Source organism: Pseudomonas sp. PME37.24/006 (genome assembly GCF_055556635.1).
Genome location: NZ_JBVHNL010000001.1, coordinates 733,278 through 848,620 on the forward strand (window position 1 = coordinate 733,278; position 115,343 = coordinate 848,620).

General features: G+C 61.2%; 94 protein-coding genes, 2 tRNA genes, 2 pseudogenes and 1 riboswitch (2 of these 99 cut by a window edge). Of the genes and pseudogenes, 62 read left to right on the forward strand and 36 right to left on the reverse strand.

The window, feature by feature from the left end:
- From ACZ3GY_RS03365 to ACZ3GY_RS03380, 4 genes are all read right to left on the reverse strand, one after another.
- On the reverse strand, nucleotides 1–1,376 hold the 5' portion of the coding sequence (locus tag ACZ3GY_RS03365) for a penicillin acylase family protein (protein WP_465909223.1). The gene continues 1,096 nt to the left of window position 1, outside the view; 1,376 of the gene's 2,472 nt are visible here — the first part of the coding sequence; it begins with the start codon at nucleotides 1,374–1,376; its stop codon lies beyond the left edge, outside the window.
- 182 nt (nucleotides 1,377–1,558) lie between these two features.
- The gene (locus ACZ3GY_RS03370; protein ID WP_465908931.1) at nucleotides 1,559–2,011 is read right to left on the reverse strand and encodes a DUF2489 domain-containing protein; all 453 of its coding nucleotides are present in this window, start codon (nucleotides 2,009–2,011) and stop codon (nucleotides 1,559–1,561) included.
- Entirely contained in the window at nucleotides 2,001–2,204 is a 204-nt protein-coding gene (locus ACZ3GY_RS03375) for an SEC-C metal-binding domain-containing protein (RefSeq protein WP_465908932.1), read from the reverse strand. The genes ACZ3GY_RS03370 and ACZ3GY_RS03375 overlap by 11 nt, the downstream gene beginning before the upstream one ends.
- A gap of 6 nt (nucleotides 2,205–2,210) precedes the next feature.
- The gene (locus ACZ3GY_RS03380) at nucleotides 2,211–2,708 is read right to left on the reverse strand and encodes an LEA/WHy family protein (protein WP_465908933.1); all 498 of its coding nucleotides are present in this window, start codon (nucleotides 2,706–2,708) and stop codon (nucleotides 2,211–2,213) included.
- Between the two features lie 217 nt (nucleotides 2,709–2,925).
- Here ACZ3GY_RS03380 and ACZ3GY_RS03385 point away from each other — a divergent pair, with 217 nt between their 5' ends.
- Nucleotides 2,926–3,468: a hypothetical protein gene (locus tag ACZ3GY_RS03385; protein ID WP_465908934.1), complete on the forward strand. Its 543-nt coding sequence runs from the start codon at nucleotides 2,926–2,928 to the stop codon at nucleotides 3,466–3,468.
- An 8-nt stretch (nucleotides 3,469–3,476) separates the two neighbouring features.
- Here ACZ3GY_RS03385 and ACZ3GY_RS03390 read toward each other — a convergent pair whose 3' ends face one another.
- Together ACZ3GY_RS03390 and ACZ3GY_RS03395 are read right to left on the reverse strand one after the other, a co-directional pair.
- Complete coding sequence (locus tag ACZ3GY_RS03390) at nucleotides 3,477–3,956, reverse strand: YchJ family protein (RefSeq protein ID WP_465908935.1); 480 nt, start codon at nucleotides 3,954–3,956, stop codon at nucleotides 3,477–3,479.
- A 2-nt stretch (nucleotides 3,957–3,958) separates the two neighbouring features.
- On the reverse strand, nucleotides 3,959–4,456 hold the full coding sequence (locus tag ACZ3GY_RS03395) for a DUF6231 family protein (protein WP_465908936.1): 498 nt from the start codon (nucleotides 4,454–4,456) through the stop codon (nucleotides 3,959–3,961).
- Nucleotides 4,457–4,900: 444 nt separating this feature from the next.
- On the opposite strand from ACZ3GY_RS03395, the pseudogene ACZ3GY_RS03400 reads away from it, so the two are divergent.
- From ACZ3GY_RS03400 to ACZ3GY_RS03410, 3 genes and pseudogenes are all read left to right on the forward strand, one after another.
- Nucleotides 4,901–5,257: pseudogene (locus ACZ3GY_RS03400) on the forward strand (OmpA family protein); the annotation flags it as partial.
- A gap of 152 nt (nucleotides 5,258–5,409) precedes the next feature.
- Complete coding sequence (locus ACZ3GY_RS03405; RefSeq protein ID WP_465908937.1) at nucleotides 5,410–5,709, forward strand: DUF1145 domain-containing protein; 300 nt, start codon at nucleotides 5,410–5,412, stop codon at nucleotides 5,707–5,709.
- Nucleotides 5,702–6,466 carry a collagen-like protein gene (locus ACZ3GY_RS03410; RefSeq protein ID WP_465908938.1) on the forward strand — a complete coding sequence of 255 codons (765 nt, stop codon included), beginning with the start codon at nucleotides 5,702–5,704 and terminating at the stop codon, nucleotides 6,464–6,466. The genes ACZ3GY_RS03405 and ACZ3GY_RS03410 overlap by 8 nt, the downstream gene beginning before the upstream one ends.
- 50 nt (nucleotides 6,467–6,516) lie before the next feature.
- Here ACZ3GY_RS03410 and ACZ3GY_RS03415 read toward each other — a convergent pair whose 3' ends face one another.
- The gene (locus ACZ3GY_RS03415; protein ID WP_465908939.1) at nucleotides 6,517–6,981 is read right to left on the reverse strand and encodes a CopD family protein; all 465 of its coding nucleotides are present in this window, start codon (nucleotides 6,979–6,981) and stop codon (nucleotides 6,517–6,519) included.
- 256 nt (nucleotides 6,982–7,237) lie between these two features.
- Between ACZ3GY_RS03415 and dinG the strand changes: the two genes are divergently transcribed.
- The 16 genes and pseudogenes from dinG to ACZ3GY_RS03495 all read left to right on the forward strand — a co-directional run bounded on the left by dinG (nucleotide 7,238) and on the right by ACZ3GY_RS03495 (nucleotide 26,061).
- Nucleotides 7,238–9,382, forward strand: coding sequence for an ATP-dependent DNA helicase DinG (gene dinG / locus ACZ3GY_RS03420; RefSeq protein ID WP_465908940.1), 2,145 nt, complete (start codon nucleotides 7,238–7,240; stop codon nucleotides 9,380–9,382).
- A 313-nt stretch (nucleotides 9,383–9,695) separates the two neighbouring features.
- Nucleotides 9,696–11,939 carry a beta-agarase gene (locus ACZ3GY_RS03425; RefSeq protein ID WP_465909224.1) on the forward strand — a complete coding sequence of 748 codons (2,244 nt, stop codon included), beginning with the start codon at nucleotides 9,696–9,698 and terminating at the stop codon, nucleotides 11,937–11,939.
- Between the two features lie 47 nt (nucleotides 11,940–11,986).
- Nucleotides 11,987–13,132, forward strand: coding sequence for a serine hydrolase domain-containing protein (locus ACZ3GY_RS03430; RefSeq protein WP_465908941.1), 1,146 nt, complete (start codon nucleotides 11,987–11,989; stop codon nucleotides 13,130–13,132).
- A 154-nt stretch (nucleotides 13,133–13,286) separates the two neighbouring features.
- Nucleotides 13,287–14,060 (forward strand): annotated as a pseudogene (locus ACZ3GY_RS03435) (OmpA family protein); the annotation flags it as partial.
- Between the two features lie 48 nt (nucleotides 14,061–14,108).
- The gene (gene pdxH, locus ACZ3GY_RS03440; RefSeq protein WP_465908942.1) at nucleotides 14,109–14,756 is read left to right on the forward strand and encodes a pyridoxamine 5'-phosphate oxidase; all 648 of its coding nucleotides are present in this window, start codon (nucleotides 14,109–14,111) and stop codon (nucleotides 14,754–14,756) included.
- Between the two features lie 48 nt (nucleotides 14,757–14,804).
- The gene (locus ACZ3GY_RS03445; protein WP_465908943.1) at nucleotides 14,805–15,911 is read left to right on the forward strand and encodes a sugar diacid recognition domain-containing protein; all 1,107 of its coding nucleotides are present in this window, start codon (nucleotides 14,805–14,807) and stop codon (nucleotides 15,909–15,911) included.
- A 147-nt stretch (nucleotides 15,912–16,058) separates the two neighbouring features.
- On the forward strand, nucleotides 16,059–17,417 hold the full coding sequence (locus tag ACZ3GY_RS03450; RefSeq protein WP_463563937.1) for a GntP family permease: 1,359 nt from the start codon (nucleotides 16,059–16,061) through the stop codon (nucleotides 17,415–17,417).
- A gap of 54 nt (nucleotides 17,418–17,471) precedes the next feature.
- Nucleotides 17,472–18,614: a glycerate kinase gene (locus ACZ3GY_RS03455; protein ID WP_463563938.1), complete on the forward strand. Its 1,143-nt coding sequence runs from the start codon at nucleotides 17,472–17,474 to the stop codon at nucleotides 18,612–18,614.
- A 161-nt stretch (nucleotides 18,615–18,775) separates the two neighbouring features.
- Nucleotides 18,776–19,240, forward strand: a complete 465-nt coding sequence (locus tag ACZ3GY_RS03460) for an outer membrane lipoprotein (RefSeq protein WP_225834497.1) — start codon at nucleotides 18,776–18,778, stop codon at nucleotides 19,238–19,240.
- A gap of 499 nt (nucleotides 19,241–19,739) precedes the next feature.
- A complete protein-coding gene (locus ACZ3GY_RS03465) occupies nucleotides 19,740–22,532 on the forward strand; it encodes a monovalent cation/H+ antiporter subunit A (protein ID WP_465908944.1) in 2,793 nt (930 codons plus the stop codon).
- Nucleotides 22,532–22,858 carry a Na+/H+ antiporter subunit C gene (locus tag ACZ3GY_RS03470; RefSeq protein ID WP_042555263.1) on the forward strand — a complete coding sequence of 109 codons (327 nt, stop codon included), beginning with the start codon at nucleotides 22,532–22,534 and terminating at the stop codon, nucleotides 22,856–22,858. Before ACZ3GY_RS03465 ends, ACZ3GY_RS03470 begins: the two co-directional genes overlap by 1 nt.
- Complete coding sequence (locus tag ACZ3GY_RS03475; protein ID WP_465908945.1) at nucleotides 22,858–24,360, forward strand: monovalent cation/H+ antiporter subunit D; 1,503 nt, start codon at nucleotides 22,858–22,860, stop codon at nucleotides 24,358–24,360. Before ACZ3GY_RS03470 ends, ACZ3GY_RS03475 begins: the two co-directional genes overlap by 1 nt.
- Nucleotides 24,357–24,860 (forward strand): Na+/H+ antiporter subunit E, encoded by a 504-nt coding sequence (locus tag ACZ3GY_RS03480; RefSeq protein WP_463563941.1) that lies wholly within the window; start codon nucleotides 24,357–24,359, stop codon nucleotides 24,858–24,860. The genes ACZ3GY_RS03475 and ACZ3GY_RS03480 overlap by 4 nt, the downstream gene beginning before the upstream one ends.
- Nucleotides 24,845–25,114 (forward strand): K+/H+ antiporter subunit F, encoded by a 270-nt coding sequence (locus ACZ3GY_RS03485; RefSeq protein WP_463563942.1) that lies wholly within the window; start codon nucleotides 24,845–24,847, stop codon nucleotides 25,112–25,114. The genes ACZ3GY_RS03480 and ACZ3GY_RS03485 overlap by 16 nt, the downstream gene beginning before the upstream one ends.
- A 13-nt stretch (nucleotides 25,115–25,127) precedes the next feature.
- Nucleotides 25,128–25,460 (forward strand): Na+/H+ antiporter subunit G, encoded by a 333-nt coding sequence (locus ACZ3GY_RS03490; RefSeq protein ID WP_463566199.1) that lies wholly within the window; start codon nucleotides 25,128–25,130, stop codon nucleotides 25,458–25,460.
- Between the two features lie 94 nt (nucleotides 25,461–25,554).
- Nucleotides 25,555–26,061: a GNAT family N-acetyltransferase gene (locus ACZ3GY_RS03495; RefSeq protein ID WP_463563943.1), complete on the forward strand. Its 507-nt coding sequence runs from the start codon at nucleotides 25,555–25,557 to the stop codon at nucleotides 26,059–26,061.
- Here ACZ3GY_RS03495 and ACZ3GY_RS03500 read toward each other — a convergent pair.
- Complete coding sequence (locus tag ACZ3GY_RS03500; protein ID WP_465908946.1) at nucleotides 26,058–27,668, reverse strand: NAD(P)/FAD-dependent oxidoreductase; 1,611 nt, start codon at nucleotides 27,666–27,668, stop codon at nucleotides 26,058–26,060. The two genes, ACZ3GY_RS03495 and ACZ3GY_RS03500, sit on opposite strands and share 4 nt — an antisense overlap.
- 162 nt (nucleotides 27,669–27,830) lie before the next feature.
- On the opposite strand from ACZ3GY_RS03500, the gene ACZ3GY_RS03505 reads away from it, so the two are divergent.
- On the forward strand, nucleotides 27,831–28,496 hold the full coding sequence (locus ACZ3GY_RS03505; protein WP_465908947.1) for a DUF998 domain-containing protein: 666 nt from the start codon (nucleotides 27,831–27,833) through the stop codon (nucleotides 28,494–28,496).
- Between the two features lie 62 nt (nucleotides 28,497–28,558).
- Here the strand turns inward: ACZ3GY_RS03505 and rlmF are convergent, their stop codons facing one another.
- Nucleotides 28,559–29,536 carry a 23S rRNA (adenine(1618)-N(6))-methyltransferase RlmF gene (rlmF, locus tag ACZ3GY_RS03510; RefSeq protein ID WP_465908948.1) on the reverse strand — a complete coding sequence of 326 codons (978 nt, stop codon included), beginning with the start codon at nucleotides 29,534–29,536 and terminating at the stop codon, nucleotides 28,559–28,561.
- A gap of 198 nt (nucleotides 29,537–29,734) precedes the next feature.
- Between rlmF and ACZ3GY_RS03515 the strand changes: the two genes are divergently transcribed.
- On the forward strand, nucleotides 29,735–30,202 hold the full coding sequence (locus tag ACZ3GY_RS03515) for a bacteriohemerythrin (protein WP_465908949.1): 468 nt from the start codon (nucleotides 29,735–29,737) through the stop codon (nucleotides 30,200–30,202).
- Nucleotides 30,203–30,418: 216 nt separating this feature from the next.
- Here the strand turns inward: ACZ3GY_RS03515 and ACZ3GY_RS03520 are convergent, their stop codons facing one another.
- The 6 genes from ACZ3GY_RS03520 to ACZ3GY_RS03545 form a co-directional block, all read right to left on the reverse strand.
- Nucleotides 30,419–32,248: an SLC13 family permease gene (locus tag ACZ3GY_RS03520; RefSeq protein WP_465908951.1), complete on the reverse strand. Its 1,830-nt coding sequence runs from the start codon at nucleotides 32,246–32,248 to the stop codon at nucleotides 30,419–30,421.
- 79 nt (nucleotides 32,249–32,327) lie between these two features.
- A complete protein-coding gene (locus tag ACZ3GY_RS03525) occupies nucleotides 32,328–32,624 on the reverse strand; it encodes a winged helix-turn-helix domain-containing protein (protein ID WP_463566016.1) in 297 nt (98 codons plus the stop codon).
- Between the two features lie 133 nt (nucleotides 32,625–32,757).
- Nucleotides 32,758–35,589, reverse strand: a complete 2,832-nt coding sequence (locus ACZ3GY_RS03530; RefSeq protein ID WP_465908952.1) for a valine--tRNA ligase — start codon at nucleotides 35,587–35,589, stop codon at nucleotides 32,758–32,760.
- A 129-nt stretch (nucleotides 35,590–35,718) separates the two neighbouring features.
- A complete protein-coding gene (locus ACZ3GY_RS03535) occupies nucleotides 35,719–36,123 on the reverse strand; it encodes a DNA polymerase III subunit chi (RefSeq protein ID WP_465908953.1) in 405 nt (134 codons plus the stop codon).
- A gap of 7 nt (nucleotides 36,124–36,130) precedes the next feature.
- Nucleotides 36,131–36,550 (reverse strand): DNA polymerase III subunit chi, encoded by a 420-nt coding sequence (locus tag ACZ3GY_RS03540; protein ID WP_465908954.1) that lies wholly within the window; start codon nucleotides 36,548–36,550, stop codon nucleotides 36,131–36,133.
- Between the two features lie 66 nt (nucleotides 36,551–36,616).
- A complete protein-coding gene (locus ACZ3GY_RS03545) occupies nucleotides 36,617–38,116 on the reverse strand; it encodes a leucyl aminopeptidase (RefSeq protein WP_465908955.1) in 1,500 nt (499 codons plus the stop codon).
- A 750-nt stretch (nucleotides 38,117–38,866) separates the two neighbouring features.
- Between ACZ3GY_RS03545 and pmrG the strand changes: the two genes are divergently transcribed.
- From pmrG to lptG, 3 genes are all read left to right on the forward strand, one after another.
- Nucleotides 38,867–39,637: a lipopolysaccharide core heptose(II)-phosphate phosphatase PmrG gene (gene pmrG, locus ACZ3GY_RS03550; RefSeq protein ID WP_465908956.1), complete on the forward strand. Its 771-nt coding sequence runs from the start codon at nucleotides 38,867–38,869 to the stop codon at nucleotides 39,635–39,637.
- Between the two features lie 304 nt (nucleotides 39,638–39,941).
- Nucleotides 39,942–41,054 carry an LPS export ABC transporter permease LptF gene (gene lptF, locus ACZ3GY_RS03555; protein ID WP_465908957.1) on the forward strand — a complete coding sequence of 371 codons (1,113 nt, stop codon included), beginning with the start codon at nucleotides 39,942–39,944 and terminating at the stop codon, nucleotides 41,052–41,054.
- Entirely contained in the window at nucleotides 41,047–42,108 is a 1,062-nt protein-coding gene (gene lptG / locus ACZ3GY_RS03560) for an LPS export ABC transporter permease LptG (protein ID WP_463563952.1), read from the forward strand. Before lptF ends, lptG begins: the two co-directional genes overlap by 8 nt.
- A 114-nt stretch (nucleotides 42,109–42,222) precedes the next feature.
- Here lptG and ACZ3GY_RS03565 read toward each other — a convergent pair whose 3' ends face one another.
- From ACZ3GY_RS03565 to ACZ3GY_RS03575, 3 genes are all read right to left on the reverse strand, one after another.
- Complete coding sequence (locus tag ACZ3GY_RS03565) at nucleotides 42,223–42,717, reverse strand: RDD family protein (RefSeq protein ID WP_465908958.1); 495 nt, start codon at nucleotides 42,715–42,717, stop codon at nucleotides 42,223–42,225.
- An 88-nt stretch (nucleotides 42,718–42,805) separates the two neighbouring features.
- Nucleotides 42,806–43,018, reverse strand: coding sequence for a cold-shock protein (locus ACZ3GY_RS03570; RefSeq protein ID WP_010486675.1), 213 nt, complete (start codon nucleotides 43,016–43,018; stop codon nucleotides 42,806–42,808).
- A 340-nt stretch (nucleotides 43,019–43,358) separates the two neighbouring features.
- Nucleotides 43,359–43,443: transfer RNA gene (locus ACZ3GY_RS03575), tRNA-Leu, on the reverse strand.
- Nucleotides 43,444–43,556: 113 nt separating this feature from the next.
- Here ACZ3GY_RS03575 and queA point away from each other — a divergent pair.
- From queA to ACZ3GY_RS03605, 6 genes are all read left to right on the forward strand, one after another.
- Entirely contained in the window at nucleotides 43,557–44,606 is a 1,050-nt protein-coding gene (gene queA / locus ACZ3GY_RS03580; protein ID WP_463566017.1) for a tRNA preQ1(34) S-adenosylmethionine ribosyltransferase-isomerase QueA, read from the forward strand.
- Nucleotides 44,607–44,620: 14 nt separating this feature from the next.
- Nucleotides 44,621–45,736 (forward strand): tRNA guanosine(34) transglycosylase Tgt, encoded by a 1,116-nt coding sequence (gene tgt, locus ACZ3GY_RS03585; protein WP_465909225.1) that lies wholly within the window; start codon nucleotides 44,621–44,623, stop codon nucleotides 45,734–45,736.
- 39 nt (nucleotides 45,737–45,775) lie between these two features.
- Nucleotides 45,776–46,105: a preprotein translocase subunit YajC gene (yajC, locus tag ACZ3GY_RS03590; RefSeq protein ID WP_225834455.1), complete on the forward strand. Its 330-nt coding sequence runs from the start codon at nucleotides 45,776–45,778 to the stop codon at nucleotides 46,103–46,105.
- A 214-nt stretch (nucleotides 46,106–46,319) separates the two neighbouring features.
- Nucleotides 46,320–48,188: a protein translocase subunit SecD gene (gene secD, locus ACZ3GY_RS03595; protein WP_463563954.1), complete on the forward strand. Its 1,869-nt coding sequence runs from the start codon at nucleotides 46,320–46,322 to the stop codon at nucleotides 48,186–48,188.
- Nucleotides 48,189–48,197: 9 nt separating this feature from the next.
- The gene (gene secF, locus ACZ3GY_RS03600) at nucleotides 48,198–49,118 is read left to right on the forward strand and encodes a protein translocase subunit SecF (RefSeq protein ID WP_463563955.1); all 921 of its coding nucleotides are present in this window, start codon (nucleotides 48,198–48,200) and stop codon (nucleotides 49,116–49,118) included.
- Nucleotides 49,119–49,242: 124 nt separating this feature from the next.
- Nucleotides 49,243–49,788: a glycine zipper 2TM domain-containing protein gene (locus tag ACZ3GY_RS03605; protein ID WP_463563956.1), complete on the forward strand. Its 546-nt coding sequence runs from the start codon at nucleotides 49,243–49,245 to the stop codon at nucleotides 49,786–49,788.
- Nucleotides 49,789–49,884: 96 nt separating this feature from the next.
- Here the strand turns inward: ACZ3GY_RS03605 and suhB are convergent, their stop codons facing one another.
- A complete protein-coding gene (gene suhB, locus ACZ3GY_RS03610) occupies nucleotides 49,885–50,700 on the reverse strand; it encodes a type III secretion system regulator SuhB (RefSeq protein ID WP_463563957.1) in 816 nt (271 codons plus the stop codon).
- 143 nt (nucleotides 50,701–50,843) lie between these two features.
- On the opposite strand from suhB, the gene trmJ reads away from it, so the two are divergent.
- The 21 genes from trmJ to ACZ3GY_RS03715 all read left to right on the forward strand — a co-directional run bounded on the left by trmJ (nucleotide 50,844) and on the right by ACZ3GY_RS03715 (nucleotide 69,116).
- Nucleotides 50,844–51,611 carry a tRNA (cytosine(32)/uridine(32)-2'-O)-methyltransferase TrmJ gene (trmJ, locus tag ACZ3GY_RS03615; protein ID WP_463563958.1) on the forward strand — a complete coding sequence of 256 codons (768 nt, stop codon included), beginning with the start codon at nucleotides 50,844–50,846 and terminating at the stop codon, nucleotides 51,609–51,611.
- Complete coding sequence (gene cysE / locus ACZ3GY_RS03620; RefSeq protein WP_225834439.1) at nucleotides 51,604–52,383, forward strand: serine O-acetyltransferase; 780 nt, start codon at nucleotides 51,604–51,606, stop codon at nucleotides 52,381–52,383. Before trmJ ends, cysE begins: the two co-directional genes overlap by 8 nt.
- 148 nt (nucleotides 52,384–52,531) lie before the next feature.
- Nucleotides 52,532–53,029: a Fe-S cluster assembly transcriptional regulator IscR gene (iscR, locus tag ACZ3GY_RS03625; protein WP_225834437.1), complete on the forward strand. Its 498-nt coding sequence runs from the start codon at nucleotides 52,532–52,534 to the stop codon at nucleotides 53,027–53,029.
- Nucleotides 53,030–53,072: 43 nt separating this feature from the next.
- Complete coding sequence (locus ACZ3GY_RS03630; protein ID WP_225834435.1) at nucleotides 53,073–54,287, forward strand: IscS subfamily cysteine desulfurase; 1,215 nt, start codon at nucleotides 53,073–53,075, stop codon at nucleotides 54,285–54,287.
- Nucleotides 54,288–54,329: 42 nt separating this feature from the next.
- Nucleotides 54,330–54,716: a Fe-S cluster assembly scaffold IscU gene (gene iscU / locus ACZ3GY_RS03635; protein WP_002552476.1), complete on the forward strand. Its 387-nt coding sequence runs from the start codon at nucleotides 54,330–54,332 to the stop codon at nucleotides 54,714–54,716.
- Nucleotides 54,717–54,728: 12 nt separating this feature from the next.
- Nucleotides 54,729–55,052, forward strand: coding sequence for an iron-sulfur cluster assembly protein IscA (gene iscA / locus ACZ3GY_RS03640; RefSeq protein ID WP_225834433.1), 324 nt, complete (start codon nucleotides 54,729–54,731; stop codon nucleotides 55,050–55,052).
- A complete protein-coding gene (gene hscB / locus ACZ3GY_RS03645; protein WP_225834432.1) occupies nucleotides 55,052–55,579 on the forward strand; it encodes a co-chaperone HscB in 528 nt (175 codons plus the stop codon). The genes iscA and hscB overlap by 1 nt, the downstream gene beginning before the upstream one ends.
- Nucleotides 55,580–55,633: 54 nt before the next feature.
- The gene (gene hscA / locus ACZ3GY_RS03650; RefSeq protein WP_465908960.1) at nucleotides 55,634–57,499 is read left to right on the forward strand and encodes a Fe-S protein assembly chaperone HscA; all 1,866 of its coding nucleotides are present in this window, start codon (nucleotides 55,634–55,636) and stop codon (nucleotides 57,497–57,499) included.
- Nucleotides 57,500–57,502: 3 nt separating this feature from the next.
- A complete protein-coding gene (gene fdx, locus ACZ3GY_RS03655) occupies nucleotides 57,503–57,844 on the forward strand; it encodes an ISC system 2Fe-2S type ferredoxin (protein ID WP_042555296.1) in 342 nt (113 codons plus the stop codon).
- Nucleotides 57,845–57,859: 15 nt separating this feature from the next.
- Nucleotides 57,860–58,060 carry a Fe-S cluster assembly protein IscX gene (gene iscX / locus ACZ3GY_RS03660; protein WP_225834429.1) on the forward strand — a complete coding sequence of 67 codons (201 nt, stop codon included), beginning with the start codon at nucleotides 57,860–57,862 and terminating at the stop codon, nucleotides 58,058–58,060.
- 140 nt (nucleotides 58,061–58,200) lie between these two features.
- The gene (gene ndk, locus ACZ3GY_RS03665) at nucleotides 58,201–58,632 is read left to right on the forward strand and encodes a nucleoside-diphosphate kinase (protein ID WP_225834427.1); all 432 of its coding nucleotides are present in this window, start codon (nucleotides 58,201–58,203) and stop codon (nucleotides 58,630–58,632) included.
- Nucleotides 58,633–58,656: 24 nt separating this feature from the next.
- On the forward strand, nucleotides 58,657–59,805 hold the full coding sequence (gene rlmN / locus ACZ3GY_RS03670) for a dual-specificity RNA methyltransferase RlmN (RefSeq protein WP_463563967.1): 1,149 nt from the start codon (nucleotides 58,657–58,659) through the stop codon (nucleotides 59,803–59,805).
- Between the two features lie 10 nt (nucleotides 59,806–59,815).
- The gene (gene pilW, locus ACZ3GY_RS03675) at nucleotides 59,816–60,580 is read left to right on the forward strand and encodes a type IV pilus biogenesis/stability protein PilW (protein ID WP_465908961.1); all 765 of its coding nucleotides are present in this window, start codon (nucleotides 59,816–59,818) and stop codon (nucleotides 60,578–60,580) included.
- On the forward strand, nucleotides 60,577–61,578 hold the full coding sequence (locus tag ACZ3GY_RS03680) for a RodZ domain-containing protein (protein WP_465908962.1): 1,002 nt from the start codon (nucleotides 60,577–60,579) through the stop codon (nucleotides 61,576–61,578). Before pilW ends, ACZ3GY_RS03680 begins: the two co-directional genes overlap by 4 nt.
- Nucleotide 61,579: 1 nt before the next feature.
- Nucleotides 61,580–62,692 carry a flavodoxin-dependent (E)-4-hydroxy-3-methylbut-2-enyl-diphosphate synthase gene (gene ispG / locus ACZ3GY_RS03685; RefSeq protein WP_465908963.1) on the forward strand — a complete coding sequence of 371 codons (1,113 nt, stop codon included), beginning with the start codon at nucleotides 61,580–61,582 and terminating at the stop codon, nucleotides 62,690–62,692.
- A 20-nt stretch (nucleotides 62,693–62,712) separates the two neighbouring features.
- Nucleotides 62,713–64,002 (forward strand): histidine--tRNA ligase, encoded by a 1,290-nt coding sequence (gene hisS / locus ACZ3GY_RS03690; RefSeq protein ID WP_465908964.1) that lies wholly within the window; start codon nucleotides 62,713–62,715, stop codon nucleotides 64,000–64,002.
- Between the two features lie 33 nt (nucleotides 64,003–64,035).
- A complete protein-coding gene (locus tag ACZ3GY_RS03695; RefSeq protein ID WP_465909226.1) occupies nucleotides 64,036–64,674 on the forward strand; it encodes a tetratricopeptide repeat protein in 639 nt (212 codons plus the stop codon).
- Nucleotides 64,667–65,818, forward strand: coding sequence for an outer membrane protein assembly factor BamB (gene bamB / locus ACZ3GY_RS03700; protein ID WP_465908965.1), 1,152 nt, complete (start codon nucleotides 64,667–64,669; stop codon nucleotides 65,816–65,818). Before ACZ3GY_RS03695 ends, bamB begins: the two co-directional genes overlap by 8 nt.
- A gap of 116 nt (nucleotides 65,819–65,934) precedes the next feature.
- Nucleotides 65,935–67,407 carry a ribosome biogenesis GTPase Der gene (gene der / locus ACZ3GY_RS03705; protein WP_225834412.1) on the forward strand — a complete coding sequence of 491 codons (1,473 nt, stop codon included), beginning with the start codon at nucleotides 65,935–65,937 and terminating at the stop codon, nucleotides 67,405–67,407.
- 317 nt (nucleotides 67,408–67,724) lie between these two features.
- On the forward strand, nucleotides 67,725–68,402 hold the full coding sequence (locus ACZ3GY_RS03710) for a type 1 glutamine amidotransferase domain-containing protein (protein WP_465909227.1): 678 nt from the start codon (nucleotides 67,725–67,727) through the stop codon (nucleotides 68,400–68,402).
- Nucleotides 68,403–68,489: 87 nt separating this feature from the next.
- Nucleotides 68,490–69,116, forward strand: coding sequence for a glutathione S-transferase family protein (locus ACZ3GY_RS03715; protein ID WP_465908967.1), 627 nt, complete (start codon nucleotides 68,490–68,492; stop codon nucleotides 69,114–69,116).
- Between the two features lie 4 nt (nucleotides 69,117–69,120).
- On the opposite strand, the gene ACZ3GY_RS03720 is transcribed toward ACZ3GY_RS03715, so the two are convergent.
- Entirely contained in the window at nucleotides 69,121–70,590 is a 1,470-nt protein-coding gene (locus ACZ3GY_RS03720; protein ID WP_465908968.1) for an efflux transporter outer membrane subunit, read from the reverse strand.
- A gap of 91 nt (nucleotides 70,591–70,681) precedes the next feature.
- On the opposite strand from ACZ3GY_RS03720, the gene ACZ3GY_RS03725 reads away from it, so the two are divergent.
- From ACZ3GY_RS03725 to ACZ3GY_RS03755, 7 genes are all read left to right on the forward strand, one after another.
- Nucleotides 70,682–71,296 carry a TetR/AcrR family transcriptional regulator gene (locus tag ACZ3GY_RS03725; RefSeq protein WP_465908969.1) on the forward strand — a complete coding sequence of 205 codons (615 nt, stop codon included), beginning with the start codon at nucleotides 70,682–70,684 and terminating at the stop codon, nucleotides 71,294–71,296.
- Nucleotides 71,297–71,375: 79 nt separating this feature from the next.
- Nucleotides 71,376–72,482: an efflux RND transporter periplasmic adaptor subunit gene (locus ACZ3GY_RS03730; RefSeq protein ID WP_465908970.1), complete on the forward strand. Its 1,107-nt coding sequence runs from the start codon at nucleotides 71,376–71,378 to the stop codon at nucleotides 72,480–72,482.
- Nucleotides 72,479–75,559, forward strand: a complete 3,081-nt coding sequence (locus ACZ3GY_RS03735) for an efflux RND transporter permease subunit (RefSeq protein ID WP_465908971.1) — start codon at nucleotides 72,479–72,481, stop codon at nucleotides 75,557–75,559. The genes ACZ3GY_RS03730 and ACZ3GY_RS03735 overlap by 4 nt, the downstream gene beginning before the upstream one ends.
- A gap of 42 nt (nucleotides 75,560–75,601) precedes the next feature.
- On the forward strand, nucleotides 75,602–76,894 hold the full coding sequence (gene fabF, locus ACZ3GY_RS03740) for a beta-ketoacyl-ACP synthase II (protein WP_465908972.1): 1,293 nt from the start codon (nucleotides 75,602–75,604) through the stop codon (nucleotides 76,892–76,894).
- Between the two features lie 35 nt (nucleotides 76,895–76,929).
- Nucleotides 76,930–78,129 (forward strand): multidrug effflux MFS transporter, encoded by a 1,200-nt coding sequence (locus tag ACZ3GY_RS03745; RefSeq protein WP_465909228.1) that lies wholly within the window; start codon nucleotides 76,930–76,932, stop codon nucleotides 78,127–78,129.
- A 628-nt stretch (nucleotides 78,130–78,757) separates the two neighbouring features.
- Nucleotides 78,758–79,675: a TIR domain-containing protein gene (locus tag ACZ3GY_RS03750; RefSeq protein WP_465908973.1), complete on the forward strand. Its 918-nt coding sequence runs from the start codon at nucleotides 78,758–78,760 to the stop codon at nucleotides 79,673–79,675.
- Nucleotides 79,676–80,210: 535 nt separating this feature from the next.
- Entirely contained in the window at nucleotides 80,211–82,325 is a 2,115-nt protein-coding gene (locus tag ACZ3GY_RS03755; RefSeq protein ID WP_465908974.1) for a TonB-dependent siderophore receptor, read from the forward strand.
- Nucleotides 82,326–82,337: 12 nt separating this feature from the next.
- Here the strand turns inward: ACZ3GY_RS03755 and ACZ3GY_RS03760 are convergent, their stop codons facing one another.
- The 14 genes from ACZ3GY_RS03760 to ACZ3GY_RS03825 form a co-directional block, all read right to left on the reverse strand.
- Nucleotides 82,338–83,135, reverse strand: a complete 798-nt coding sequence (locus ACZ3GY_RS03760; protein WP_465908975.1) for an ABC transporter ATP-binding protein — start codon at nucleotides 83,133–83,135, stop codon at nucleotides 82,338–82,340.
- Nucleotides 83,132–84,184, reverse strand: coding sequence for a FecCD family ABC transporter permease (locus tag ACZ3GY_RS03765; protein WP_465908976.1), 1,053 nt, complete (start codon nucleotides 84,182–84,184; stop codon nucleotides 83,132–83,134). The genes ACZ3GY_RS03760 and ACZ3GY_RS03765 overlap by 4 nt, the downstream gene beginning before the upstream one ends.
- Before the next feature lie 12 nt (nucleotides 84,185–84,196).
- Nucleotides 84,197–85,303 (reverse strand): ABC transporter substrate-binding protein, encoded by a 1,107-nt coding sequence (locus tag ACZ3GY_RS03770; protein WP_465908977.1) that lies wholly within the window; start codon nucleotides 85,301–85,303, stop codon nucleotides 84,197–84,199.
- A 188-nt stretch (nucleotides 85,304–85,491) separates the two neighbouring features.
- Nucleotides 85,492–85,565 (reverse strand) — tRNA-Gly (locus tag ACZ3GY_RS03775).
- A gap of 98 nt (nucleotides 85,566–85,663) precedes the next feature.
- Nucleotides 85,664–86,548, reverse strand: a complete 885-nt coding sequence (locus ACZ3GY_RS03780; protein WP_465908978.1) for an alpha/beta fold hydrolase — start codon at nucleotides 86,546–86,548, stop codon at nucleotides 85,664–85,666.
- Nucleotides 86,549–86,716: 168 nt separating this feature from the next.
- Entirely contained in the window at nucleotides 86,717–87,409 is a 693-nt protein-coding gene (locus ACZ3GY_RS03785) for a pseudouridine synthase (protein ID WP_465908979.1), read from the reverse strand.
- A 6-nt stretch (nucleotides 87,410–87,415) separates the two neighbouring features.
- Complete coding sequence (locus ACZ3GY_RS03790; protein ID WP_465908980.1) at nucleotides 87,416–87,613, reverse strand: cysteine-rich CWC family protein; 198 nt, start codon at nucleotides 87,611–87,613, stop codon at nucleotides 87,416–87,418.
- A complete protein-coding gene (locus tag ACZ3GY_RS03795) occupies nucleotides 87,610–89,085 on the reverse strand; it encodes a sensor domain-containing diguanylate cyclase (protein WP_465908981.1) in 1,476 nt (491 codons plus the stop codon). The genes ACZ3GY_RS03790 and ACZ3GY_RS03795 overlap by 4 nt, the downstream gene beginning before the upstream one ends.
- A 108-nt stretch (nucleotides 89,086–89,193) precedes the next feature.
- Nucleotides 89,194–92,850, reverse strand: a complete 3,657-nt coding sequence (uca, locus tag ACZ3GY_RS03800; protein WP_465908983.1) for an urea carboxylase — start codon at nucleotides 92,848–92,850, stop codon at nucleotides 89,194–89,196.
- A gap of 295 nt (nucleotides 92,851–93,145) precedes the next feature.
- Nucleotides 93,146–93,781, reverse strand: a complete 636-nt coding sequence (locus tag ACZ3GY_RS03805; protein ID WP_465908984.1) for an urea amidolyase associated protein UAAP2 — start codon at nucleotides 93,779–93,781, stop codon at nucleotides 93,146–93,148.
- Nucleotides 93,782–93,791: 10 nt separating this feature from the next.
- Complete coding sequence (locus tag ACZ3GY_RS03810) at nucleotides 93,792–94,520, reverse strand: urea amidolyase associated protein UAAP1 (RefSeq protein WP_465908985.1); 729 nt, start codon at nucleotides 94,518–94,520, stop codon at nucleotides 93,792–93,794.
- A 10-nt stretch (nucleotides 94,521–94,530) separates the two neighbouring features.
- Nucleotides 94,531–95,301, reverse strand: coding sequence for an ABC transporter ATP-binding protein (locus ACZ3GY_RS03815; protein WP_465908986.1), 771 nt, complete (start codon nucleotides 95,299–95,301; stop codon nucleotides 94,531–94,533).
- Entirely contained in the window at nucleotides 95,298–96,113 is an 816-nt protein-coding gene (locus ACZ3GY_RS03820; protein ID WP_042555334.1) for an ABC transporter permease, read from the reverse strand. Before ACZ3GY_RS03820 ends, ACZ3GY_RS03815 begins: the two co-directional genes overlap by 4 nt.
- A 72-nt stretch (nucleotides 96,114–96,185) precedes the next feature.
- Complete coding sequence (locus ACZ3GY_RS03825; protein ID WP_465908987.1) at nucleotides 96,186–97,253, reverse strand: putative urea ABC transporter substrate-binding protein; 1,068 nt, start codon at nucleotides 97,251–97,253, stop codon at nucleotides 96,186–96,188.
- A gap of 65 nt (nucleotides 97,254–97,318) precedes the next feature.
- Nucleotides 97,319–97,425, reverse strand: a riboswitch (guanidine-I (ykkC/yxkD leader).
- Nucleotides 97,426–97,760: 335 nt separating this feature from the next.
- On the opposite strand from ACZ3GY_RS03825, the gene ACZ3GY_RS03830 reads away from it, so the two are divergent.
- The 3 genes from ACZ3GY_RS03830 (at nucleotide 97,761) to lapD (ending at nucleotide 101,002) form a co-directional block, all read left to right on the forward strand.
- Entirely contained in the window at nucleotides 97,761–98,228 is a 468-nt protein-coding gene (locus ACZ3GY_RS03830) for a hypothetical protein (RefSeq protein WP_465908988.1), read from the forward strand.
- A gap of 188 nt (nucleotides 98,229–98,416) precedes the next feature.
- Nucleotides 98,417–99,052 carry a cysteine protease LapG gene (gene lapG / locus ACZ3GY_RS03835; RefSeq protein WP_463566021.1) on the forward strand — a complete coding sequence of 212 codons (636 nt, stop codon included), beginning with the start codon at nucleotides 98,417–98,419 and terminating at the stop codon, nucleotides 99,050–99,052.
- 18 nt (nucleotides 99,053–99,070) lie between these two features.
- Entirely contained in the window at nucleotides 99,071–101,002 is a 1,932-nt protein-coding gene (gene lapD / locus ACZ3GY_RS03840; RefSeq protein ID WP_465908990.1) for a cyclic di-GMP receptor LapD, read from the forward strand.
- On the opposite strand, the gene ACZ3GY_RS03845 is transcribed toward lapD, so the two are convergent.
- Together ACZ3GY_RS03845 and ACZ3GY_RS03850 are read right to left on the reverse strand one after the other, a co-directional pair.
- Nucleotides 101,003–101,341: a tryptophan synthase subunit beta gene (locus ACZ3GY_RS03845; protein ID WP_465908991.1), complete on the reverse strand. Its 339-nt coding sequence runs from the start codon at nucleotides 101,339–101,341 to the stop codon at nucleotides 101,003–101,005.
- 73 nt (nucleotides 101,342–101,414) lie between these two features.
- Nucleotides 101,415–115,343, reverse strand: partial view of an Ig-like domain-containing protein gene (locus ACZ3GY_RS03850; RefSeq protein WP_465908992.1) — the 3' portion only. It continues 1,440 nt past the right edge of the window; 13,929 of the gene's 15,369 nt are visible here — the last part of the coding sequence; the start codon falls outside the window, past its right edge — the gene reads right to left on this strand; the stop codon is at nucleotides 101,415–101,417.

The following is a 115,343-nucleotide window of genomic DNA, read 5'->3' on the forward strand; positions in this document are numbered from 1 at the left end:
CCCTGGCCGCCGCGACGGTTAGGGAAGCGCCCGGTGACCTGCCAGCCGATATGTTCGGCATCGGCGAACACCAGATTCAGTGGCATGGCGCGGATTTCCCGGGCGGCCTCGAAGGCCTGTTCCACCGACTGCGCGCGGGACAGATTGAAGAACGCGTCGAGGCTGGCGTCGTCCTCGAACTGGGTGGTCTGCAGCGCCAGGCCGTAGCCGCTTTGCACCTGCAGGGGCTGCAGCGGATGTTTACGTTCGCCCAGCACGCTGTTAAGCAGCGGACCATGACGGGTTTCGTAAACCGTCTCGCGAATCGGTTTCTGGCCCTTGATGATGAAGGTTTCCTGGCGCTCCTGGGCCGGCTGCCATTTGCCATCGGCCAGATACAGCAGGCGATTGCCTTCACGCTTGACCTGTTCGAGGAACAGATCCTGGTTGTCGCCCATGACCATCGTCATGCCCCAGGCCAGCTTGCCGTTGAAGCCTGCAACCACCGCCGGCATGCCAGCGACCGTTACCCCGGAGGCCTGGAATTTCGGTGCGCGAATCTGCACGAAGCTCCATACCGAAGGCAGCTCGATCGGCAGATGGGTGTCGTTGGCCAACAGGCTCTTGCCGCTGCGGCTGCGCGAGGGGGCGATGGCCCAGTTGTTCGAGGCAGCGACGCCGAGCATGTGCCGTTCGGACACCTGGGCGGCGGCTGTCTTCACCGCCTGCAGGCCAGGAATATTACCGCCAAGCGCCAGGCCCTTGAGCTTTTCGGCTTCCTCGAACGGCAGCGGCTCGTCCGGGTAGGTAGGCAGCAGCCAGGCCAGTTTGTCGGCGCCGACTTTCTGGGTGATGGTCAGTGCCGCAATCTCTTCCTGCAGGTTCACCGACAGGCCGAAATTGAGCAGGCAGAAGATCATCACCGAGTCTTCCGGCTTCCAGTAAGGCGGCCGATAGCCGGCTTCGGCCAGGTCCATCGGCAACTTGTCGCGGTAGCGGAACAGGTAGGCGTTGACGCCCCGGGCATAGACTTCGAAGAACGCCTTCATCCGTGGCGAGGCATTCTTGTAGAGCACCTCGGCGCTCTTCTTGAGGTTCACTGCGCGCATGAACCTGTCCATTTCCAACACGCCAGGGCCAGCCATTTCCGCCAGGCGACCTTCGGCCATCAGGCGCAGGCTGACCATCTGGCTGAGGCGGTCGCTGGCGTGCACGTAGCCGAGGGTGAACAGGGCATCGTGAAAGGTATGCGTCTCGATCAGCGGCATGCCAAGCGGGTTGCGGCGTACCGAGGCGGTCTGCGCCAGCCCCTGCACGCGGAAGGAGCCCTGATCCGGGTGCACGCTGTTGCGGTAACGGCTGTCGAGTAGGGACTGGCAACCGCTCAGCGCAACCATGCCGGTAACGATGCCAGCGAGGCTCAGGGTGGCGAGAGGACGGAAAGCGCGCGGCAGCATGCGGCGGACTCCTGAAGGGGAAATGGCGGCGGTGGGCGGGCCGGAATGGCGCTAAAGGTAGAGAGCGGCATGGCGCCTGGCAAGTGGCGCGGTAATCGGAGCGACGGTCGTCGCCCCAGGGGCTATGGACGGGCGCTCAGTCCGTCGTCGAGCAGCCAGCGGGCAGCCTCTCGAGCTTGCTGGTCGTGAGCCTGGGTCAGCTCGGCGAAACGACTCTCGTGCTGGCGGCGTTCGGCCCGGCTCAGGGCTTTCCAGTCGGCGTGGGTGGGCACGTGTGCAGTCGCTTCGTAAAGCTGCTGAAAGACCTGGGTCTGGGGTGTCAGGCTCAGCTCGCTGTCGTAGTTGTCGAGCAGCAGCTTGATGCGGATAGCCCCTTCGATCAATGGCAGTTGGCCGTCGAGCAAAGAACTGGCCAGCATCCGCAAATCGTCGTGCAGGCGTTGCCGCTGGGTGCGGCGCGTTTCGGCCTGGTGACGCTGTCTGGCCCAGACCTGGCGCCACAGATAGATGGCATACAGAACCAGGGCGCCGACAGTGAGTGCCGCAAGCAGGATCAGCAGGTGATCAGGCGCCATGACACTTCTTGAATTTCTTTTCGCTGCCGCATGGGCAAGGGTCGTTACGGCCAACGTCCTTCAGGGCGTTGCGTACCGGCTCCTGAGGCGCGTGGTTGCAATGCGGGCCGTGCACATGGCCATGGTCGTGACTGTGATCGTGAGCATCATCGTGTGCGCAGTCGGGGCCATGAACGTGGGGTTGTTGGGTCATGCTGAGTTACTCCGGAAGAAAATCGCCGGGAATTATCTCGCCATTACGCGCCATGTGCACGCGGCGGCCGAAGAATAATCCAGTTCTCACTTCACCCTGCAGGCGATAGTGGATTGGCTCATCAGGCTGCTCAAGCAATTTGACCACCTGACGCACGTGGCGCCATAGGTTGGTGCGCACAGGTACGTCGAACTCAAGGTGCCCATTTGCAGGGACGGTAAACCAAACCTCCGACTCGCCATCGGCCAGCAGCACATCATTGAGATGCACCACATAGCTGAGACCGCGTACTGGCAGGCTGACGTTGTTGGGGTTGTCGATGCGGAAACGCAGGATAAAGCGCTGTTCGAGCAGCTTGGCTTTCACTACGTTGACATCCACCAGGCGCACATCAGGGTCTTCGAAGTTGTCCGAAAACCACGTCGAGCAGCCGCTCAATACCGAGCCCAGGCCAAGGAATACCATTAGGCTAATAATTCTTATCATTTGCGCCTGAGAAAACATTTCATACTCCGTTCGAGGCCTCAGTGTAACAAGAGACGGCTTTGCTGCCCTAGGGGCTGTCGTCATTTCATTGCTAGCGCTTTACTGAGAGGACTACGAGGAAATGCCGACGGACTCTCGTGTGCTCGCAAAAAGCTGCGTCATACTGGCTTGCATGCATTTAGGTTTTATTGCTGTGGTCAAAACAGCACACGAAACGACAGAAAGGAGCGTGGTGATGGCGCGATATGAAATCGCATTTTCCGGTGAGCTGGTGCCTGGTGCCCAGTTGGAAACCGTACAGGCCAACCTGGCCAAGCTGTTCCAGGCCGATGCCCAGCGTATCGCCCAGCTGTTTTCCGGGCGGCGGGTGGTGATCAAGAACAATCTGGACGAAGCCGCTGCCGAAAAGTACCGCAGCACCCTGGAGCGCGCCGGGGCGCGTGTCGAGGTGGTCGATACCGAGCCTGACATCATCGAAGAGATCGAACTGGCGCCGCCGCCACCAGCCGAACCCGTAACCCAGGTGGCCAGTCAGCCTCAGGGGCGCCTGCAGGTAGTGCCGCGTGATGAGTACATGGCGGCCTTCGCCGATGTAGATGCGCCGGATTTCGGCGTTGCCGCACTGGGCGCAGATCTACAGGATGCTGCACCTGAGGCGCCCGAGCCCGTGCTGGATTTGTCGCAGTTCAGTCTCGCCCCGATGGGCAGCGGCATGGGCCAGGCGAAGGCCCAGCCTGCTGCAGCGGCTCCGGATACCTCGCACCTCAAGCTGGTGTGAGGTTGCAGTTATAGATAGCCGGCGCAGCATTTCTTGAACTTCTGCCCGCTGGCGCACGGGCAGGGGTCGTTGCGCCCGGCCTGCAGCCCTACGGTCGGGTCGATGAAATACCAGCGGCCCTGATTCTGCACGAAAGCGGAGCATTCACGGTGACTGTGCTCGCCGGCGGCGTCGTGCCAGCGGGCGATGAAGGTCACCCTGGCATGCTCGGGTTGGCCACCCAGCAACTCCGAGTGTTCAACCTCGAGACCCAGCCAGGTGCTTTGCAGGCTCCAGGCGCGGATGCCTTCCACGTCGAGTTTCGCCTGCTGGGCGGGCAACGAAGTTGCCACCAGATAGTCGATGTTGCCGAGCACGTAGGCGCTATAGCGCGAGCGCATCAGACTCTGCGCGCAGGGCGCTGGCGTGCCATCGTGATAGCGGCCGCAGCAGCCCTGCAACGAGTCGCCGCTACCGCAGGGGCAGCCCGCCGGGGCTTCGATCTCCATCCTTACCACCAGTACTTGCCAAAGTTTTCCGGGTTGGCCCAGAACTTGGCATTCAGCCAGTCGGGGGCCTGCTTGTAGTCGAGCAGATCGTAGGTGAACAAACTGAGGATCTGTTCATCGCGCTCGAAGCGTTCGCTGACATGCAGCGCGAGGCCGAAGAAATCGGTGTCTTTCCAGCCGCTTGCCTGCAGGTCGACCAGCACGGCCATGCGGCTGGCATTCAAATTGCGTATACCCCCGAGCAGTTGCAGGCCCTCGCGTTTGGGCATGTGCTCCAGGCAATCGACCACGATCGCGAGATCGAAACGTTGTCCGGCCAGTTCGGCGGGCAGGTTGCCTGTGGCGGCATGGGCGATCAGGCTCTGTGGGTGAGCTTGCCTGAAGGCGTTGACGGCAGGTTGTTCGCTGGCGCCAATTAGCAGCAGGCGTTTGGGCTCATAGCGCTGCAGTAGAGCTGCCAGCGATTGTTGTGGCGTACGGGTAGAAGTGATGTGGCTCATCGAAAACCTCGAAGGAATCACAAAAGACTACCGCGCACGGATGCAATCAACTAGAACTGTTCGTTCTGCTTGGCTGTCGTAACGCTGCTGGCAGATTTTAAAACGGGCGTCTTTAATCCAGAGTGTCGGTTTTAGCGCCGATTTCCATTAGGAGACTTGCATATGAGTATTACAAGGAAAGCGGTACCCCTGATCATTGCGTCGACGCTTCTGACGGGGTGTGCTGGTGTCCAGAAATCCGACTGGCCAACCTGTGCCGCCGTGGGTGGCGTCAGTGGTGCTGCGCTGGGTGCTATCGAAAGCTCGGCCTGGGCGGGTGGTGGTGCAGTAATCGGTGCAGGCTTCGCTGCCGCTTATTGCTGGGTACATGGGGCTGATGGTCAGGAAGAACTGGTGATGGTTGAAGAAACCATCGTCGAAGAGCCGGTGATGGTTGCTGAGCCGGTCGCTGAAGCGGTACGCGTCGAGCTGGACGTGAAGTTCGATTTTGACAAGTCTCAAGTCAAGCAAGAAAGCCTCGGTGATATCCAGAGCCTGGCTGACTTCCTCAAGCAATACCCGCAAACCTCTACTGTGGTTGAAGGCCATACCGACTCCGTTGGTACTGACGCTTACAACCAGGCTCTGTCCGAGCGCCGTGCGAAGGCCGTGCGTGACGTACTGGTCAATCAGTATGGTGTCGGCGGTACCCGCGTGAACGCAGTCGGCTATGGTGAAAGCCGTCCGGTTGCTGATAACGCCACTGAAGAAGGCCGTGCGATCAACCGTCGCGTGGAAGCGGAAGTCGAAGCACGGCCATAAGCCAGCCTCGACATTCGTGAGAGTCCTGACCGGCTTCATGCCGGTCAGGAGCACGATGCCACGCAATGGGCATCGTTTTCGTCAGGCCCTCTGGTTTCCTTACCCGCAAACACAGTAATGTGCCGCACACTCATAAGCGGTCGGGGCGGGGAATGAAGACTATCGCGGGGCTGGGCAAACTCTTGGCGACACTGTTCTGGTGTGTCGTGCTTGCCAATCTGATCGACCCATACGCTCAACCTTTCGCGCAACTGCTGACGTTCGCTGGCGCTGCCGTACTGGCGTTGCATGTCGTCGAACTGGCGCTGTTCAATGGGTTGCTTCGCGCCCAGCCGCGAGTCACCGTGGCGCGAGCGCAGGTGCTGGCCTTCGGCATCTTCCATATATGGACACTCCCGGCAGCTGCCATCACGGCTGTGCAGGTGAGCCCCGAGGAGACTGCTCATGCGTAAGCTGATCCTGTTGGCGGCCCTCTGCTGCCCGTTGCTGGCGTTGGCCGAGGCAGTTATCGAAGTCGATTCCCACAACTTCATGCGCCTGCCTGCGCAGGGCAGCGTGCTGCAATTGAAGCGCCTGACGATTGCCGACAACGGCACCTTGCTGGTGCCGGTCGGCGTGAGCGAGTTGCGCATCGACGTACTGTATCTGGGCCATAACGCGCAGATTGCCATCGCACCGTCCAATGAAAGCCTGCATCTGGATATTGGCTCCGGCGAAATCGCTTCGGGTGCGCAGATCAGTGCGCCGGGGGCGCCGGGTACCGCCCAGCGTGCTGCGGTAGCTGGGCGTACGCTGGTCATTCGCCTGCAGGCGGTCAACACCGATCAGTGGTTGCTTGATGCCCGTGGCGGTCGCGGCGCTTCTGGTTATACCGGGCTGGACGGCGCCGACGGCAAGGCAGGTGGGTGTGCTTGGGGACAGGCCAGTGAAGGCCATAATGGTCAGAACGGCACCGATGGGCATCCCGGCGCGCCGGGTGGGCAGGTACGTCTGGAGGTTCCGACGGATTTCCCCATCGAACATTTGCAGGCGCGGCTCGAAGGCGGTGCGGGCGGCCCGGCCGGTGTCGCAGGTAACGCTGGTGCTGGTGGTGCGAGTAAAGGCTGCTGGATCTACAGCACCAGCGGTGCTCGCGATGGTCGGCCCGGCATGGCCGGCCAACCCGGCGCGGCCGGGCATGACGGGCGACTGGACATCGTACGTTTCTGATCAGCGCTTGAGCGCTGTTTGAGTGCCGATGCGCAGCTTTTGACCAGGCTCTAGAAGCTGGGGCGGGCTGCGGCGATCGCCACCACTGCCAGCCCCAGTAGCAGGTTGATTGCGACCAACCGGCGGATACGGCCCAGTACGGCGCCCCCCGCCGGCCAGTCCTGAGCTTCCACTGCGCGGCGCAACGCCGGCAACTGAAGCGTCTGGATACGCAGGAACAACGCCAGCATCGCCAGGTACAGCCCCATCATCACGTTCACGTAGCGTGGCGCGCCATCGAAGCCGCTGAAGCCCATGTGCAGCATGCCGACCCCGCTGATCGGCAGCAGTACAACCGCGACCCACACCCAAACGAAGAAACGGCGAAACACGTCCAGCCACAGCGTCAGTCGCTGCGCGGGCTGCAGCGTGGCGCCGGTCGCTGGGCGCAGCACCATCCAGGCGAAGAACATGCCGCCGACCCAGATCAGCGCAGCGAGTAGGTGCAGGGTGTAGATGAGGGAATAAGGTTGCATTCATGTACTCCGGTTACAGGCCTGATCATGTTGCATTGGCTGGTGCGCACCTGGTCTCGCGCGAAGGCGCTACACAGGCTTGGCTGCGGCTCGATGACCAGCTGCAATACGCTGATCGGGTTTCAGAAAGTCTGGCCAGGCGCTGCTCTTCATCCGGTTTCGGCAAGCGAGTCAGCGCGCGGGCGATTGGCGCGTTATGATAGCGGCCGTTTGCAAACACTGAAAATATATCCAGCCTTTTTAGCCTAAGTTCTTCATGCTCAGTACCGAACTCAAGTCCCAGATCCAGGGCGCCTATTCCCGTTTTCTCGAGTCCAAGGGGCTCAAGCCGCGCTATGGGCAGCGTTTGATGATCGCTGAAATAGCCAAGGTGCTGGGTACCATCAAGACCGATGACGAGGAGCGCCGTATTGGTGAGCCTGCCGTTGTTGCGGTGGAGGCGGGCACCGGTACCGGCAAGACGGTCGCCTACAGCATGGCGGCTATCCCTATCGCCAAGGCGGCGGGTAAGCGGCTGGTGATTGCCACGGCTACCGTGGCCCTGCAAGAGCAGATCGTGCACAAGGATCTGCCGGATCTGATGCGCAACAGCGGGCTCAGTTTCAGCTTCGCGCTGGCCAAAGGCCGTGGCCGCTACCTGTGCCTGTCGAAACTCGACGTATTGCTGCAGGAGGGTCAGGCGCAGAGCTCCACCGCTCAGCTGTTCGAGGAGGAAGGCTTTAGGATCGACGTGGACGAGGAAGGGCAGAAACTCTTCACCACCATGATCGAGAAGCTCGCCGGCAATAAATGGGACGGTGACCGTGACAGCTGGCCTCAGGAGCTGGAAGACAGCCGCTGGGCGCAACTGACCACCGACCACAGCCAGTGCACCAGCCGGCATTGCCCCAACTTCGGCCAGTGCGCCTTCTACAAGGCCCGCGAAGGCATGGGCAAGGTCGACGTTATCGTCACCAACCACGACATGGTGCTGGCGGATCTCGCCCTGGGCGGCGGTGCGGTGCTGCCCGATCCACGCGACACCCTTTATGTGTTCGACGAGGGCCATCACCTGCCGGACAAGGCCATCGGTCATTTCGCTCATTTCACCCGGCTGCGCTCAACCGCCGACTGGCTGGAGCAAATCGCCAAGAATCTCAGCAAGCTGCTGGCCCAGCATCCCCTGCCGGGTGATCTCGGCCGGCTGATCGAGCAGGTGCCGGAGCTGGCGCGCGAGCTCAAGACCCATCAGCAGTTCATGTTCAGTGCCTGTGAACAGGTCGCTGACTTCAAGCCGGGCGAGGACATGGAGGGGCGCGAGCGGCCCCGCCATCGCTTTATCGGTGGGGTCGTGCCCGAACACCTGATCGAACTGGGCCTGGAGTTGAAGAAAGGCTTTTCCAAACTCACCGACCTGTTCACCGGCGTGACCGAAAAGCTCAAGGAGGCCATGGACGGCGAGGGCAGCATCGGTATCGCCAGCCATCAGGCCGAAGAGTGGTACCCGCTGTTCGGCAGCTTGCTGGCGCGCTCCAAGGGCACCTGGGAGCTGTGGCTGGCGTTCACCAGCGAAGATCCGGAAGACAGCCCTCCGATGGCGCGCTGGCTGACCCTTGCCGATAGTGGTGCGTTGTTCGATATCGAGGTCAATGCCAGCCCGATCCTCGCCGCCGAAACCCTGCGGCGCAATCTGTGGAACGTGGCCTATGGTGCTTTGGTGACCTCGGCGACACTCACCGCCCTGGGCACCTTCGACCGTTATCGCATGCGTGCTGGACTGCCGAAAGTGGCCGTCACGGCGGTCGTGCCGAGCCCGTTCCATCACGCCGACGCAGGCGTGTTGCGGGTGCCGGACCTGAAGGCCGACCCGCGCAATGCCGCTGAGCACACTGCCGCGATCATCCGCGAGTTGCCGGGATTGGTGCAGGGTTCGCGGGGAACCCTGGTGCTGTTTTCCTCGCGCCGGCAGATGCAGGACGTGTTCGACGGCCTGGAGCGCGACTGGCGCAAGCGGGTGTTCATCCAGGGCAACCTGTCCAAGCAGGAAACCCTCAACAAGCACAAGGCGCGGGTCGACAGCGGCGAGGAGAGCGTATTGTTCGGTCTTGCCAGTTTCGCCGAGGGTGTCGACTTGCCTGGCGCCTATTGCGAGCACGTGGTGATCGCCAAGATTCCCTTCGCCGTGCCGGATGATCCTGTCGAGGCCGCGCTGGCGGAGTGGATAGAAGCCCGGGGCGGTAATCCGTTCATGGAAATCTCCGTGCCCGACGCCTCCTTGCGACTGGTTCAGGCCTGTGGGCGCTTGCTGCGCACCGAGGCGGATCGCGGCACCATCACCCTGCTGGATCGCCGGGTAGTCACCCAGCGTTACGGCAAGGCGATCCTCAACGCCTTGCCGCCGTTTCGCCGGGAAATATCCTGACGCCGCCTTTGCAGCGGCGTAAAAAACAGGCACCAAAATGGCCCTTAATCGACATGCGGGCTTTGCGGTCAGGCCCCCATCTGGCGCACTATTGCCGCTTCGCGCGTGAAGCGCGGCAAAGGGCTCGTGGCGGGACTGTCGCGGGCTATTCTTATCTGTCGAGTTGCGGGGAGAAGGGGTCTTGAAGGTCAACACCTGGCTGCTGTCGGCCGATCGTTCGGTGCAGTGCGAAGCGCGCGCGTCCACCGACGGTCTGGTTTCCAAAGTACTGTCACTGTGCATCGCTGCAGCCCGTCCTCGACAACCCTTGGCGATGGGGCGCCTGGCGCTGGTCGCGTTGCTCGGCCTGCCGGCGATGGGCAGCGCCGCTGACCGGCAGGAACTCTTCAATTTCGTGCGTCCGATGGATGCGGTGCAGGTCGGCGGCGACAACGCCTACCTGCCCAGCGTCACTGCGGAAAGCGCTGCAGAGGGCGAAATCCTGCGCCGCGCCACGTTCAATCCGGGTGAGCGACCGACCTTGCGCCTGACGCCGCAGAGCGGCAATTGGGACTGGTCCGAGTCGAGTGCCATGAGCCTGCGGGTGCAGAACGCCATGGACTGGGCGCTGACCGTTGATGTCAGCATCGAAAGCGCTGACGGCAAGCGCCTGACCACTCAGATTGCATTGCCAGCCGGGCCGGCCCAGACGCTGCTGGTGCCGCTGGGCGCCACCTCGCCGCGGGCACAGGGTATGCGTGCCGGTGCCGTGATGCCGTGGCGTCATGATGGGCGCCTGCTGCTGTTGGCGGAAACCGTGAGTGGTGAGATCGATCCGGCCAAGGTCACCGCGGTAACACTCTCCATCCCCAATCCACAAGCTGCTCAGCACCTGCTGCTGGGCCGTTTTGGTGTGCGTGACAGCGCCGACCTGGAAGAAGCCTACCGTGGCATCGTTGACACCTATGGTCAGTTCACCCGCCGCGACTGGCCGGGCAAGGTCAAGAATGACGATCAACTGCGCCAGGGCGTCGTTCAGGAAGATAAACAATTGCTGGCCTGGCAGGCCGATCGGCAGAAGCAGGACAACTACGGCGGCTGGATTGGCGGGCCGTCCTTCGAGGCCAGCGGCTTTTTCCGTACCGAGAAGCGTGCCGGGCGTTGGTTCCTGATCACTCCAGAGGGCAATCCCTTCTATTCCCTGGGCGTGAACACGGTCATTGGCAGCGAAAGCCAGACCTACATCGAAGGCCGTGAAAAGATGTTCAGCGCGCTGCCGGCTGAAGGCGAACCGCTGGCTGCGTTCTACGGCAGCAGCGACAACCAGTCCGATACCGGCGCCAATCGTGGCCGCGCCTTCGACAGTGGCCGCTGGTACGATTTCTACGGTGCCAACCTGCAGCGCACCTATGGCGCTCAGGAGCCTAAAGTCTGGCGCGAGCGGGCGCAGAATCGTCTGCAGGCCTGGGGATTCAACACCCTGGGTAACTGGAGCGAGAGCGATTTCGCCGTCGACAAACGCATGCCGTATAGCATTCCGCTGTCCATTCACGGTGACTACGCGACCATCAGCACCGGGATCGATTGGTGGGGCGGCATGCCCGACCCGTTCGATCCTCGATTCGCCATGGCCGCCGAGCGCGCCATCGCCATCGCCACCCGTGATCATCGTGACGATCCTTGGGTGATGGGCTACTACGCCGACAATGAACTGGCCTGGGCAGGGCCGGCGGACGATCCGCTTTCGCGCTACGCGCTGGCATACGCGACATTGCGCCTGACCACCGACGTGCCAGCCAAGCGTGCCTTCCTGAAGCAACTGCGCGACAAGTACCGCAACCAGGAAGGGCTGTCGAAAGCCTGGGGTATCGAGCTGAAGGCCTGGGAGTTGATGGAGGATCCGGGCTTCCAGGCGCCGCCGATAAACCCGGCCTACCCGGCCATCGAAAACGACATGAAGCGTTTCCTGCGTCTGTTTGCGGATACCTACTTCAAGACCATCGCCGATTCGCTCGACTGGCACACGCCGAACCATCTGCTGCTCGGTGGTCGTTTCTCCGCCAGCATCCCCGAAGCGGTGGAAGCCTGCGCCGAGTACTGTGACGTGCTGAGCTTCAACTTCTACACCCGCGAGCCACAGCACGGTTACGACTTTGAAGCGCTGCGCAAACTCGACAAGCCGATGCTGGTCACCGAGTTCCACTTTGGCTCTCGCGACCGTGGCCCGTTCTGGGGCGGCGTCTCCGAGGTGTACAAGGAAGAAGAGCGCGGCCCAGCCTATGCCCACTTCCTGGAGAAGGCTCTCGAAGAGCCGCAGATCGTTGGCGTGCACTGGTTCCAGTACCTCGATCAACCGGTAACCGGGCGCTTGCTCGATGGCGAGAACGGTCACCTGGGGCTGGTGGCGATCACTGACAAGCCATGGGACGGCTTCGTCAAGGCGGTACGCAAGGCCAACCTGAGCGTGCCGACCAAAGTGCTTGAGGACGCCGCCAAGGAGCCGCAGCCTGAAGCAGTACCTGTCAAGGACGCGGTAGCTGAGCCTGAAGCCAAGCCGGCGGAAGCGCCCAAGCCTTAACTATCGGGCGCCAGGCGAGCCTGGCGCCTCCCTCGCAGGAGTAAGCAGTGCAGATTCAGGGTTACTTCGACCTCAAGTTCGAAGCAGTGAAAGACGCCTTCGCCGAACTTTTCAACGATCCTCAGGAGCGCGGTGCAGCGCTCTGCGTGCAGGTCGGCGGTGAAACCGTGGTAGACATCTGGGCCGGGGTCGCCGACAAGGACGGCCAGCAGGCCTGGCACAGCGATACCATTCTCAACCTGTTTTCCTGCACCAAAACCTTCACGGCGGTTACCGCGCTGCAGCTGGTTGGCGAAGGCAAGCTGGAGCTGGATGCCCCGATAGCTCGCTATTGGCCGGAATTCGCGGCAGCGGGCAAAGAGCGCATCACCTTGCGCCATCTGCTTAGCCATCAAGCCGGTCTGCCGGCGATACGCGAAAACCTGCCAGCCGAAGCGTTGTATGACTGGCAAACCATGACTACCGCGCTGGCGGCCGAGGCCCCCTGGTGGGCGCTCGGTGAAGGGCATGGTTACGCGCCGATCACCTACGGCTGGCTGGTCGGCGAGTTGATCCGACGCATCGAAGGGCGTGGCCCAGGCGAGTCGATCGTCGCGCGCACCGCCAAGCCGCTGGGCTTGGATTTCCATGTTGGCCTGGCCGATGAGGAGTTCCACCGTGTGGCGACCATCAGCCGAGGCAAGGGCAATGTCGGCGATGCTGCGGCGCAGCGCATGCTCAAAACCATGATGAGCGATGCTCAGGCGATGACTACGCGGGCGTTCGCCAACCCGCCGTCGATCATGACCAGTACCAACAAGCCTGAGTGGCGGCGCATGCAGCAGCCCGCTGCCAATGGCCATGGCAATGCCCGTAGCTTGGCTGGCTTCTATAGCGGTTTGCTCGATGGCAGCCTGCTCGACATCGAACTGCTGGCCGAACTCACCCGTGAGCACAGTGTTGGTGAAGACAAGACGCTGCTGACCTCGACGCGTTTCGGCCTTGGCTGCATGCTCGATCAACCTGCTGTAGCCAATGCCACTTATGGCATGGGGCCGGGCGCTTTCGGCCATCCCGGCGCTGGAGGCTCGACCGGTTTCGCGGATCCGCAGCGTGATGTGGCTGTGGGTTTCGTTACGAATAACTTGGGGCCGTTCGTCTTAATGGATCCGCGGGCACAGAAACTTGCAGGTATCTTATGCAAGTGTTTTTAACAATCGCGGCTAAACTCTTGCGCAATATGGCTTTTAGCTGCTGACTCCGGGTTGCCCCGGGTGACTTCGACCGATTAGATGTGGATGACCGATGCTTTCCTACAAGACTTGCGCGCTGGCGCTTTGCGTTCTGTTGACAGGTTGCTCCCTGTTCGAGAAGAAGGAAGACCCCAAGCCCGCGCCGATGCCGCCGCCCGAGGTGACTCAGGCTTGGCTGGATGAGTACGAGCCGCTGGTGCGTGAGGCTATCAAGGACAGCAACTTCGAAATCGAGCGTCGCGAGAACCTGTTGGTCGTCACCGCGCCAGTCAAGGGTTCATTCAACCCGGATCGGCCGGGCATGCTGCTGCCGGTCACCCTCGGCCCGATCACTCGTGTAGCCAAGGTGCTGGAAAAAGACAGCAAGGTCGGCGTTCTGGTACTGGGCCATGCTGACAGCAGCGGCGCCCTGGAAACCAACCGCGAGTTGAGCCACGAGCGTGCACGCGCTTTCACCGCCATCTTCCGCCTCAGCGGCCTCAAGCAAGATCGGCTGATGGTCAAAGGCATGGGGCCGGACATGCCGCGTGCAGCCAACGACAGTGCCAATGGTCGTGAGCTGAACCGTCGTGTGGAAATCCTCCTGACTCGTCAGGATACCCTGCGCGCGCTGATCGCCCAGTACAGCCGTCCCGATCCGGCTCCAGTGGCCGCCGATGCTACTGCTGTTGCCGTTGCAGACAAGCCGGCTGCCAAGGCTGACGCAAAACCTGCCGCCAAGGCGGCGAGCAAACCCGCTGCCAAGGCCGTCGCCAAGGCACCTGCCAAACCGGCAGCAAAACCAGCGGCTAAACCCGCAGTAGCCAAAGCCACCGCCAAGCCTGCAGACAAGAGCACCACCAAGCTGGCCGATGCCAAGAAAGTGGTTGCTGCAGATCAAGCCAAATAAGCGTTACACCTTTAGACTAGGGTCTTTGTCGCTTCCGAGAGCATTCTCATGACTCAGACCCTGGCCGACATGCGCCGTGACTATACCCGTGACGGGTTGAGCGAGGATCAGGCTCCACTGGAGCCCCTCGCGCTGTTCAGAAGCTGGTTCGCCGATGCGGTGAAAACCGAGCAACTTCCTGTAGAACCCAACGCCATGTCCCTGGCGACCGTCGACGCTGAGGGTCGTCCGCACTGCCGTGTGCTATTGCTCAAGGGGCTCGATGAGCGGGGCTTCACCTTCTTCAGCAATTATCAGAGCGCCAAAGGCGAGCAGTTACAGGTTAGCCCTTTCGCTGCGCTGACCTTTTTCTGGCCGACCCTGGAGCGCCAGGTACGTATCGAAGGCCGGGTAGAGCGGGTTTCGCCTGCCGAGTCCGACGCCTACTTTCAGGTGCGCCCGCTGGGCAGCCGCCTGGGTGCCTGGGCGTCGCCACAGAGCCGGGTGATCCATGACCGTGCCGAGCTGGAAGGGCTGCTGGCGCAAACCGAGCGACGTTTTGCCGATCACGCTCCCGAGTGCCCACCGCACTGGGGCGGATATCGCCTGCTGCCAGAGCGCATCGAGTTTTGGCAGGGCCGCGCCAGCCGTCTGCACGACCGTCTCGATTATCGCCGCGAGGGCGAAGCCTGGTTGCGTCAGCGCCTGGCTCCCTGAGGCCATTCATTCTGCCTACAATGGCGGCTTCCTTCCGGAGGCCGCACGATGCTCGAACTCGATTCCACCCTGGCCCAGCACATCGTTGATCGAGCCATGGCCATCCTGCCGTACAACATCAATGTGATGGATGCCCAGGGCATGATCATCGGTAGCGGTGATCCGGCGCGCCTGCATACCCGGCATGAAGGCGCGCAACTGGTTCTGGCCAATCGGCGTGTGGTGGAGATCGACGAGCAGGCCGCGACCTGTCTGCGCGGTGTGCGCCCGGGCGTCAACCTGCCGTTGCTGCATGCCGATGATCTGATCGGCGTACTGGGCATCACGGGGGCGCCCGAGGTGGTACGGCCCTATGCCGAGCTGGTACGCATGGCCGCGGAGATGCTGGTCGAGCAACGCCAGGTACAAGCCGAGCGTCACTGGCAGCGGCATCAACTGGATGCCTGGTTGCGCCAGTTGTTCGACCCGACGGTTGCCCTCGGTTCGCTGGCGGCGGATGCCGAGCGCCAGGGCCTGGCACTCGGCTGGCCACGTCAGGTGTGCCTGTTGGAGTTGCAGGTGCAGGGCGAACCCTTGGCGCAGCAGGCACGCCTGCTCGGCGTGCTGACCGGCAAGAGCGAGCATTTGTGCGCACCACTGGGCATGCGCGAGTTGCTCTGGTGCCGGCCATTGGCGGCAGGCCGTGCTGACAGCCACTGGCTGGAAAGCGCCGATGAGCGGGGCTGGGGTGTGGCTCGTTTGCTGGTCAGCGACCCGGTGCACTCGCTCGGACAATTGCGCCAGGCTTGTCTGGCATTGCGTGATCTGCAGGCCTTCGCCCGGGCACGCTATCCATCACAGCGCCTGGTGTGCCTTGAGGAGCATCGTCTGCCGACGCTGCTCTATGCCCAGCGCAACAGCTGGCTACTGCAGGGCTGGCTGGCGCCGTTGAAACAGGTGCTGGCCCAGGACAGTAACGGCACGCTGCGTGAAACGCTCGAGTCCTGGTGTGCCCATCATGGTCAGGTACAGAGCTGCGCAGCGGCTCTGGGGATTCATCGCAATACCCTGCGTTATCGCCTTGAGCGCATCGCGGAACTCAGCGGCGTGGAGCTGACCCGGCTGGACAGTCTGCTGCAGCTGTCTTTGGGCTTGGGGCTGATCAGTCCGGATTGACGTGGGCGCTGGAAATGATGCGTCTGCACAGTAACTGGTCTGTGCTTTCCGCTTTGCGTTGTGCGGGTGAACAGGGTGTCTCCCTGTGCCGCTGGGTGACAATGCACGGCACCTGGTAAATCACATAACAACAATGAGGACGCCGGCATGGCTCTGGTTCTGATCCTGGTCGCACTGATCGCGTTTATCGTGCTCTCGACCACCCGTCTTAAGCTGCATCCCTTTCTCGCCTTATTAGCGGCTGCTCTGATTGCTGGTTTTGCCTATCAGCTGCCTCATCAGGACATTATCAAGACCATTGCCACCGGTTTTGGCGGCATTCTCGGCAACATCGGTATCGTGATCGTGCTTGGCACCATCATTGGGGTCATTCTCGAGCGCAGCGGCGCCGCCATTACCATGGCTGAAACCGTGATCAAGCTGCTTGGCGAACGCTTTCCCACGTTGACCATGTCGATCATCGGTTATCTGGTTTCCATTCCAGTGTTCTGCGACTCCGGCTACGTCATTCTCAACTCGTTGAAAAATGCGCTGGCTGCACGCATGAAGGTATCGGTTGTTGCCATGAGCGTGGCCCTGGCCACCGGTCTGTACGCGACGCATACCTTCGTTCCGCCGACGCCTGGGCCGATTGCCGCCGCTGGTAATCTGGGGCTTGAGTCGAGCCTGGGGCTGGTGATCGCCGTTGGTCTGTTCGTTGCGATGGTGACCGCCCTGGCAGGCATGTGGTGGGCGAACCGCTTCGTCGGCAAGGACATCGCGCTGGTGGATGACGGTACACCCTTGCCTAGCGCCGAGGACTTCGCTGACCTGAGAGCCAAATACGGAAAGTTGCCGAGTGCTGCGCAGGCATTCGCACCGATCTTCGTTCCTATTCTGCTGATCTGTCTGGGTTCCATCGCTGTCTTTCCGAGCAAGCCTTTCGGTGATGGCGAGGTATTGGCTGTCTTGCGCTTCTGCGGTCAGCCGGTCGTCGCCCTGTTGATCGGTCTGCTGCTGGCCTGCACGTTGCTCAAAGGTAATGGCAAGCGCCAGAATCTTCACGATCGGGTTGCCGAGGGCATCGTTTCCGCCGCCCCTATTCTGCTGATTACCGGTGCGGGCGGTGCGTTTGGTGCAGTGCTGAGTGCATCGTCTTTGGGCGGTTACCTGGGCAGCACCCTCTCTGCGCTAGGCGTCGGGTTATTCATGCCATTCCTGGTCGCTGCTGCGCTGAAGACAGCCCAAGGATCGAGCACGGTTGCTCTGGTAACCACGTCCGCGATGGTTGCTCCGCTACTGTCGCAACTCGGCCTGGATAGCGAGATGGGGCGTGTGCTGACCGTCATGGCTATCGGCTCGGGAGCGATGACGGTGTCTCACGCCAACGACAGCTTCTTCTGGGTAGTTACCCAGTTCAGCCGCATGCCGGTGGCCGTCGCCTATCGTGCGCAAACAGTGGCCACTCTTATCCAGGGCGTGGTCGGCATGCTCACCGTCTGGCTGCTCAGCCTGGTGCTGCTGTAAGCGTTTTCTCTTCGGAGCGCCTGCGGGCGCTCCGCCGTTTTTGAGGTTGTCTCCATGAAAATCGTCATCGCTCCTGATTCGTTCAAGGAGAGCCTGAGTGCGCCCGACGTGGCCCAAGCCATCGCCCGCGGCTGGCTCGCCGTTTACCCGGATGCCGAGATCGCCTTGTGCCCCATGGCCGACGGCGGCGAAGGTACGGTGGATGCCGTGCTGGCAGCCACTGGCGGCGAGCGCCGCGAATTGAGCGTGCAAGGGCCGTTGGGTAAGTCGGTACAGGCTCACTGGGGTTGGCTGGGCGACGGTACCGCAGTGATCGAAATGGCGGCTGCCAGCGGTCTGCACTGGGTGCCGAGTGCGCAACGTGATGCGCGGGTGACCAGCAGTTACGGCACTGGAGAACTGATTCGTGCAGCGCTGGATGCCGGTGCTACGCGGATTATTCTCGGCCTTGGTGGCAGTGCCACCAACGATGGTGGCAGCGGTCTGCTGCGTGCATTGGGCGCGCGCTTTCTCGATGCAGGTGGCAGCGAGTTGCGCCCGGGCGGGGCAGCACTGGCCACGCTGCAGCGCGTCGACCTCAGCGCACTGGATCCCCGTCTGCAGGATGTTCAGGTCGATGTGGCCGCAGATGTCGATAACCCGTTATGCGGCCCTCAAGGCGCTTCGGCTGTCTTCGGCCCACAGAAGGGCGCCAGCCCGGAGCAGGTCAAGGAATTGGACGCCGCATTGGCGCGTTTGGCCGAAGTGGTCGGCGAAGCGCTTGGCGAAGACTTCAGCACCTTCCCTGGTGTTGGCGCTGCCGGTGGCCTGGGTTTCGCCGCCAAAGCTTTTTTCGGCGCTCGCTTTCGTCCGGGCATCGAGCTGGTCGCTGAGCTGTCCGGGCTTGCCAGTGCGGTGAAGGGGGCTGATCTGGTCATTACCGGAGAAGGGCGCCTGGACGCACAGAGCCTGCACGGCAAAACGCCGGTTGGCGTAGCGCGGATAGCTCAGGCTCAGGGCGTCCCGGTAATCGCTCTGGCCGGCAGTCTCGGTGAGGGTTATCAGCGGGTGCGTGAGGCCGGTATCGAGGCCTGCTTCAGCTTGGCGCCCGGGCCGATCAGCCTTGAACATGCCTGTGCCCAGGCGGCGCAGGAGCTGGAGGCGCGGGCTGCCGACCTCGCCAGGTTCTGGCGCCTAGCGCAGGCTGCGCGTTGCTGATTGAGCCGATCATGACGTATATGGACTGTGACGAACGTGGCCGATTGCTGTCTATACTCCTGTACCGCTGCTGAACGGGTGATGCAATTTGTTGGCACTCACCGTGACCGTCCTGGCAGCCGTGCTGTCATAGCGTTATCAGTCCAGTCTGGAGAATCGTCATGCATAAACCTGGTATTTTCGTTGTCCTGTTTGCCGCAGCGACTCTCACTCTCGGCGGTTGCGCATCAAGCCTGACCGGCGACAGCTATTCCCGCGATGAAGCGCGCGCCGTGCAGACCGTGCGCATGGGCACCATCGAATCCCTGCGTCCGGTGAAAATCGAAGGCACCAAGACGCCAATCGGTGGCGGCGCGGGTGCCGTGCTCGGTGGTGTGGCAGGCAGCGGCGTTGGTGGCGGTCGTGGTTCGGCCGTGGCCGCAGTGATCGGCGCAGTAGCCGGTGGTCTGCTGGGTGCTGCAGCCGAAGAAGGCATTACCCGTACCCAAGGTGTTGAAATCACCGTGCGTGAAGACGACGGCAGCATGCGCGCCTATGTGCAGGCCGTTGAGGAAAACCAGATCTTCCGCGTTGGCGAGCGCGTACGCATCATGACCGTCAATGGCACCAGCCGTGTGACCAACTGATGCTTGGTTGACGGCGCTCAGAGCGTCGTTAGTGCCGCTGCACGAAGGCCGGGTCGGCTTGCCGATCCGGCCTTTTTTGTGGGTGATATCGCTGGTAAAGCGCTATCTAGAGCATTTGAAATATTGTTGGGAAATACTGCTCTGGAATCGTCTGAAGATAGTTTTAGTAATAATTCTATCCATGACGTGCAGTCGATAGTTAAGCATAATCGCGGACGCTTTCCCCGTCAGCGCGCTCGTGGCCCGCGACTGTAAAAACAAGTCGAACGCCGCAGGTGTTTAGCCAGTCAGTTAGAGCGACCGCAGTTTATGCGGAGATTGATCGAAACTGACTTGGCATGCTCCGAGTTGGGCTGCTACGGGCGGTTTCTCCGCCTGCTGGGTTGGCATCACGCACACCACCATCGCAGGGATCGGCCGGACGCCAGGCGCCCGGTATTCTGGCACACACTAACTGGCCGTCTGGCGGCATGACGGGCTTGTACAAGGGGTTTAGTGTATGGCGCTTGCGCTGATCATCGCCTTACCATTTCTAGGCATATTTCTGCCGTTGCTGGCTGACCGCATGGGGCGCTCGCTCTGTGCTCTGGCGGCTGCGATGGGGCCAGCGGCTGCGCTGATCCTGCTGTGGCTGCAGCAGCCTGCGGTGTTCGCTGGCGAAGTACAGATCGTCCGCTATCCATGGCTGTCGGATCTTGGCTTGGATCTGAGCCTGCGCCTGGACGGCCTGGGTTTTCTGTTCGCCTTGATGATTCTCGGCATTGGCTTGCTGGTGATCCTCTACGCCCGCTATTACCTGGGAAAGCAGGAGCCGATGGGGCGCTTCTTCGCCTACCTGCTGCTGTTCATGGGCGCCATGTTGGGCGTGGTGCTCTCGGAAAACATGCTGTTGATGATGGTGTTCTGGGAACTGACCAGCCTGTCGTCGTTCCTGTTGATTGGCTTCTGGAGTGGCAGCTCGGATGCGCGTCGCGGCTCGCGCATGGCCCTGACCGTCACGGGCGGTGGTGGCCTGGCCTTGCTGGCGGGGATTCTGTTGCTTGGCAATATCGTCGGCAGCTTCGAACTGACCCAGGTCCTGGCGGCTGGCGATGTAATCCGTAACCACGCCCTGTACCCGGTTACGCTGATCCTGATCCTGTTGGGCGTGTTTACCAAGTCTGCGCAATTTCCCTTCCATTTCTGGCTGCCCCAGGCGATGGCGGCACCTACCCCGGTGTCGGCCTATCTGCACTCGGCGACCATGGTCAAGGCCGGCGTGTTCCTCCTGGCGCGCTTTTACCCGGCTCTGGCCGGCACCGAATGGTGGTTCTATCTGGTCAGCGTGACGGGCATGGCGACCCTGCTGTTCGGTGCTGGCATGGCGTTGTTCCAGCACGATCTCAAGGGGCTGCTGGCCTACTCGACCATCAGCCACCTCGGGCTGATCACCCTGTTGTTCGGCTTCAATACCGATATTTCCTCGGTTGCGGCGGTGTTCCACATCATCAACCATGCGACCTTCAAGGCCTCGCTGTTCATGGCCGCCGGGATCATCGACCATGAAACCGGAAGCCGCGACATGCGGCGTATCGCCGGGCTATGGAAGTACATGCCGCACACTGCCGTGCTGGCCATGGTGGCGGCATCGGCGATGGCCGGGGTACCGCTGCTGAACGGCTTCCTGAGCAAGGAGATGTTCTTCAGCGAGACACTCAATCAGAATCTGCTCGGTATCTTCAACTGGATGATTCCTGCTGCCGCGACACTGGCCGGGGTGTTCTCGGTCGCCTACTCGCTGCGCTTCATCCACGATGTGTTCTTCAACGGCGAGCCGAAGGATCTGCCCAAATATCCGCCCCATGAGCCGCCGCGTTACATGAAAATTCCGGTGGAAGTGCTGGTCTTCCTGTGTCTGCTGGTAGGCATGCTGCCGGCCTACACCGTGGCGCCGCTGCTGGCCTCCGCGGCCTCGGCAACGCTGGGTGGCGAAGTCCCTTATTACAGCCTGTCGATCTGGCACGGGTTCAACCTGCCGCTGGGCATGAGCGTGATCGCTCTGGTGGGCGGGATCATCGTCTATGTCTGTCGCGAGCCGCTGTTCCGCTGGTACAACGGCATGCCGGAGGTCGATGCCAAGGAGATGTTCGAGCTGCTCATAAACCGGCTGGTAAAGGCTGCTCGCTGGGTCACCAGGTTGCTTGAGAGTGGTTCGCTCCAACGCTATATCGCGCTGCTGCTGTGCAGCGTCCTGGCGCTCATCACCGTTGCTCTGTCGTCGATGGACTCGCTGGGCGGTGAGATACCGCTATCACCATTCGATGGCATTACCGTGCTCGGCATGTTGGTGCTGTGCGTGATGGCCGTGCTCACGGTGGTGTTCCACCGCAATCGCCTCAAGGCGCTGATGACCCTGAGTTGTGCCGGGCTGATGGTGGCCCTGGCGTTCGCCCGGTATTCCGCACCGGATCTGGCATTGACCCAACTCTCCGTGGAAGTGGTGACCATCATCCTGCTGGTACTGGCGCTGTTCTTCATGCCGGATCGTACGCCGATGGAGTCGAGCAGCCTGCGTGGCCTGCGTGACGTGCTGCTGGCCGGTGGTACCGGTATCGCCGTCGCGCTGCTGGCTTACGCAGTCATGACGCGCCCCTACGACAGCATCGCCTCGTTCTTCCTCGAGAACAGTGTCAGTGGCGGTGGCGGTACCAACGTGGTCAATGTGATTCTGGTCGACTTCCGCGGTTTCGATACCCTTGGCGAGATCGGTGTGCTGGCCATTGCCGCGATAGGCATCTACGGCTTGCTGGCCGGGCTGCACCTGCCACATCCGCTCAACGACCCTAACGGCAAGCCCTGGTCGCTCGACAGCCACCCGATGATCCTCGACAGTATTGCCCGTGTGCTTCTGCCCATGGCCCTGCTGGTGTCGGCCTTCATCTTCCTGCGCGGGCACAACCTGCCTGGTGGCGGCTTCATCGCCGGCCTGATCACTGCTGTCGCCCTGATCCTGCAGTACGTGGCCCATGGCGTCGAATGGACGCAGCGGCGCATACCCTGGAGCTTCCACAGCATCGCCGGGCTTGGCGTGATGATCGCCGCACTTACCGGCCTTGGCAGCCTGGCCTTTGGCGCGCCGTTCCTGACCTCGGCCTTCGACCATTTCCATCTGCCGCTGATCGGTGAATTCGAGCTGGCTACCGCACTGTTTTTCGACCTCGGCGTGTATCTGGCTGTGGTCGGCTCCACGCTGCTGATCCTGTCCAACATCGGTCACGTCAGTCAGGACGAATCGAGCAAGGAGGTACTCTGATGGAAGCGCTATTCGCCATTACCCTGGGCGTGCTGGCCGCCAGCGGTGTGTACTTGCTGATGCGCGCGCGTATCTACCCGGTGGTCATGGGCCTCACTCTGATCTCCTATGCGGTCAACCTGTTCCTGTTCGCCATGGGCCGTCTGGGTACCGGTGTGCCGGCGGTGATCGGCAAGAGCAGCGAACACGGTGACCCGATTCCCCAGGCGCTGGTGCTCACCGCCATCGTCATCGGTTTCGCCATGACTGCGTTCGTTGTGGTGCTGTCGCTGCGCGCGTTGGGCGAGCTGCGTACCGACCATGTGGATGGGGAGGAGCCGCGCTGATGAATCACGCGTTGATCCTGCCCATCCTCATACCGCTGTTCACCGGCAGCCTGCTGCTGGTTCGCTCACAGTTGTCGCTGACGGCCAAGCGCTGGATTTCCCTGCTGGCCACCTGGGCACTGTTGCCACTGAGCGTCTGGCTGGTAGTGCAAGCGGACGCCGGTGCACTGCAGGTCTATGCCCTAGGCAACTGGCAGGCACCTTTCGGCATCGTGCTGCTGCTCGACCGGCTGGCGGCGCTGATGTTGCTGGTCACCGCGGTGCTGGCCAGTTTCGCCATGCTGTATGCCGTGCGTGGCGACGATGAGCGCGGGCCGAACTTCCACGCTCTGATGCAGTTCCAGTTGCTCGGTATCAACGGTGCGTTTCTTACCGGCGATCTGTTCAACCTGTTCGTGTTCTTCGAAATTCTGCTGATCGCCTCTTACTCGCTGCTGGTCTATGGCGGTGGCCCGAAGCGGATCAAGGCGGGCATGCATTATGTGGTGCTCAACCTGGTGGCCTCGTCGTTCTTCCTGATCGGCGTGGGCATGCTCTATGGCCTGCTCGGCACCCTGAACATCGCGGATCTGGCGCTGAAGGTTGCCGACGCCGATGCCGATCGTCAGCCGCTGATCGCTGCTGCCGGCTACCTGCTGCTGATCGTGTTCGGCCTCAAGGGCGCTATCCTGCCGCTTTATTTCTGGTTGCCCAACGCCTACGCGGCCGCCACGGCGCCAGTGGCCGCGCTGTTCGCGATCATGACCAAGGTTGGTCTGTATGCGGTGATCCGCGTCTTCACCCTGGTGTTCGGCAGCGAGGCGGGCGAGCTGGCCCACCTGGTCGACTACCTGCTGTGGCCGCTGGCTGCACTGACCCTGGCGGCGGGTGTGATCGGTGCCCTGGCCGCGCGCAGCCTGGGCCGATTGATCGGCTATCTGGTGATCGTTTCGGTCGGTACCCTGCTGGCGGGCGTTGCCTTGGGCACGGCGCAGAGTCTGGGTGCCGCGCTCTATTACCTGATACACAGCACCTGGGTGTGCGGCGGCTTGTTCCTGCTTGCCGACCTGCTGGCGCGCCAGCGTGGCGAGATTGGCTTGCGGCTGCGCAAGGGGCCACAGCTGCTGCAACCGAAACTGCTCGGCGGGCTGTTCTTCATCGGTGCCATTTCCGTTGCCGGCCTGCCGCCGTTCTCGGGCTTTCTGGGCAAGCTGATGTTGCTGCGCTCGGTGCAAACCGGTAGCGAGGCGTTGGTGCTCTGGCCTGTGGTGCTGGTCGGTGGGCTAGGCATGGTGATCGCCCTGGCGCGCGCCGGTAGCACGCTGTTCTGGCGCTGCAGCGGGGAACCGGCGTCGGCTGCCGAATTCGACTGGGTTCGCGCCCTGGCGGCCATCGGCCTGCTGGCGGGCGGGCCGCTTCTGGTCGTTGCGGCGCAGCCGATTTATGCGTACGTGCAGGCCGCTGCGCAGCAGTTACTGGATGTCGATAGCTACCTGCAGATCGTGCGCGGAGGTGCTGTATGAGCCTATCCAGATGGTTCCCCAACCCCATGCTCATCGTGCTGCTTACGGTGATCTGGCTGTTACTGGTCAACTCCCCGAGTTTCGGTCACCTGTTGCTGGGCGCTTTCCTTGGTTGGGGCATCGCGCTGCTGTGTCGCGATTTCATGCTCGACGTGCCGCGGCTGCGCCGGCCTTTGTTGCTTTGTCGTTACCTGCTGATGGTGCTCTGGGACATCGTGCTCGCCAATCTGCATGTCGCGCGACTGGTGCTGGGCCCCACGCGCAAGTTGCGTCCTGCCTTCGTCGAGGTGCCAATGGCCATCGAGAACGAATTCATGCTCTCGGTACTTGCCTGCATCGTATCGTTGACCCCCGGAACCGTGTCCTCCGGCCTCAGCGGCGACCATAAAATCCTGCTGCTACACGGCCTGGACGTGGCTGATAGCGAGGCACTGATCGCCCAGGTCAAGTTGCGCTATGAAGCCCCGCTGATGGAGATTTTCGAATGCTCGCCTACGTGATACCTCTGTGTTTGGCGCTGCTCGGCGTCGCTGTCCTGCTCAACGTGATTCGCCTGGTCAAAGGTCCTGACATGCCGGATCGGGTACTGGCACTGGATACGCTGTACATCAATGCCTTGGCGTTGATCGTGATATTCGGCATCTGGCTGAAGTCGGATCTGTTTTTCGAGGCGGCGCTGCTGATCGCCATCATGGGTTTCGTCGGCACCGTGGCAGTAGGCAAACACCTGCTGCACGGCGAGATCATCGACTGAGGAGCGTATTGCCATGCCATTCTGGATCGAAGCACTGGTGGCGTTTTTTCTGCTGGTCGGCTGCTCGTTTGCGCTGATCGGCGCCATCGGCCTGTACCGTCTGCCGGACTTCTTCACCCGCCTGCACGGTCCGACCAAGGCCACCACGCTGGGGGTGGGCAGTATGATAGTGGCGTCGATGATCTTCTTCGGTAATCACGAGGAAGGCCTGAGCTTCCACGAACTGCTGATCGTCATGTTCCTGTTCATCACCGCCCCGGTCAGTGCCCACATGCTCGCCAAGGCGGCGATGCAGCAGAAGGTCAAGCTGGTGCGTCGTACTCGCGGGCGGCCTTGGGAGTCCTGAACTGGGCTGCCCGTTTGCCGCCTGACTGTGTCTGTCGGCGGCTCTGCATCACGCCTACACTGCATCAGCACTATCCCTGAGGGAGGCCTGGCAGATGCAGTGGCAACCACGTACGGCGACCGCCGCTGACATCGAAGCGCTCTGTGCGCTGATCTTCGAACACGGCCCCAATACCTGGAATCATTTACCGTACGCAGAGGTGACTGCCCATTTGCAGGGCATCGCCGACGGCAGCACGCGGGCGTTGTTGGCGGAAGGTGAGGGTGGGCTGCTGGGGTTCGTCAGCCACGTGCGTACCACCTGGTTCCATGAGTATCAGCCCCTGAGCCGAAGCGATGACGAGCATGCCTATATTTGCGAAGCCGTTACCCATAGGGACATGGCGGGGCGCGGGCTGGGTTCGGCGTTACTGCGCCAGGTGGTGACGGATATCCGCAGCGAGGGCATCAGCGATATCTATATCGACCGCCATGAAGAGAACGCGGCCTCGGCGGGCATGATGCGCAAGGCCGGGTTCGTCGAGATCAGCCGTTACGATGATCCCGAACGCCGGCCCAACGGCTCGCAGCGTACTACCTTGTGCCGCTGGCAATCCGCCTAGTCGGCCAGTAGTGCTCGTGCCACGCCTTCCGCAACGCGGATGCCATCGACACCGGCGGAGAGAATGCCGCCGGCGTAACCTGCACCTTCGCCTGCCGGGAACAGACCACGCACGTTGAGGCTCTGCAGGTCTTCACCGCGGGTGATTCGCAGCGGCGACGAGGTACGGGTTTCGATGCCGGTAAGCACCGCATCGTGCAGATCGAAGCCCCTGATCTGCTTGCCGAAGGCCGGCAGTGCCTCACGGATCGCCTCGATGGCGAAGTCCGGCAGGGCCTCTGCCAGATCACCCAGCTTGATCCCTGGCTTGTAGGACGGCTCGACGCTGCCCAGGGCTTCGCTCGGTTTGCCAGCGATAAAGTCGCCCACCAGCTGTCCCGGTGCTTCGTAGTTGCTGCCGCCCAGCACGTAGGCATGTGACTCCAGACGCTCCTGCAGCTCGATACCTGCCAGCGGGCCACCGGGGTAATCCTGCTCCGGGGTAATGCCGACGACGATACCGGCGTTGGCGTTACGCTCGTTGCGCGAGTACTGGCTCATGCCGTTGGTTACCACGCGATGCGGCTCGCTGGTGGCGGCGACCACGGTGCCGCCCGGGCACATGCAGAAGCTGTACACCGAACGGCCGTTCTTGGCGTGGTGCACCAGCTTGTAGTCGGCTGCGCCAAGCTTCGGGTGACCGGCGTACTTGCCGAGGCGGGCGCGGTCGATCAGCGACTGCGGGTGTTCTATCCGGAAACCCACCGAGAAGGGCTTGGCTTCCATGAACACGCCGCGTTTGTGCAGCGCGCGGAAAGTATCCCGGGAGCTGTGGCCGAGGGCCAGGATGACGTGGCGGCTGTGCACCTGTTCGCCGTTCTCCAGTTCCACGCCGACCAGTTGACCGTCTTCGATCAGCACATCACTGACACGTTGCTGAAAGCGTACTTCGCCGCCCAGTGCCTTGATCTCTTCACGCATGCTGGCGACCACGCCAGTCAGGCGGAAGGTACCGATATGCGGCTTGCTGACATAGAGGATCTCCTCCGGCGCACCAGCCTTGACGAATTCCTCGAGCACTTTGCGGCCGTAGTGGTTCGGATCCTTGATCTGGCTATACAGCTTGCCATCGGAGAAGGTGCCTGCGCCGCCTTCGCCGAATTGCACGTTGGACTCCGGGTCGAGCACGTTCTTGCGCCACAGACCCCAGGTGTCCTTGGTGCGCTGGCGCACTTCCTTGCCACGTTCGAGGACGATCGGCTTGAGACCCATCTGTGCCAGCAGCAGGGCAGCAAAGATGCCGCAAGGGCCGAAACCGATCACCAGCGGGCGCTGTTGCGGTTGCTGTTCTGCAGGAATGCTCAGCGGCTTGTAACGCACGTCCGGGGCGATGCCGAGGTTGCGGTCGTTGTTCAGGCGCGCCAGCAGCGCCGCTTCGTCGCGCACGCTGAAGTCGATGGTATAGATGAAGGGCATGTCGCCGGACTTCTTGCGGGCATCGTAGCTGCGCTTGAACACGCTGAACTCGAGCAGTTCGCTGTCTTCGATAGCCAAGCGCTCGACCAGGGCGGGGCGCAACGCGTCGTCCGCATGGTCGAGGGGCAGTTTCAGTTCGGTGATGCGCAGCATGTGAAGTCTACCTATCAGGGCCGGAGGTCACCCGGCAGCTTTTCGAGGGCGGCGATTATGGACGAAAAACGCTCGTCAGGCTGCAGTTCGCGTGTCGCAGTCGACGGGCAGCGGCAATAGGCTCGGTGTTCGGGTGTGCCCGTTTAAGGATCGGCTGCGTCAATGCCTGGTACTCCACTGGCGCAAAAGGACATTCGCATGCAGTCGCACAGGACATTGACCCTTGGTTATCTGGCCGGTCTGATCACGCCTCTCTGGCTGGCGCTTGGCGTGGCTCTGGCTGGCGCGCTTTATCCCGGTTATAGCCACTTCGATCAGGCCATGAGCCTGTTCGGCGCCGAAGGTGCACCCACTCAATTCATCTCGCCGCTGATCAACAACTTCCCGTTGGGTGCGCTGTTCATGCTGTTCGGCGTCGCCGTGCTGCTGAGCTTCGATAACCATTGGGCGCGCTTCAGTGGCCTGCTGATCATCCTCCACGGCCTGGGTAGCTTCGGCACCGGCTACTTCGCCTGTGACGCGGGTTGTGCGCCGCAAAGCCCGTCGACCAGCCAGAACCTGCATAACCTGGCGGGGCTGGTCATGGCGCTCAGTCTGTTGCTTGCCAGTGCACTGTGGGTCTATCTGGGCCGCCGCCTGCTCGGCTCCCGGCAGTTTTCCTGGTTCTCTCTGCTGTGCACGCTAGTGGCGCTCGGCACCCTGCCGTTGATGGCGGCCGCCGTGCAAAACGGGCAGGGTTTCGGCCTCTATCAACGCATCAATTACGGGGTGTCGCTGCTATGGCTGGCCGCGCTGGCGTTGATGTTGATGCGCCGATCGAGGTTCTAGCTCGCATTCGTTAACGGTGTGCCTGTGCCGCTGATGGCGCTTGTGTCCAGGCCCCAGCAATTTCAACGAGCCTGCAGCCAGCGCTGACGCTGTTCGGCATCGTGGAACGTCCAGGCCACGAAGCGGCTCTGCTTCTGGCCCTGGCTCATTTCCACGGTGCGCGTTTCCAGGGCGCCGACTTTCTTCAGCGTGGCGTACACACCGGGCAGGTTGCCGGATTTGGAAATCAACGTGCTGAACCACAGCACCTGCTCGCGGTGGTCGGCGCTTTCGCGAATCAGCCTGGCGACGAACGCCGCTTCGCCGCCAGGGCACCACAGTTCAGCAGCTTGGCCGCCGAAGTTCAGCACCGGCAGCTTGCGCTTGGGGTCGAGCTTGCCGAGGTTGCGCCATTTGCGCTTGCTGCCGCTGGTGGCTTCGTCTGCCGAGGCATGGAAGGGCGGGTTGCACAGGGTCAGCTCGAAGCGCTCTTCAGGGGCCAGAAAACCGCTCAACACATGCCCCGCATCCGGCTGCAGGCGCAATTCGATCTGCTCGCTCAGGCCGGGATTCGACTGCACGATGGCCTTCGCAGAGGCGATGGCCTGAGGCGCGATATCGGCCCCCAGAAAATGCCAGCCGTACTCGCGGTTGCCGAGCAGCGGGTAGATGCAGTTGGCGCCTACGCCGATATCCAGCGCCCGTATCGTCGCGCCTCTGGGGATCTCGCCGGTGTTGTCGGTCGCCAGCAAATCGGCCAGGTAATGCAGGTAATCCGCTCGCCCGGGTATGGGCGGGCACAGGTAGTCCGCCGGAATGTCCCAGTGCGTGATGCCGTAGAACTGCCGGAGCAGGGCACGGTTGAACACCTTGACCGCCGCCGGGTTGGCGAAGTCGATGCTCTCCTTACCGTACGGATTGATGATCACGAACGCCGCCAGCTCCGGGCTGGTCTTGATCAGCGCCGGAAAGTCATAACGCCCCTGATGGCGGTTGCGCGGATGCAACTGGCCCTTGTCGGCTGAGGGGGCGGATGATTTCGGTGGGCGTTTGGCGGGCATGCTGATGGATCACGGAAAGGGCGAGGCGCGCATTTTCCCACAGGCGGTAGCGGCGTGCTTGCCGGCTTTTTACAGAGCTATCGGAAAACCGCTGCCAGCCGCCCTCAAGTGTCGGGATGCGCACTGACCCAGGTCAAAGGGCTGCTGCTTGCTCAGCCCTAGACTGGCTGCATCTTGGGAATGACACGGAGGCCGAGCATGGCCTATCTGAATTGGAGCGATGATCTGAACACCGGAATCGCGGTGATCGACGGCCAGCACCGGCGTATCGTCGACATGATCAATGAGCTATACGTCGCGCAGCAGAAGGGCGCCCGCGAGGGCGTGGCGCTGGTGATCGAGGAACTGGTGGATTACACCACCTCGCACTTCGCCTTCGAAGAGGCGATGCTCGAGGAGGCCGGCTACGTCTTCACCAAGGCCCACAAACGGGTGCACGACATTTTCATCAAGCGGGTCGACGACTACCGCATGCGATTCAAGCAGGGCGAAGACGTCTGCGACGAATTGCGCAGCCTGCTCGGGCGCTGGCTGTTCGGGCATATCCGCAACGACGACCAGAACTACGTGGCGGCGGTCACCGAAAACCTGCGCCGCCTGGCCGCCGACAGGAGCGAAGATGGCTGGTTGAGCCGCGCCAAGCGCCGTTTCTTCCGCGCGGCGTAGTCGGATGTTTCAAGGCGCAAGCGTGCATCTGTTGATGGCTCCCACGCTCCAGCGTGGGAGCCTGGGCCAGGGCGCTCTGTGCCCGCTTCCCTAGCCTGCGGAGACGCAGAGCGTCCCTGAACGCATTCCCACGCGGAGCGTGAGGAACGATCTGATCACCTGTCCACACCGAACGGCCGCTCCCGCCTTTAATCCCGCTGCTGTCTTTTCCGTGAGCTAGAGCGGAAATATCCACGGCACCATCACCACGCTGACGATCATCACCAGGATGGTGAACGGCACGCCGATGCGCACGAAATCCCCAAAGCGGTACTGGCCCGGCCCTAGCACCAGGGTATTCACTGGCGACGAGATCGGCGTCATGAACGCGGCCGAGGCTGCCAGGGCGACGGTCATGGCGAAGGGTACGGGTGAGGCGCCCAGCGCCTGGGCCGTGGCGATCGCCACCGGGGCCATCAGCACCGCTGTTGCGGTGTTGGAGATGAACAGGCCGATCAGGGCGGTGACGGCGAACAGGCTGGCGAGAATTACGCGCGGCCCGGCTTCGCCAAGCGCCCCGACCAGGCCGTTGACCGCCAGGTCGATTCCTCCGGTTTTCTGCAGGGCCAGGGCGAAGGGCAGCATGCCGACGATCAGGATCAGGCTCGGCCAGTGGATCGACCGGTAGGCACTGGGCATGTCGACGCAGCGGAAGGCGCCCATCAGCAGGCAGCCGATCAGTGCGGCCATGACGTTGGGCACCAGGCCGCTGATCATCAGACCGACCATCACCGCCAGGCTCAGCAGGGCATAGGGCGCCTGGCGCGCGGCGGGGGCCACCTCGTCGACCTCGGCGGGCAGGCTGAGCACCAGAAAGTCGCGATTGAGGCTTTGCAGGTGATGGATCCGCTTCCAGCTGCCGGCCACCAGCAGGGTGTCGGCGTGGCTCAGCTTCTCGTCCACCAGCAGGCCTTCGAGTGCCTGGCCATGACGGCGCAGACCAACCACGTTGAGTTTGTAGCGGCTGCGCAGACCGAGCTCCTGAATGCTCTTGCCCGGTAGCTGCGATTCCGGCGGCAACGCCACTTCGGCCAGCCCCAATTCGTGGGAGTGCACGCTGTAGTAGGAATTGCGCAGCGGCAACGCTTCCAGGCCCAACTCCTGATAGGCGCCGAGCAGGGCGATGGCCGGGCTGGCCAGGTCGACCAGCAGCACGTCGTCGGGCTGCAGTTGAGTATTGCCGGTGGCCATCAGCAACAGGTTGCGGAACTGCCGCTGACGCTCCACGGCGATCACGTTGATGCCGTACTGCGAGCGCAGGTGCAACTCGTCCAGCGCCTGGTTGGCAAGTGGTGAGTCGGCGCGTACGCGCAGGCGTCGTTCGCGCTCGTGGAGACGGTAGCTGTTGGCCAGGTCGCCAAGGGTCAGGCGCGGCGCTGCCGATGCGTCGCCATCGACGTCACGTTGCAGCCAGCGACGTGTGGCGAGCATGTAGAGCACACCAAGCACCAGCACGGTCAGCCCGATGGGCGTGAAGCTGAAGAAGTCGAAGCCCGGCAGACCAGCGCGCAGCAGCTCGCTGTGCACCACCATGTTCGGCGGCGTGGCCACCAGGGTCAGCATTCCGCTGATCAAGCCGGCGAACGCCAGCGGCATCATCAATCGGCCCGGGGCGATCTTCAGCCGCGCCGCCACACCGAGCACTACCGGGATGAAGATCGCCACCACGCCGGTAGAGCTCATCACCGAGCCGAGCCCGGCCACTGCTACCATCAGTAAGACCAGCAGACGGGTTTCACTGCTGCCAGCCCTGGCCACCAGCCAGTCGCCGAGGCGGTAGGCGATTCCGGTACGCACCAAGCCCTCACCGATCACGAACAGCGCGGCAATCAGGATCACGCTGGGGTCGCTAAAGCCGGCCAGGGTTTCCTGGATGCTGAGCACGCCCGTGATCGGCAGGGCGACGATGATCATCAGTGCGACCACGTCCATGCGCGGTTTGTTGATGACGAACAACACCACTGCGCTGAACAGAAGGCCGAGCACCATGAATAGGTCGAAGGTCATTCTGGCTCCTTGCCCCGATCTGCTGCCTTGGCCGTTACTCAGGCCTTAGCGCGAGATCGTATGAGTTTCCTGCAGTGTTTCAGGGATAGCCGAGGACAGCCTTGATCTGCTGCAGGTTGGCGGCGATCCAGCGTTTGTCGATGGCGCCCCAGTCGCGGATCACGTAGTGACCGGCGTTGTTGCGCTCGCCGTCCTGCTGCTGGAACTGGCAGTCGATATCCAGCTCCTCCAGCGCGCTCAGGGTGTCCTGGGCGGTGCGCCGTGGCATGCCGGTGGCGGCCATCAGGGCTGGCACGCTATCGGCGGCGCCACTGTCGATCAGCCAGGCGACGTAGAGGCGGCGGTAGAAACTGGTCTTGGTCTTGCTCACGTCCATTTGCAGGGGCCCGATCATGTGAGGAGCTTCGAGGATACTGCGTGCCGGGCCGGGATAACAAACAGGCTGGCCACAAACGACAACGGCCTGCCGGGCTTTCGCCACGGCAGGCCGTTGTCAGTTGCGCGCTGGTTTAGAGGCTGGCGATCTTGCCGCGCTGCTCCACCAGATTGGCCAGCGCCTGCTCGGCCTCGGCCAGCTTGGCGCGCTCCTTCTCCAGTACTTCAGCCGGAGCCTTGGCGACGAAGCCCTCATTAGCCAGCTTGCCGCCGATCCGCTTGGCTTCACCTTCCAGGCGCTGGATTTCCTTGTCCAGGCGCGCCAGTTCGGCTTCCTTGTCGATCAGCCCGGCCATCGGCACCAGTACCTGCATGTCGCCGACCAGGGCGGTGGCGGACATCTGCGCTTCTTCACCAGCTGCCAGTACCTTCACCGACTCGAACTTGGCCAGTTTGTTGAGCAGCGGGGCGTTGTCGTTCAGGCGTCGCAGGTCTTCGGTGTTGGCGTTGGCGAGAATGACGTCGATGCGCTTGGCCATGGAGATCTTCATCTCGCCACGGATCTGCCGCACGCCGAGCATCAGTTGCTTGACCCACTCGATGTCGCCCTCGGCCGCCACGTCGATACGGCTTTCGTTAGCCACCGGCCAGGGTTGCAGCATCAGCGTCTCGCCGCTGACGGCGGCCTGGCCCTTGATGCGCTGCCAGATTTCTTCGGTGATGAACGGCATGAACGGGTGAGCCAGACGCAGGATCACTTCCAGCACACGCACCAACGTGCGGCGGGTGCCGCGCTGGCGCTCAACTGGGGCGTTCTCGTCCCACAGCACCGGCTTGACCAGTTCCAGGTACCAGGCGCAGTACTCGTCCCAGACGAACTCGTACAGGGCCTGGGTCGCCAGGTCGAAGCGGAAGGCGTCGAGGTGGCGGGTCACGTCCTGCTCGCAACGCTGCAGCGCGGAAATGATCCAGCGATCGACCGGCGACAGATCGACCTGCTCACCATTGATACCGGTGTCCTGGCCATCGGTGTTCTCGATGACGAAGTTGGCGGCGTTCCACAGCTTGTTGCAGAAGTTGCGATAGCCCTCGACGCGGCCCATGTCGAACTTCACGTCGCGGCCGGTGGTGGCCAGCGAGCAGAAGGTGAAGCGCAGGGCGTCGGTACCGTAGCTGGCGATCCCTTCCGGGAACTCGGCCTTGGTCTGCTTGGCGATCTTCTCGGCAAGCTTGGGCTGCATCATACCGCTGGTGCGTTTGGCCAGCAGGGTGTCGAGGTCGATGCCATCGACGATGTCCAGCGGGTCGAGGACGTTGCCCTTGGACTTGGACATCTTCTGGCCCAGGCCGTCGCGTACCAGGCCGTGAACGTACACGGTCTTGAACGGGATCTGCTTGGTCAGGTGGGTGGACAGCATGATCATCCGGGCAACCCAGAAGAAGATGATGTCGAAACCGGTGACCAGCACGTCGGTCGGGTGGAAGGTCTTCAGGAAGTCGGTCTCTTCCGGCCAGCCGAGGGTGGAGAAGGTCCACAGGCCCGAGCTGAACCAGGTATCCAGTACGTCGTCGTCCTGGCGCAGCGGGATGTCGCCCAGGTTGTGCTTGGCGCGTACTTCCGCTTCGTCACGGCCGACATAGACGTTGCCCGACTGGTCGTACCAGGCCGGAATGCGGTGGCCCCACCAGAGCTGACGGCTGATGCACCAGTCCTGGATGTCGCGCATCCAGCTGAAGTACATGTTTTCGTACTGCTTGGGCACGAACTGGATCTCGCCGTTCTCGACCACTTCGATGGCCTTCTCGGCCAGTGGCTTGGTGGACACGTACCACTGATCGGTCAGCCACGGCTCAATGATGGTGCCGGAGCGGTCGCCCTTCGGGACTTTCAGGGCGTGGTCGTCGATCTTTTCCAGCAGCCCGAGGGCATCGAAGGCGGCGACGATTTGCTTACGCGCTTCGAAGCGATCCAGGCCGGCGTATTCGGCAGGCAGGCTGGCATCGAGCAGGGCGTTGACGCTGCCGTCGATGTTGAAGATCTGCGCACCCGGCAGCACAGCTGCGTCCTGGTCGAAGATGTTGATCAGCGGCAGGTTGTGGCGCTTGCCGACCTCATAGTCGTTGAAGTCGTGGGCCGGGGTGATCTTCACGCAGCCGGTACCGAATTCCGGGTCGCAGTAATCGTCCGCGATGATCGGGATGCGGCGGCCAAGCAGCGGCAGTTCGACGTACTGGCCGATCAGGGCCTTGTAGCGTTCGTCTTCCGGGTTCACGGCGACGGCTGCGTCACCCAGCATGGTTTCCGGACGCGTGGTGGCGACGATCAGGTAGTCGGCGCCTTCGGCGGTCTTGTTGCCGTCAGCCAGCGGGTAGCGAAGGTTCCACAGGTGGCCCTTCTCGTCGTGGCTTTCAACTTCCAGATCGGAAATGGCGGTGTGGAACTTGGTGTCCCAGTTGACCAGACGCTTGCCACGGTAGATCAGGCCGTCCTCGTGCAGGCGCACGAAAGCTTCCTTGACCGCTTCGGACAGGCCGTCGTCCATGGTGAAGCGCTCGCGCGACCAATCCACGGACGAGCCCAGGCGACGGATCTGCCGGGTGATGTTGCCACCGGACTCGGCTTTCCAATCCCAGACCTTGTCGAGGAATTTCTCGCGGCCCAGATCATGGCGATCGATACCCTGAGCGGCCAGTTGACGTTCCACCACCATCTGCGTGGCAATGCCGGCGTGATCGGTGCCCGGCTGCCACAGGGTGTTGCGACCCTGCATGCGGCGGAAGCGGATCAGGGCATCCATGATCGCGTTGTTGAACCCGTGGCCCATGTGCAGGCTGCCGGTCACGTTCGGCGGCGGGATCATGATGGTGTAAGGGTCACCGGAACCCTGCGGAGCGAAGTAGCCCTTCGCCTCCCAGTTTTCGTACAGGGCGGTTTCGATGGCGTGGGGCTGGTAGGTCTTGTCCATGCGTGGCGGGACCCTTCTGGCGTCTGATCGGAAAAGCCGAGCAGTATAACCAACCGCCGTGCAGTTTTCCTCCGCTCTCGAGGCTATCGGTCGAGCGGAGAGGGGCGTTTGGCTAGCGCTTGAGGGGTGTTATCGACGTTGTGGTAGCAAGCGGTGCAGGCGTGCTTGCAGGCGACGCTTGAGTTCGGCTTCGATCTGCGGCACGAAGTCGTCGATCACATCCTGCAGGAGTAACTGAGCAGCGGCGCGTAGTTCGCTGTCGAGACGGTTGATCTCGTTGTCCCGGCCAATGGCGCGTTGCACTGTCTGACGCAACTCATTTTCGGAGGCCATGCCGGTCGCAGTACCGCTCGTTGCCGATGGTCGCGGGTTAGGTGCGGGGGCAGGCACTACGTCCGAGAGCAGCGGAATATCGTCGGGGTCGAATTTCTCGGTCAGCAGGGGCGGATCGAGATCGTCGCCCAGCAGTTCGCGAATCGACTCGAGATCGTTCAGCAGGGCGCCGGGTTTTTGCGGTGGGTTTGGGTTGTCCATGGGGGCTTTACAGTTCGACACGTTTGGGATCATAGCCCTGTTGACGGTAGCTGCGGAAATTCTCCCGGCAGGCGGTCAGCAGGTCGGGTTCCTGGTTGACGATCTCGATAACTCGACTGAAATGCACGATATGTGGGCTGAGCGTGCTGCCCAGGTTGATCAGCACGCCCTGAGCTACCTCGGGCACTTCGTCGGTGCCGATCACGATGGGTGATTTCGGGTCGTCCTGATGCAGGTCGTGGGGGATGAAGCTTTCCTGGCGGGCCCGCCACAGCAGCTCGTCGAGCTCTGTGCATTGTGCGGCGTCGCTGCCGCGCAGGAACACTGGCAAACCATGACGCCAGGCCTTGCCGGCGAGCTGGCAGGCCGCGCGCAGGCGCTCGGCCGTGGTGCTCGACGACAGTACGTAGAATTCTATTCGGGGCATGAAGGTATCCGCAGACAGCCATCAGGCAGTGCGCCGCCAGTGGGCGGCGCACTGCTCAGGCTGCTATCAGCGCTGCTCCTGCGGTACGCGATCGAGCAGGTACTGGGTCAGCAGGGGCACTGGGCGGCCAGTGGCGCCCTTGTCCTTGCCGCCGCTGATCCAGGCCGTGCCGGCGATGTCCAGGTGGGCCCAGCGGTAGCTCTTGGCGAAGCGCGACAGGAAGCAGCCCGCAGTGATGGTGCCGGCCTTGGGGCCGCCGATATTGGCAATGTCGGCAAACGGGCTATCCAGCTGCTCCTGGTATTCGTCGTACAGCGGCAGCTGCCAGGCGCGATCATCGGCGTGGCGGCCTGCAGCGAGAATCTCGCCAACCAGGTCGTCATCGTTGCCCATCAGGCCAGATACATTGCTGCCCAGGGCGACGATGCAGGCGCCGGTGAGGGTGGCGATATCGATCACTGCTTGCGGCTTGAAGCGCTCGGCGTAAGTCAGGGTGTCGCACAGCACCAGACGGCCTTCGGCGTCGGTGTTGAGGATTTCCACGGTCTGCCCGCTCATGGTGGTGACGATGTCACCTGGGCGGGTAGCGCCGCCGCTGGGCATGTTCTCGGCGCAGGCGAACAGGCACACCAGATTGATCGGCAGTTGCAGCTCCAGTACGGCGCGCAGGGTGCCGAACACGCTGGCGGCGCCGCACATGTCGTATTTCATCTCGTCCATGCCAGCGGCCGGCTTGATGCTGATGCCGCCAGTGTCGAAGGTGATGCCTTTACCGACCAGTACGTAGGGTTTGTCGGTCTTCTTCGCGCCCTGATAGTTGAGCACGATCATCCGCGGCGGCTGATCGCTGCCCTGAGCGACGGCGAGGAAAGCACCAGCGCCGAGCGCCTGCAGCTTCTTCTCGTCGAGGATGTCGACCTTGAGGTTTTTGTGCGCCTTGGCCAGTTCCTTGGCTTGCTCGGCCAGGTAGCTGGGGTGGCAGATGTTCGGCGGCAGATTGCCCAGATCCTTGGTCAGCGCCATGCCGATGGCGATGGCGCGAGCCTCGGTGGTCGCGCGCTCGACGTCGGCGACACTGGCCTTGTCGGTGATCAGGGTGATTTTCTTCAGCGCGCCAGGCGTGGCTTTCTGGCTCTTGAAACGGTCGAACTGGTAGCCAGCGTCTGCCAGGCTTTCCACTAGCAGACGCGCCTTGCCATAGGCGTCGCGGTTCTTAACCTGAACATCCTGCAGGGCGAGCAGGGCATCGCTGCCACCGAGGTTCTTCAGTACCGTGTAGACGGCTGCGATCAGTTTACGCAGTTGGCGATCGGAAAGTTCGGCGTCTTTCCCGGTGCCGACCAGCAGTACGCGCTCGGCCTTGAGGTTCGGCAGACCGTGGGCCAGCAGGGTTTGGCCAGGCTTGCCGGCCAGGTCACCGCGCTTGAGTAGAGCACTGATCGCGCCGCCGCTGGCAGCGTCTACCGCTTTGGCGGTGGCGCCGAGGATTGCACCTTCACCAACTGGAATGACCAGGGTGGCGGTTTTCAATGTTTCCGGGCGAGCGCTTTTGACAATAAATTCCATGCGTGGTGTCCCCAAGGCAACGAGTCGCGGATGCAGGATGATTTACAGGGTTTTCTCTAACGCCCTGTATTCAAAGGCTTTAACTGAATTCCTGGTTTTGCTGTACCGATTTTTTAGCAGTCGACAGCTTAACCAACTCTGACCAGTCACCCTTGAAATTGATCCATTTGGTGCAGGTGCTGAGTGGTACTTCTATCGTGTGTCCGGGCTGATTGGCAATGTTGGCAATAAAGGCCACATCCGTTCCAGCCATAAGGCACATGGTCGCGTAAGTGTGTCGGGTATCGTACAGGCGGTGTTGGCGGATGCCCAGCGCCTTCAGGTCTGTACGGAGAGTCACCCAGCCGTAGCAGAGCGTTGCGCGGGGTGAGGTTCTTGATGCGTTTAGACACTTCGCCGTCTACCGTGCTCTGCCGGTGGTGCGGCGATTTTCTGTGGATCGATTTCTCCCACGCTTCGCCCCGCGTATTCGCTTCTACAGCCTGAATTTCGTACGCGCAGGTTGCTCCGTTCGTCTACACACGATTTCGCTTGAGCCTCTCCGGGGAGTGTCTTGGCTCTGGTCAGGTATTCGGTGTGCTCGGCCAACTTAGGCTGCCCAGGCGGTGTGCTTAAGAGCGAAATGCTCGCATCAGGAATAGGGCGGTTCAGTTAACCATTCCTGTTTCGCAACTATTCACAGTGCTTGAGTTCAACTAAGGCTCACCCTGCGTGGCAATGGCCACTCGTGGCTCGGAATTAGGAGTCTTCATGTTCAACGTTCCATTGCTTAGCCGTTCCCGGCAATGGTTGCGCACGCTCAGTGCCTGCCAGCGCAAGCGTGCATTTACCTGGGCAACAGCGGCTTCTCTGGTGGTTGCAGCGGGCGCGTTCATTGTTCATCCCCCCGAAATAGCAGACCTTTCAGAAGAAAGCAGGCATGAGCTGCCCAACCTGTTGGCCCAATGGGAAAGTGGCGATGTGATTGTTTTGCTCCGCCATCTCGAGCGGTGTGACAAGGAAGACCATCCATGCCTGCAAGGTACGGAAGGTGTGACCTCCAGGTCGGTGGTGGTTGGAAATCTTCTCGCAGAGCGTTTCAGCCAATTAGGTCTCGGCAAAACCGACATTTACAACAGCCCACTCGCTCGAACTGCACAGACCGAGTCAATCGTTTTTGACGATGTCGGTATAGATGAAGACTGGCTGTATAAATGCAGAGAAACGATGCTCAAGGACGCGCTACAGCATAAAGCTCCGGGTAAAAACCTGGTTCTGGTTACCCACAGCAGCTGTATCTCCGCGTTCGAGCAGGCGCTGGGCTACGACAGTGAAACGCCTGAATATGGAACTTCGTTGTTCTTTACCAAGGCATCTGAGCCTGATTCCTTGAATGTGCTGGGCTTTCTCGATGCGGATGATTGGGGTGTCGCCCTGGGGGCTGAGGCAGGAAAAGTTGGCAAGGTGGGCTATCAAGGTCATGACGGCAGGCAAGTAGCGCAGAAAACACCACCGCCGTATCTACGCGAATTGGATATATAGGCTGGATCCCGGTACGTGCACGGACCCAGTTGCCGCGCGGCAGAGAGATCTAGGGGGTTACCTCTGGTATCCAGCGGAACATACCAATAACTATTTGCGCCCACGCCGCACGTAACCGCTCTGCTGAATGCTTACGCGTGGCAGAGTCTTTGTGGCTGGCACGGCTTTATGTGCAGTGACACGCCAGCTTAATCGCAGGATAATAACGGCAATTTTTCGGCCGGTTCGCTTAACGCGCGCACCAGCATGCAGTGCGGTTAGTTCGAGTACAGCCGCCTGAGCCTGACAACCCTGGAGTGTCTGTTTGATCGTCTTCCGATATTTGTCCCGAGAGGTTCTGGTTACCTTGAGTGCGGTCAGTGCCGTGCTGCTGGTGATCATCATGAGTGGCCGCTTCATCAAGTACCTGGCCCAGGCGGCTCAGGGGATGCTCGATCCGGGCGTACTGTTTCTGATCATGGGCTTTCGTCTGCCCGGCTTCCTGCAACTGATTCTGCCGCTGGGGCTGTTTCTGGGTTTCCTGCTGGCCTACGGGCGTTTGTACCTGGACAGCGAGATGACCGTGCTGTCGGCGACCGGCATGAGCCAGCAGAAGCTGTTTATCTACAGCCTGGCGCCGGCCACTGTGGTGGCGCTGCTGGTTGCCTGGTTGAGCATGGGGTTGGCGCCTCAGGGCGTTTCCCAGGTCGCCAAGATCTTCAATGAGCAGGATGCGCTGACCGAGTTCGATACGCTGGTGCCCGGGCGCTTTCAGTCCATGCGCAATGGCTCGCGGGTCACCTACACCCAGGAGCTGTCGGAAGATCGCACCGAGTTGGGCGGCATCTTCATCTCCGACAAGCGCTTGTCCCGTGCCGGTGACAAGGAGCGCGGCATCACCGTGCTGGTGGCCGAGAGTGGTCGTCAGGAAGTGCAGAGCGACGGCAGTCGTTACCTGATTCTGGAAAACGGCTATCGCTATGACGGCAATCCGGGACAGGCCGATTACCGCGTCGTGCAGTACGACACCTACGGTGTGTTGCTGCCCAAGCCTTCGGTGACCGCAGACATCAGCGAGCGCGAAGCCATACCCACGTCGCAGCTGTTCGGCAGTGACGAGCCGCGTCTGCAGTCTGAACTGCAGTGGCGTCTATCCATTCCGTTGCTGGTGTTCATCGTCACCTTGATGGCGGTGCCGCTGTCTCGGGTCAACCCGCGTCAGGGGCGCTTCCTCAAGTTGCTCCCGGCGATTCTGTTGTACATGACCTACCTTGGTTTGCTGGTTGCTGCACGCAGTGCGTTGGACAAAGGGCGCATTCCGCCAGCAATCGGCCTGTGGGGCGTGCACCTGTTGTTCCTGCTGATCGGCCTGGCCCTACTGTACTGGGAGCCGATGCGTCTGAAGCTGGTAAGTCGTCGGGAGAGCACTCGTGGTTAAGCTGGATCGTTACATTGGCGCGCAGGTGCTGTTCGCCATTCTGGCTGTGCTCGGCATCATCGTCGGCCTGGCCCTGCTGTTCGCCTTCATCGACGAGTTGGGTGATATAGAAGGTAACTACGGCCTGGGCGATGCCCTGTGGTACGTCTTCCTCACCGCGCCGCGGCGCATCTACGACATGCTGCCCATGGCTGCGCTGGTGGGGTGTCTGATCGGCCTGGGTACTCTGGCCAGCAACAGCGAATTGACCATCATGCGTGCGGCTGGCGTGTCCATCGGGCGCATCGTCTGGGGCGTGATGAAGCCGATGCTGGCGCTGATGCTGGTCGGCATCCTGATCGGTGAGTATGTCGCCCCTTGGAGCGAGAATCAGGCCCAGGCGGGCAGGGCCATGGCACAGGGCGGTGGCGAAGCGCAGACCTCGAAGCGGGGCATGTGGCACCGTCAGGGGCAGGAGTTCGTGCACATCAATGCCGTGCAGCCTGATGGCGTGTTGTTCGGTGTGACGCGTTACCGCTTCGACGATCAGCGTCGTCTGGAATCGTCCAGCTTTGCCCGTCGCGCTACCTACGAAGGTAGCTACTGGCAGCTGGAAGATGTGGCCACCACCCAGTTCCACGAGCGCAGCACCGAAGTGCTCAAGGCGCCGAGCGAGCGTTGGGATATCGAGCTCAATCCGCAACTGCTGGGCACCGTGGTGCTGGAGCCCGAGGCGCTGTCGGTCAGTGGTCTGTGGCGCTACATCCATTATCTGAAAGAGCAGGGCCTGAACAATGGTCAGTACTGGCTGGCGTTCTGGACCAAGGTGCTGCAGCCGCTGGTCACCGCTGCGCTGGTGCTAATGGCGATCTCCTTCATTTTTGGCCCGCTGCGCTCGGTCACCCTCGGCCAGCGCGTGTTCACCGGTGTGTTGGTTGGCTTCGTGTTTCGTATTGCTCAGGATCTGCTGGGGCCTTCGAGTCTGGTCTTCGGCTTCTCGCCGCTGTTCGCGGTGCTAATCCCTGCGGGTATCTGTGCGGTGGCAGGCTTCTGGCTGCTGCGCCGAGCTGGCTGATCTATCGCATCGCGCCTTCTCCTGTCTGGCGGGGGAGGGCGTGGTGCATGCTTTGAGCCTTTTCTTTGTGCGGGTATTCACCTTGCCGATGGGTGCCGTTAGTTGCTCTTCTCGCTACTTGCGATGCGCGTTCTTCGGCAGTTGCACGGTAACGCTATCCGAGTAGTGGTCGTGCCAGCTGCATTTGCGTTTGTCGAAGAGCACCCACAGGTAGCCCAGGCCCAAGGCCAGTCCCGAAACAAGTGCGACCAGAAACCGTAGCAATGCTTGCCACAGGCTGATCGCCGTGCCGTCCTTATTTTGTACGCGTATGCCCCAGACCTGCATGCCTAGTGTCTGGCCGCTGTGCGTCCAGAATTTGGCGAAGAACCCGAACAGGCTGATTAGCAGCAGGGTGGATAGCAACGGGTCACCGTCCAGTGCTCCTGCCTCTGACCATTGGCGTAGTTGTGCTTCGCCGTAGATCGCCATCTGAATCAGTTTGTAGATGAAGGTGACGACGATCAGCAGGGCAATGCACAGGAAACTGTCGTAAAGCACCGCAGCCAGGCGGCGGCCCAGGCCGGCTGTGGGGAAGTCACCTTGCGGGCGCAGTGCATGTTTTGGCATGGAGGGCTCGTGATGTGGGGGCAGGCCATACTAAATTGCAGGCATAAAAAAACCCCTGATATGCATCAGGGGTTTTTCAAGCAGCGGCTTATTCCTGGACTTGAACCTGGTCAGCCTGCATGCCTTTTTGACCTTGTACAGCGACGAAGCTAACTTTTTGGCCTTCTTTCAGGCTCTTGAAGCCGTTACCTTCGATAGCGCGGAAGTGTACGAACAGATCCGGACCGCTTTCTGGAGTGATAAAACCAAAACCTTTCTCGTCGTTAAACCACTTGACGGTACCGTTCTGACGATTCGACATGTCTCTTTTCCTTGGAACTAGAGTTGATGACAGCCTCCATATATAGAGGACTGAATACTGGTTGCAAGGAGTGTGGAAGTCGAACGGGATGTAGCGGATCTTGAGCGATCTACTGCATCAGGTCACGATTCTCGGCGACCCATGCAAACACAGTGGCTGAACTCTACGCTAACTCTGAAGCAAATGCCAACCCCTCGGCCACGCATAATCCCACGTAAGATTCGTGAGGCTTTTGGGCGAGTTTCGAGTTGGTTTTTATAATGGCTAATTGCGCGAAGAGGAGTCGCGCAGCACAGCTTTGCTGCGAACTGTCACAAGTAGGTAACAGTTGAAGGATATATGGTGCCCCGGGGGAGACTCGAACTCCCACTTCTTTCGAAAACGGATTTTGAATCCGCCGCGTCTACCGGTTCCGCCACCGGGGCACAATCGCGGCGCAGTATAGGGAGCAAGTTGCCGTTGGTCAATGCACTTGCGTGGTCAGCGTGTAGGAATTCCGGTAAGCTGCTCCGCCCTGCAAGACGACACCTTTTCCTCCATGCGCGTTGCCGACTTTCATTTCGAACTGCCAGATGAGCAGATCGCCCGCCATCCCCTTGCCGAACGCCGTGCCAGCCGTCTGCTGATTCTCGACGGTGCCAGTGGCGCGCTCGCTCATCGGCATTTCGCCGACCTGCTCGAGTACCTGCGCCCGGGTGACCTGATGGTGTTCAACAACACCCGCGTGATTCCGGCGCGGCTATTCGGCCAGAAGGCGTCGGGTGGCAAGCTCGAGGTGCTGATCGAGCGCGTGCTCGACGAACATCGGGTGCTAGCCCATGTGCGTTCCAGCAAGTCACCCAAGCCAGGTTCGACGATTCTCATCGAGGGTGGTGCTCAGGCGCAGATGGTGGCGCGCCACGATGCACTGTTCGAACTGCGTTTCGACGAGGCGGTACTGCCGCTGCTCGAACGTGTCGGGCACATGCCGTTGCCTCCTTATATAGACAGGCCGGATGAAGGCGCGGATCGCGAGCGCTATCAGACCGTCTATGCGCAGAAAGCCGGTGCCGTAGCGGCGCCTACCGCAGGCCTGCATTTCGACGATGAGTTGCTGGCGGCCCTGCGCGAGAAGGGTGTCGAAAGCGCCTTCGTCACGCTGCACGTCGGCGCAGGAACCTTTCAGCCGGTGCGTGTGGAGCGTATCGAAGATCATCACATGCACAGCGAGTGGCTGGAGGTCGGCCAGGACGTGGTCGACGCAGTGCAGGCCTGCCGTGCCCGCGGCGGTCGAGTGGTTGCCGTGGGCACCACCAGCGTCCGCTCGCTGGAAAGTGCAGCTCGCGATGGTGAGCTGAAGCCGTTCAGCGGTGATACCGACATCTTCATCTATCCCGGTCGGCCATTCCACGTGGTCGATGCCCTGGTCACCAACTTCCATCTGCCCGAATCGACCCTGCTGATGCTGGTGTCGGCGTTTGCCGGCTATGCAGAAACCATGGCGGCCTACGCTCAGGCGGTGGCCGAGGGATATCGCTTCTTCAGTTACGGTGATGCCATGTTCATCACCCGCAATCCCGCGCCACGCGGGCCCGAGGATCACCTATGACGCGCAGCTGCCGCATGTCCTTCGAACTGCTGGCCACCGATGGCAAGGCCCGTCGTGGCCGCCTGACTTTCCCCCGTGGCGTGGTCGAGACCCCGGCCTTCATGCCGGTCGGCACCTATGGCACGGTAAAAGGTATGTTGCCGCGCGATATCGAAGCCATTGGTGCGCAGATGATCCTCGGCAATACCTTTCACCTGTGGCTGCGCCCAGGTACCGAAGTCATCAAACGTCATGGTGACCTGCATGATTTCATGCAGTGGCAGGGGCCAATCCTCACCGACTCGGGCGGCTTCCAGGTTTTCAGCCTGGGGGCGATGCGCAAGATCAAGGAGGAGGGCGTGACCTTCGCCTCGCCGGTCGATGGTTCCAAGGTGTTCATGGGCCCGGAAGAGTCGATGCAGGTGCAGCGCGATCTGGGCTCCGACATCGTGATGATCTTCGACGAGTGCACGCCGTATCCCGCCGAGTTCGATGTGGCCAAGACCTCCATGGAGCTGTCGCTGCGCTGGGCCAAGCGTTCCAAGGTCGCCCATGGTGACAGTACCGCGGCGTTGTTCGGCATCGTTCAGGGTGGCATGCACGAGTCGTTACGCATGCGCTCGCTGGAAGGCTTGAGCGAGCTGGATTTCGACGGCCTTGCCATTGGCGGTCTGTCGGTCGGCGAGCCGAAGGAAGAGATGATCAAGGTGCTGGATTATCTGCCAGGGCAGATGCCCAGCGACAAGCCGCGTTACCTGATGGGTGTCGGCAAGCCGGAGGATCTGGTCGAAGGCGTGCGCCGTGGCGTGGACATGTTCGACTGCGTGATGCCGACGCGCAATGCGCGCAACGGCCACCTGTTCATCGACACCGGCGTGTTGAAAATCCGCAATGCGTTTCACCGTCACGATGACTCGCCGCTGGATCCGACCTGCGACTGTTACACCTGCAAACACTTCTCGCGCGCCTATCTGCACCATTTGGATAAATGCGGAGAAATGCTCGGCAGCATGTTGAATACAATCCACAACTTGCGTCATTACCAGCGCCTTATGGCTGGTTTGCGCGAGGCAATTCAACAGGGTACATTGGCCGCCTTTGTCGATGCCTTCTACGCCCGGCGCGGTCTGCCAACGCCGCCGCTGGAATGATGATTCGATGGCTAAAAAATCTTTCAACAGGAGTGTCAAATGAGCTTTTTTATTCCCGCTGCCTACGCTGATGCTGGTGCTGCCGGCCCGGCTGGTTCCGGTTTCGAGTGGATCTTCCTGGTCGGCTTCCTGGTCATCTTCTATCTGATGATCTGGCGCCCTCAGGCCAAGCGTGCCAAAGAGCACAAGAGCCTGCTTGGCAATCTGCAGAAGGGTGACGAAGTGGTAACTTCCGGCGGCATCGCCGGCAAGGTTTCCAAGGTCAGCGACGATTTCGTGGTAATCGAAGTGTCCGACACCGTCGAACTGAAGATCCAGAAAGGTGCCATCGCAGCAACCCTGCCTAAGGGCACGCTGAAAGCCATCTGATGACGGTTGAAAAACTACCTGCGTTGCCATCGCTGCGTTAAAAACAAGCTCGGAATGCTCATGTACCAAAGTACACTCCGCTTCCTCGCCTGTTTTTGCCTTGCGCTGGCTGCCTCGCCTACGTTTTTCAGCAGTTTGTTGACTATCTGTTCCAGTTTTATCCATCCCGCGGGGCGCAGATTGCGCCCCGCGTCATAAGCGGGCGGCGTCATTCATGCTCAACAAATACCCTCTGTGGAAATACTTGCTGATCGCAGCGGTACTCGGCATCAGTCTGATTTATTCCGCACCCAATCTCTACCCTGATGATCCGGCCATCCAGATCAGTGGGGCCAGCACGGCGCAGGCCATCGAGCAAGCTGATCTCGATCGTGTCAGCAAGGCGCTGGGCGACGCAGGTATCCAGGTCAAGGCATCGAGCGTTGGCGAGCAGGGCCGTAACGGCCTGCTGCGTCTGACCAAGCAAAGCGACCAACTGCCGGCCAAGGACATCGTGCGCAAAGCGCTCGGCGACAACTATGTAGTTGCCCTCAACCTGGCCCAGACCACCCCCGACTGGCTGCGTAATCTGGGTGCGAGCCCGATGAAGCTCGGCCTCGACCTTTCTGGCGGTGTGCACTTCCTGCTCGAAGTCGACATGGACAAGGCGCTGGACGTTCGTCGCCAGGTCTATGAAGGCGAGCTCAAGAGCCTGCTGCGCAAGGAGCGTGTGCGCTATCGCAGCATGCCGCAGCAGGGCGGCGCCATCCAGTTGGGCTTCGCTGACAGCGAGACCCTGGAAAAGGCCCAGCAGCTGATCCGCAAAGATTTCAACGATTTCGAATTGAATGCTCAGGAGCGTGCTGGCCAGCAAGTGCTGCGCGTAACCATGACGGCAGCCAAGATCGCCGAGATTCGCGAATACTCGATCCGCCAGAACCTGACCACCGTGCGTAACCGGGTCAACGAACTAGGCGTCGCCGAGCCGCTGGTTCAGCGTCAGGGTGCCAACCGCATCGTGGTCGAGCTGCCAGGCGTGCAGGACACTGCCGAAGCCAAGCGTATTCTCGGCAAGACCGCCAACCTCGAATTCCGTCTGGCGGCTGACCCGAATGCACCGCGTGGCACCACCGAGCCGTTCGGCTTCCGCGAGGAAGGTCGTCCGCCGGTGCAGCTCGAGCGTGAGCTGATCATCACCGGTGACCAGGTGACCGACGCCCAGGCCAGCTTCGACGAGAACGGTCGCCCGCAGGTGAACATCCGTCTGGATGGCCATGGCGGTGACCTGATGAACCGCGCGACCCGCAGCAACGTCGGGCGCAGCATGGCGGTGATCTTCATCGAGCAGCGTCCGCTGACCCGCTACGTGAAGCAGATGGTCGATGGCGTCGAGCAGGAAGTACAGGTCGACTCCTTCAAGGAAGAGAAGCAGATCATCAGCCTGGCGACCATCCAGTCGCCGCTGGGTAGCCAGTTCCGCATCACCGGCCTGAACGGCCAGGGCGAGTCATCCGAGCTGGCGTTGCTGCTGCGTGCCGGTGGTCTGGCTGCACCGATGTATTTCGCCGAAGAGCGCACCATTGGCCCTAGCCTGGGTGCCGAGAACATCGTCAAGGGCATCGAGTCCACTGAGTGGGCGATGGTCTTCGTGTCGCTGTTCATCATTGCCATTTACCGATTCTTTGGTGTCTTGGCGACCGTGGCGCTGGCCTTCAACCTGGTCTTGCTGATCGGCCTGATGTCGGTGATCGGGGCGACTCTCACGCTGCCTGGCATCGCCGGTATCGTATTGACGCTGGGCATGGCGGTGGATGCCAACGTGCTTATCTTTTCTCGAATACGAGAGGAGCTGAACAATGGGCTGTCGGTGCAGCGGGCGATTCACGAGGGGTTCGATCGAGCCTACTCCGCCATTCTCGACAGTAACCTGACGACCTTGCTGGTCGGTGCGATTCTGTTCGCGCTGGGTACTGGGCCGGTGAAGGGTTTTGCTGTGACGTTATCGCTGGGCATCATCACCTCGATGTTTACCGCGATCATGTTCACTCGCGGCATGGTCAACCTGATCTTTGGTGGCCGTAACTTCAAGAAATTGTGGATTTGAGGTGAGATCATGAAGTTACCATCGCGCATTCCTTTCATGGCGATACGCAATATTGCGTTCGCCATTACCGTGGTTATCAGCCTTATCGGCTTGGGTAGCCTGTTCAAACATGGTCTCAATTTCGGCCTGGACTTCACTGGCGGGACGCTGATCGAGCTGACGTACGAGCAGCCAGCGGATCTGGAGTTGATCAAGCGTGAGCTGGGTCAGGCTGGCTACAACGATGCAGTGGTGCAGAGCTTCGGTTCCACCACTGATGTGCTGGTGCGCCTGGCTGGTGACTCCGCCGATCTTGGTAGTGAAGTTGCCACGGCCCTGCGCAAGATCGATGGAGATACCTCGTTCGAGGTCAAGCGCGTCGAATTCGTCGGCCCTCAGGTTGGTGAAGAGCTTCGCGATCAGGGTGGCTTGGCGATGCTTTTGGCGCTCGGCGGGATCCTGTTGTACCTGGCGTTTCGCTTTCAGTGGAAGTTCGGTATCGGTGCCGTCGGCTCGCTGGCGCACGACATCATCGTGACCCTCGGTATCCTGGCTTTCTTCCAGGTGCCGTTCGATCTGACGGTGCTTGCGGCGGTGCTGGCGATGGTGGGCTACTCGCTCAATGACACCATCATCATTTATGACCGTATTCGCGAAAACTTCCGCGTAATGCGCAAGGCCGACATCATCGAGAACATCGACGTTTCGGTTACTCAGACGCTGCTGCGTACCATCGCCACTTCATTGTCGACGGCCATGGCGCTGATCGCTTTGCTGGTGTTCGGTGGCGATAGCCTTGGTGGCTTTGCGCTGACGCTGCTGATCGGTGTTGTGGTGGGTACCTACTCCTCGGTCTATATCAGCGCTCCCGTGCTGATCTGGTTGAAGCTGACCTCCGAGGATCTGATTCCACCGGTGGCCAATGCCGAGGGCGTTGACGAGCGTCCTTGAAGTTGTGACGCTCGGCTCAGTGCAGTGGATATAAGCGGGCGACAAGGGAACTTGTCGCCCGTTTTGCGTTTCCAAGGCAGGGAGTAAAGCGCAAGTGCGCTGCAGTTGTGATCAGGAGGTTCGCATGAACAAGTCATTGTTGGTTGGAGCTGTATTGGGTGCTGTTGGTGTCACAGCAGGTGGCGCGGTTGCGACCTACAGTTTGGTCAGCGGTGGGCCTCAGTACGCCGAAGTCCTGGCGGTGAAGCCGGTGACTGAAACCATCAGGACGCCGCGTGAAGAATGCAAGGACGTGGCCGTTACCCGCCAGCGTCCGGTTCAGGATCAGCATCAGATAGCAGGTACCGCTATCGGCGCCGTGGTCGGTGGTCTGCTCGGTAACCAGGTCGGTGGTGGTAACGGCAAGAAGATCGCTACCGTGGCAGGTGCCGTCGGTGGTGGTTACGCAGGTAACAAGGTGCAGGAAGGTATGCAGGGCCGCGATACCTATACCACCACCGAGACGCGTTGCAAGACCGTGACCGACTCCAGCGATAAGATCGTTGGCTATGACGTGAAATACGATCTCGATGGCAAGATCGGTAAGGTGCGAATGGACGAAGAGCCGGGCAGCAAGATCCCGGTGCGCGATGGCAAGCTGGTGCTGGCCGATTCTGAGGCGGACGAGTGATTCGCTCAGCTTGATGCATAAAAGGCGCTCTCAGGAGCGCCTTTTTCGTGGGCAATAAAAAACCGGCGCCAGGCCGGTTCTTTATAGGTGCACCTATTAACGCTTGAGCGATGCCGAGAGATGCGGCTGGATCGCGGTCAGTACGGCCTTGAAGCACTTGGTGTTGCCGGCGACGATCTGACCCTTCTCGAGGAATTCATGACCACCGCTGAAATCGCTGACTAGGCCGCCCGCTTCCTGGATCAGCAGGGCGCCTGCGGCCATGTCCCACTCGGATAGGCCGAACTCCCAGAATGCGTCGAACCGGCCTGCGGCAACGTAAGCCAGATCCAGACTGGCGGCACCCGCGCGGCGTACGCCTGCGGTCTGGCCTACCAGGCTACGGAACATGCCCAGGTAGTTCTCGAGATTGTCCAGTTGGCTGTCGCGGAACGGGAAGCCGGTGCCCAGCAGGGCGCCTTCCAGGCTCTTGCGATTGCTCACGCGTAGGCGACGGCCGTTCAGGGCTGCGCCACGGCCGCGGCTGGCGGTAAATTCTTCCTGGCGCACCGGGTCGATAATCACTGCATGCTCTAGGCGGCCGCGGTATTTACAGGCCAGGCTTACGGCGAAGTGCGGGACGCCACGGATGAAGTTGGTAGTGCCATCCAGTGGGTCGATGATCCATTGGTAATCGGCGCCTTCGCCGCTGCCTTCCAGCAGGCCACCTTCTTCGCCAAGGAAGCTGTGAGTTGGGTAGGCCTTGCGTAAAGCCTGGATGATCATCAGCTCGGCTGACCTGTCGATCTCGGTGACGTAGTCCTTGGCGTCCTTTTCATCTACAGAGATGACGTCCAGGCGTTCGATGGAGCGGAAGATCATTTCACCGGCGCTACGGGCTGCGCGCAGCGCGATATTCAGCATGGGCTGCATGGAAGTTCACCTGGGGTCGTAATAAAGCCGGCCATTCTAGCAGAAAAGCATCTCGCTTGAAGTGCCGTCGGTGTGCTGCGTGGCATAAAGCGGGGGGCTTCTGTAAGATTTGTCACCTTATTTATCCGACGCGGGCGTCTCCCTTGTTGCAGAACATTCGAGTGGTACTGGTCAATACCAGCCATCCCGGCAATATCGGCGGGGCGGCTCGTGCCATGAAAAACATGGGGCTGTCGCGGCTGGTCCTGGTCGAGCCGCGTCAGTTTCCGAGTGAGGAGGCGGTGGCGCGGGCATCTGGCGCTACCGATATCCTCGATTCTGCCCAGGTGGTTTCGTGCCTTGAAGATGCACTGGTCGGCTGCAGTCTGGTATTCGGCACCAGCGCCCGTGAGCGGCGCATCCCCTGGCCGCTGATCGATCCGCGCGAATGTGGCGTGGCGGCTGTGGAAAAGGCCTTCGCTGGTGGCGAGGTGGCGCTGGTATTCGGTCGCGAGCACGCCGGCCTGACCAACGAAGAGCTACAGCGCTGCCATTTCCATGTACATATTCCGTCCGATCCGGCATTCAGCTCGCTGAACCTAGCTGCCGCTGTGCAGGTGCTGACCTACGAAGCGCGCATGTCGGCTTTGGCGCTGGAAAACGCGCCTCGCCAGGAGGTCGCTGCCGACGAGGGTGATCAGCCGGTGACCGCTGACGAGATGGAGTCCTTCTATGGGCACCTCGAAAAGTCGTTGGTAGAGATTGGTTTTCTCGACCCGGTAAATCCGCGTCATCTGATGAGTCGTCTGCGTCGGCTGTACGGCCGCAGCGGTGTGACCAAGCTGGAAATGAACATCTTGCGCGGCGTGTTGACTGAAACGCTCAAGGCGGCGCGCGGCGAGCACCATAAGCGGGGGAAGACTGATGTTTGAGCGCATGCGGGAAGATATCCAGGGTGTTTTTCATCGTGATCCTGCGGCGCGCAATGCGTTCGAAGTGGTCACCTGCTACCCCGGATTGCATGCGGTTTGGCTGCATCGAGCGGCCCATGGGCTTTGGGTGTCAGGCTGGAAGTGGCTGGCGCGCAGCGTGTCGAACTTCAGTCGCTGGCTGACTGGCATCGAGATTCACCCAGGTGCTGTGATTGGTCGGCGTTTTTTCATCGATCACGGTATGGGTATCGTCATCGGTGAAACCGCCGAGATCGGCGATGACGTGACGCTCTATCAGGGCGTCACCCTGGGCGGCACCAGTTGGAACAAGGGCAAGCGTCACCCGACTCTCGAGGATGGCGTGGTGGTTGGGGCTGGTGCCAAGGTGCTGGGGCCGTTCACGGTCGGTGCCGGTGCCAAAATCGGTTCCAACGCGGTGGTCACCAAGGCGGTGCCGGCTGGGGCGACGGCGGTCGGTATTCCGGCCAAGATCATCGTCAAGGATGATGCGGGGCTCGAGGCGCAGCGCCAGGCCATTGCGGACAAGCTGGGTTTCGATGCCTACGGCGTCAGCCAGGACATGCCGGATCCGGTGGCGCGGGCAATCGCGCAGCTGCTCGACCACCTGCATGCGGTCGACAATCGTCTGGAAGGCATGTGCGAGGCGCTTGGTGCGCTGGGTAGTGATTACCGGGCCAAAGACTTGCCTGAGCTGCGCGCCGAGGACTTCGATGGGGTGTGTAAGGGGCAGGGTGACAAGCCCGCCGCCTGATGCATGGCAGGCCTAGCTTTGCTATGATCCGCCGCCGCTTGCGGGTTGCAAGGCGTTTAAACCTGAGTGTTTTGGTTGGTCTTATAGTTGACTTAAATACTCGGGAATAGGATAATTGCGGCACATTGTGATTCCTTGGTAACCCTTCATGCGACTGACTACCAAAGGCCGATACGCCGTGACTGCCATGCTCGATTTGGCGCTGCATGCGCAAAATGGGCCGGTATCCCTCGCCGATATCTCTGAGCGCCAGGGTATTTCTCTCTCCTACCTCGAGCAGCTGTTCGCCAAGCTCCGTCGTGGGAGTCTGGTTTCCAGCGTGCGTGGCCCGGGTGGTGGTTATCAACTGTCGCGCAACATGCAGGGTATCCAGGTCGCTGAAGTGATCGACGCGGTCAACGAATCCGTCGACGCCACCCGTTGCCAAGGGCAGGGTGGTTGTCACTCTGGCGACATCTGCCTGACCCATCACCTGTGGTGCGATCTGAGCCAGCAGATCCACGAGTTCCTCAGCGGCATCAGCTTGGCCGATCTGGTCACTCGCCGTGAGGTGCAGGAAGTCGCCCAGCGCCAGGATCAGCGTCGCTGCAATAGCAATGGCCGGGCACACCTTCTGGATAAGATTGAAGCGTCCACCGTCGATTGAGCACGCAAGGCGCCGGCCTGATACCTGATTAGGAGATACCTGAATGAAATTGCCGATCTACATGGACTATTCCGCGACAACGCCAGTCGACCCACGCGTTGCGCAAAAGATGATCGAATGCCTGACCAACGAAGGCAACTTCGGCAACCCGGCTTCGCGTTCCCACGTATTCGGCTGGAAAGCCGAAGAAGCAGTGGAAAATGCCCGCCGCCAAGTCGCCGAGCTGGTCAATGCCGACCCCCGCGAAATCGTCTGGACGTCCGGTGCCACCGAATCCGACAACCTCGCCATCAAGGGCGTTGCCAGCTTCTACGCCAGCAAAGGCAAGCACCTGATTACCTCGAAGATCGAGCACAAAGCGGTGCTCGACACCATGCGTCAGCTTGAGCGTGAAGGCTTCGAAGTTACCTATATCGAGCCGCGTGAAGATGGCCTGATCACCCCTGATATGGTCGCAGCAGCACTGCGTGAAGACACCATTCTGGTGTCGATCATGCACGTCAACAACGAAATCGGCACCGTCAATGACATTGCTGCGATCGGCGAGATGCTGCGTGCACGTGGCGTGTTCTTCCACGTCGACGCCGCCCAGTCGACCGGCAAGGTCGAGATCGATCTGCAGAATCTCAAAGTCGACCTGATGTCTTTCTCGGCGCACAAGACCTATGGCCCGAAAGGTGTCGGCGCTCTGTACGTACGCCGCAAGCCGCGTATCCGTCTGGAGGCTCAGACTCACGGTGGCGGCCACGAGCGCGGTATGCGTTCCGGTACCCTGGCGACCCATCAGTGTGTCGGCATGGGCGAAGCCTTCCGCATCGCCAAGGAAGAAATGGCTGCAGAGAACGCCAAGGTACTGGCCCTGCGTGATCGTTTCTTCAAGCATGTCGATGGTCTGGAAGAGCTGTACATCAACGGCAGCATGACGGCCCGTGTACCGCACAACCTGAACCTCAGCTTCAACTACGTCGAAGGCGAGTCGCTGATCATGGCCCTCAAGGATCTGGCGGTATCGTCCGGTTCGGCCTGTACCTCGGCCTCTCTGGAGCCTTCCTACGTGCTGCGCGCCCTGGGCCGCAACGACGAACTGGCGCACAGCTCGATTCGCTTCACCTTCGGTCGCTTCACCACCGAAGAAGAAGTCGATTACGCCGCGGAGAAAGTACGCGAGGCAGTCACCAAGCTGCGCGAACTGTCGCCGCTCTGGGATATGTTCAAAGAAGGTGTCGACATTTCCAAAGTGGAATGGGCAGCACACTAAAAGCTGCCGGTGAGCGGCGCCTGATGAAAGAGGATTCATAACATGGCTTACAGCGAAAAGGTCATCGACCACTACGAGAACCCGCGCAACGTCGGCAAGATGAACGCGGAAGATCCTGATGTCGGCACCGGCATGGTCGGCGCGCCGGCCTGCGGCGACGTGATGCGTCTGCAGATCAAGGTCAACGAGCAGGGTGTCATTGAGGATGCCAAGTTCAAGACCTACGGCTGTGGTTCCGCAATCGCTTCCAGTTCCCTGGCCACTGAGTGGATGAAGGGCAAGACGCTGGACGAGGCAGAGACCATCAAGAACACCCAGCTCGCCGAAGAATTGGCACTGCCGCCCGTAAAGATTCACTGTTCGGTACTCGCTGAGGACGCCATCAAGGCAGCCGTACGCGATTACAAACAGAAGAAAGGTTTGCTCTAAGGAGGTTCGTCGATGACCATCAGCATGACTCCAGCCGCTGCCCAGCATATTCGTCGTTCGCTCGACGGGCGTGGTAAGGGTGAGGGTATCCGTCTGGGTGTTCGCACCACGGGCTGCTCCGGCTTGGCTTACGTACTGGAGTTCGTCGATGAGACCGCCAGCGAAGATCAGGTGTTCGAGAGCCATGGCGTCAAGGTGATCATCGATCCCAAAAGCCTGGTATACCTCGACGGTACCGAGCTGGATTTCGTCAAGGAAGGGTTGAACGAAGGCTTCAAGTTCAGCAACCCGAATGTCCGTGGCGAGTGCGGTTGCGGCGAAAGCTTTAACATCTGATGAGCAGTTCTGGCCCCTGTCACTTCGCCCTGTTCGAGTTGCAGCCGAGCTTTCGTCTGGATCTTGATCAGTTGGCGGCCCGCTACCGCGAGCTTGCTCGTAGCGTGCACCCCGATCGTTTTGCTGACGCTTCTGAGCGTGAGCAGCGTCTGGCGCTTGAGCGTTCGGCAAGCCTTAACGAGGCCTATAGCACGCTCAAGAGTGATTCGCGACGGGCCCGTTATCTGCTTGCGATGCGTGGGCCCGAGCTGCCGTTGGAAGTGACGGTGCAGGATGCTGACTTCCTCATGCAGCAGATGCAGTGGCGCGAAGAGCTCGAAGAGTTGCAAGACGACGCTGATCTGGCAGGGGTTGCTGCGTTCAAGGGGCGTTTGAAGATCGCCAAGCAAAACCTCAACGATAGCTTCGCCGAGGCTTGGGAGGACAATGCGCGCCGAGAAGAGGCTGAACGCCTGATGCGCCGCATGCAGTTCCTCGACAAGCTTTCCCACGAGGTGCGCCAGCTGGAAGAGCGCCTCGACGATTAATGCACGTACGGCTGCCGTGGCCGTGCCTGATACCCAGATAAGCACCGACTACCTATGGCTTTATTGCAGATTGCTGAGCCCGGACAGAGCCCACAACCACACCAGCGTCGTCTGGCTGTAGGGATCGATCTGGGCACCACCAATTCCCTGGTCGCTGCCGTGCGCAGCGGCGTCAGCGAGCCGCTGCCGGACAGTGAGGGGCGCCTGATTCTGCCCTCGGCCGTGCGTTACCACGCCGATCGCGTCGAGGTCGGTGAAACGGCTCGTCGTGATGCCGCCAGCGACCCCTTCAACAGCATCCTGTCGGTCAAACGCCTGATGGGCCGTGGCCTTGCCGATGTGAAGCAATTGGGTGAGCAGCTGCCTTACCGCTTCGTCGCCGGCGAGTCGCACATGCCCTTCATCGACACCGTGCAGGGGCTGAAAAGCCCTGTGGAAGTGTCCGCCGACATCCTCCGTGTTTTGCGTCAGCGCGCCGAGGCGACCCTGGGTGGCGAACTGGTCGGGGCGGTGATCACCGTGCCGGCCTATTTCGACGACTCCCAGCGCCAAGCCACCAAGGATGCTGCGCGTCTGGCTGGCCTGAGCGTGCTGCGTCTGCTCAACGAGCCCACCGCTGCCGCGGTCGCCTATGGTCTCGACCAGAGCGCCGAAGGCGTGGTGGCGATCTACGACCTGGGCGGCGGCACCTTCGATATCTCCATCCTGCGTTTGACCGGTGGCGTGTTCGAGGTGCTGGCTACCGGTGGCGACAGTGCGTTGGGTGGTGACGATTTCGACCATGCCATCGCTGGTTGGATCGTCGAGCAGGCTGGTTTGTCCGCCGATATCGCGCCGGGTGCCCAGCGCAGCCTGCTGCAGACCGCCTGTGCCGCCAAGGAAGCACTGACTGATGCCGAGAGCGTCGAGGTCGTGCATGGTCAGTGGCGTGGCGTGTTGTCCCGCGCGGATTTTCAGGCGCTGGTCGAGCCGATGGTGGCGCGCAGCCTGAAAGCCTGCCGCCGTGCCGTACGTGATTCCGGTGTCGAAGTCGAAGATGTCGGTGCTGTGGTCATGGTCGGTGGTTCTACTCGTGTACCGCGTGTGCGTGAAGCGGTCGGCGAGCTGTTCGGCCGTCAGCCGCTGACCGATATCGACCCGGATCAGGTGGTCGCCATCGGTGCGGCGATCCAGGCCGATGCCCTTGCCGGCAATCGCCGTGCAGACGGCGAAGAATTGCTACTGCTGGACGTCATCCCATTGTCCCTGGGGCTGGAAACCATGGGTGGGCTGATGGAGAAGGTGATTCCGCGCAACACCACGATTCCGGTGGCTCGTGCGCAGGAATTCACTACTTACAAAGATGGCCAGAGCGCCATGATGATCCATGTGCTGCAGGGTGAGCGCGAGCTGATCAGCGATTGCCGCTCCCTGGCGCGTTTCGAGCTGCGCGGTATTCCGCCAATGGTGGCTGGCGCGGCGAAGATCCGCGTGACCTTCCAGGTGGATGCCGATGGTCTGCTCAGCGTAAGTGCCCGCGAGCTCGCTTCGGGCGTCGAAGCCAGTATCCAGGTCAAGCCGTCCTACGGCCTTACCGATGGTGAGGTGGCGCGCATGCTCAAGGACTCCTTCCAGCATGCGGGTGGCGACAAGGCCGCCCGCGCGCTGCGCGAGCAGCAGGTCGACGCCCAGCGTCTGGTCGAGGCGGTCGAGGCTGCCCTGCAGGTCGATGGCGAGCGGCTGCTGGATGCCGAAGAGCGCATGGTGATCGACCTGCAAATGCAGGAACTACGTGATTTGTTGACCGGTACCGATGGCGTGGCCATCGAGCAGCAGACCAAGCGTCTGTCGCAAGTGACCGATGCTTTTGCAGCCCGCCGCATGGATCTGACGGTGAAAGCCGCGCTGGCCGGGCGCAACCTGAATGAGATCGAGGAATAACTGATGCCTCAGGTAATTTTTCTGCCCCACGAGAAATTCTGTCCGGAAGGGCTGGTGGTGGAGGCTCAGCCTGGTACTTCCATTCTGGAGCTGGCCCACGAGCACCATATCGAGATGGAAAGCGCCTGTGGTGGCGTGTGTGCCTGTACCACCTGCCACTGCGTCGTGCGTGAAGGTTTCGACTCGCTGAACGAAGCCGACGAGCTCGAAGAGGATTACCTCGATAAGGCCTGGGGCTTGGAAGCTCAGTCGCGTCTCGCCTGTCAGGCTATCGTGGGTGAAGAAGACATCACCGTCGAAATCCCCAAGTACTCGCTCAACCACGCCGCCGAAGCGCCGCACTGATCAGGAAGCCCACGCATGAGCCTGAAATGGGTTGATGTTCTCGAGATCGCCATCCAGCTCGCCGACGGCAAGCCGGAGGTCGATCCCCGTTACGTGAATTTCGTCCAGTTGCATCGCTGGGTGGTCGAGCTGCCGGAGTTTTCCGACGACCCGCAACGTGGCGGCGAAAAGGTACTCGAAGCCATTCAGGCTGCGTGGATCGAAGAATCGCAATAACGCGTCAGGGCGGCTTTTTGCCGGCCCGGATGTGCGGAGTGAGTGCCAGTACGGGCACCGCTCTTATGCTTTTGACTGGAACCCGCGTATAATTCGCGGGTTTAATTTTTGGCTTTAATCCACCGTTTCTGGAGTTTCACATGGCTGTTCAACGCACTTTCTCCATCATCAAGCCTGATGCCGTCGCTAAAAACGTTATCGGCCAGATCACCACTCGCTTCGAAGAAGCTGGTCTGCGTATCGTTGCTTCCAAGCAACTGCAACTGTCCGAGCGCGAAGCTGCTGGCTTCTACGCCGAGCACAGCGAGCGCGGTTTCTTCAAGGATCTGGTTGCATTCATGACTTCCGGTCCGGTCATCGTGCAGGTTCTGGAAGGCGAAAACGCCATCGCCAAGAACCGTGAGCTGATGGGCGCTACCAACCCGAAAGAAGCGGCTGCCGGCACCATCCGAGCTGACTTCGCTGTTTCCATCGACGAGAACGCTGTTCACGGTTCCGATTCGGAAGCTTCCGCTGCTCGCGAAATCGCTTACTTCTTCTCCGCTACTGAGGTAAACGCTCGCATTCGCTAAGGCGAAGCGTGCGAAGGTGACGTCATGACCGACACGAATGGCAAAATCAACCTGCTGGGCCTGACCCAGCCGGAAATGGAGCAGTTCTTCGACAGTCTCGGAGAGAAGCGCTTTCGTGCCGGTCAGGTCATGAAGTGGATTCACCACTTTGGCGTCGATGATTTCGCCGCCATGACCAACGTCGGCAAGGCCTTGCGCGAAAAGCTCGAGGCCGCTGCCTACATTCGCGGGCCCGAAGTGGTCAGCGAAGATATTTCTACCGATGGCACCCGCAAGTGGGTCGTGCGTGTGGCGTCGGGCAGCTGCGTGGAAACCGTGTACATCCCCCAGGGTGGGCGTGGCACTCTTTGCGTTTCCTCGCAAGCCGGCTGTGCTCTGGACTGCAGCTTCTGCTCCACGGGCAAGCAAGGTTTCAACAGCGACCTCACCGCGGCCGAGATCATTGGCCAGGTGTGGATCGCCTGCAAATCGTTCGGCAGTGTGCCAGCGAAGATCGACCGTGCCGTCACCAACGTGGTGATGATGGGCATGGGCGAGCCGCTGCTGAACTTCGACAACGTCGTCGCTGCCATGAAAATCATGATGGACGACCTTGGCTACGGCATCTCCAAACGCAAGGTGACCCTGTCGACCTCCGGCGTGGTGCCGATGATCGACAAGCTCGGTGAAGTGATCGACGTGTCTCTGGCGCTGTCGCTGCACGCGCCAAACGACGAACTGCGTAGCCAACTGGTGCCGATCAACAAGAAATACCCGCTGGAAATGCTGCTGGCTGCCTGCAAGCGTTACGTCTCCCGTCTGGGCGAGAAACGTGTGCTGACAATCGAGTACACCCTGCTCAAGGACGTGAACGATAAACTCGAGCACGCCGAGCAGATGGTTGAGCTGCTGGCGGACATACCCTGCAAGATCAACCTGATTCCGTTCAACCCGTTTCCCCATTCGGGTTACGAGCGTCCAAGCAACAACGCCATTCGCCGTTTCCAGGAACTCTTGCAAAAAGCCGGACATAACGTCACGGTGCGCACGACTCGCGGTGAAGATATCGATGCGGCTTGTGGGCAACTGGTCGGTCAGGTCATGGATCGTACCCGCCGCAGTGAACGCTACATCGCCGTGCGCCAGTTGAATGGTGACGCGGATGCTCCGCGTCCTACCGCCAGTCGTACCTGAGAGGATCTCCATGACCGTGCTGCGTTCCCTGTTGTTTCTGCTGAGTGCAAGTCTGCTCACTGCCTGTGTCTCCACCGGTGACGTCGACCCGATGAAAACGTCCGAAGGCCGCAAGAAGGCCTACGACTCTTTCGTCCAGCTTGGCATTGGCTATCTGCAGCAGGGTGAAACCGGGCCGGCCAAGGTGCCCTTGAAGAACGCGCTGAATATCGATTCGTCCGCCCCCGATGCCCACGCCGTGCTGGCCCTGGTGTTCCAGCGCGAGATGGAACCGAAACTGGCTGATGAACATTTCCGCAAATCACTGTCGAACAACCCCAAGGACGCACGGCTGCTGAACAATTACGCAGGCTTCCTGTTCGAGCAGAAACGCTACAAAGAGGCACTGGATCGCTATAGCCTCGCCGCCGAGGACAGCCTCTACCCAGAGCGTGCCCGGGTGTTCGAGAACCTCGGTATGACCGCCATGATGCTCAAGCAGCGTGACGAGGCCAAAGCCTATTTCGAGCGTTCGCTACGCCTCAACAGCCGCCAGCCGCGTGCGCTGCTGGAAATGGCGAGCCTTTCTTACGAAGACAAACAGTATGTGCCGGCGCGCAGCTATTACGACGGCTACAGCGCCATTGCCGAACAGAACGCCCGCAGCCTGTTGTTAGGCGCGCGACTGGCCACGATCTTCGAAGATCGTGACCGTGCCGCCAGCATCGGTTTGCAGTTGAAACGTCTTTATCCCGGTACGCCGGAATACCAGCAATATCTGTCGGAGCAAAGATGAAAGCGGCCCAACCTGAAGTTGTAGCAGCTCATCACGTCAATCCTGGTGAAGCACTGCGTGCGGCGCGTGAGAGCAGGGGCTGGTCGGTCGCGGAAGTCGCGACCCAGCTCAACCTCACGTCAACGCGCCTGACCCAATTGGAAGCTGGCGAGTTCGATAAGCTGCCAGGTAATACATTCGCCCGTGGTTATATTCGCGCCTATGCCAAGCTGCTCGGCCTGGAGCAGGCGCCGCTGGTTGCCGACTTCGACCAATTCACAGGCAGCAATGCGATTGGCAGCAGTGTGCATGCACTCGGCCATATCGAAGAGCCAACGCGGTATTCGCAGAGCATCCTGCGCCTGGTCAGCTTCCTGTTGCTGGTCGGGGTGGGAAGCGCCTGTTTCTACTGGTGGCAGGATCAAGGCTGGCAGCTCGACGATCTGAAAAATGTTGGCATGGGCCACGTGGAAGTCGATGGCGCCGATGGCAATACGCAGATCCATACCCTTGATGAGCCGGAAGATCAGGCTGTGGCCGCAGCACAGAATCAGGGTGCCACCGAACTGCCGCTGCCGAGCGTTCCTGCCGAGCAGTCAGGCAACTCAGCCGACACCACGCCGGAAGCCACTGCCAGCGAACTGCTGGAACAGAACCCTCCGGCTGATACAGCCCAAGCGCCTGCCGAGGCGGGCACGCCAGCTAGCCCAGCCGCCCCTGCTGCTGCCGCACCTGCGCCAACAAGCGCTCAGCCGCAGGCTCCGGCCGCTGCTGGGGAAGGTTTGGTGAGCCTGAAGTTCACCGCTGACTGCTGGATTCAGGTGACCGACGCCAACGGGAAAGTGGTCGCCAGTGGCCTGAAACGTGCTGGCGACAGCCTTGATGCTCGCGGCCAGGCGCCGCTCGAGCTGCGTCTGGGTTTCGCCCGCGGCGTTCAGGTTAGCTACAACGGCGCGGCCGTTGATGTGGCGCCGCACATTTCTGGTGAAACCGCACGCTTGAAGTTGGGTGGGCAGTAATATGCATGGTGAATCGCCGATCAAACGCCGCCTGTCGCGCAAGATCTGGGTGGGCTCGGTTCCGGTAGGGGGCGATGCACCCATTGCCGTGCAGAGCATGACCAATACCGACACCAATGATGTTGCAGCGACCGTCGAGCAGATTCGTCGTCTCGAAGCGGCTGGCGCCGATATCGTACGGGTATCTGTGCCGGACATGGATGCTGCCGAAGCCTTTGGCCGTATCAAGAAGCTGGTCAACCTGCCGTTGGTGGCGGACATCCACTTCGATTACCAGATCGCCCTGCGTGTGGCTGAGCTGGGCGTCGATTGCCTGCGTATCAACCCCGGAAACATCGGTCGTGAAGACCGCGTTAGAGCGGTGGTCGAGGCGGCCCGTGACAAGGGCATCCCGATCCGCATCGGCGTCAACGCCGGTTCGCTGGAAAAGGACCTGCAGAAGAAATACGGCGAGCCGACTCCAGCAGCGTTGGTAGAGTCCGCGCTGCGCCATGTAGAGCATTTGGATCGTCTGAACTTCCCGGACTTCAAGGTCAGCGTAAAGGCATCCGATGTGTTCATGGCCGTCGAGGCGTATCGCCTGTTGGCCAAGCAGATCGAGCAACCGCTGCACCTGGGTATCACCGAAGCGGGTGGCTTGCGCTCCGGTACTGTGAAGTCCTCTGTCGGCCTGGGCATGCTGCTCGCCGATGGTATTGGCGACACCATCCGTATTTCTCTGGCCGCCGACCCGGTGGAAGAGATCAAGGTCGGCTTCGATATTCTCAAGTCGTTGCGCCTGCGTTCGCGGGGCATCAACTTCATCGCCTGCCCAAGCTGCTCGCGCCAGAACTTCGACGTGGTCAAGACCATGAACGAGCTGGAAACCCGCGTCGAGGATCTGCTGGTACCGCTGGATGTCGCCGTGATCGGCTGCGTGGTCAACGGCCCGGGCGAAGCCAAGGAGGCACACATCGGCCTCACTGGCGGCAGCCCGAACAACCTGGTCTACATCGACGGTAAGCCCGTCTCGAAATTGACCAACACCAACCTGGTGGATGAGCTGGAACGGCTGATCCGCACAAAGGCGGCCGAGAAGGTCGCAGCCGACGCGGCCGTGATCGTGCGCGGCTGATCCGTGCTTAAGGAAAACAATTGAGCAAGTCCCTGCAAGCCATTCGTGGCATGAACGATATCCTGCCGCAGCAGACCCCAGCCTGGCGTTACCTGGAAACTACCCTGGCAGAGCTGCTGGACAGCTACGGCTATCAGGAAATGCGTCTGCCGATCCTCGAGTTCACCGAACTGTTCGCCCGCGGCATCGGCGAGGGCACCGACGTGGTCGACAAGGAGATGTACACCTTTCTCGACCGCAATAATGAATCGCTGACCCTGCGCCCCGAAGGCACTGCAGGCTGCGTGCGCGCAGTGCTCGAGCATGGCATGACCGGTGGCGGCCAGGTGCAGAAGCTCTGGTACGCGGGCCCCATGTTCCGCTACGAGAAGCCGCAGAAGGGCCGGTATCGCCAGTTCCACCAGATCGGCGTTGAAGTCTTCAATCTGCCTGGGCCGGACATTGATGCCGAGCTGATCACCCTGACCTGGCGCCTGTGGAAGCAATTGGGTCTGAGCGATGCGGTGACCCTGCAGCTCAACAGCCTGGGTTCCAGCGAAGCCCGGGCGGTATATCGCGAGGCCCTGGTGGCCTATCTGCAGGAGCGCTTCGATCAGCTTGACGAAGACAGCCAGCGCCGCTTGACCACCAACCCACTGCGCATTCTTGACAGTAAGGTGGCCACGACTCAGGCGCTGCTTGCCGACGCACCGACGCTGCACGACTACCTGGACGAAGAGTCCCGCGTCCATTTCGAGGGCCTCAAGGCGCGTCTCGATGCGGTCGGTATCGCCTACCAGATCAACCCCAAGCTGGTACGTGGTCTGGATTACTACGGCCGTACGGTGTTCGAGTGGGTCACCGACAAACTCGGCTCCCAAGGCACCGTGTGTGCCGGTGGCCGTTACGATGGCCTGATCACCCAGTTCGGCGGTAAGCCGACGCCGGGTGTTGGCTTCGCCATGGGCGTCGAGCGTCTGGTGCTGCTGCTGGAAACCCTGCAGCGCGTGCCGGCCGAGCTGAGCCGCCCGGCTGATGCCTTTATTTGCGCCTTTGGCGAGCCCGCCGAGTTGGCAGCGCTGGCCCTGGCGGAAAGCCTGCGTAACGAAGTTCCGGGGCTACGCCTGCTGGTTAACGCCGGTAGCGGTAGTTTCAAGAGTCAGTTCAAGAAGGCCGACAAGAGCGGCGCTACCTATGCGCTGATTCTGGGTGAGGACGAACTGGCTGCTCGCGTGGTAGGTTGCAAACCTTTGCGCGATGACAGCGAACAACAAAGCATTGCCTGGTCGGATCTTGCCGGCCATCTGGCGTCCTGCACCCAGCAGGCTTGAGCGATTTAGCGATTAAGGAGTATTGGGGTGGCGTTGAATAGCGATGATGATGAACTGGCCGGCTTCAAGGACTGGTGGCAGCGCAATGGTAAACCGCTGATAGCGGGCGGTGCCCTGGCGCTGATCGTGGTATTCGGCTGGCAGGCCTGGCAGAAGTACCAGAGCAATCAGGCTCAAGGTGCTTCCATGCTCTACCAGCAACTGCTGGAATCGGCCCTGACCCCGAGCGGTCAGCCTGACGCGGCCAAGGTGGCGGCGTTGGCAGGCCAGTTGAAGAGTGATTTCGGCGGTACTCAGTACGCTCAGTACGGCAGCCTGTTCGTGGCCAAGGTCGCGGTCGAGACTGGCAAGCTGGACGATGCTGCCAGTGAATTGCGCAGCGTTGTCGACAAGCCAGCCAATGACACCCTTGGCGAGCTCGCTCGTCAGCGTCTGGCTCGCGTGCTGGCTGCCCAGGACAAAGCCGACGAAGCCTTGAAGCTGCTCGATGGCGACGCCGATAATGCTTACCTGGCCAGCCGCGAAGAACTCAAGGGTGACCTGCTGGTGAAGTTGGGCCGCGCCGATGATGCCCACGCTGCCTATGTGAAGGCCAAGGGTGCGCTGTCTGAAGAGGCTGCCGTGGGTGGTCTGCAGATGAAGATCGACGACCTGGCCAAAGGGGATGCATGACGTGATGCGTTGGAAGAATGTCGCACTGCTGGCCCTGGCCGTTCTGGTCGTTGGTTGCAGCAGCAACAGCAAGAAAGAACTGCCACCTGCCGAGCTTCCCAAATTCAAAGAGGAAGTGAAGCTGCAGAAAGAGTGGAGCCGTTCGATCGGTAACGGTCAGGGCGACATCTACAACATGCTCGAGCCTGTGGTCGATGGCGAGCAGATCTTCGCCGCTGATGTCGAAGGCCTGATCGTCTCCATGGAGCGCACCACCGGTAAGGTGTCCTGGAAGAAAGAACTCGAGGCACCGGTTTCCGGCGGTGTGGCTGCTGGCTACGGTATGGTTGTGGTCGGCACCCTCAAAGGTGAAGTGATCGCGCTTGATTCGTCCACTGGTGAAGAGAAGTGGCGCTCCAAGGTACCGAGCGAAGTCCTCTCGGCTCCGGCCATCAGCAGCGACACCGTGCTGGTACAGACTCAGGATGACACGCTGGTTGCCCTGGACGCCTACAGCGGCCAGCAGCGCTGGATCTTCGAAAATACCCCGGCGGTACTGACTCTGCGCGGCACTGGCAGCCCGGTACTGACCAACCAGTTGGCCATCGCTGGTCTGTCGAGCGGTAAGGTCATTGCCCTGGATGCCCAGCGTGGCATTCCAGTGTGGGAGCAACGTGTTGCTATCCCGCAAGGCCGTTCCGAGCTTGATCGTATTGTTGATATCGATGGTGGTCTGCTGCTGTCCGGTGGCCAACTGTACGTAGTGACCTATCAGGGGCGTGTCGCTTCTCTCGATCTGGAAAGCGGCCGTGTGCTGTGGCAGCGCGAGGCCTCCAGCTCCATGGGTGTGGCGCAGGGCTTTGGTAACGTCTATGTGACCCTTGCCAGCGGCACCGTGGAAAGTATCGACGAGCGTTCGGCTTCGGCCCTGTGGACCAACGATGCCCTGGCCCGTCGCCAGCTGTCAGCGCCTCAGGTGTTCTCCAGCTATGTCGCGTTTGGTGATCTGGAAGGCTACCTGCACCTGATCAGTCAGGTCGATGGCCGTTTCGTCGGCCGTATCCGCATTGACAGCGACGGCCTGCGTACTCGTCCGCTGGTCGTCGGCGACTGGCTGTATGCCTTCGGCAACGGCGGCAAACTGGTGGCATTGACCATCAAGTAAAGCCCGGCTCCACCTGTCCGGTATTGCCGGGCAAGTGGGGCAGATAGCGCAAGATTTGTGGCCGCTGCCTGTGCAGCGGCTTTTGTATTTTCTGAAATAACGAAGTGGAGAGCCGAATGGTTCCCGTAATTGCCCTGGTGGGCCGGCCGAACGTCGGCAAATCCACCCTGTTCAACCGCCTGACCCGCACCCGCGACGCGATCGTCGGTGACCTTTCGGGTCTGACCCGCGACCGCCAGTACGGCGAGGCCAAATGGCAGGGGCGTACCTATATCGTGATCGACACCGGTGGTATTTCCGGTGACGAAGAAGGCATCGACGCAAAGATGGCCGAGCAGTCCCTGCACGCCATCGAAGAAGCCGACGCCGTGCTGTTCCTGGTCGACGCCCGTGCCGGGCTGTCCGCCTCCGATCAGATGATTGGCGAGCACCTGCGCAAGCGCAACAAGCGCAGCTTCCTGGTGGTCAACAAGGTAGACAACATAGACCCGGATCTGGCCCGCGCCGAATTCGCCCCGCTGGGCATGGGCGAAGCCCTGGCCATCGCCGGTGCCCATGGCCGTGGTATCACCCAGATGCTCGAAGCGGCACTGGGCAGCTTCCCCAAGGATGCTGGCGAGCTGGCTGACGGTGAAGAACCTGAAATCGTCGCCGAGGGCGAGGAGCCCAAGCGTATTCCTGGGCCGAGCGAGAAGGACGGCATCAAGCTGGCCATCATCGGTCGTCCCAACGTCGGCAAGTCGACCCTGGTCAACCGCATGCTCGGTGAAGACCGGGTCATCGTCTACGATCAGGCCGGTACCACCCGCGACAGCATCTACATCCCGTTCGAGCGCGATGACGAGAAGTACACCCTGATCGATACCGCTGGCGTGCGCCGCCGCGGCAAGATCTTCGAAGCGGTGGAAAAGTTCTCGGTGGTGAAAACCCTGCAGGCGATTCAGGATTCCAACGTCGTGGTGTTCGTCATGGACGCCCGCGAAGGGGTGGTCGACCATGACCTCAACCTGCTCGGCTTCGTGCTCGAGAGTGGCCGTGCTTTGGTCATCGCGCTGAACAAGTGGGACGGCATGGAGCCCAGCGAGCGTGAATACGTGAAGACCGAGCTGCAACGCCGGTTGTTCTTCGTCGACTTCGCCGACATTCACTTCATCTCGGCGCTGCATGGCACCGGTGTGGGTCATATTTACAAGTCGGTGCAGGCCTCGTTCCAGTCGGCGATCACGCGCTGGCCGACCAACCGCCTGACCCAGATCCTCGAAGACGCCGTGGGCGACCATGCGCCGCCGATGGTCAACAACCGTCGCATCAAGCTGCGCTACGCTCACTTGGGCGGCGCCAACCCGCCGTTGATCGTGATCCACGGCAACCAGGTCGATGCGGTGCCCAAGTCGTATATTCGCTACTTGGAAAACACCTACCGTCGTGTGCTCAAACTGGTCGGTACGCCGATCCGTATCGAGTTCAAAGGTGGCGAGAACCCGTATGAGGGCAACAAAAATACCCTTACGGATCGCCAGGTGAACAAGAAGCGTCGCCTGATGAGCCACCACAAGAAAGCCGAGAAGAAGCGCAAGGACAAGCGTTGATCGATCCACAGCCTGGTACTTCCAGGTAGAGGGTTGTCCTCAGGTCGCAAAAAAAAGGATAGCTACGGTGTAGCTATCCTTTTTTCGTTTCAGGCCGCTGTGATCAGGCCTGCTTACGCCCTCCGTGATTGAGCGATAGCTGATGATGTTCAGCTATTCGTCGCTAGGGCGTCTTGGTTTGGGCCTTCGCAATGGGAACCCTTCACGGGCACGCCTGCCCAGCGTTGAATGAGGTTGTCATTTTGGAAAACGTTGGGCACTCCACGTCGATTTCGGCGACTAATCCAGAACCCTACGGCCACAAGAAGGATTTCATGATGAAAGTATTGATGGTGCTGACTTCCCACGATCAGCTCGGCAACACCGGCGAGAAAACCGGCTTCTGGCTCGAAGAGTTCGCCGCCCCGTATTACGTATTCAAGGACGCTGGCGCCGAGGTGGTGCTGGCTTCGCCGGCCGGCGGCCAGCCGCCGCTGGACCCGAAAAGTGACCTGCCGGATTTCCAGACCGAGCACACTCACCGCTTCAAGGCCGACCCCGACGCACAGCAAGCCCTGGCCAATACCGTCAAGCTGGAAACCATCCGTGACGCGGGCTTCGACACCGTGTTCTACCCAGGCGGCCACGGCCCACTGTGGGATCTGGCCGAGTCGAAGCTGTCCATCAGCCTGATCGAAGCCTTCGAACGCGCCGGCAAGCCTATCGGCTTCGTCTGCCACGCCCCTGGCGTGCTGCGTCACGTCAAAGCCGCCGACGGCTCGCCGCTGATCAAGGGCCGCCGCGTCACCGGTTTCACCAACGGTGAAGAGGCGGCAGTGAAGCTGACCGACGTGGTGCCGTTCCTGATCGAGGACGAGTTTCAGAAGCTCGGTGGCCTGTACGAAAAAGGCCCGGACTGGGCACCCTTCGTGATCGAAGACGGCAAGCTGATCACTGGCCAGAACCCCGCCAGCTCGGAAGACGTCGCCAAGGCGCTGCTCGCGCAACTCAAGTAACCGCTGAGCGAGGCTGAATCGCCCGTGCAGATGCTGCACGGGGATTCAGCCTTTTCCGGTCAGTGCCCGACTACCGAAGGACCTCCGATGATCACGCTTCACCACCTCAATGCCTCGCGCTCGTTGCGCATCCTCTGGCTGTTGGAGGAAATAGGCGAGCCTTACAGGCTGGTTCGCTATCAGCGAAACCCCGCTACGCATCTGGCCCCGGATTCTCTCAAGCAGATTCACCCGCTGGGCAAATCACCGGTCATCGAAATCGACGGGCAGTTGCTGAGCGAGTCAGGGGCAATAGTCGAATACCTGATCCGTCGCTTTGCGCCACGGCTGGAGCCGGATTTCAGCTCGCCGGCTTATCTTCACTACCTCCAGTGGCTGCACTTTTCCGAAAGCTCGGCGATGGTGCCGGTACTGCTGAAGATCTTCACCCGCTTCGAGCAGGACGCCGGCACCACGCTGTCGTTCCTCGGCGGCTATACCCAGACCGAGTTCGACAAGGTGCTGGGTTACCTGGATGAGTTTCTCGCCGACAAGCACTTCGTGCTCGGCGAGATGCTGTCCGGCGCGGACTTCATGCTGGCCTTCGTAGCGATCACCGTCGTCGAGCAGTTGGCCCTGGGCGAGCGATATCCACATCTCGCCGCCTACCTGCAGCGCCTGACCGCACTGCCAAGCTGGCAGCGAGCAATGGCGCTGGAAAGTCAGCAGGGCTGAAGCATCAGCCGCCAACGCCGCTGGCGGCTACTTCCGGGTGAACGTGCGGCTGCCAGCCGCCGCCCAATGCACGGAATGCCGCTATCGCGGCGCGGGCCGACTCAATCTGCGCCTGCGCTCTCGCGTCGGAAGCCTGGAGCAGCGTCTCGTCGGCGTTGAGCACATCGATCAAGCTGGCCGTGCCGTTTTGGTAAGCGATGAACGAAGACTGCCGGGCCCGTGTCAGCGATGTTTCTCCCGCCAATAGGGTCGAGGCTTGGGCCTCGCGGTTCACCAGGGCAGAGAACGCGTTCTCGACGTCTTCTGTCGCCCGTAGCACTGAGAGGCGATAGCTGGCGAGCGCTTCGGCTTCCTGGCCCTTGGCCTGATCGATCTGGGCATTGATGCGGCCGAAGTCGAAGAGCCTCCAGCGCAACCCCAGAACGCCCGCCGATTGACTGGCTCCGCTGCTGAACAGGTTGCCGCCCGAGGTGGTAGCGCTGCCGATCAGCGCACCGAGTGAAAACTTTGGGTAATACTCGCTGATCGCCACGCCGATGCGCGCATTGGCAGCCTTGAGTTGGCGCTCGGCGGCGATGAGATCCGGGCGGCGACGCAGCAGGTCGGCCGGCGAGCCGGTTTCCGAAATCTGCGGTGCCCGTGGAATTGCGCTGGCTGCAGACAACTCGTCACGGTATGTGCCTGGCGGTGCGCCGAGCACCACATCCAGCGCGTTCATGGCTGCATCTAGCCCTGCCTGCAGCACCGGTACGCTTGCCCGAACCTGCGACAGTTCGCCCTCGGTCTGATGCATCTGGAACTCGGCGGCAAGGCCTCTGCTGTGCAGCAGGCGAACTTTGTCCAGCAAGTCCTGCTGGGTTTTGACCTGCCGCTCGGCAATCTCGAGGCGGGCCTGCAAGCCACGAATGGCGGTGTATACATCCGCAGTCTGCGCGGCGATGGCCAGCCGGGTGGCGACCACGCCAGCCTCGGATGCCTGGTACTCGGCAACTGCGGCCTCGCGGCCACGACGCAAGCCTCCGAACACATCCAGCTCCCAGCTCGCTTCGAGGTTGGCCTCATAGCTATTACCATAGCGGTCATAGCCAGGCGTGGAGTCGAGCACCTGGCCCAGTGGCGTTTCCACTGACTGGTAGGCGCGTGCTGCTTGTCCGTTGATGTTGCCGGAAGGGAGCAGCGCCGCATTGGCTGCACCGAGCCCGGCGCGTGCCTGGGAAACACGAGCCTGTGCCTGTGCCATATCCAGGTTCTGCTCCAATGCCTTGGCGACCAGGCTGCTCAGTAGCGGGTCACCGAAGCCTTCCCACCACAGTGCAAAGTTGGCGGGCTTGGCGTCTGGCCGTTGCTCGACGGCGGCCTGGCCGAGATAACGATCAGCCAGCGGAGCGTCCGCTCGCTGATAGTCCGGGCCGACCGCGCAACCTGCGACCAGGCTGGTGCTCACCACGATAGCGAGAATACGGAAGGGAGGCATGGTGTTTCTCTCAGGCGAGATATAGGGTGTGACCATATTATAGATTGGTCACTTGCTGTCAATCAGCTCACCATGGAGTTAAGCTGCAGGCATGAACGAAACTATGAATACGCCATCCACTCGCGGGCCTTTGGATCACGACGTCCGCGATCAGGTCATCAACGCGGCGACCAAGCATTTCGGCCACTACGGTTACGAGAAGACCACCGTGTCCGACCTGGCCAAGGCCATTGGTTTTTCCAAGGCCTACATCTACAAGTTCTTCGATTCCAAGCAGGCCATCGGTGAGGTGATCTGCTCGAATCGACTGGCCATGATCATGGAAATCGTTGATGCCGCCATCGCCGATGCGCCGACCGCGTCCGAGAAGCTGAGGCGCCTGTTCCGCTCGATTTCAGAGGCAGGCAGCGATCTTTTCTTCCACGACCGCAAGCTCTATGACATCGCTTCGGTCGCTTCGCGCGATCAATGGCCGTCGGTCAAGGCTCATGAACTGCGCATCCGCGCAATCATCCAGCAGATCCTTCTCGATGGGCGTGAGGCGGGTGAATTCGAGCGCAAGACGCCGCTGGACGAAACCACCAACGCGATCTTTCTGGTTATCCGCCCGTACGTGAACTCCGCTCAGTTGCAGTACAACCTCGACACCGTTCCCGAGGCGGCCGTGCATCTGCCTGCTTTGATATTGCGTAGCTTGGCGCCGTAGATAATCTTTGTGACCATTGACAATATTGGTCACAGGTCAAAGAATGTGGTTCCCGTATTGCTCTTGAGTAATGGAACCCATGTGCCTCAAGCCCGCCACCTTCGTCGTTTGTTTATTGCCTGTCGTCCTGGTGGCGTGCGGCGATTCTTCCGTCAGCAAAGACCCACGTAACAAGCCGCCCCTGGTCAGGACTGCATCGGTCGAGCATTCGGCCGATGTCGCTCGCACGTTCACCGGGGTCGTCGTCGCACGTACCCAGAGCGATCTCGGCTTCCGCGTTTCCGGGAAGATACTCGAGCGTCTTGTCGATACCGGGCAGACGGTCAAGCGCGGCCAACCGCTGATGCGCCTCGACCCGGTCGACCTGCAATTGCAGGCGCGCGCACAGCAGGAAGCGGTTGCCTCCGCCAAGGCACGAGCCAAGCAGACGGCTGATGACGAGGCGCGCTATCGCGGTCTCGTCGCCGCAGGTGCGGTTTCGGCATCGGCTTACGATCAGATCAAGGCAGCCGCTGATTCCGCGAAGGCGCAGCTCAGCGCGGCTCAAGCCCAGGCAGACGTCGCGCGCAATGCCACGGGCTATGCGGCATTACTGGCCGACGCCGATGGCGTGGTGATGGAGACATTGGCCGAGCCTGGGCAGGTGGTGAGTGCCGGGCAGCCGGTCGTGCGCCTGGCGCGGGCAGGGCAGCGAGAAGCCATCGTGCACCTTCCCGAGACGCTGCGCCCGGCTCCAGGGTCAACGGCGCAGGCCACCTTGTATGGCAACAGCGGCAGTGCAGTGCCTGCCAAGCTGCGCCTGCTCTCCGAGGCGGCAGATTCGACCACCCGTACGTTCGAAGCCAGGTACGTGTTGGAGGGCGCGCTGGCGAATGCGCCGCTCGGCTCGACCATAACCCTGGGCATCGCCGAGGGAAAAACACCTGAGCAGGTTCTGCAGGTGCCGATTGCCGCCCTTCATGATCCAGGCAACGGCTCGGGCGTATGGGTGATTTCCGGCGAACCGGCGAAAGTGTCCTGGCGTCCCGTTGAGGTGCTGGCCATTGGTGACGATGCTGCGCGTGTCGCCGGCAAGCTGGTATCCGGTGAGCAGGTCGTGGCATTGGGCGCGCACCTGTTGCGCGACGGTGAGGAAGTCAGGGTTTCCCCGACTCCGCCCGCTCGTGTAGCCGGGAGTCAGCCATGAGCGAAGGGCGCTTCAACCTTTCTGCACTTGCGGTACGCGAGCGCTCCATCACGCTGTTCCTTATCTTGCTGATCGCCGTGGCCGGGACGCTGGCGTTCTTCCAGCTGGGGCGCGCGGAAGACCCACCGTTCACGGTCAAGCAGATGACGATCATCTCCGTCTGGCCGGGCGCCACCGCGCAGGAGATGCAGGATCAGGTCGCCGAGCCGCTGGAAAAGCGCATGCAGGAGCTGAAGTGGTACGACCGCACCGAAACCTACACGCGCCCGGGGCTGGCATTCACCATGGTGTCGCTGCTCGACAGCACGCCGCCCTCGCAAGTCCAGGAGGAGTTCTACCAGGCCCGCAAGAAACTCAGTGATGAAGCCAAGACGCTGCCCGCCGGTGTCATCGGGCCGATGGTCAACGACGAGTTCTCGGACGTGACCTTCGCGCTCTTCGCGCTGAAGGCCAAGGGCGAACCCCAGCGGCAACTGGTACGTGACGCCGAATCGATGCGTCAACGTCTGCTGCATGTTCCGGGCGTGAAGAAGGTCAACATCATCGGTGAGCAGGCCGAGCGCATCTTCGTGTCCTTTTCTCACGACCGGCTGGCCACGCTGGGCGTTGCGCCGCAGGACATCTTCGCTGCACTGAACAGCCAGAACGCATTGACGCCTGCCGGCTCTATCGAAACCAGCGGGCCACAGGTAGTGATGCGCCTCGATGGCGCTTTCGACAAGCTGGAGAAGATTCGCGACACGCCGATTAGCGTGCAGGGGCGGTCGCTGAAACTGTCCGATGTCGCCACGGTGGAACGTGGTTACGAAGACCCGGCAACCTTTCTGGTTCGTAACGCCGGTGAGCCTGCGCTGTTGCTGGGCATCGTGATGCGCGAGGGCTGGAACGGTCTCGATCTGGGGCAGGCACTCGACGCCGAGACGGCATCCATCAACGAAGGCATGCCGCTGGGCATGACGCTCAGCAAAGTCACCGATCAGGCGGTCAATATCAGCTCGTCCGTCGATGAATTCATGGTCAAGTTCTTCGTCGCGCTGCTGGTGGTCATGGTGGTCTGCTTTGTCAGCATGGGCTGGCGCGTGGGCGTCGTGGTCGCCGCTGCCGTACCGCTGACGCTGGCCATCGTCTTCGTGGTGATGGCAGCCACGGGCAAGAACTTCGATCGCATTACCCTGGGCTCGCTGATCCTTGCCCTCGGGCTGTTGGTGGACGACGCCATCATCGCCATCGAAATGATGGTGGTGAAAATGGAGGAGGGCTACGACCGCTTCAAGGCGTCGGCCTATGCCTGGAGCCACACGGCCGCGCCCATGCTCTCCGGCACGCTGGTCACCGCTGTCGGCTTCATGCCCAACGGTTTCGCGCAGTCCACAGCCGGCGAGTACACCAGCAACATGTTCTGGATCGTCGGCATCGCCCTGATCGCCTCCTGGGTGGTCGCGGTGGCATTCACCCCCTACCTGGGCGTGAAGCTGTTGCCGAATATCAAACAGGTCGAAGGCGGCCACGCGGCCATCTACGACACCCGCCACTACAACCGCTTTCGCAAGGTGTTGGCCGTCGTCATCGCTCGCAAGTGGCTGGTGGCGGGCGCGGTGGTGATGTGCTTCGTCGTCGCCGTGGTCGGCATGGGCCTGGTGAAGAAGCAGTTCTTCCCGACTTCCGACCGCCCCGAGGTGCTGGTCGAAGTGCAAATGCCTTACGGCACGTCCATCGAGCAGACCAACGCCACCGCGATCAAGGTCGAGAGCTGGCTGCGAGAGCAGGAAGAAGCCAAGATCGTCACGTCCTATATCGGCCAGGGCCCACCACGCTTTTACCTGGCGATGGCGCCCGAGCTGCCTGATCCGTCCTTTGCCAAGATCGTCGTGCTGACGGACAGCCAGGAGGCGCGTGAAACGCTCAAGCAGCGCATACGCGAAGCAGCATCCGAGGGCCTGGCCCCGGAAGCACGGGTGCGCGTTACGCAACTGGTGTTTGGCCCGTACTCGCCATTCCCGGTCGCTTATCGGGTAATGGGGCCTGACCCCGTTCGGTTACGCGAAATCGCTGCCGAGGTTCAGGGCGTGCTGCAGGCCAGCCCGATGATGAGAACGGTCAATACCGACTGGGGCCCATTGGTGCCGACGCTGCACTTCTCGCTGGATCAGGATCGCTTGCAGGCGGTAGGGCTGACCTCCAACGCGGTTGCGCAGCAGTTGCAGTTCCTGCTGTCGGGCGTGCCGATCACTGCAGTGCGCGAAGACATTCGCTCCGTGCAGGTGGTGGGGCGCGCAGCGGGGGATATTCGCCTCGATCCGGCCAAGATAGAAGGTTTCACGCTGGTCGGGGCTGCCGGTCAGCGCATCCCGCTCTCGCAAATCGGCGAGGTCGATGTGCGCATGGAAGACCCCATCCTGCGCCGCCGTGACCGTACGCCCACCATCACCGTGCGTGGCGACATCTCCGAAGAGCTGCAGCCGCCAGACGTTTCCGCAGCACTCAGGAAAGACCTGCAGCCGATCATCGACGGACTTCCCGGCGGTTATCGAATCGAGATGGCGGGTTCCATCGAAGAGTCGGGCAAGGCCAGCCAGGCGATTCTGCCGCTGCTGCCGATCATGATCGCCCTGACGCTGTTGATCATCATCCTGCAGGTGCGCTCGATCTCGGCCATGGTCATGGTGTTCCTCACCTCGCCGCTGGGGTTGATCGGCGTGGTGCCGGTTCTGCTGTTGTTCCAGCAGCCGTTCGGTATCAATGCCCTGGTTGGCCTGATCGCGCTATCGGGCATCCTGATGCGCAACACGCTGATCCTGATCGGGCAGATCCATCACAACGAAAGCGAGGGGCTCGACCCGTTCAATGCGGTCGTCGAGGCCACGGTACAACGAGCTCGGCCGGTATTGCTGACCGCGCTGGCGGCCATCCTCGCCTTCATTCCGCTCACCCATTCGGTGTTCTGGGGCACGCTGGCTTACACGCTGATCGGCGGGACGTTCGTCGGCACCATCATGACCCTGGTGTTCCTGCCGGCGATGTATTCCATCTGGTTCAAGATTCGCCCCCACACCGCCAATGCCCAAGCGCCAGCCTAATGCCAAACGAGGCGGGCGCGTACCGAGCACGAGGAGGCTGTAATGATCGATTCGCAAAGGCATAAACGCATCGTGGTTACCGGCACCGGCATCGTCGGGCCGCTGGGTTGTGGTGTCGACGAGGTCTGGCGCCGGCTGCTGGCCGGGCGCTCGGGCATTGCCACGCTGCCGACAGAGATCACCGAAGGCACCGGTGTAACCGTGGGCGGGCAAGTGCCGACGCTGGAGGACGATGCCGTCGCGGGGTATCAACCCGAGCTGCTCATCCCCGGCAAAGAACGCAAGAAGATGGATCGCTTCATCGAGTTCGCCCTCGTCGCCGCGCATGAAGCGCTGCAACAGGCGGGCTGGCACCCGACCAGCGAAGCAGAACAGCAGCGAACGGCGACGATCATCGCCTCGGGTGTGGGTGGCTTCGGTGCCATGGCTGAAGCCGTGCGGATTACCGATTCGCGCGGGCCGCGCCGGCTCTCGCCGTTCACCGCGCCGTCGTTTCTCGCCAACATGGCGGCGGGGCACGTCTCGATCCGTCACGGTTTCAAAGGGCCGCTCGGCGCACCGGTGACCGCCTGCGCTGCTGGCGTGCAGGCCATTGGCGATGCTGCTCGGCTGATCAGAAGCGGCGAAGCGGATATCGCCATCTGTGGCGGTACGGAAGCGGCCATCGATCGCGTGACCCTTGGCTGCTTCGCGGCGGCCCGTGCGCTTTCGACCGGCTTTGCCGAGCGGCCGCAAGAGGCGTCGCGGCCCTTCGACCGTAACCGCGACGGTTTCGTGATGGCCGAAGGCGCCGGGTTGTTGGTGATCGAGTCGCTCGAGCACGCCCTGGCACGCGGCGCCACGCCGCTGGCCGAACTGGTGGGCTACGGCACCAGCGCCGACGCCTACCACCTTACGGCTGGCCCGGAAGATGGCAGCGGCGCACGTCGCGCCATGCAGCAAGCGCTCGCCCAGGCAGGCCTGAGCGCCGCCGATGTACAGCACATCAATGCCCACGCGACGTCGACCCAGGTTGGCGACAAGGGCGAACTGGCGGCCATCCGCTCGCTGTTCGGTCAGGACTCATCCGTCGCGATCAGTTCGACCAAGTCCGCCACCGGCCATCTACTGGGCGCGGCAGGCGGCATCGAAGCGATTTTCACGGTGCTGGCGCTGCGTGATCAAATCGTGCCGCCCACCTTGAACCTGGGCGAGCCCGATGAGAGCGCTAGAGGGCTCGATCTGGTCGCGCTCAGTGCCCGTAAGATGTCGATCACCCACGCGCTCTCGAATGGCTTCGGGTTTGGCGGCGTCAATGCCAGCGTGCTTTTCCGCCGCTGGGAGGCAACGCCATGAGCGTCGACAGTCTGCCGGTAGCAATCGATGCCGCAATGACCCGCGAAGGCAGCCCGGCATTGACAGGTAAAATCGTCGCCTTGCTGGCGAGCCTCTCAGCGATCAGCATCCTCTCCACCAACATCATCCTTCCCGCGTTCCCGGAAATCGGCCAGCAGCTTGGCGTTTCCTCTCGCGAATTGGGGCTGACTCTCTCCAGTTTTTTCATCACCTTCGCGTTCGCTCAATTGGTGGTGGGGCCACTGGCCGATCGGTACGGGCGCAAGCGGCTCGTTTTGGGTGGGCTCGCGCTGTTCGTGATCGGCACACTGGTCGCAGGCTTTGCCAAAAGCCTTGATGTGCTGATTGCCGGGCGTGTCGTACAGGCGCTTGGGGTCTGCGCTGCCGCCGTGCTGGCGCGGGCCATTGCCCGTGACCTGTTCGAAGGCGAAACCCTGGGGCGCGCGTTGTCGCTGACGATGATTGCCACCGCGGCAGCACCCGGATTTTCGCCATTGCTCGGCAGCGTTCTGACCACCGCGCTGGGGTGGCGGGCGATCTTCTTGATGGTCGGAGTTGCCGCCATCATCATCGGATTTTTCTACGCTCGCGGCCTTGGCGAGACGCTGCCCCGTGAACGTCGAGTCGCGCTCTCGGCACCACGCGTGGTGGCCGCTTACGGCAGATTGCTACGCGACGGCAAATTCATCCTTCCGGCTGCCTCGGTGAGCCTGTTGATGAGCGGCCTGTTCGCCTCCTTCGCTGCCGCACCGGCGATCCTGATGAGCGGGATGGGCTTGTCGTCATTGCAGGCCGGGCTGTACTTCGCTGCCACCGTGTTCGTCGTATTCGCTGCCGGCATGGCAGCCCCACGCTTGGCCCACCGCTTTGGCAGCCGCACGATCACCACCCTGGGCCTTGCCACCGCATTGGTGGCCGGCAGCCTGCTGCTAATCGGCTCAAACAACCCCGGCTTGGGCTGGTACTCACTATCGATGGTGATATTTCTCTGGGGCATGGGCCTCGCCAACCCACTGGGCACCGCAATCACCATGGGCCCCTTCGGCAAGGAAGCGGGCCTGGCTTCCGCGCTGCTCGGCTTCCTGACCATGGGCGCCGCCGCGATCACCACCTGGTTGGTATCGGTACTGGAGTTCGCGCCGGTCACTACGCTAGGCACTACCCAGGTTGCGGTTTGCCTTGTTGCAGTAGTGGTGTTCACGCTGAGTAGTAGAGCTGTCAGAGTGTCGAGTTAGGAACTGATGGAGAGATGGCGGGAGATGGTTTTCGCGAGTTAGTGAGGCTTCGGTGGGCTATCGACACCCTTGAGCATCACTCACAAAAAAGCCCTGTAAAAAAACAGGGCTTTGATGTTTCTGATCTGGAACGGGATAAGTGAATCAAACTCTTTCTAGCTCCTGCAATGCTCCGCAAAGGCCCAGCATTGCTCGTGTTGGCGCGTATTCCACATGCTTTACTCAGCTTTACCCCGCAATGGTTTCGACACAGCACCTAGACATTTTTGGTGGCAGTAGCTAGCTTCCAGCTATCAGCTAGTCGGTTTAGCGATGTCACTCTAAGCGCTTAGGCCAACAATGCGTAGTTAGAAAGTCTCGCTAATGCTTCAGCATTCTAGTGGGTTATATTTGCTCTGGATTTTAATTGATTGGGATATTGCCGCCAGCGCTTTCGATTGCTACAAAGCCGGAGACGCTCATGATTTTTACAACAATGACTAAGAAAGTCATAGGTGAAGGTCAGCTTTAGAGTCAGGGAGGGGCGATTTAATATCTGCCACTCTTTGAGCCGCTCCGGGTCAGAGGCGTGCAGCAATAGTCTGCCCCCTTTACTTGTCGAGTCACACATCAAAAAAAGGAGAAAAAATTGGAATTATTTATAAGTTGGTCTGGTGATAAAAGTAAAAAAATTGCTGAGGCCATTCGAGAATGGATTCCGTGTGTAATACAAGCCGTGAAACCTTATTTCACACCAGAAGATATAAATAAAGGTCAACGCTGGGGCTCAGAAATTTCGAGAAAGCTAGAATCTTCGAAAATAGGGATTATTGTCCTTACACCCTCCAACCTAGAAGCGCCCTGGTTGATGTTTGAAGCAGGCGCGCTCTCAAAAAGTGTTGAGTCATCTAGAGTTTGTCCTTTGCTATTTGGAGTTACACCGGCAGAGGTTAAAGGCCCCTTGGTTCAATTTCAATGCTCAATCTTCAATGAGATAGAAGCCTTAAAGCTACTTCGATCAATAAACGATGAGCTTGGAACTGAAAAGCTTGAAGAAAAAACCTTGAACGCAACTTTTGAAGTTTTTTGGCCGACCTTAGCTTCAAAAATCATATCGATTGAAAATGAGTCCGAATTACCGAAGGAACCATCTAAGATTCGAGATGATAGGGATATTTTGGAAGAGATTTTACGTTTAACTAGGAAGTCAGCCTATAGTCATGCCAGAACACAGTCCTCGAATAGATTATTTGAGAGACTTGAAGAGAAAAAACCGGTTACGTTTGACCCTGAAACAGGAGTGGTTTCTTTTTGGAGCGAAGGTTTAGAGGTCTATGACTTTGGAATTGAAAGATTAACCTCGGGCTCAGAGGTACTTGACTGGTTTCTACAAATTTCAAATAAAAGATGGTGCACAGGTGAGCATTTGAAAGCATTTATTGAGTGCCTCGAAGAAATAACTGACTTGTATTTCGAAAATGGAGCGCAAGGGGTTTTTTGCCCTGGCGGTGTTAACAAAGAGGTAGACTGGGAAAGCGCCCTAACAAGCAAAGGCAGCGGACGTTAACGTATACTTGATGGGCTGATCCGGTCGAGTCCGTTTCCTCGTTCTTGGCTGCGACCGAGTCGCGCCAGCCACCCATATGGATCAAGCGGTAGCTAACGACCAGCACGAAAAAAGGGACAGATTTATTTATGAGCCCGCTAGCCTGCTGGGTGTTGGAAGTAAAATAAATCTTTCACCCTTTCTATGGTGCTGGAGTTAGGCTGGTAACGCAGCAGGGCGCCACGCAGGCGTCCGCCTACTTTGCCGCATGGTGTTGTTCACGCTAGGCAGCAGATTCGGTTGTATGTCCGTACGCTGATTTATCGCTGCAATCGCCTGTTTAGATAACAATGGGAGCTATGCGAGCCGGGCTCAGTTGCTGGCACCGATGGGTATCACTGGTCGGGTCAGCGTGTGATCCCGGCGGCTGTTGTCTTCAGTCCTCTTGCCCCTTTGCGCTCACAGATCCGCTGATTTGCATTTGATTCTCCAGTGCAATTGTTAGTGAATATCAACTGGATTAGAATCGCGGCCCCTCCTACCAGGACCGCCTTTCATGCGCTGGAATCACGCCTCAATCTGCCTGCTGTCCCTCTGTTCCGTTGGCGTTCATGCCGCTACGTTGGCTGCGTCGGAAGGCGCGGCAGTGGAGCTTCCGGATTCCGTCATCACGGGCACCAGCGAGAGCGCCACGGGCCCTGTGTTTGGTTATGGCGCCACGCGTTCGGCCAGTGCTACGCGCACCGATACCGCCTTGCACGAGACGCCGCAATCGGTGAGCGTGGTGTCCCGTGATGTGATCGAAGATATCTCCGCGACTCGCTTGCAGCAGGCGCTGGATCAGGCGGGTGGCGTAGGTCGCGCCAACAACTTTGGCGGCCAGGGGCTGACCACGTTCACGGTGCGTGGCTTTACAACCGGCGAGTTCTACCGCAATGGCTTCCCGATCAATCGCGGTTATCCCAACTCGCCGGATGCCAACACCCTGGAGCGAGTCGAAGTGCTGCGTGGCCCAGCCGCGACGCTCTATGGTCGCGGTGATCCCGGTGGCACCTTCAACGTCATCACCAAGCAGCCGTTGGCCGAGCAGCGTACGACGGTTGGCAGCCAGTTCACCGACCAGGGTTTGCGCCGTGGCACGTTGGACACGGGCGGCCCGCTCGACGAGGAGGGCCGCCTGGCCTATCGCCTGAATATCATGGCCGAAGGGGGCGACAGCTTTCGTGATGATGTGGAAAGCGAGCGCTATGGCATCGCCCCGGTGTTGAGCTGGCAGGTGTCGGACGACACGCGCATCGTTCTGGAGGGTGATTTCATGCGCAACAATCATCCGCTGGACCGCGGCCTGACTCATTACCCAGCTCAGCGCGGGCAGCCCAGCCACTCGACCTATTACTGGGAGAAGGGCACCGACAACAAACTGCACAACGATAACTCCATGGTGCAACTGCGCTTCGAGCATCAGCTCAATGAAGACTGGGCATTGAGTGGCGGTTATCAATACCTCGACGGCTCGCTCAAGGGCAATGCGGTCGAAGCCAACGGTGTTGCGGCTGATGGCGTGACGCTCAACCGTAACTTCAACTACCGCAAACTCGAATGGACCGACCATGACGTGCAACTGCACCTGACCGGTAACTTCGATACCTTTGGTTTCGGCCATACCCTGATTACTGGTGTGGAGTACGAGAACTACGATTACCAGTCGATCATCAATCGCTCCACCGCTGCGTATCCGATCAATATCTACAACCCGGTTCTCGGCCAGCCGCGCCCGGCGCTGGGCAATATCACCACTCATGATCGTGAAAAACTGAAGACCTGGGCGGCTTTCGTGCAGGATCAGGTAGCCCTGACCGAGCGCCTGAAAGTGCTGGGTGGCGTGCGCATCGAGCGCTTCGAGCATGATTATGATGATCTCAGGCCGGTGAACGCCGACTGGGACATGGCCGACAACGCCGTGACCCCGCGGGTCGGCGTTATATACGACCTGACCGACAGCGTTGCCGTCTACGCCAACGCCTCCAAGTCGTTCAAACCCAACTCGGGGGCGTCGCGTCTGGGTGGCGGTTTTGATCCGGAGGAGGGCAAGGCCTACGAGCTGGGCATGAAGTGGGCTGCGCTGGGTGGCTTGCTGAGCATCGATACGGCGGTGTTCCACGTCACCAAGGAAAACGTACAGACCGTCGACCCTGTTGATCCAGCCTTTCGGATTGCCGCGGGTGAAGTGCGCAGCCGTGGCTTCGAGGTGAACGTGGCGGGTGATCTGACGCCCGAATGGCGAGTCATCGGCGGCTATGCCTACACGGATTCCGAGGTGACGCGTGACAACTCGCTACCGCGCGGCACCCGCCAAGCCAACATCCCGCGCAACAGCTTCAACCTGCTGAGCGTGTACGAGTTCCGTGATGGCGCGTTGCGTGGCTTAGGCCTGGGCGCCAACTTCAAGTACGTGGATGATCGTGCCGGCCAGACGGCGGCGCAGACCTACACCATGGAGAGTTACGCAGTCACCGATTTGCTGAGCTTCTATCAGGTCAACGAGCACCTGCGGCTGAATCTGGATGTGCGTAACGTCTTCAATAAAGGCTACGAAGAAGGCGCCTTCAACGCCTATGCCTATCCGGGCGAGCCGCGCACCGTACAGACAGGGTTCGCTTACACCTTCTGATGGCTGTTCCGGTCAGGCGTCTACGCACGCCTGACCGGATAGCGGTTGTACCACGGGGCGGTTCTGCCGATCCCGCAGGATGTCGACGGTGACGCCATAGGTTGCCTTGATCAGCTCAGCGGTGATGATCTCGCCCGGATGGCCATTGGCGGCCAGCTTGCCATCGACCAGCACCAGCAGATTGTCGGCGTACTGACACGCCAGGTTGAGGTCGTGAAGAACGACCACCGTTACCAGGTTCCTGGCGCGCGTTTCATGCTGCACGCGGTCGAGCAGGGCGACCTGATGGCGCAGATCCAGGGCGCTGACGGGCTCATCGAGCAGCATGACTTTCGGTTCGCGCATCAGCACCTGAGCGAAGAAAACCATTTGCCGCTGGCCGCCGCTGAGTGAGCCGATCCCGCGACCGGCCAGGTGAGCGATACCTACCTGGCCGAGCTTCTCCATGGCGCGCTGCAACAGCGCGTCATCGAGGCGCAGGCCGATCTGGCCCAGGTTGCCCAGCACCACGACCTCGAGCACCGACAGTGACACCTCGGTGCTGCAGTCCTGGGGCATATAGGCGAAGTCTCTACGCCAGGCTTCCAGTACTCGGCGCGAATGCCGGCCGGCAGCGAGGTTCTGCTGCCCCTGGGTAATACGCCCGCCTGCCAGCGGTAAGTCGCCCATCAGCGCACGCAACAAGGTGGTCTTACCGGTGCCGTTGGGGCCCAGCACGACATGAATGGCGCCCGCTTGAAGATTGGTGCTCAGCCCGTTGATGATGGTTCGCCCTGCGCGGGCGATACTGAGTTCGTCGAGCTGGATCATGCTCTGCCTCGCTGTGGTGCGAATATCAACCAGAGCAGGAATGGCACGCCGACGATGGCTGTCACGATACCAATCGGGAACAGTGCGCCGGGCAGGATGGACTTGGACAGCACCGATGCAGCCGACAGCATGAAGGCGCCGCAGAGCGCGGAGAGCGGCAGCAGGAAGCGTTGATCTTCGCCGACCAGCAGCCGCGCGATGTGTGGGGCTACCAGCCCGACGAAACCGATTACGCCAACGAAGCTGGTCGCCGTTGCGGTCATCACGGCGACGAGTATCAGAATCTTCAGGCGCAGCCAGCGGATGTTCACCCCCAGGCTCACCGCTCGCGCTTCACCCAGGCTCAGGGCGGCCAGTTTCCAGGTGTCACCCATAAGGATCAGGCAGCACGCCAAGGTGACCACGGCGGTGATGGTCAGGGTCGTCCAAGTGGCTTTGCCCAGGTTGCCGAAAAGCCAGAAGAGGATCTGCTGGGAGAGCTCCGGCGAGGACAGGAACTGTACGAGCGAGAGCAGCGACTGGAAGAGGAACAGCATGGCGATTCCTCCCAGGATGATCGTATGGCTACCGGCCTGACGCAGCGTCGCCAGCGCGAACAGGAACAGAACCGCCAGCATCGAAAAGGCAAAAGCCCCCAGTGGCACGCCGATCAAGGCGCCCAGCCCGAAGCTGCCGAAGGCCAGGCTGAGCGCTGCACCAAACCCCGCTGCGGCTGCCATGCCCAGGGTGTAAGGGCTGGCCATGGGGTTGTTCAGCAAGGTCTGCATCTGCGCGCCACCGGCGCCCAGAGCAGCGCCAACGGCGAGGGCCATGAGTGCTACTGGCAGGCGCAGGTCATGGACGATGGTGTCGGTCATTGGCTGGCGATCGCCAATGTTCAGCAGCGATTGCAGCACTTCCCAGGGCGACAACAGCGAAGGCCCCGTGGCGATATCCAGTACCAGGCAGCCGCCGCACAGAAGGACGAACAACAGGCAGTTGCGCCAACGCTTGCGCTCACGCAGGCGGTGTTCGGCAATGGCGTCTTTTTCGAGCGTCGATAGGGTCATGGGAGGCTGGGCTTAATCATTCAGGCCGATGGCGTACGTGCCTTCGGGGGCCACTGGCAAATACGTGCGGTGGTAGTTCAGGTAGTTGGCCACGGGGTCGAGATCGGCGAACAGCTCCGGGTAGAGCTGCTTGGCGATGAATTGCAGCATGGCGAAATCGCCTAGGCTGCGAGACGCACCTTGGTAAACCCCGTACAGCCGTCCATCGCGGATGGCAGGCAATTGCGCCCAGCCTGGGCGCGAAGTAAACGCCCGCAGTTGCTGGTGCGCCGTCTCGGCTTTTACACCGGGGCCCATGGAAAGCGCGGTTGGGTTGGTGTTGTCCTCGCGCCCGGAGATGACAATGACCTCAGGGCGGGCAACCAGCACCTGCTCAGGATTGATCGGCCCCCACCACTCCACGAAGGGGGTCGCAATGTTATCGCCACCCGCGGCTGTCGCCAGGGCGCCCCACATGTTCTTGCCGTAGGTGAACGAGTATTCGGCCGGCCCCTTGTTACCGAATTCGAGGTAGATGCGCGGCTTGGGTTTGTGCGCATCGGCAATACGCTTTTCCACGTCCTTGACGGCGGTTGTATAGAGGTCGGCCAATTCCCGTGCCCTGGCTTCTTGCCCGGTCACGGCACCCAGCAGCAGGGTGGAGGCGACGTGCCGCTCCAGGGTCTGCGCGTTGTAGTCGATGACCAGCACCGGTACACCGGCCTTTTCCAGACGGGCCACTTCATCTGGCAAACCCTGGAACTGCCAAGCCGTCAGCACCACCAGATCCGGGTTCAGGCTCAATACTTTCTCGACCGAGAAACTCTGCGTTTCCACCTCGCCTACATCGGCAAGGCGATCAATGGCTGGGCGATGAGCGACGTGCAGTTGCCAGTTCAACGGCACCTTCTTTTCCCAGGCGCCCCGGGAAATACCCACCACCGAGTCAAACGCCGAATCACCACCTACGGCTATGTAGTCTTCGAAGTTGAAGCCCAGAATCACCCGCTTGGCCGGCAAGGGCGCCGTGACGCTGCGGCCCAGTAAATCGACTATCTGTCTAGACTCCGCATGGGAAAAGCTAGAGAGAAGAAAAGCGAGAAGCATTACTGCTAATGGATAAGCGCGTTGCTTGGTCATCTTTCTCATCCGGTTCATCTCGCTCGGCGGATCTGGCGATTGGTCTGGGTGTCGCGCCCCATCTGTTCTACCTGACGGGCACTTGGGCGTGGGCAGGGGCAACTCTCTGCCTAGGTTCTGCAAAGCAGAGCGGCTCCCGCCCAGATACAAAAAAGCCCCGCAAGAGCAGGGCTTTGATGTGTGCGATCTGGAGCGGGCTAAGGGAATCGAACCCTCGTCATGAGCTTGGGAAGCTCAGGTAATGCCATTATACGAAGCCCGCTTTTGCGTGCGTCTTTATACCGGAAGTCGCCTGCGAAATGAAGCCCGCGTCGGCCAGAAATCTCCCTGAAGCGGTATGCGGGCTCTGTTTTGTGCTGCTCATACGGCGATGGCGTGCTGCAGATCCGGGTAGCGGGCGTAGCGCCGGCTGCTGGCGGTACTGTCCTTCAGAAAGCCGAGCAGGGCGTTTTGGGTTTGTAGCCAGGCGCCTTTGTGTTCCATGTCGATGAAGTGGCCGGCGTTGTCGACGGTGGCGAACTGGCAGTCGTGGATGTGTCGGGCGAACAGGCGGGCATCGGTGGTGCTGGTGTACTCGTCGTGTTCGCCGTTGATGAACAGCAGCGGGATGTCGATGCTGCCGAGGCGCTCCGTGTGGCAGTGAGCCTGCATGCGCAGTACCTGCCGGATGTGCGCGGTCATCTGCCGGTATTCGTGGTGGCTCAGGCTGCTGATGTGTTTGTGGTTGTAGCGCTTGAACAGCGAGGGCAGGTATTTGCCGATGGTGTCGTTGACTAGGTGGCCGACCTTGTCGCTGTCTTGCTGGTTCAGGCACGCCAGGGCGCGGCCCAGGTAGCCGAGCATGGGCGCATTGAGCACTGGCGAGAAGGAGGCGAACACGGCTTTTTCCAGGCTGCTCGGGCGTTCGCAGAGGGCGAGCATGCTGGCGATGCCGCCCCAGGAGAAGGCCATCAGGTACTGCGCCTGGTAGTAGTCGATGAGGTTCAGCAGGATGGCCGCTTCGTCTTCCTTGCTGATGCAGTGGTCGTTGCGGTTGTGCGCTTTGGAGCGGCCCGCGTAGGGCTGATCGTAGAGCACCACGTTGAACCGGGTGCCGAGGTATTTGACGGTTTGCGCGAAGGAGGCGGTCGTCGACAGCGAGCCGTTGACCAGGATGATGGTCTTGCTGGCTGCGGGGTTGGTGTGGAATTCGGTGTGTACCTTGTACGTCCCGTGGACATCGACGACAGCGGTTGCTGGCTTCATGGGGATTCCTCCTGGCGCAAGGATGAATGGGGCTGACGGCGATGCCGCTAGCCGTACACGTCGAATGCATAGGAAAGCGCCAAGGCATGACAGGCCGATGTCAGCCAGGAGAATCTTGTTGTTTATAAGCCAGACGGTCAGGACTTGGATTAGCCGTCCCGTCGTTGATCAGACGCTGTCGATTTCCGCCTGAGTGAGTGGCCGGTAGGCGCCCGGCGGCAGGGCAGGGTCGAGTTCGATGGCGCCAAGGCTTTCGCGGTGCAAGCCGATGACCTTGTTCTGGAAGTGCCCGAACATGCGCTTGATCTGGTGGTAGCGACCTTCGTGCAGGGTCAGCCTGGCGTGATGCGGCGCTTCGATTTCCAGCAAGGCGGGGCGGGTGGTCAGGTTCTCGTAGGCGAAGTACAGGCCGTTGGCGAACACCTCGATGGCTGCAGGGTCGATGACCTGCTCGGTTTCCACCTTATAGACCTTGGCGTGGCTGCCGTCGGGGGCGGTGGCGCGGCGTGACCAGAGGCCGTCGTTGGTGATCAGCAGCAGGCCGCTGGTATTGAGGTCGAGGCGCCCGGCGAGGTGCAACTCGTGCTTGTCGGGCTCGTCCAGCAGGTCGAGCACGGTGCGGTGTTCCGGGTGGCTGGTGGCGCTGACCACGCCGACCGGTTTGTGCAGCATGAAATAGCGTGCCGCCTTGCCGGCCTGCAGAACCTCGTTATCGAGCTCCACGCGCTGGAAGTCACGTACCTCGGCGCGGCTGTCGCGGCAGACCTGGCCATCAATCCGCACCCGTCCTTCGGCGAGCAGCAGGCGGGCGTGCTGGCGGTTGAAGCGTGGCAGGTTGCTGAGCAGGCGGTCGATGCGCATGGCCGCTCAGCTGTTTTCCGCAGGCAGGGCCTGGGCACAACGCGGGCACAGGCAGGCGCGGTTCAGCGCTTCGGGCGGCAGGTCGAGCAGGGCCTGCGGTTCGACCTCTACCTCGAAGCACCAGCAGTGGCTGACTTCAGCGTCGCTGTCGGCCTGGGCGCAGCGGTTGAGCTGGCCACAGGCGGGGCAGAGGCTGGTGTTCACTGGGTTTCTTCGCACATGCGGTTGCGCCCGGCCTGTTTGGCCCGATACAGCGCGCGGTCGGCGCGGGCGATCAGTGCCTGCAAGTCGTCGCCTTCCTGCAGGGTCGCTAGGCCGATGCTGGTGGAGGTCTGCAGGTGCTGACCAGCGAATTCGAATTGGCTGCTGGCAGTCTGCTGGCGGATCTTCTCACCGAGCTGGCGGGCGGCGTCGAGGGAGGTGTCCTTGAGCAGCAGGATGAATTCCTCGCCGCCCCAACGGCAGATGATGTCGGACTGGCGCAGGTTCTGCTGCAGATGGCGAGCGAAGCCGCGCAGCACAGCATCGCCAGCCAGGTGGCCGTGACTGTCGTTGAGCTGCTTGAAACCGTCGAGGTCGAAGAGCAGCGCGCACAGCGTGCTCTGGCTGCGTCGCGCTTCCTGAATGGCCTGGTTGGCCAGCAGTTCGAAGCCGCGGCGGTTGGGCAGTTCGGTCAGCGAGTCGGTGGTTGCAAGGGCGGTGATGCGCGCCTGGTAGCGGCGCAGTACCAGCGTCACCAACACCAGCACGATCAGCGTGACCACGCCCCAGATCAGCAGGTTGAGGTACAGCGACTGACGAATGCCGGCCACGGCACCGGTCTCGTGTTTGTCGACGAACAGGTACCAGTCCAGCTCGGGGATGAAGCGCACGTTGAGGAAGTGGCCGCGGCCATGTTCCTGGTAGAAGAAGTCGCCGCTCTGCGGGTGCGGCAGCTTGCCGTGCAGGTCTTCAAGGCCTTCCACCTCGCTCAGCTGGTCACCGATGCGCGCACCCATCGGGCCGCCGCTGGCGCCGGTCAGCACGATGCGGCCGTTGGTGTCGACGAAGTACACGCTGCGGTCGTAGCGTTGCTGGTACTGGTCGATCAGTTGCACCACTGCGTCCACGGTCAGGCCGACGCCGGTGGCGCCGATGAAACGGTGCTGGTAGTCGAAGACCTTGTAGTTGATGAACACCGTCATGCGGTCGCCGTTGGCCATGTCGATATCGACATTGATCTCGTAGGGCTCCTTCATGTCGCGCAGGCGGTAGTACCAGACGTCACGGCTGGCCTGTTCGTCGATCTGCTTCAGCACGCCCTTGGCCTGATAGTAGGTCTTGCTCTGCTCGGAGACGAAGAAGCTGGTGACGGTGCCGTAATGGCTCTGCACTTCCTGCAGGTAGCGGGTCATGGGCTCAAGGTTCTGCTCGCCGCCGAGCACCCAGTCACGCAGGAAAGTATCGCGGGACATCATCGAGGAGATGAGGATGGGGCGCACCAGATCCTTCTGGATTTCCGAGTAGACGTTGTCCGAGGTCAGCGGCAGCTCGGTGTTGACGATGTTGTCGCGGATCGAGTCGAGGGCCGCGTAATAGCTGGCCAGCGAGGTGGCGATGAAACCGCAGCCGAGCAGAACGAGGAGCAGAAACACCAGCGAGCGTGGGCTGGCGGTTTTGGGTGACGGTGATGGCATCGTGCTGGCTTCTTGGTAGATGCCGCAATGCTAGGCGTGGTACCGCTCAGGTGCAAGCCGAGCAGAGCGAAGACAGCGGGTTCGCTCTGCTGTGCTCACGGTTTTTACTCAGACTGTATGGGCCTCCTCGATGACCGCCACGCGCTGGCCGGCCCGCACCGGCGAGCCGGGTTGCACGTGGATGTCTCTGACCACGCCGGCAAAGGGCGCGAGCAGGGGGATTTCCATTTTCATGGATTCGAGGATCACCAGCACGTCGCCCGCCTGGACGTGGGCGCCTTCCGCGACCTGAACTTGCCAGAGATTGCCGGCGATGTGGCTGTCGACGCTGTGCTGGCCGGCGCCCAATGGCGCGTTTTCGCTGGGCTCGGCCACGCCTTCGTCACTTTCGAAGTGCGCCTGGCCGGAGTCGATCCAGCGCTGGCGCTCGGCGGCAAAGGCGCTGCGTTGCTGGTCGCGGAAGGCGGCGATGCCGTCTGCTTCGTCCGTGAGGAAGCGTTGATAGTCGGCCAGGGCCAGCTCGCTGTGTTCGATGCGCAGGTCGAAGCGGCCCAGGGGGAAGTCGCGGCGAATGCGCAGCAGCTCGTCCGGGCTGACCGGGTAGAAGCGGATCTGGTCGAAGAAACGCAGCAGCCAGGGTTTGCCGTCGAAGGCGGCGACTTCACGGTAGCGGTTCCACATCTGCAGGGTGCGGCCGACGAACTGGTAGCCGCCGGGGCCCTCCATGCCGTACACGCACATGTAGGCGCCGCCGATGCCCACCGAGTTTTCGGCCGTCCAGGTGCGCGCCGGGTTGTACTTGGTGGTGACCAGGCGGTGGCGCGGATCGAGCGGTGTGGCCACCGGTGCGCCTAGGTAGACGTCGCCCAGGCCCATCACCAGGTAGCTGGCATCGAACACCGTGCGATGCACTTCGTCGAGGTTTTCCAGATCATTTATCCGGCGGATGAACTCCAGGTTGCTCGGGCACCAGGGCGCGTCCTTGCGCACGGTGGTCATGTACTTGTCGATGGCCAACTGGCAGGCCGGGTCATCCCAGGACAGCGGCAGATGAACGATGCGCGACGGCACCTTGAGGTCGCCGGTGGCGCACACGGCGTCCCACTCGCCAGCGACGATATCGAGCAGCTGCTGCAACGGCAGAGTTTCCGGCTGGTAGTGCACCTGCAGGGAACGGATGCCGGGCGTCAGGTCGATCACCCCGGCGATGTCCTTGGCCTGCAGCGCCTGCATCAGCGCATGACCACGGAAACGCAGCACCAGATCCAGCTCCGGTTGGCCGATTTCCAGCAGCAGGTGCGTGTCGCCTGAGAGGCGTGCGACCAGCCGCGTGTCGTCCTGGCCGATATCCAGAATGATGGGACTTTGTAGCCCGGATGCCTTCGTGGGAGCGGATTTATCCGCGATGTAGGTAACACCAATATCGCGGCTAAAGCCGCTCCCACTAAGGGTTAGGGTGTTGCATTCAATGGCACTGGTTTTCGCCAGCTCCCGCGCCGTGGCGATATCCACCGGTACGAAGCGCACCTTGTCGCCGGCCTTGAGTTGGCCGAGCTGCCAGAGGTCGGCTTCGATGATGGTCACCGGGCAGACGAAACCGCCGAGGCTGGGGCCGTCGGGGCCGAGGATCACGGGCATGTCGCCGGTGAAATCCACCGCGCCGATGGCGTAGGGGTTGTCGTGGATGTTGGACGGATGCAGGCCCGCTTCGCCGCCACTCTCGCGTACCCATTCCGGCTTGGGGCCGATCAGCCGCACGCCGGTGCGGCTGGAGTTGAAATGCACTTCCCAGTCGGTAGTGAGGAAGGTGTCGATATAGGCCGGGGTGAAGTATTCCGGTGCGCCGTGAGGGCCGTAGATCACACGGATTTCGCGCACGGCAGGCAGGGCAGTGCAGAGCTCGCCTGGTAGTTGCGCGCCGGCTTGCGTGGTGTCGAGCGGCGGCAGGTGCAGCACGTCTCCGGCGCGCAGTGCGCGGCCAGCGTGGCCACCGAACTGGCCGAGGGTGAAGGTGCTCTTGCTGCCCAGGTAGTCCGGCACCTGAATACCGCCACGTACGCTCAGGTAACTGCGTGCACCAGCGCCAGCGATGGTGCCCAAGGCGAGGGTGCTGCCGGCGCTGATCAGCAGGGTGGCGTTCAAGGGCTGGGCCACGCCGTCGACGCTGAGCGGAATCTGCGCGCCGGTGACCGCCACCAGCGCGTCGGTATTGAAGCGCAGGGTTGGGCCGTTCATGGTGATTTCCAGGCCGGCGGCGCCTTCCGGGTTGCCGAGCAGGCGATTGCCCAGGCGCAGGGCACGACTGTCCATCGGCCCGGAGGGCGGCACGCCAACTGCCCAGTAGCCGAGGCGACCGGGAAAGTCCTGCACGGTGGTCTGAGTTCCGGCAGAAAGCACCTCGAAGGTGCTGGCCTGATAGATCAGATTTTCCAGGCAACGCGTCCAAGGCAAGCCGCTGGCGAAGGGCGTGTCTGCGAGGATCTGGCGCAGGTAGTCGCGGTTCGACTCCACGCCGTACAGCAGCGATTCGCCCAGGGCGGCGTCAAGTGCACTGCTGGCTTGGTCTCGGGTTGGCGCCCAGGCGATCAGCTTGGCGATCATCGGGTCGAAGTAGGGTGGAATCTCGCAGCCCGCTTCGACCCAAGTGTCGATGCGCAGCGACTGGCCGTCGGCAGACGGAAATTGCACGGCGGTGAGCAGGCCAGGGCTGGGCTGGAAGTCGCGACCGGGGTCTTCGGCATACAGACGCGCCTGGATGGCATGGCCGCTGGGTTTCAGGCCCTCTGCCAGCTCATGCAGAGGCGCCAGATCGCCGGCTGCCAGTTCGATCATCCAGCGCACCAGATCAACGCCCCATACCTGCTCGGTGACGCCGTGCTCGACCTGCAGGCGGGTATTCACTTCGAGGAAGTAGAAACGTTCGGCCTCGCTGTCGTAGACGAACTCGACGGTGCCGGCGCTACGGTAGCTGACCGCCTTGGCCAGTTTGATCGCCGCCGCGCAGAGCTCATCGGCCATGCCGGCAGGCAGGTTGGGTGCCGGGGTTTCTTCCAGCACTTTCTGGTTGCGCCGCTGCACCGAGCAGTCGCGCACGCCGAGGGCGAGCACGTTGCCCTGGCCATCGCCGAATACCTGCACTTCCAGGTGGCGGGCACGCTGGATGTACTTCTCGATGAATACGCCGCTGTCGCTGAAGTTGTTCTGCCCGAGGCGCTTGACCGCGTCGAAGGCCTCGCGCAGTTCCTCGGCCGAACGGCACACACGCATGCCGATGCCGCCGCCGCCAGCGGTGCTCTTGAGCATCACCGGATAGCCGACCTGCTCGCCGGCGACCATTGCAGCGTCGAGGTTTTCCAGCAGGTCGGTACCTTCGAGCATGGGCACGCCGTGTTGTTTGGCCAGTGCGCGGGCGGTGTGCTTGAGGCCAAATACACGCAGTTGCTCAGGCGTGGGGCCGACGAAGGCGATGCCGGCCGCTTCGCAGGCCTCGGCGAATGCGGCGTTTTCGGAGAGGAAGCCGTAGCCGGGGTGGATCGCCCTGGCACCACTGGCCTTGGCGGCCGCGAGGATCTTGTCGACCACCAGGTAGGTGTGTGCGGCAGGGCCGTCGCCGAGGGAGAAGGCTTCGTCGGCCTGCTGGATGTGCAGGCTGGCCACGTCTGCCTCGGAGTAGACGGCGACGCCTTTGACGTCGAGCGCGCGCAGGGTACGCAGGATGCGGCAGGCGATGGCACCGCGATTGGCGATCAGAAGTTTTTCGAACATATCGGCTCCCGAGGCCGTTCGAAGCTGCTGCGCTCCGGCCTCGTTGAACGTGGCGGGCCGTCCCGCCGGTATTGGGGCTGCACCACGGTCGTCCGGGGTGGGGAATTCTTTTTGGCCTCACTCGGTTCCCGTGGGAGGGGCTTTAGCCGCGATGTTTTCAAGGTCAAGAGCGTCGCGGCTGAAGCCCCTCCCACAAAGGATTTCGTTTGTTAGGAGGCCGGTGTTTTGTCTCGGGGCGTAGGTTGCAGCACCTGCCCACTCCTGCTCTGGCACAGGGCGAACAACCAGCGCCTGATCATTCCCATACCAGCACCTCCGCAGGCGTGGGGTTCCAGCCGTTGCAGGGGTTGTTGAGCTGCGGGCAGTTGGAGATCAGCACGATCACGTCGGTCTCGGCGCGCAGCTCGACGTATTTGCCGGGTGCGGAGATGCCGTCTTCGAAGGTCAGGCCGCCGTCCTGGGTGACCGGCACGTTCATGAAGAAGTTGATGTTGGCGCCGATATCGCGCTTCTCCAGGCGACCGTCGTGCAGGCTGGCGCGCAGGAAGTTGTCGCGGCAGCTGTGCATGAAGCGCTTGTCCAGGGCGTAGCGCACGGTGTTGCTCTCCTGGGCGCAGGCGCCGCCGAGGGTGTCGTGGCGGCCACAGGTGTCGGCAACGATGGTCAGCAGCGGATTGCCGAGGTTGGAATAGAGCACCGTGCCGGCAGTCAGGTAGACGTTGTTCTGCTTGCGCAGGGTGCGCTGCGGGTCGAAGCGCTCACGGGGGTTGCGGGCGCTGTAGAACAGCGTATCGATGGCTTGGTTGCCTTCCAGATCGTGCAGGCGCAGGGTCTGCCCGGACTTGACCTCGAACAGGTAGGGTTCGCCAGCGGGGATGGTGTGGCGGAATACGGCGGTCTCGGGATGCAGGTTGCTTTCGATCAGGCTCATGTCGGCACCCTCAGAGGTATTGGCGTTCGGTGTTGTGGAAGGCGCGGCCGTTTTCCGGGCGCGAGGTACGGCAGAGCACGCTGATGCCGTCGCTCTCGACCTTGCTCCAGCTCAGCTGCACCGGCTTGGGCGCGTATTGCGGGTTGGGGTCCATCGGGTGCTGCAGTGCGGTGAGCGCCACCAGGGTGTCCATGGGGGCATACAGCTCGAGGTAGTCACCGGCCTGGCTGTTGTCGCCGTGAAAGCGGAAGGCGCCGTCGGCATCTGCGCTGACCTTGCTGAACAGGTTGAGGGTCATCAACAGGTCTTGCAGGTTGAGGTTCCACTTGCCCATTTCCACCAGCAGGTTGTCCACGCCGTTGCGGAAGAACCCATTGCGCAGTTCCTGATAGCGCCCCTGGCCGTACTTCTCGGTGACTTCGTCGGCCGAGAGCACGCCACCGAAGCTGTCGTGCCAGCCGCAGGTGTCGGCGGTGATCGCCGCGAGCACACGGCCCATGTCCGAGTACAGGCAATGGCCGGCCGTGAGCTTGGCGGTGTGCTGGCCCTTGAGAGTGTCCGGCAAGTTGAGGCGCTCGCTTTTCTCCGCTGCGTTGAACAGCAGCAGGCTGACGTTGGCGCCGCCTTCGATGTCGGTGATGCGCAGCAGCTGGCCGCGCTTGAGCACGAACGAGGTGTGGCCGCCGCCGGGGACGGTTTCCTCATAGAGGGTAGGGCGGAGGGTGAGGGCTGTAGTCATGGCAGTCTCCTTACAGGGCCGGGGCAAGATGCGCCGGCAGTGCCGCGATGGCGCTCTTGCGATCGCTATTCAGGGGGATGTCGTAGGTGATGCGCGCGCCGAAGGCATTCGGTGCGTGCGGGTCGATACGGGTCTTGTCGAACACCATCAGGCGGGTGCCGAGGCTGAAGCCTTCGGCGAGATCGTGGGTGACCATGAACACCGTCAGCCCGGTTTCGCGCCACAGCTCCAGCAGCAGGGCGTGCATGTCCTTGCGGATGCCCGGGTCGAGGGCGCCGAAGGGCTCGTCGAGCAGCAGCACACGCGGCTTCATGATCAGCGCCTGAGCGATGGCCAGGCGCTGCTGCATGCCGCCGGAGAGCTGGCTGGGGTACTTGTCCAGGGCATGGCTGAGGCCGACTTTGCCGAGGATCGCCGCCGCCTGCTCGCGAGCGTCACGCTTGGCTGCGCCGAACAGGCGACCGAGCAATGGCGCGCGCGGCAGTTCCAGGCCGATGGCGACGTTGTCCAGCACGCTCAGGTGCGGGAACACCGAATAGCGCTGGAACACCACGCCACGGCTGGCATCCGGCTCGCCCACGAGCGGCTCGCCACCCAGCAGGATCTCGCCCTTGCTCGGCCGCTCCTGGCCCAGCAGCAGACGCAGGAAGGTCGACTTGCCGCAGCCGGACGCGCCGACCAGGGTGCAGAACTCGCCCTCGGCGATGGACAGGTTCAAGCGCTCCAGAACGATCTGGTCGCCATAGGTCTGCCAGACATTTTTCACTTCAATGAAGCTCATGCCTTGGCCCCCTCGTACCAGGGGAAGCACAGCCGCGTCAGCTGACGCAGGCCGAGATCCATCAGCCAGGCGAGCAGGGTGATCCACACCACGTACGGCAGAATCACGTCCATCGCCATGTAGCGGCGCACGAGGAAGATGCGGTAACCCAGGCCATCGGTACTGGCGATGGCTTCGGCAGCGATCAGGAACAGCCAGGCGGAGCCCAGCACCAGGCGCAGGGCGATCAGTAGGCGCGGCAGCAGCTGTGGCAGCACGACCCGCAGGATCAGCGTCCAGGTGCTGGCGCCGAGGGTCTGGGCCTTAATCAGCAGCTCCTGGGGGATTTCCCGGGCACGCTGTTCCAGGTCACGGGCCAGGATCGGGGTGATGCCGATGACGATCAGCATCACCTTGGACAGTTCGCCCAGGCCGAAGACGATGAACAGGATCGGCAATATCGCCAGCGGCGGCACCATCGACAGCACGGTGAGCAGCGGTGACAGCGGCGCACGCAGCAGCGGCAGGATGCCGGCAGCGATGCCCAGGCAGAGACCGACCAGGGCCGCGATGCCGATGCCCATGCCGAGACGCGTCAGGCTCGACGCGGTGTCTTGCCAGAAGGCGTAGCCACCGGTGCGCTTGTCTTCGGTGAAAGCCAGGCGGTCGACGGCGGCGATCATCTGGCTGGCGCTGGGCAGTAGCTTGTCGTTGGGGTTCTCCGCCAGGCGCTGCGCCGAGCCCATGAAATAGGCGAACAGCAGCAGTGCGAAGGGCAGCAACACCAGCAGCAATCGGCCGGCCCTGTCGGGATGTCGGTTGATCAGGCGCATAGAAGTCTCGGGGTCTGCGGTCGCGTCTCGAGGTTCGTGCCCACGCCTAGCGAGGGCACGCTCAGTCCTGCTTCAGAGCTGGCCGTCGGCGGCCATCTGCATGTAGGTCGTATCGAAGCGCAGCTTGAGGTTGCCCTGGTCGCCGGTGCTCACGTCGTTGGCGAAGGCCATGCCGATCGCATCGGCGCTCTGCGCGCCCTCGCCGAGCAAGCCGTGGTCGAAGGAGAACGCGGCGACCTTGCTCATGGTTTCTGGCAGGCGTGGGCTCTTGGCGAACGCCACGGCATCCTTGGCGCTGTAGAACATCTTGGTGGCGGCGAGCTGTGCTTCGTACCCCTTGAGGTCGGTGCCGGACGCCTTGGCCATATGCTCACGGGCAGCCTGTCCAGCCGCGCCGCTTTCGCTCATGGTTGCCATGATTTCGTACCAGGCGCCGGTCAGCGCCTTGCCGAGGGCAGGGTTGTCCTTGAGGGTGTCGCTGTTGACCACCATCAGGTCGATGATTTCGCCGGGGATCTGGCTGGAGTCGAACACCTTGGTCACGCCGCGCGTGGCTTCGATTTCGGCAAGCAGCGGGTTCCAGGTGGTGACGGCGGTGACGTCCGGGGTGGTGAAGGCGGCGACGATGTCGGCGTCCGAGGTGTTCACCACTTTCAGGTCGCGCTCGCTGAGGCCGGCTTTTTCCAGGCCACGGGCGAGCAGGTAGTGCGATACCGAAAGCTCGACCAGATTGACGTTCTGGCCCTTGAGGTCGCCCAGGGTTTTCTTCTCGCCCTTGAGCACCACGCCGTCATTGCCGTTGGAGAAGTCGCCGACGATCAACGCCGTGCTGTCCACGCCGCCTGCGGCGGGGATGGTCAGGGCGTCCATGTTGGTCATGGTGCAGCCGTCGAATTGGCCGGCGCTGTATTGGTTGATCGATTCGACGTAGTCGTTGATCTGCACGACATCGATATCGATGCCGTATTTCTTCGCCCACTTGTCGACGATGCCTTGGGTGGCACCGTACTCCCAGGGCATCCAGCCGGCATAGATGGTCCAGCACACGCTGAAGCTGTCCTTCTGGGCAGCCTGGCTGTTGAGGGAAATGGCAGCCGCGAGACCAGCGGCGAGAACGGAGAAAAGACGGGGCTTGCGCATGGAGACCTCCAGTTCGAGAAAGGGCGGAGCAGGAGTGCGCGGCATCTCCCATCGCTGGGGGCGCGTTCTCCCGGGCTTTTGTCCCGCCGTGTAACCCCTCGAGGAGGTCGCCAACTCTCGGACCAGTCATTCGCCTGCTGATTGGCGAACCGGAACCCTAGTCGGCTATTGCAAATTGTGATGCCGCTATCCCGGGCCGCTGCCTGGGACTTTCCTGCACGAAGGTCATTAAGCGAGGATCGTGCCAGGCTGTGGCGAGCCGTCTAGCGTGGGGCTGTGTGCATTTTCAGGAAAATACGTTGCGCGCTGATGGTGCGCGTTCGGTGCTGGCTGCGCGGTTTCGGCGCGTACTTTCCAGTGCGCTCACCGAGTGCTGCTGAAATCATTTGTAGCGACTCACCGACGAGCGGAGCGGATTCGGCTGGCGCCGGGTTGTCTGATGGATTGGGAACACTCCCGGCATCGGCAGCCGCCGATGTGCGTTTCGCGGTCGAAGGAGGCCGCCCCATGATCCGTAAATCCATGCTCGTTGCGTTGTTGGGTTTCTCGCTAACCGGTTGTGCCGTCTACGGCGACAGCGGCTATGGCGGTGGTTATCGAGATTATGATCGTCAGTACTACCCCGGTGCTCACGTACAGCGTTCCCAGGTTTATGGGGCGCCGCGTGTGTATGTCTACGAGGATCGTCGCTACGACAGCCGTTATGACCGTCGCTATTCGCCGCCACGGCATTATGCGCCGCCTCCACCGCCGCGCTATTTCAACCAACCCGAGCGCTATGATCCGCGCTACCAGAACCGCCACGACCGCAATCGCGGTGACTACCGCCCGTCACCACGCCCGGGTTGGGAAGGGCAACGCCATCACTATCAGCAGCAACAGCGGCACCGCTCCGCGCCGATGCAGTGGCAACAGCGCGAAGCGCCTCAACGCATTCAGCGCATCCAGGGCGGCGGCTGGAACCGCGAGCGCTGATCCTCTCCCCCTCTGATCTCAACTGATGCGCTCTGCAGCGCATCAGTTGTTCGTTCCCTGTAGTGGCATCTGGCGATTGTTTTTTGCCCTCCTGCACCGCACCATGACGCTGTTGCTTGTCTGGAAGCATTGTCGTGGCCATCGGCGGTTCTGGCTCTCTCTCAATCCGTTACCGCTGGCCCGTGCTGGTGGCGTTTTTGCTCGCCTTGTTTCTGGCGGCTGGCGGGTTGCAAGCGCAGTGGGATTTCCAGCGTATCGCCGCCCGTGCCGAGCAGCTTTATGGGCCACTTGGCGCCGGTAAACCCCGCATCGATGCCTGGCAGCGCCTGCTCGACGAGCAGCGTGATGCCAGCGAGGCCGACCAGCTCAAGGCCATCAACCGGTTTTTCAATCTGCAGCTGCGCTTTCGCGATGACCAGGAAATCTGGGGCGTTGCGGATTATTGGGCGACCCCGATCGAGGCTCTGATGCGCGGCGCTGGCGATTGCGAAGATTACGCCATCGCCAAGTATTTCAGCCTGCGTGAACTGGGTGTGCCGAGCGAGAAGCTGCGCATCACCTACGTCAAGGCGGTGCGCTTGAACCAGGCACACATGGTGCTGACCTATTACCCCACCCCCACCTCCGTGCCACTGGTGCTGGATAACCTGATCGATGCCATCGACCCGGCGACCGAGCGCCGTGACCTGGTGCCCGTGTATGCCTTCAATGCCGAGGGGCTTTGGGTGCCAGGGCCAGCTGGCGGTAAGCAGGTTGGGGACAGCAAGCGCCTTTCGCGTTGGCAGGATTTGTTGAAGAAAATGCGTGCCGAAGGGTTTCCCTGAGGTGTAAAGGAGTCGTTCATGTCACTGTTCAAGCAGTTGTGTGTAGCTATCTGCGTGTTGATGCTGGTGAGTTTCGCCGCAAGCGTCGTGGTCAACGTGGAGAGCTCGCGCGAGCAGCAGGTCAATCAGTTGCGCGCTCATGCCCAGGATGCCGCCACGGCCCTGGGCCTGTCGCTCGGCTCGCACCTGGACGATCCGGCGATGCTTGAGCTGATGGTCAGCTCGATTTTCGACAGTGGTTATTTCGAGAGTATTCGGGTTATCGGTACTGACGAGAAGGTGCTGACCGAGCGCTCCGGTGCGAACCTCGGCGCGGGCGCGCCACAATGGTTCGCCAATCTGGTGGATCTGGCGCCGGCTCAGGGCGATGCGATCGTCAGTGACGGCTGGAACCAGGCGGCCCGGGTCGAGGTGATCAGCCACCCATACTTCGCTATCGCCAAGTTGTGGCAGACCGCCTACGCCACCTTCCTGTGGTTGGCGCTGATCAGCCTGCTGTGCATCGGCCTGGGCGTGTTGCTGCTCAAGCGTCAGTTGCGCCCGTTGGAGTATATGGTCGAGCAGTCCAATGCCATCGCCCGTCGGGAATTTCTCAGTGCACCTAACCTGCCGCGCACGCCGGAGTTTCGTCGGGTGGTCAACGCCATGAACCAGATGGTCGAGAAGCTCAAGGCGCTGTTCGACGAAGAGGCTTCGCGCAGCGAGAAGCTGCATGCGGAGGCCTATCAGGACAGCCTGACCGGGCTGGCCAACCGACGTTATTTCGACCTCGACCTGCAGGCCCGACTGACGGGCGAAGAGCGGGCCAGCAGCGGTGTGCTGTTCCTGCTGCGGGTCAATGACCTGATCGGCCTCAACCAGCGCATCGGTGGCCAGCGCACGGATCAGCTGCTCAAGGCCGTGGCCGAGCAGTTGCAGCATGTCAGCCAGGGGCGATACCTGCTGGCGCGCAACCGCGGCGGCGAGTTCGCACTGCTGGCCGCTGGCATCGATCGTCAGGAAGCCGAGCAACTGGCCGAACAATTGAGTAATGGCTTGCTCTCGTTGCAGCAGACCGGCGCCAGCGACTGTTTCCCCGTGGCCCATATCGGTATCACCACCTTTGCTGCAGGTGCTTCGAGCAGCGAGCTGTACAGCGCGCTGGATGCGGCGTTGGCCGAAGCGATCAGCCAGAACCGCGAGCATTGGGCGTTCGTCGAGCACCGCCAGCGTGCTTCGGTGAGCGATGAGCACAATGATTGGCACAGTCTGTTGGATACGGCACTCGAGCAGGGGCGTTTCCTGCAGTACGTACAGCCGGTGGTCAGTGCGGCTGATCCGACCCAGGTGCTGCATAACAAGGTGCTTGCTCGTTTGCTGGACGAGCAGGGCGAGACCATCGCCGCTGGGCGCTTCCTGCCCTGGTTGGAGCGCTTCGGCTGGACCGCACGCCTGGATCTGGTGATGCTCGACGCCCTGCTGGCGCAGTTACCCGACCATGAAGGCAAGGTGGCGCTGAGCCTGTCGGGTATTACCGTGCGCGACCCTCAGACGCTGCAACAGATTTACGAGCGCTTGCGGTTGAACCCGGAAGTGAGCGGCCGGCTGATTCTGGAACTGGACGAGGGGCAACTGCCCAGCGCGGCGGAGCTCGAAGCGATCACCCGCAAACTGCGCAGCCTGGGCGTCGAGCTTGGCCTGCAGCATTTCGGCGGGCGTTTCAGCATGATCGGCAACCTGGCGAAGTTGGGCCTGGCTTACCTGAAAGTGGATGGCAGCTTCATTCGAGGCATCGATCAGGAAAGTGACAAGCGCCTGTTCATCGAAGCCATGCAGCGAGCGGCCAACAGCATCGATCTGCCATTGATCGCCGAGCGGGTCGAAACCCGTGGAGAGTGGGAGGTATTGCGCACGATGGGGGTCAGCGGTGTACAGGGCCGCCTGTTCAGCGAACCTGCAGCCTGGGCGTGATCAGATCAGGCCCCGTTCCTCTTCGTTGATCAGGCGGTTCGCGCCGCCCAATGCATCGCGAGCGCGGCTACGGCCCAGCAGTTTGCTCTGGGCCGCTTCCGGCAGGTCGGTGATGCGCACCACGCCTTTCTTGATCAGCAGATCGATCAAATCCTCGAGTACGCGGATCATGTCCAGGTCACTCTGCTTGAGCTGCAGCAGGCTGCTTTCCACGTTCTGATTGGAAAACCAGGCGCGCGCTTCCTCGCTGTCAGCCGGCAACTCGCCGTTCATTCCTTCGAACGGCTCTGGCTGCACACGCTGCAGATCGCCGTCGGCATTACGTTTCATATAAAACACGCATCTTCTCCCGATAAACCTGTGCCTACAGCTTAGCGCCCCGCCACGAAAGTGTGGCGGGGCATTGGGCCTATCATGGATCGACTTTGATCGTGTGGTTGGCGATCAGCGAGTTGATGTCGTAGCTCGGCAGGCTGGCGTGGCCCAAGTCGATCTGCACATCGGCTTTGGCGGCAACCTGTTGCGTGGTGGTGTCGCCGTTGCTGAACTCGCCTTTGGTGCTGATCAACAGGGTGGAGCTGCCGTTGTCCGTTACCAGTTTCAGGTAGCTGTCCAGGTTGTTGCTGTGATCCTGCAGCAGGGAACTGAGGTCGATGGTATCGCCCTCGGCCACGCTGAAGTCCTTGATCACGTCCTTGCCGAAATCACCTTTCTGCCAGACGAAGGTATCGGCACCCGCGCCGCCGAACAGGATATCGTCACCCGCGCCGCCGATCAGGAAGTCATTGCCGCCCTGACCGTAGAGGATGTCGTTACCGGCACCGCCATACAGGTGATCTGACCCGCCACGTGTATCACCCGCCACGTTGAAGGTCTCGTGGTTGGCGCGGATGTAGTCGTACAGGTCGGCATTGCTTGGCGCGACACCGTTCTTCAGCTCCAGGAAGGTTTCCAGGGCCTTCACACCAGCGCCATCATGCAGCTCGGTTGGTTTGACCGGGTTACCGTCAACTCCCCACTTCAGGCCATCGGTGTTGATAACGTCACCAAAGATGATGTCGTTGCCATCGCCACCGTAGATGGTGTCGTTGCCGACCGTAACCGGAACGTAGGCGTTGGAGCCGCCGTGCAGGGCGACCGAGAGTTCATCGGCCGAGTTGACGATCTCGACCTTGCCGACCGGCACTTTGGTGTAGTCCACGCGTGTGATGTTGTCGATCGACATCGAGGCATTGCTGAGGTTGAACGACTTGTCGTCGACACCGAAAGCCAGGCGATAGGTACCTGCACCCACCACCGATGTTTCCACGCTCGTCCAATTGCCGCCGGTAGTACCACCACCGGTTTGTACATCGACCCAGGCGCCACTCACAAACTGCTGCAGCTTCCAAGAGAGTGAATCGCCGTTTCCGGTATCCGTTGTGCCATAGGCGAACCTCAGACTACTGAAGGCACCTTCGGCAACCGTCATCGTCGGAGTCGCGGCAGTCACGGGCGTCCCACCCCATGTATCACGAATAACCAGCGTGTCCGAGCTGCGGCTCACCGAGCCACTGTTGCCACCGGTTCCAGACGTTTCCCAATTGGCCAGGTTGTTCCAACTGCTTGTGTTGTTGTTGAAGTTGGCCAACGTGGCCGTCGAGCCATTGGCCAGATAGGTGGACGCTGGCGAGTCCGTGGTGTTGTCGAACAGGCTGAGGTTCTTTTCGCTGATCCCAGTGCCAATGCCAATGGCGTGCACGGCGCTCTTGCCAGCCAATACGTTGAAGGTATCGAGCGAGCCAAGTAGCACGTCATTGTTGGTGGTGGAGCCGTTGCCACTGACGGTCGTGGTATTGCCGTTGTAGTAGAAGGTCGGGTCACCGTCGGACAGGAAGAACGTCAGGTTTTCATAGCCCGCTGCGGCAGTTTTACCGGCAGCACTCTGGACGTCGAACCAGGCGGATGCCTCCTTGAACGAGCTTTCATAGTTGGTGCCGCCGTTGGCGGTGAGTTTCTGGATGTCCGCCAGCAGACTATCGAGCTTGGCACCGCTCTGAAGATCGGAAACCTTGGCACTCAGGGTCACTTCCCCTGCAAAGCCGACCAGCGCGATATTGATCACGCCATCGTGGCCGGCAAGGGTTTTCACGAAGCTGGTGAGTGCTTCCTTGGTCAACGTCATCCGGTTGCCCTGCATACTGCCGGAGGTGTCGACCAGCAAGGCGATGTTGTAGTTAGTCGCTGGCTGAATGGTCGTCAGCGTACCGCCAGCATCACCCAGCAGTACGTCATTACCGCCACCGCCGCGAATGGTGTTGTCGCCATTGTCGTTTGCACCGTCACCAGCCAGATGGATCACGTCAGCCGGTTTGGTCACCTTCAAAGTGGCTGTAGCGGTATCCGAGCCGCCTTTGCCATCGCTGATGGTGTACTGGAAGGTGGCATCGCCGTAGAAGCCTTCCTTCGGCGTGAAGATGACGTTGCCGTTGTTCAGGCTGACCGTGCCGTTGGTGGCGTTCTGCACGCCAGTAATGGACAGTGCGTCGCCGTTCGGATCGGTGTCGTTGCCGAGCAGGGTGCTGCCGGTGATCGTCAGGCTATCGCCGGACTCGACCACCAGGCTCGAAGTTGCCGGCACGTGATAGAGCATGTCCGAGTCGACGACCTTGTAGGTGCCGCCCTGGCCGAGCTCGACCTTGAGACGTGCATCGCCGCCCTGATCCCAGTAGATGATCTCGATTTGCTGGGCACCGGCCTGAGCCGCAGTGATGGTGAACGAGTTACCGGTAGCGGTACCGGTCGACTGGATGTTGTTGAACTCGGCGACCACCTGCCCGTTGATACGGATGCTGTATCCGTCGTCCGCGGTCACCCTGAACTGATAGGTACCGGCCGCCAGGTTGACGTAGCCGCTCATCTTGATGATGGCATCGGAGGTGTTGCCCGGATCGGTCGACAACGAGTTGGCCTTGGTGCCATTGCCCGTGGTGGTGTTCACACCCAGGAAATTCTGCAGGTTGGTGCCATTGCCCAGGCCAGACGAATTGCTCAGGTTGCCGTAATCCAGCGTGGTGGCGTTGAAGGTCGCCGATGGATTGTGTCCGTCGATGAACTGGCGAACCTGACTCAGGTTGGTCAGGTTGGCGCCATCGTTGCCCGCGCCAGTGCCCGAGTCGTTATAGCCGTAGTACTCGGCTTTCAGGCCCGTGACCTTGGTGTAGCTGTCGTCCTTGGCATCCGGTGTGCCGTCGATGATGCCGCCGGTTGCGGTTTGCCCGCCGATCTCCAGTCTCACCGTTTCCAGCGGTTCCGCGACCACGTTGTCGGCAAGCGTTTGTACCGTCACCGAGAAATTGGTGACCCCGGCCGGTACGGTGATCTTCCCGGTGCTTGCGTCGTAGGTCACACCATTGCTGAAGCTCTGCCCGGTCAGCTTGTAATCGACATTCGCGGTCGCCGTACCGCTGGCGTTGAAGGACAGCGAAGTCGGCGTCGAGCTGGCATTGCTCAGTGTAACGTTGAAGACCAGGTTGTTGCCTTCGACCACATTGTCATCGGCCGTGCCGGCCTGGCCAACCTCGATGGTTCTGACGGTCGGCACCGCATCGTTGTCGAAGATGGTCGCGGTGCCGGTCTTGCCGCCTACGGTCAGGGTGAAAGACTCGGTCTGCTCGTAAACGGTGTCGTTGATGGTCGGCACGCTGACGGTGAAGCTGGTCACGCCAGCCGGCACGGTGATCTGACCGGTGGTGGCGTTGTAGGTCACCCCATTGCTGAAGCTCAGGTTGGTCGCGTTGTAGTCACTGCCGGCCACCGCCGTACCAGAAGTCAGCGCGAGGCTGAGGGTAGTGGCGGTGCTGCTGGCGTTGCTCAGGTTTACGGTAAAGACGGCATTGTCACCTTCATCGACCTGGGCACCGGTGTTATCCACCGCCGAGCTGACGGTGCTGACCGTCGGCACCGCATCATTGTCGAAGATGGTCGCGGTGCCGGTCTTGCCGCCCACGGTCAGAGTGAAGGTCTCGGTTGGTTCGCTGACGGTGTCATTGATCGTCGGTACGGTGACGGTGAAGTTCGTCACGCCTGCCGGCACGGTGACCTGGCCAGTGGTGGCGTTGTAGGTCACTCCGTTGCTGAAGCTCTGATTGGTCAGCGCCGCGTTGTAGTCGCTACCTGCTACAGCCGTACCAGGGGTCAGCGCGAGGCTGAAGGTGGTCGGCGTGCTGCTGGCGTTGGTGAGGTTGACGGTGAAGACGGCGTTGTCGCCTTCGTCGACCTGGCCACCGGTGCTATCTACGGCAGCACTTACGGTGCTGACGGTAGGAGCGGCGTCGTTGTCGATGATCGTAGCGGTGCCGGTCTGGCCACCCACGGTCAGGCTGAAGGTTTCGGTCGGTTCACTGACGGTGTCATTGATGGTCGACACCGTGACGGTGAAGCTGGTCACCCCAGCCGGTACGGTGACGGTTCCGGTCGCAGCGTTGTAAGTCACCCCATTGCTGAAGCTCTGGTTGGTCAGCGTACCGTTGTAATCGCTACCTGCAGTCGCGGTACCAGCATTCAGCACCAGGCTGAAGGTGGTTGGCGTGCTGCTGGCATTGGTCAGATTGACGGTGAAGACGGCGTTGTCGCCTTCATCCACTGGGCCACCAGTGTTATCGACAGCGGAGCTGACGGTGCTGACCGTCGGTACTGCATCGTTGTCGATGATCGTAGCAGTACCGGTCTTCCCACCGACATTCAGTGTGAAGGTCTCGGTCGGCTCGCTGACGGTGTCATTGATGGTCGGCACGGTGACGGTGAAGTTCGTCACGCCAGCCGGCACGGTGACTTGGCCAGTGGTGGCGTTGTAGGTCACTCCGTTGCTGAAGCTTTGGTTGGTCAGCGTACCGTTGTAATCACTACCTGCCGTCGCAGTACCGGCATTCAGCGCCAGGCTGAACGTGGTCGGCGTGCTGCTGGCGTTGGTGAGGTTGACGGTGAAGACGGCGTTGTCGCCTTCATCGACCTGGCCACCCGTGCTATCGACGGCAGCACTGACAGTGCTGACGGTAGGAGCGGCATCGTTGTCGATGATGGTCGCGGTGCCGGTCTGGCCACCCACGGTCAGGCTGAAGGTTTCGGTTGGCTCGCTGACCGTGTCATTGATGGTTGGAACCGTGACCGTGAAGCTGCTGACGCCAGCTGGCACCGTCACCACGCCGGTACTTGCGTTATAGGTCACGCCGTTGCTGAAACTCTGGTTGGTCAGCGTGCCGTTGTAATCGCTACCCGCCGTCGCGGTACCGGCATTCAGCGCAAGGCTGAAGGTCGTGGCAGTGCTGCTGGCATTGGTCAGGTTGACGGTGAACACGGCGTTATCGCCTTCGTCCACTTGGCCACCGGTGCTGTCCACGGCAGCACTTACCGTGCTGACGGTAGGAGCGGCATCGTTGTCGATGATGGTGGCGGTGCCGGTTTTCCCGCCAACAGTCAGGCTGAAGTTCTCGGTCGGCTCGCTGACGGTGTCATTGATGGTCGGCACGGTGACGGTGAAGCTGGTGACACCCGCAGGCACGGTGACCTGGCCTGTGGTGGCGTTGTAGGTCACCCCGTTGCTGAAGCTCTGATTAGTCAGCGTGCCGTTGTAATCGCTGCCCGCGGTCGCGGTACCAGCATTCAGCGCCAGGCTGAAGGTGGTCGGCGTGCTGCTGGCATTGGTGAGGTTGACGGTGAAGACGGCGTTATCGCCTTCGTCCACTTGGCCACCGGTGCTGTCCACCGCCGCGCTGACGGTGCTGATGGTCGGCACGGCATCGTTGTCGATGATGGTAGCTGTGCCGGTCTGGCCGCCCACAGTCAGACTGAAGGTTTCGGTCGGTTCACTGACGGTGTCATTGATGGTCGGCACGGTGACGGTGAAGCTGGTAACGCCTGCCGGTACGGTGACGGTTCCGGTCGCCGCGTTATAGGTCACACCATTACTGAAGCTCTGGTTGGTCAGCGTACCGTTGTAATCGCTACCTGCAGTCGCAGTACCGGCATTTAGCGCCAGGCTGAAGGTAGTCGGCGTGCTGCTGGCGTTAGTCAGGTTGACGGTGAACACGGCGTTATCGCCTTCATCGACCTGGCCACCAGTGCTATCGACGGCAGCACTGACAGTGCTGATGGTCGGCGCGGCATCGTTGTCGATGATGGTAGCGGTGCCGGTCTGGCCACCCACGGTCAGGCTGAAGGTTTCGTTCGGCTCACTGACGGTGTCATTGATGGTCGGTACGGTGACGGTGAAGCTGGTGACGCCTGCCGGCACAGTAACCTGGCCAGTGGTGGCGTTGTACGTCACCCCGTTGCTGAAGCTCTGGTTGGTAAGCGTACCGTTGTAATCGCTACCTGCAGTCGCGGTACCGGCATTCAGTGCCAAGCTGAAGGTAGTTGGCGTGCTGCTGGCATTGGTCAGATTGACGGTGAATATGGCGTTGTCGCCTTCGTCCACTTGGCCACCGGTGCTGTCCACCGCCGCACTTACAGTGCTGACGGTCGGCGCCGCATCGTTGTCGATGATAGTCGCGGTGCCGGTCTGGCCACCCACTGTCAGGCTGAAGGTTTCGTTTGGCTCACTGACGGTGTCGTTGATGGTCGGCACGGTGACCGTGAAGCTGGTCACCCCAGCTGGTACGGTGACCTGGCCGGTGATGACGTTGTAGAACACGCCGTTGCTGAAGCTCTGATTGCTTAGCGCCGCGTTGTAATCGCTACCGGCAGTCGCAGTACCTGGGGTCAGCGTCAGGCTAAAGGTGCTTGGCGAGCTACCGGCATTATTAAGGGTGACGGTGAATACTGCACTGTCACCTTCGTCGACCTGGCCGCCAGCGCTATCCACGGCTGCACTGACGGTACTGACAGTCGGAGCTGCATCATTGTCGATGATAGTTGCGGTGCCAGTTTTCCCGCCAACAGTTAGTGAGAAGGTTTCGGTTGGCTCCGCGATGGTGTCGTTGATGGTTGGTACGGTGACAGTGAAGCTAGTCACCCCTGCCGGAACGGTAACAACTCCGGTTAGAGCGTTGTAGGTCACCCCGCTGCTGAAGCTTTGATTGTTCAGAACAGCGTTGTAATCGAAGCCAGCTAAGGCAGTGCCAGAGTTCAGGGCGAGGCTAAAGGTAGTCGCCGTGCTGCTGGCGTTGGTCAGATTGACGGTGAATATGGCGTTGTCGCCTTCATCCACTGGGCCACCGGTGTTATCGACAGCGGAGCTGACGGTGCTGACTGTCGGTACTGCATCGTTGTCGATGATGGTCGCAGTACCCGTCTTCCCACCAACAGTCAGCGTGAAGTTCTCGGTCTGCTCATAGACGGTGTCGTTAACGGTCGGCACGGTCACGGTGAAGCTGGTGACGCCAGCTGGCACGGTGACGGTTCCGGTTGCCGCGTTGTAGGTCACGCCATTGCTAAAGCTCTGGTTGGTCAGTGCCGCGTTGTAGTCGTTGCCTGCAGTTGCGGTTCCAGGATTCAGCGCCAGGCTGAGGGTGGTTGGCGTGCTGCTGGCATTTGTCAGGTTGACGGTGAAGACGGCGTTATCGCCTTCATCGACCGGGCCACCAGCGCTGTCGACGGCTGCACTGACAGTGCTGACGGTCGGCACGGCATCGTTATCGATGATGGTTGCGGTACCGGTCTTCCCGCCAACGGTCAGTGTGAAGGTCTCGTTCGGTTCGCTGACGGTGTCGTTGATGGTCGGCACGGTGACCGTGAAGCTGGTAACGCCTGCCGGAACGGTGACAGTTCCGGTCGTTGCGTTGTAAATCACACCATTACTGAAGCTCTGATTGGCCAGGGCTGCGTTGTAGTCGCTGCCCGCAGTCGCGGTACCGGCATTCAGTGCCAGGCTGAAGGTGGTTGGCGTGCTGCTGGCATTGGTCAGGTTGACGGTGAACACGGCGTTGTCGCCTTCGTCCACTTGACCGCCGGTGCTGTCCACTGCAGCACTGACGGTGCTGACGGTAGGAGCGGCATCGTTGTCGATGATGGTCGCAGTACCCGTCTTGCCGCCCACGGTGAGAGTGAAGTTTTCGTTCTGTTCATGAACGGTGTCATTGATGGTCGGCACGGTGACGGTGAAGCTGGATACGCCAGCCGGCACAGTGACCTGGCCAGTAGAGGCGTTATAGGTCACCCCGTTGCTGAAGCTCTGATTGGTCAGCGTACCGTTGTAATCGCTACCCGCGGTTGCAGTACCGGCATTCAGCGCCAGGCTGAATGTCGTAGTGGTAATGCTGGCATTTGTCAGGTTGATGGTGAAAACAGCATTGTCTCCTTCATCCACCTGACCACCGGTACTGTCGACGGCTGAGCCGACTGCGCCGATGCCGGGAGCAGCGTCGCCGGTGACGTTCACGGTCACAGTTGCTTTGCTGGTTCCTCCGTTGCCATCACTGATCGTGTAGCTGAAGGAAGCTGGGCCGTAGTAATTGCTCGCAGGCGTGAAGGTAATCGTGCCGTTTTCGTTAAGCGTAACGGTGCCGTGCTTGGGATTGTCCACGCCAATGATACGCAGGCTATCTCCGTCTGCATCGGTATCGTTGGCGAGCAGAGTGGCCTGCGAAATCGTCAACGCATTGTCTTCCGCAGTGACCAGGGCAGGGTTGGCCTGCGCCGGAGAGAAACTGCCCAGCTGTTGATACGGGCCGCCACCGAAGCTCAATGTTGGTTGCAATACGGCCTGACCACCTTGATCCCAATAGATGATTTCAATGGTGTGCGAGCCCGACTCATTAATGGTGAACGCACCATTGTTGGTACTCGGTGACTGGTTGCCGTCGAATCTGGACACGATCACGCCGTCGATCGAGATGCTGTATCCATCATCTGCTTTAACTTGGAATTGATAGCTTCCAGCCTGCAGTTGCAGCGTGCCGCTGAGTTTTATGATGGCGTCGCTGCTGTTCTCCGGATCAACATTCAACGATGCGGCGTCAGAGCCGAGGAAAGACTGCAGGTTGTTGTTACCCCCAAGGTCACCACCACTCAGGCTGTAGTTGATGTTCTTCGCTACGAACGCAGCATCAGGTGAGTTAGCGGCGATAAATGCACGTACCTGAGTCAAGGAACTCAGGTTGCCGCCGTCAAGGTTTGCACCTTCGTGGTAGGCGTAATACTGACCTGTGAGCCCCGACGCGGTACCTGGGTCATTAACCGCGATTGGATCCTGGTTGGCGATAATGGTGACTTTCTGGGTATCAGTGGCACCTACGTTACCCGCGGTATCGACTACACGAACCTGGTAGTTATGATCACCCAGCGAGAGGGTGCGGCCATCTGCGTAATCCCAGCTGCCGTTGCTGACGTTCAGATCAGTCCAGGTAGTGCCGCCATCCACGCTGATCTGGGCTTTTTCGCCAGAGGCCAGAGCACCGACGGTACCGCTCACGGTCAGTGTGCTGTCACGTGTGATGAAGTCACCAGGTGTTCCGGTGTCGTCAGATATTTTGACGATATCGATTGCCGCTACGGGCGGCGTGATATCGACGCTGTAGGTTTCTGTGTCCCTGCCAATGCCTATATTGCCGGCGGCATCGCTGGTACTGATGCTGGCATCGATGGTGCGGTCGCTGTCAGCGGCTAGGTCGGCGCCTGGGACGTTGATGTTGAAGGTTTTGTCAGCCAGAACCTGACCAGTGAAGGCCTTGCCATTGACGGTCAGGGTGACGGTATCGCCAACTTTGGCGTCGCCGCCAACGGTGCCGGTAACCGGGATCTGCTGGCCGGACTCAACGAGGTTGATCACGTCATCGGCGGTGATATTGGCATCGAGGCCGATGGTCGGCAGTGGAGCGGTGGTGTCGACGCTGTAGGTTTCGGTATCTCTGCCAATGCCGATATTGCCTGCGGCATCGGTGGTACTGATGCTGGCATCGATGGTGCGGTCGCTGTCAGCGGCCAAGTCAGCGCCTGGGACGTTGATGCTGAAGCCCAGGGTACCGTTGGTGTTGGCCACCAGGCCAGTGAAGGTCTTGCCATTGACGGTCAGGGTGACGGTATCGCCAACTTTGGCGTCGCCGCCAACGGTGCCGGTAACCGGGATTTGCTGACCGGACTCGACGATATTGATCACGTCATCAGCGGTGATGTTGGCATCGAGCGAAATGGTCGGCACCGGAGCGGTGGTGTCGACGCTATAGCCTTCAGTATCCGAACCAACACCTACGTTACCGGCGGCATCGGTGGTGCTGATGCTGGCGGTGATGGTCTTGCCAGCGTCCGCTACCAGGTCAGCGCCAGGGACATTGATGCTGAAAGTCTTATCGGCCAATACCTGACCGGTGAAAGTCTTGCCGTTAACGGTCAGGGTGACGGTATCGCCAACCTTGGCATCGCCACCGACAGTGCCGGTGACCGGGATCTGCTGGCCGGACTCAACGATGTTGATCACGTCATCAGCGGTGATATTGGCATCGAGCGAAATGGTCGGCACCGGAGCGGTGGTGTCGACGCTATAGCCTTCAGTATCCGAACCAACACCTACGTTACCGGCGGCATCGGTGGTGCTGATGCTGGCGGTGATGGTTTTGCCAGCGTCCGCTACCAGGTCAGCGCCAGGGACATTGATGCTGAAAGTCTTATCGGCCAATACCTGACCGGTGAAAGTCTTGCCATTGACGGTCAGGGTGACGGTGTCACCGACTTTGGCATCGCCACCGACGGTGCCGGTTACCGGGATTTGCTGACCGGACTCAACGATGTTGATCACGTCATCAGCGGTGATATTGGCATCGAGGTTGATGGTCGGCACTGGGGCTGTGGTGTCTACGCCGTAACCTTCGGTATCTCTGCCAATGCCGATATTGCCGGCGGCATCGCTGGTGCTGATGCTGGCATCGATGGTGCGGTCGCTATCAGCGGCCAAGTCAGCGCCTGGGACGTTGATGCTGAAGCCCAGCGTGCCGTTGGTGTTGGCCACCAGGCCAGTGAAGGTCTTGCCATTGACGGTCAGGGTGACGGTATCGCCAACTTTGGCGTCGCCGCCAACGGTGCCGGTTACCGGGATTTGCTGACCGGACTCAACGAGGTTGATCACGTCATCGGCGGTGATGTTGGCATCGAGGCTGATGGTCGGCACTGGTGCAGTGGTGTCGACGCTGTAGCCTTCGGTGTCGTTGGCGGTACCAACGTTGCCGGCTGCATCGGTCGTGCTGATGCTGGCGGTGATGGATTTGCCAGCGTCCGCGACTAGGTCAGCGCCAGGAACGTTGATGCTGAAAGTCTTATCGGCCAATACCTGGCCGGTGAAAGTCTTGCCGTTAACGGTCAGGGTGACGGTATCGCCAACCTTGGCGTCGCCACCGACGGTGCCGGTGACCGGGATCTGCTGGCCGGACTCAACGATGTTGATCACGTCATCAGCGGTGATGTTGGCATCGAGCGAAATGGTCGGCACCGGAGCGGTGGTGTCGACGCTATAGCCTTCAGTATCCGAACCAACACCTACGTTACCGGCGGCATCGGTGGTGCTGATGCTGGCGGTGATGGTTTTGCCAGCGTCCGCTACCAGGTCAGCGCCAGGGACATTGATGCTGAAAGTCTTATCGGCCAATACCTGACCGGTGAAAGTCTTGCCGTTAACGGTCAGGGTGACGGTGTCACCGACCTTGGCGTCGCCGCCTACAGTGCCGGTGACCGGAATCTGCTGACCAGACTCGACTAGGTTGATTACGTCATCAGCGGTGATATTGGCATCGAGGCTGATGGTCGGCACTGGGGCTGTGGTGTCGACGCTGTAGGTTTCGGTGTCTCTGCCAACGCCAATATTGCCGGCGGCATCGCTGGTGCTGATGCTGGCATCGATGGTGCGGTCGCTATCAGCGGCCAGATCCGAACCTGGCACATTGATGCTGAAGCCCAGCGTGCCGTTGGTGTTGGTCACCAGGCCGGTGAAAGTCTTGCCATTGACGGTCAGGGTTACGGTATCGCCAACCTTAGCGTCGCCGCCGACGGTGCCGGTTACCGGTATTTGCTGGCCCGACTCGACGATATTGATCACGTCATCGGCGGTAATGTTGGCATCGAGGCTGATGGTCGGTACGGGAGCCGTGGTATCGACGCTATAGCCTTCAGTATCCGAACCAACACCTACGTTGCCGGCGGCATCCGTAGTGCTGATGCTGGCGGTAATGGATTTGCCAGCGTCCGCGACTAGGTCAGCGCCAGGAACGTTGATGCTGAAAGTCTTATCGGCCAATACCTGACCGGTGAAAGTCTTGCCGTTAACGGTCAGGGTGACGGTATCGCCAACTTTGGCGTCGCCGCCAACGGTGCCGGTAACCGGGATCTGCTGGCCGGACTCAACGAGGTTGATCACGTCATCGGCGGTGATATTGGCATCGAGCGAAATGGTCGGCACTGGAGCCGTGGTGTCTACGCTGTAGCCTTCGGTATCCGAACCAACGCCTACGTTACCGGCGGCATCCGTAGTGCTGATGCTGGCGTTGATGGTCTTGCCAGCGTCCGCGACCAGATCAGAACCTGGGACGTTGATGCTGAAACCCAGCGTGCCGTTGGTATTGGTCACCTGACCGGTGAAAGTCTTGCTATTGACGGTCAGGGTAACGGTATCGCCAACTTTGGCATCGCCACCGACAGTGCCGGTGACCGGAATCTGCTGACCGGACTCAACGAGGTTGATCACGTCATCGGCGGTGATATTGGCATCGAGGCTGATGGTCGGCACTGGTGCAGTAGTGTCGACGCTGTAGGTTTCGGTGTCTCTCCCAATGCCGATATTGCCCGCGGCATCGGTGGTGCTGACGCTGGCGGTGATGGTTTTGCCAGCGTCCGCTGCCAGGTCGGCGCCCAGTACGTTGATGCTGAAAGTCTTATCGGCCAATACCTGACCGGTGAAAGTCTTGCCGTTAACGGTCAAGGTGACGGTATCGCCAACTTTGGCGTCGCCACCGACGGTGCCGGTGACCGGGATCTGCTGGCCGGACTCAACGAGGTTGATCACGTCATCGGCGGTGATATTGGCGTCGAGGCTGATGGTCGGCACTGGTGCAGTGGTGTCGACGCTGTAGCCTTCGGTGTCGTTGGCGGTGCCAACGTTGCCGGCGGCATCGGTGGTGCTGATGCTGGCGTTGATGGTCTTGCCAGCGTCGGCCACCAGGTCGGCGCCTGGGACGTTGATGCTGAAGGTTTTGTCAGCCAGAACCTGACCGGTGAAAGTCTTGCCGTTAACGGTCAGGGTGACGGTATCGCCAACTTTGGCGTCGCCACCGACGGTGCCGGTGACCGGGATTTGCTGGCCAGACTCCACGAGGTTGATCACGTCATCGGCGGTGATGTTGGCGTCGAGGGTTATGGTCGGCAGTGGAGCTGTAATGTCGATAGCACCGCTGTCGTTAGCGTTGCCTGTATTGCCAGCCGGGTCGGTGACTGCGGCGTCAACGGTGTACGGGCCTTCAGCCAATGGCTGGGTCAACTCAACGCTGTAAGTACCGCCTGCCAGTACCGGCGTGGTCACGGTGAAGCTTGTGCCGCCCTGGGTAATGGTCAGCGTCACGATGCTGCCGACTGGCGCATCGGTAGTACCGGTAATGGTCGGCGTCGTATCGTTGCTGACTGCCGGGGCTTCGACGGTGATGATCGGAGCCGTGGTGTCGATGGCACCCGAGTCAGTAGCGTTGCCAGTGTTGCCAGCCGGGTCAGTGACTGTGGCATCAACGGTGTACGGGCCTTCGGCCAGCGCCTGCGGGATATCGACGGTATAGGTGCCGTCTGCCAATACCGGCGTGGTGACAGTGAAGCTTGTGCCGTTTTGAGTGACGGTCAGCGTAACGATGCTGCCGACTGGCGCATCGGTGGTGCCAGTGATGGTAGGGGTGGTGTCGTTGCTAACTGCCGGGGCATCAACTGTGATGACGGGTGCAGTGGTGTCGATAGCACCGCTGTCGTTAGCGTTGCCGGTGTTGCCGGCAGGATCGGTGACTGCGGCATCAACGGTGTACGGGCCTTCAGCCAATGGCTGGGTCAACTCGACGGTGTAAGTGCCACCTGCCAGTACCGGTGTGGTCACGGTGAAAGTGATCGCGCCTTGGGTAATGGTCAGGGTCACGATGCTGCCGACCGGTGCATCGGTAGTACCGGTTATGGTCGGCGTGGTGTCGTTGCTGACGGCTGGGGCTTCGACAGTGATGGTCGGAGCTGTGGTGTCGATAGCACCGCTGTCGTTAGCGTTTCCGGTATTGCCAGCCGGATCAGTAACCTGAGCGCCGACGTTATAAGGGCCCTCAGTCAGAGCCTGCGGCACATCGACGGTATAAGTTCCGCCAGCCAAAACCGGTGTAGTCACGGTAATGACGGTGCTGCCTTGGGTGATCGTTAGCGTGAC

Coding starts and splice junctions, on each gene's coding strand:
- ACZ3GY_RS03370 (WP_465908931.1), bottom strand. CDS start 2,011: ATGGCGCCTGATCACCTGCTGATCCTGCTTGCGGCACTCACTGTCGGC.
- ACZ3GY_RS03375 (WP_465908932.1), bottom strand. CDS start 2,204: ATGACCCAACAACCCCACGTTCATGGCCCCGACTGCGCACACGATGAT.
- ACZ3GY_RS03380 (WP_465908933.1), bottom strand. CDS start 2,708: ATGTTTTCTCAGGCGCAAATGATAAGAATTATTAGCCTAATGGTATTC.
- ACZ3GY_RS03385 (WP_465908934.1), top strand. CDS start 2,926: ATGGCGCGATATGAAATCGCATTTTCCGGTGAGCTGGTGCCTGGTGCC.
- ACZ3GY_RS03390 (WP_465908935.1), bottom strand. CDS start 3,956: ATGGAGATCGAAGCCCCGGCGGGCTGCCCCTGCGGTAGCGGCGACTCG.
- ACZ3GY_RS03395 (WP_465908936.1), bottom strand. CDS start 4,456: ATGAGCCACATCACTTCTACCCGTACGCCACAACAATCGCTGGCAGCT.
- ACZ3GY_RS03405 (WP_465908937.1), top strand. CDS start 5,410: ATGAAGACTATCGCGGGGCTGGGCAAACTCTTGGCGACACTGTTCTGG.
- ACZ3GY_RS03410 (WP_465908938.1), top strand. CDS start 5,702: ATGCGTAAGCTGATCCTGTTGGCGGCCCTCTGCTGCCCGTTGCTGGCG.
- ACZ3GY_RS03415 (WP_465908939.1), bottom strand. CDS start 6,981: ATGCAACCTTATTCCCTCATCTACACCCTGCACCTACTCGCTGCGCTG.
- dinG (WP_465908940.1), top strand. CDS start 7,238: ATGCTCAGTACCGAACTCAAGTCCCAGATCCAGGGCGCCTATTCCCGT.
- ACZ3GY_RS03425 (WP_465909224.1), top strand. CDS start 9,696: ATGGGGCGCCTGGCGCTGGTCGCGTTGCTCGGCCTGCCGGCGATGGGC.
- pdxH (WP_465908942.1), top strand. CDS start 14,109: ATGACTCAGACCCTGGCCGACATGCGCCGTGACTATACCCGTGACGGG.
- ACZ3GY_RS03445 (WP_465908943.1), top strand. CDS start 14,805: ATGCTCGAACTCGATTCCACCCTGGCCCAGCACATCGTTGATCGAGCC.
- ACZ3GY_RS03450 (WP_463563937.1), top strand. CDS start 16,059: ATGGCTCTGGTTCTGATCCTGGTCGCACTGATCGCGTTTATCGTGCTC.
- ACZ3GY_RS03455 (WP_463563938.1), top strand. CDS start 17,472: ATGAAAATCGTCATCGCTCCTGATTCGTTCAAGGAGAGCCTGAGTGCG.
- ACZ3GY_RS03460 (WP_225834497.1), top strand. CDS start 18,776: ATGCATAAACCTGGTATTTTCGTTGTCCTGTTTGCCGCAGCGACTCTC.
- ACZ3GY_RS03465 (WP_465908944.1), top strand. CDS start 19,740: ATGGCGCTTGCGCTGATCATCGCCTTACCATTTCTAGGCATATTTCTG.
- ACZ3GY_RS03470 (WP_042555263.1), top strand. CDS start 22,532: ATGGAAGCGCTATTCGCCATTACCCTGGGCGTGCTGGCCGCCAGCGGT.
- ACZ3GY_RS03475 (WP_465908945.1), top strand. CDS start 22,858: ATGAATCACGCGTTGATCCTGCCCATCCTCATACCGCTGTTCACCGGC.
- ACZ3GY_RS03480 (WP_463563941.1), top strand. CDS start 24,357: ATGAGCCTATCCAGATGGTTCCCCAACCCCATGCTCATCGTGCTGCTT.
- ACZ3GY_RS03485 (WP_463563942.1), top strand. CDS start 24,845: ATGCTCGCCTACGTGATACCTCTGTGTTTGGCGCTGCTCGGCGTCGCT.
- ACZ3GY_RS03490 (WP_463566199.1), top strand. CDS start 25,128: ATGCCATTCTGGATCGAAGCACTGGTGGCGTTTTTTCTGCTGGTCGGC.
- ACZ3GY_RS03495 (WP_463563943.1), top strand. CDS start 25,555: ATGCAGTGGCAACCACGTACGGCGACCGCCGCTGACATCGAAGCGCTC.
- ACZ3GY_RS03500 (WP_465908946.1), bottom strand. CDS start 27,668: ATGCTGCGCATCACCGAACTGAAACTGCCCCTCGACCATGCGGACGAC.
- ACZ3GY_RS03505 (WP_465908947.1), top strand. CDS start 27,831: ATGCCTGGTACTCCACTGGCGCAAAAGGACATTCGCATGCAGTCGCAC.
- rlmF (WP_465908948.1), bottom strand. CDS start 29,536: ATGCCCGCCAAACGCCCACCGAAATCATCCGCCCCCTCAGCCGACAAG.
- ACZ3GY_RS03515 (WP_465908949.1), top strand. CDS start 29,735: ATGGCCTATCTGAATTGGAGCGATGATCTGAACACCGGAATCGCGGTG.
- ACZ3GY_RS03520 (WP_465908951.1), bottom strand. CDS start 32,248: ATGACCTTCGACCTATTCATGGTGCTCGGCCTTCTGTTCAGCGCAGTG.
- ACZ3GY_RS03525 (WP_463566016.1), bottom strand. CDS start 32,624: ATGGACGTGAGCAAGACCAAGACCAGTTTCTACCGCCGCCTCTACGTC.
- ACZ3GY_RS03530 (WP_465908952.1), bottom strand. CDS start 35,589: ATGGACAAGACCTACCAGCCCCACGCCATCGAAACCGCCCTGTACGAA.
- ACZ3GY_RS03535 (WP_465908953.1), bottom strand. CDS start 36,123: ATGGACAACCCAAACCCACCGCAAAAACCCGGCGCCCTGCTGAACGAT.
- ACZ3GY_RS03540 (WP_465908954.1), bottom strand. CDS start 36,550: ATGCCCCGAATAGAATTCTACGTACTGTCGTCGAGCACCACGGCCGAG.
- ACZ3GY_RS03545 (WP_465908955.1), bottom strand. CDS start 38,116: ATGGAATTTATTGTCAAAAGCGCTCGCCCGGAAACATTGAAAACCGCC.
- pmrG (WP_465908956.1), top strand. CDS start 38,867: ATGTTCAACGTTCCATTGCTTAGCCGTTCCCGGCAATGGTTGCGCACG.
- ACZ3GY_RS03565 (WP_465908958.1), bottom strand. CDS start 42,717: ATGCCAAAACATGCACTGCGCCCGCAAGGTGACTTCCCCACAGCCGGC.
- ACZ3GY_RS03570 (WP_010486675.1), bottom strand. CDS start 43,018: ATGTCGAATCGTCAGAACGGTACCGTCAAGTGGTTTAACGACGAGAAA.
- queA (WP_463566017.1), top strand. CDS start 43,557: ATGCGCGTTGCCGACTTTCATTTCGAACTGCCAGATGAGCAGATCGCC.
- tgt (WP_465909225.1), top strand. CDS start 44,621: ATGTCCTTCGAACTGCTGGCCACCGATGGCAAGGCCCGTCGTGGCCGC.
- yajC (WP_225834455.1), top strand. CDS start 45,776: ATGAGCTTTTTTATTCCCGCTGCCTACGCTGATGCTGGTGCTGCCGGC.
- secD (WP_463563954.1), top strand. CDS start 46,320: ATGCTCAACAAATACCCTCTGTGGAAATACTTGCTGATCGCAGCGGTA.
- secF (WP_463563955.1), top strand. CDS start 48,198: ATGAAGTTACCATCGCGCATTCCTTTCATGGCGATACGCAATATTGCG.
- ACZ3GY_RS03605 (WP_463563956.1), top strand. CDS start 49,243: ATGAACAAGTCATTGTTGGTTGGAGCTGTATTGGGTGCTGTTGGTGTC.
- suhB (WP_463563957.1), bottom strand. CDS start 50,700: ATGCAGCCCATGCTGAATATCGCGCTGCGCGCAGCCCGTAGCGCCGGT.
- cysE (WP_225834439.1), top strand. CDS start 51,604: ATGTTTGAGCGCATGCGGGAAGATATCCAGGGTGTTTTTCATCGTGAT.
- iscR (WP_225834437.1), top strand. CDS start 52,532: ATGCGACTGACTACCAAAGGCCGATACGCCGTGACTGCCATGCTCGAT.
- ACZ3GY_RS03630 (WP_225834435.1), top strand. CDS start 53,073: ATGAAATTGCCGATCTACATGGACTATTCCGCGACAACGCCAGTCGAC.
- iscU (WP_002552476.1), top strand. CDS start 54,330: ATGGCTTACAGCGAAAAGGTCATCGACCACTACGAGAACCCGCGCAAC.
- iscA (WP_225834433.1), top strand. CDS start 54,729: ATGACCATCAGCATGACTCCAGCCGCTGCCCAGCATATTCGTCGTTCG.
- hscB (WP_225834432.1), top strand. CDS start 55,052: ATGAGCAGTTCTGGCCCCTGTCACTTCGCCCTGTTCGAGTTGCAGCCG.
- hscA (WP_465908960.1), top strand. CDS start 55,634: ATGGCTTTATTGCAGATTGCTGAGCCCGGACAGAGCCCACAACCACAC.
- fdx (WP_042555296.1), top strand. CDS start 57,503: ATGCCTCAGGTAATTTTTCTGCCCCACGAGAAATTCTGTCCGGAAGGG.
- iscX (WP_225834429.1), top strand. CDS start 57,860: ATGAGCCTGAAATGGGTTGATGTTCTCGAGATCGCCATCCAGCTCGCC.
- ndk (WP_225834427.1), top strand. CDS start 58,201: ATGGCTGTTCAACGCACTTTCTCCATCATCAAGCCTGATGCCGTCGCT.
- rlmN (WP_463563967.1), top strand. CDS start 58,657: ATGACCGACACGAATGGCAAAATCAACCTGCTGGGCCTGACCCAGCCG.
- pilW (WP_465908961.1), top strand. CDS start 59,816: ATGACCGTGCTGCGTTCCCTGTTGTTTCTGCTGAGTGCAAGTCTGCTC.
- ACZ3GY_RS03680 (WP_465908962.1), top strand. CDS start 60,577: ATGAAAGCGGCCCAACCTGAAGTTGTAGCAGCTCATCACGTCAATCCT.
- ispG (WP_465908963.1), top strand. CDS start 61,580: ATGCATGGTGAATCGCCGATCAAACGCCGCCTGTCGCGCAAGATCTGG.
- bamB (WP_465908965.1), top strand. CDS start 64,667: ATGCATGACGTGATGCGTTGGAAGAATGTCGCACTGCTGGCCCTGGCC.
- der (WP_225834412.1), top strand. CDS start 65,935: ATGGTTCCCGTAATTGCCCTGGTGGGCCGGCCGAACGTCGGCAAATCC.
- ACZ3GY_RS03710 (WP_465909227.1), top strand. CDS start 67,725: ATGAAAGTATTGATGGTGCTGACTTCCCACGATCAGCTCGGCAACACC.
- ACZ3GY_RS03715 (WP_465908967.1), top strand. CDS start 68,490: ATGATCACGCTTCACCACCTCAATGCCTCGCGCTCGTTGCGCATCCTC.
- ACZ3GY_RS03720 (WP_465908968.1), bottom strand. CDS start 70,590: ATGCCTCCCTTCCGTATTCTCGCTATCGTGGTGAGCACCAGCCTGGTC.
- ACZ3GY_RS03725 (WP_465908969.1), top strand. CDS start 70,682: ATGAACGAAACTATGAATACGCCATCCACTCGCGGGCCTTTGGATCAC.
- ACZ3GY_RS03730 (WP_465908970.1), top strand. CDS start 71,376: ATGTGCCTCAAGCCCGCCACCTTCGTCGTTTGTTTATTGCCTGTCGTC.
- ACZ3GY_RS03735 (WP_465908971.1), top strand. CDS start 72,479: ATGAGCGAAGGGCGCTTCAACCTTTCTGCACTTGCGGTACGCGAGCGC.
- fabF (WP_465908972.1), top strand. CDS start 75,602: ATGATCGATTCGCAAAGGCATAAACGCATCGTGGTTACCGGCACCGGC.
- ACZ3GY_RS03745 (WP_465909228.1), top strand. CDS start 76,930: ATGACCCGCGAAGGCAGCCCGGCATTGACAGGTAAAATCGTCGCCTTG.
- ACZ3GY_RS03755 (WP_465908974.1), top strand. CDS start 80,211: ATGCGCTGGAATCACGCCTCAATCTGCCTGCTGTCCCTCTGTTCCGTT.
- ACZ3GY_RS03760 (WP_465908975.1), bottom strand. CDS start 83,135: ATGATCCAGCTCGACGAACTCAGTATCGCCCGCGCAGGGCGAACCATC.
- ACZ3GY_RS03765 (WP_465908976.1), bottom strand. CDS start 84,184: ATGACCCTATCGACGCTCGAAAAAGACGCCATTGCCGAACACCGCCTG.
- ACZ3GY_RS03770 (WP_465908977.1), bottom strand. CDS start 85,303: ATGACCAAGCAACGCGCTTATCCATTAGCAGTAATGCTTCTCGCTTTT.
- ACZ3GY_RS03780 (WP_465908978.1), bottom strand. CDS start 86,548: ATGAAGCCAGCAACCGCTGTCGTCGATGTCCACGGGACGTACAAGGTA.
- ACZ3GY_RS03785 (WP_465908979.1), bottom strand. CDS start 87,409: ATGCGCATCGACCGCCTGCTCAGCAACCTGCCACGCTTCAACCGCCAG.
- ACZ3GY_RS03795 (WP_465908981.1), bottom strand. CDS start 89,085: ATGCCATCACCGTCACCCAAAACCGCCAGCCCACGCTCGCTGGTGTTT.
- uca (WP_465908983.1), bottom strand. CDS start 92,850: ATGTTCGAAAAACTTCTGATCGCCAATCGCGGTGCCATCGCCTGCCGC.
- ACZ3GY_RS03805 (WP_465908984.1), bottom strand. CDS start 93,781: ATGAGCCTGATCGAAAGCAACCTGCATCCCGAGACCGCCGTATTCCGC.
- ACZ3GY_RS03810 (WP_465908985.1), bottom strand. CDS start 94,520: ATGACTACAGCCCTCACCCTCCGCCCTACCCTCTATGAGGAAACCGTC.
- ACZ3GY_RS03815 (WP_465908986.1), bottom strand. CDS start 95,301: ATGAGCTTCATTGAAGTGAAAAATGTCTGGCAGACCTATGGCGACCAG.
- ACZ3GY_RS03820 (WP_042555334.1), bottom strand. CDS start 96,113: ATGCGCCTGATCAACCGACATCCCGACAGGGCCGGCCGATTGCTGCTG.
- ACZ3GY_RS03825 (WP_465908987.1), bottom strand. CDS start 97,253: ATGCGCAAGCCCCGTCTTTTCTCCGTTCTCGCCGCTGGTCTCGCGGCT.
- ACZ3GY_RS03830 (WP_465908988.1), top strand. CDS start 97,761: ATGATCCGTAAATCCATGCTCGTTGCGTTGTTGGGTTTCTCGCTAACC.
- lapD (WP_465908990.1), top strand. CDS start 99,071: ATGTCACTGTTCAAGCAGTTGTGTGTAGCTATCTGCGTGTTGATGCTG.